110 protein-coding genes and 1 pseudogene (1 of these 111 running past the window's edge) are annotated in these 115343 nt (G+C 46.7%); 12 read left to right on the forward strand and 99 right to left on the reverse strand.

Going from position 1 to position 115343, the window contains the following annotated elements; genetic code table 11:
• The 10 genes from A6049_RS19750 to A6049_RS19795 form a co-directional block, all read right to left on the reverse strand.
• Positions 1–949 (reverse strand): DEAD/DEAH box helicase (locus A6049_RS19750; protein WP_145921941.1); only part of this gene is annotated, 949 nt, incomplete at its 3' end.
• A gap of 178 nt (positions 950–1127) precedes the next feature.
• The gene (locus A6049_RS19755; protein WP_063566319.1) at positions 1128–1934 is read right to left on the reverse strand and encodes an SDR family oxidoreductase; all 807 of its coding nucleotides are present in this window, start codon (positions 1932–1934) and stop codon (positions 1128–1130) included.
• A gap of 189 nt (positions 1935–2123) precedes the next feature.
• Positions 2124–2966 carry a protein phosphatase 2C domain-containing protein gene (locus tag A6049_RS19760; RefSeq protein WP_095206168.1) on the reverse strand — a complete coding sequence of 281 codons (843 nt, stop codon included), beginning with the start codon at positions 2964–2966 and terminating at the stop codon, positions 2124–2126.
• Positions 2967–2977: 11 nt separating this feature from the next.
• A complete protein-coding gene (locus A6049_RS19765; protein WP_063566320.1) occupies positions 2978–3730 on the reverse strand; it encodes a vWA domain-containing protein in 753 nt (250 codons plus the stop codon).
• 33 nt (positions 3731–3763) lie between these two features.
• The gene (locus A6049_RS19770; RefSeq protein ID WP_063566321.1) at positions 3764–5854 is read right to left on the reverse strand and encodes a serine/threonine-protein kinase; all 2091 of its coding nucleotides are present in this window, start codon (positions 5852–5854) and stop codon (positions 3764–3766) included.
• Between the two features lie 157 nt (positions 5855–6011).
• On the reverse strand, positions 6012–6287 hold the full coding sequence (locus tag A6049_RS19775) for a WXG100 family type VII secretion target (RefSeq protein ID WP_017689071.1): 276 nt from the start codon (positions 6285–6287) through the stop codon (positions 6012–6014).
• Positions 6288–6480: 193 nt separating this feature from the next.
• On the reverse strand, positions 6481–7029 hold the full coding sequence (locus tag A6049_RS19780) for a WXG100 family type VII secretion target (protein ID WP_063566322.1): 549 nt from the start codon (positions 7027–7029) through the stop codon (positions 6481–6483).
• A gap of 6 nt (positions 7030–7035) precedes the next feature.
• On the reverse strand, positions 7036–7866 hold the full coding sequence (locus A6049_RS19785) for a hypothetical protein (protein WP_063566323.1): 831 nt from the start codon (positions 7864–7866) through the stop codon (positions 7036–7038).
• Positions 7867–7882: 16 nt separating this feature from the next.
• Positions 7883–11887, reverse strand: a complete 4005-nt coding sequence (gene essC / locus A6049_RS19790; RefSeq protein WP_063566324.1) for a type VII secretion protein EssC — start codon at positions 11885–11887, stop codon at positions 7883–7885.
• Positions 11888–11943: 56 nt separating this feature from the next.
• Complete coding sequence (locus A6049_RS19795; RefSeq protein ID WP_063566325.1) at positions 11944–12264, reverse strand: hypothetical protein; 321 nt, start codon at positions 12262–12264, stop codon at positions 11944–11946.
• A 423-nt stretch (positions 12265–12687) separates the two neighbouring features.
• Here A6049_RS19795 and A6049_RS19800 point away from each other — a divergent pair, with 423 nt between their 5' ends.
• Complete coding sequence (locus A6049_RS19800) at positions 12688–12927, forward strand: hypothetical protein (RefSeq protein WP_063566326.1); 240 nt, start codon at positions 12688–12690, stop codon at positions 12925–12927.
• A 126-nt stretch (positions 12928–13053) separates the two neighbouring features.
• On the opposite strand, the gene A6049_RS33640 is transcribed toward A6049_RS19800, so the two are convergent.
• The 5 genes from A6049_RS33640 to rsgA all read right to left on the reverse strand — a co-directional run bounded on the left by A6049_RS33640 (position 13054) and on the right by rsgA (position 17175).
• The gene (locus A6049_RS33640; RefSeq protein ID WP_162842451.1) at positions 13054–13206 is read right to left on the reverse strand and encodes a hypothetical protein; all 153 of its coding nucleotides are present in this window, start codon (positions 13204–13206) and stop codon (positions 13054–13056) included.
• A gap of 247 nt (positions 13207–13453) precedes the next feature.
• Positions 13454–14929 carry an aldehyde dehydrogenase family protein gene (locus A6049_RS19805; RefSeq protein WP_063566327.1) on the reverse strand — a complete coding sequence of 492 codons (1476 nt, stop codon included), beginning with the start codon at positions 14927–14929 and terminating at the stop codon, positions 13454–13456.
• A gap of 163 nt (positions 14930–15092) precedes the next feature.
• On the reverse strand, positions 15093–15635 hold the full coding sequence (locus A6049_RS19810; RefSeq protein WP_063566328.1) for a GNAT family N-acetyltransferase: 543 nt from the start codon (positions 15633–15635) through the stop codon (positions 15093–15095).
• A gap of 65 nt (positions 15636–15700) precedes the next feature.
• The gene (locus A6049_RS19815) at positions 15701–16039 is read right to left on the reverse strand and encodes a L,D-transpeptidase (protein ID WP_063566329.1); all 339 of its coding nucleotides are present in this window, start codon (positions 16037–16039) and stop codon (positions 15701–15703) included.
• 56 nt (positions 16040–16095) lie between these two features.
• Entirely contained in the window at positions 16096–17175 is a 1080-nt protein-coding gene (gene rsgA, locus A6049_RS19820; RefSeq protein WP_063566428.1) for a ribosome small subunit-dependent GTPase A, read from the reverse strand.
• A 150-nt stretch (positions 17176–17325) separates the two neighbouring features.
• Between rsgA and A6049_RS34165 the strand changes: the two genes are divergently transcribed.
• Entirely contained in the window at positions 17326–17517 is a 192-nt protein-coding gene (locus A6049_RS34165; RefSeq protein WP_063566330.1) for a hypothetical protein, read from the forward strand.
• A gap of 153 nt (positions 17518–17670) precedes the next feature.
• Here A6049_RS34165 and A6049_RS19830 read toward each other — a convergent pair whose 3' ends face one another.
• A complete protein-coding gene (locus A6049_RS19830) occupies positions 17671–18264 on the reverse strand; it encodes a DUF2087 domain-containing protein (RefSeq protein ID WP_063566331.1) in 594 nt (197 codons plus the stop codon).
• A gap of 176 nt (positions 18265–18440) precedes the next feature.
• On the opposite strand from A6049_RS19830, the gene A6049_RS19835 reads away from it, so the two are divergent.
• The 3 genes from A6049_RS19835 to A6049_RS19845 all read left to right on the forward strand — a co-directional run bounded on the left by A6049_RS19835 (position 18441) and on the right by A6049_RS19845 (position 20589).
• Positions 18441–19439, forward strand: a complete 999-nt coding sequence (locus A6049_RS19835; protein WP_063566332.1) for a YpdA family putative bacillithiol disulfide reductase — start codon at positions 18441–18443, stop codon at positions 19437–19439.
• A 5-nt stretch (positions 19440–19444) separates the two neighbouring features.
• Positions 19445–19888: a DUF441 domain-containing protein gene (locus A6049_RS19840; RefSeq protein ID WP_024630316.1), complete on the forward strand. Its 444-nt coding sequence runs from the start codon at positions 19445–19447 to the stop codon at positions 19886–19888.
• A 185-nt stretch (positions 19889–20073) separates the two neighbouring features.
• On the forward strand, positions 20074–20589 hold the full coding sequence (locus A6049_RS19845) for a hypothetical protein (RefSeq protein ID WP_063566333.1): 516 nt from the start codon (positions 20074–20076) through the stop codon (positions 20587–20589).
• A 125-nt stretch (positions 20590–20714) separates the two neighbouring features.
• Here A6049_RS19845 and A6049_RS19850 read toward each other — a convergent pair whose 3' ends face one another.
• Both A6049_RS19850 and A6049_RS19855 read right to left on the reverse strand, forming a co-directional pair.
• Positions 20715–21164, reverse strand: coding sequence for an NUDIX domain-containing protein (locus A6049_RS19850; protein ID WP_063566334.1), 450 nt, complete (start codon positions 21162–21164; stop codon positions 20715–20717).
• A 71-nt stretch (positions 21165–21235) separates the two neighbouring features.
• On the reverse strand, positions 21236–21532 hold the full coding sequence (locus A6049_RS19855; protein WP_024630313.1) for a HesB/YadR/YfhF family protein: 297 nt from the start codon (positions 21530–21532) through the stop codon (positions 21236–21238).
• Between the two features lie 531 nt (positions 21533–22063).
• Here A6049_RS19855 and A6049_RS19860 point away from each other — a divergent pair.
• From A6049_RS19860 to A6049_RS33645, 5 genes are all read left to right on the forward strand, one after another.
• Positions 22064–23809: an ABC transporter ATP-binding protein gene (locus A6049_RS19860; protein ID WP_063566335.1), complete on the forward strand. Its 1746-nt coding sequence runs from the start codon at positions 22064–22066 to the stop codon at positions 23807–23809.
• A gap of 12 nt (positions 23810–23821) precedes the next feature.
• Positions 23822–25912 carry an ABC transporter ATP-binding protein gene (locus A6049_RS19865; protein WP_063566336.1) on the forward strand — a complete coding sequence of 697 codons (2091 nt, stop codon included), beginning with the start codon at positions 23822–23824 and terminating at the stop codon, positions 25910–25912.
• Between the two features lie 338 nt (positions 25913–26250).
• Entirely contained in the window at positions 26251–26934 is a 684-nt protein-coding gene (locus tag A6049_RS19870) for a TetR/AcrR family transcriptional regulator (protein WP_063566337.1), read from the forward strand.
• 5 nt (positions 26935–26939) lie between these two features.
• Entirely contained in the window at positions 26940–27722 is a 783-nt protein-coding gene (locus tag A6049_RS19875) for a DUF4097 family beta strand repeat-containing protein (RefSeq protein ID WP_145921942.1), read from the forward strand.
• Positions 27723–27747: 25 nt separating this feature from the next.
• Positions 27748–27921: a hypothetical protein gene (locus tag A6049_RS33645; protein WP_162842452.1), complete on the forward strand. Its 174-nt coding sequence runs from the start codon at positions 27748–27750 to the stop codon at positions 27919–27921.
• A 46-nt stretch (positions 27922–27967) separates the two neighbouring features.
• Here the strand turns inward: A6049_RS33645 and A6049_RS19880 are convergent, their stop codons facing one another.
• The 5 genes from A6049_RS19880 to argS form a co-directional block, all read right to left on the reverse strand.
• Positions 27968–28615 carry a YdcF family protein gene (locus tag A6049_RS19880; RefSeq protein WP_063566339.1) on the reverse strand — a complete coding sequence of 216 codons (648 nt, stop codon included), beginning with the start codon at positions 28613–28615 and terminating at the stop codon, positions 27968–27970.
• Positions 28615–29166 (reverse strand): hypothetical protein, encoded by a 552-nt coding sequence (locus A6049_RS19885; RefSeq protein WP_063566340.1) that lies wholly within the window; start codon positions 29164–29166, stop codon positions 28615–28617. The genes A6049_RS19880 and A6049_RS19885 overlap by 1 nt, the downstream gene beginning before the upstream one ends.
• Before the next feature lie 100 nt (positions 29167–29266).
• Complete coding sequence (locus A6049_RS19890) at positions 29267–29977, reverse strand: hypothetical protein (protein ID WP_063566341.1); 711 nt, start codon at positions 29975–29977, stop codon at positions 29267–29269.
• On the reverse strand, positions 29974–31017 hold the full coding sequence (locus tag A6049_RS19895; RefSeq protein WP_063566342.1) for an ATP-binding cassette domain-containing protein: 1044 nt from the start codon (positions 31015–31017) through the stop codon (positions 29974–29976). The genes A6049_RS19890 and A6049_RS19895 overlap by 4 nt, the downstream gene beginning before the upstream one ends.
• A gap of 4 nt (positions 31018–31021) precedes the next feature.
• Positions 31022–32761 carry an arginine--tRNA ligase gene (gene argS / locus A6049_RS19900; RefSeq protein ID WP_063566343.1) on the reverse strand — a complete coding sequence of 580 codons (1740 nt, stop codon included), beginning with the start codon at positions 32759–32761 and terminating at the stop codon, positions 31022–31024.
• Positions 32762–32891: 130 nt separating this feature from the next.
• Here argS and A6049_RS32975 point away from each other — a divergent pair, with 130 nt between their 5' ends.
• Positions 32892–33230 carry a hypothetical protein gene (locus A6049_RS32975; protein WP_145921943.1) on the forward strand — a complete coding sequence of 113 codons (339 nt, stop codon included), beginning with the start codon at positions 32892–32894 and terminating at the stop codon, positions 33228–33230.
• 168 nt (positions 33231–33398) lie between these two features.
• Here A6049_RS32975 and A6049_RS19905 read toward each other — a convergent pair whose 3' ends face one another.
• Entirely contained in the window at positions 33399–33734 is a 336-nt protein-coding gene (locus A6049_RS19905; RefSeq protein WP_063566344.1) for a four-helix bundle copper-binding protein, read from the reverse strand.
• A gap of 67 nt (positions 33735–33801) precedes the next feature.
• A complete protein-coding gene (locus A6049_RS19910; protein WP_063566345.1) occupies positions 33802–34902 on the reverse strand; it encodes a CobW family GTP-binding protein in 1101 nt (366 codons plus the stop codon).
• A 166-nt stretch (positions 34903–35068) separates the two neighbouring features.
• Here A6049_RS19910 and A6049_RS19915 point away from each other — a divergent pair, with 166 nt between their 5' ends.
• Positions 35069–35590, forward strand: coding sequence for a MogA/MoaB family molybdenum cofactor biosynthesis protein (locus tag A6049_RS19915; RefSeq protein ID WP_095206169.1), 522 nt, complete (start codon positions 35069–35071; stop codon positions 35588–35590).
• 41 nt (positions 35591–35631) lie between these two features.
• Here the strand turns inward: A6049_RS19915 and A6049_RS19920 are convergent, their stop codons facing one another.
• The 74 genes and pseudogenes from A6049_RS19920 to flhB all read right to left on the reverse strand — a co-directional run.
• A complete protein-coding gene (locus tag A6049_RS19920) occupies positions 35632–36186 on the reverse strand; it encodes a hypothetical protein (protein WP_063566347.1) in 555 nt (184 codons plus the stop codon).
• Between the two features lie 74 nt (positions 36187–36260).
• The gene (locus tag A6049_RS19925; RefSeq protein WP_063566348.1) at positions 36261–37280 is read right to left on the reverse strand and encodes an acrylyl-CoA reductase family protein; all 1020 of its coding nucleotides are present in this window, start codon (positions 37278–37280) and stop codon (positions 36261–36263) included.
• A gap of 101 nt (positions 37281–37381) precedes the next feature.
• Complete coding sequence (locus A6049_RS19930; RefSeq protein ID WP_063566349.1) at positions 37382–38029, reverse strand: hypothetical protein; 648 nt, start codon at positions 38027–38029, stop codon at positions 37382–37384.
• A gap of 309 nt (positions 38030–38338) precedes the next feature.
• The gene (locus A6049_RS19935) at positions 38339–39793 is read right to left on the reverse strand and encodes a nicotinate phosphoribosyltransferase (protein ID WP_063566350.1); all 1455 of its coding nucleotides are present in this window, start codon (positions 39791–39793) and stop codon (positions 38339–38341) included.
• Between the two features lie 206 nt (positions 39794–39999).
• On the reverse strand, positions 40000–40569 hold the full coding sequence (locus tag A6049_RS19940) for a cysteine hydrolase family protein (RefSeq protein ID WP_063566351.1): 570 nt from the start codon (positions 40567–40569) through the stop codon (positions 40000–40002).
• Positions 40570–40633: 64 nt separating this feature from the next.
• A complete protein-coding gene (locus A6049_RS19945; protein ID WP_063566352.1) occupies positions 40634–41437 on the reverse strand; it encodes an NUDIX hydrolase in 804 nt (267 codons plus the stop codon).
• A 58-nt stretch (positions 41438–41495) separates the two neighbouring features.
• Positions 41496–41921 (reverse strand): PaaI family thioesterase, encoded by a 426-nt coding sequence (locus A6049_RS19950; RefSeq protein WP_063566353.1) that lies wholly within the window; start codon positions 41919–41921, stop codon positions 41496–41498.
• 245 nt (positions 41922–42166) lie between these two features.
• Complete coding sequence (locus A6049_RS19955; protein WP_372828763.1) at positions 42167–42580, reverse strand: YlbF/YmcA family competence regulator; 414 nt, start codon at positions 42578–42580, stop codon at positions 42167–42169.
• 304 nt (positions 42581–42884) lie between these two features.
• On the reverse strand, positions 42885–44441 hold the full coding sequence (gene miaB, locus A6049_RS19960; protein WP_063566355.1) for a tRNA (N6-isopentenyl adenosine(37)-C2)-methylthiotransferase MiaB: 1557 nt from the start codon (positions 44439–44441) through the stop codon (positions 42885–42887).
• A gap of 306 nt (positions 44442–44747) precedes the next feature.
• Positions 44748–45320, reverse strand: coding sequence for a phosphate propanoyltransferase (gene pduL, locus A6049_RS19965; RefSeq protein WP_053783855.1), 573 nt, complete (start codon positions 45318–45320; stop codon positions 44748–44750).
• 233 nt (positions 45321–45553) lie between these two features.
• Positions 45554–46519, reverse strand: coding sequence for a dipeptidase (locus A6049_RS19970; protein WP_063566356.1), 966 nt, complete (start codon positions 46517–46519; stop codon positions 45554–45556).
• 92 nt (positions 46520–46611) lie between these two features.
• Complete coding sequence (locus A6049_RS19975; RefSeq protein WP_019005392.1) at positions 46612–46872, reverse strand: stage V sporulation protein S; 261 nt, start codon at positions 46870–46872, stop codon at positions 46612–46614.
• Between the two features lie 117 nt (positions 46873–46989).
• Positions 46990–47784: a TIGR00282 family metallophosphoesterase gene (locus A6049_RS19980; RefSeq protein ID WP_024630289.1), complete on the reverse strand. Its 795-nt coding sequence runs from the start codon at positions 47782–47784 to the stop codon at positions 46990–46992.
• Between the two features lie 162 nt (positions 47785–47946).
• Entirely contained in the window at positions 47947–49488 is a 1542-nt protein-coding gene (rny, locus tag A6049_RS19985; protein ID WP_062326115.1) for a ribonuclease Y, read from the reverse strand.
• 310 nt (positions 49489–49798) lie between these two features.
• Complete coding sequence (locus A6049_RS19990) at positions 49799–50536, reverse strand: regulatory protein RecX (RefSeq protein ID WP_063566357.1); 738 nt, start codon at positions 50534–50536, stop codon at positions 49799–49801.
• 354 nt (positions 50537–50890) lie between these two features.
• Positions 50891–51955, reverse strand: a complete 1065-nt coding sequence (gene recA / locus A6049_RS19995; protein WP_053783851.1) for a recombinase RecA — start codon at positions 51953–51955, stop codon at positions 50891–50893.
• A 239-nt stretch (positions 51956–52194) separates the two neighbouring features.
• Entirely contained in the window at positions 52195–53451 is a 1257-nt protein-coding gene (locus A6049_RS20000; protein WP_063566358.1) for a competence/damage-inducible protein A, read from the reverse strand.
• A 107-nt stretch (positions 53452–53558) separates the two neighbouring features.
• Positions 53559–54146 carry a CDP-diacylglycerol--glycerol-3-phosphate 3-phosphatidyltransferase gene (gene pgsA / locus A6049_RS20005; RefSeq protein ID WP_063566359.1) on the reverse strand — a complete coding sequence of 196 codons (588 nt, stop codon included), beginning with the start codon at positions 54144–54146 and terminating at the stop codon, positions 53559–53561.
• A gap of 323 nt (positions 54147–54469) precedes the next feature.
• A complete protein-coding gene (locus A6049_RS20010; protein ID WP_017689115.1) occupies positions 54470–54961 on the reverse strand; it encodes a YajQ family cyclic di-GMP-binding protein in 492 nt (163 codons plus the stop codon).
• 153 nt (positions 54962–55114) lie between these two features.
• Positions 55115–55285 (reverse strand): hypothetical protein, encoded by a 171-nt coding sequence (locus tag A6049_RS33340; RefSeq protein ID WP_157258470.1) that lies wholly within the window; start codon positions 55283–55285, stop codon positions 55115–55117.
• Positions 55286–55352: 67 nt separating this feature from the next.
• On the reverse strand, positions 55353–56393 hold the full coding sequence (locus tag A6049_RS20015; RefSeq protein WP_063566360.1) for a helix-turn-helix domain-containing protein: 1041 nt from the start codon (positions 56391–56393) through the stop codon (positions 55353–55355).
• A 66-nt stretch (positions 56394–56459) separates the two neighbouring features.
• Positions 56460–57227, reverse strand: a complete 768-nt coding sequence (locus A6049_RS20020; RefSeq protein WP_024630282.1) for a DUF3388 domain-containing protein — start codon at positions 57225–57227, stop codon at positions 56460–56462.
• A 197-nt stretch (positions 57228–57424) separates the two neighbouring features.
• Positions 57425–57688: a DUF3243 domain-containing protein gene (locus A6049_RS20025; protein WP_063566361.1), complete on the reverse strand. Its 264-nt coding sequence runs from the start codon at positions 57686–57688 to the stop codon at positions 57425–57427.
• A 176-nt stretch (positions 57689–57864) separates the two neighbouring features.
• Positions 57865–58635, reverse strand: a complete 771-nt coding sequence (gene ymfI, locus A6049_RS20030) for an elongation factor P 5-aminopentanone reductase (RefSeq protein WP_063566362.1) — start codon at positions 58633–58635, stop codon at positions 57865–57867.
• A 1-nt stretch (position 58636) separates the two neighbouring features.
• The gene (yfmH, locus tag A6049_RS20035) at positions 58637–59917 is read right to left on the reverse strand and encodes an EF-P 5-aminopentanol modification-associated protein YfmH (protein WP_063566363.1); all 1281 of its coding nucleotides are present in this window, start codon (positions 59915–59917) and stop codon (positions 58637–58639) included.
• Positions 59918–59920: 3 nt separating this feature from the next.
• Positions 59921–61201 carry an EF-P 5-aminopentanol modification-associated protein YfmF gene (gene yfmF / locus A6049_RS20040; protein WP_063566364.1) on the reverse strand — a complete coding sequence of 427 codons (1281 nt, stop codon included), beginning with the start codon at positions 61199–61201 and terminating at the stop codon, positions 59921–59923.
• A 126-nt stretch (positions 61202–61327) separates the two neighbouring features.
• Positions 61328–62158 (reverse strand): spore cortex-lytic enzyme, encoded by an 831-nt coding sequence (gene sleB, locus A6049_RS20045; protein WP_063566365.1) that lies wholly within the window; start codon positions 62156–62158, stop codon positions 61328–61330.
• A 187-nt stretch (positions 62159–62345) separates the two neighbouring features.
• On the reverse strand, positions 62346–65060 hold the full coding sequence (locus A6049_RS20050) for an FtsK/SpoIIIE family DNA translocase (protein ID WP_063566366.1): 2715 nt from the start codon (positions 65058–65060) through the stop codon (positions 62346–62348).
• 90 nt (positions 65061–65150) lie between these two features.
• A complete protein-coding gene (locus A6049_RS20055; protein WP_063566367.1) occupies positions 65151–65381 on the reverse strand; it encodes a YlzJ-like family protein in 231 nt (76 codons plus the stop codon).
• Complete coding sequence (locus A6049_RS20060; protein ID WP_371121193.1) at positions 65378–66151, reverse strand: ClpP family protease; 774 nt, start codon at positions 66149–66151, stop codon at positions 65378–65380. The genes A6049_RS20055 and A6049_RS20060 overlap by 4 nt, the downstream gene beginning before the upstream one ends.
• A 215-nt stretch (positions 66152–66366) precedes the next feature.
• Positions 66367–68046 carry a ribonuclease J gene (locus A6049_RS20065; RefSeq protein ID WP_063566368.1) on the reverse strand — a complete coding sequence of 560 codons (1680 nt, stop codon included), beginning with the start codon at positions 68044–68046 and terminating at the stop codon, positions 66367–66369.
• Between the two features lie 477 nt (positions 68047–68523).
• Entirely contained in the window at positions 68524–69399 is an 876-nt protein-coding gene (gene dapA / locus A6049_RS20070; RefSeq protein WP_072732416.1) for a 4-hydroxy-tetrahydrodipicolinate synthase, read from the reverse strand.
• 47 nt (positions 69400–69446) lie between these two features.
• Positions 69447–70664, reverse strand: a complete 1218-nt coding sequence (gene dapG, locus A6049_RS20075) for an aspartate kinase (RefSeq protein WP_063566369.1) — start codon at positions 70662–70664, stop codon at positions 69447–69449.
• A 421-nt stretch (positions 70665–71085) separates the two neighbouring features.
• Positions 71086–71682, reverse strand: a complete 597-nt coding sequence (locus A6049_RS20080) for a dipicolinate synthase subunit B (RefSeq protein WP_024630269.1) — start codon at positions 71680–71682, stop codon at positions 71086–71088.
• Entirely contained in the window at positions 71679–72578 is a 900-nt protein-coding gene (dpsA, locus tag A6049_RS20085) for a dipicolinate synthase subunit DpsA (RefSeq protein ID WP_063566370.1), read from the reverse strand. The genes A6049_RS20080 and dpsA overlap by 4 nt, the downstream gene beginning before the upstream one ends.
• 230 nt (positions 72579–72808) lie before the next feature.
• Positions 72809–73255, reverse strand: a complete 447-nt coding sequence (dut, locus tag A6049_RS20090; protein WP_205412032.1) for a dUTP diphosphatase — start codon at positions 73253–73255, stop codon at positions 72809–72811.
• Positions 73215–74498 carry a M16 family metallopeptidase gene (locus tag A6049_RS20095; RefSeq protein WP_063566371.1) on the reverse strand — a complete coding sequence of 428 codons (1284 nt, stop codon included), beginning with the start codon at positions 74496–74498 and terminating at the stop codon, positions 73215–73217. The genes dut and A6049_RS20095 overlap by 41 nt, the downstream gene beginning before the upstream one ends.
• Positions 74499–74596: 98 nt before the next feature.
• Positions 74597–75592, reverse strand: coding sequence for a polysaccharide deacetylase family protein (locus A6049_RS20100; protein ID WP_063566372.1), 996 nt, complete (start codon positions 75590–75592; stop codon positions 74597–74599).
• Positions 75593–75814: 222 nt separating this feature from the next.
• Entirely contained in the window at positions 75815–77917 is a 2103-nt protein-coding gene (pnp, locus tag A6049_RS20105; RefSeq protein WP_063566373.1) for a polyribonucleotide nucleotidyltransferase, read from the reverse strand.
• A gap of 252 nt (positions 77918–78169) precedes the next feature.
• On the reverse strand, positions 78170–78439 hold the full coding sequence (gene rpsO / locus A6049_RS20110) for a 30S ribosomal protein S15 (protein WP_056700672.1): 270 nt from the start codon (positions 78437–78439) through the stop codon (positions 78170–78172).
• Positions 78440–78598: 159 nt separating this feature from the next.
• Positions 78599–79537 (reverse strand): bifunctional riboflavin kinase/FAD synthetase, encoded by a 939-nt coding sequence (locus A6049_RS20115; RefSeq protein WP_063566432.1) that lies wholly within the window; start codon positions 79535–79537, stop codon positions 78599–78601.
• Between the two features lie 66 nt (positions 79538–79603).
• Positions 79604–80527 (reverse strand): tRNA pseudouridine(55) synthase TruB, encoded by a 924-nt coding sequence (truB, locus tag A6049_RS20120; RefSeq protein ID WP_063566374.1) that lies wholly within the window; start codon positions 80525–80527, stop codon positions 79604–79606.
• Complete coding sequence (locus A6049_RS20125) at positions 80521–81498, reverse strand: DHH family phosphoesterase (protein ID WP_063566375.1); 978 nt, start codon at positions 81496–81498, stop codon at positions 80521–80523. The genes truB and A6049_RS20125 overlap by 7 nt, the downstream gene beginning before the upstream one ends.
• Positions 81499–81517: 19 nt before the next feature.
• Entirely contained in the window at positions 81518–81877 is a 360-nt protein-coding gene (rbfA, locus tag A6049_RS20130; protein WP_063566376.1) for a 30S ribosome-binding factor RbfA, read from the reverse strand.
• A gap of 25 nt (positions 81878–81902) precedes the next feature.
• The gene (gene infB, locus A6049_RS20135) at positions 81903–84488 is read right to left on the reverse strand and encodes a translation initiation factor IF-2 (protein ID WP_063566377.1); all 2586 of its coding nucleotides are present in this window, start codon (positions 84486–84488) and stop codon (positions 81903–81905) included.
• On the reverse strand, positions 84481–84810 hold the full coding sequence (locus A6049_RS20140) for a YlxQ family RNA-binding protein (protein ID WP_029880929.1): 330 nt from the start codon (positions 84808–84810) through the stop codon (positions 84481–84483). Before A6049_RS20140 ends, infB begins: the two co-directional genes overlap by 8 nt.
• Positions 84800–85108 (reverse strand): RNase P modulator RnpM, encoded by a 309-nt coding sequence (gene rnpM, locus A6049_RS20145; RefSeq protein WP_053783828.1) that lies wholly within the window; start codon positions 85106–85108, stop codon positions 84800–84802. The genes A6049_RS20140 and rnpM overlap by 11 nt, the downstream gene beginning before the upstream one ends.
• Positions 85109–85134: 26 nt before the next feature.
• Positions 85135–86232, reverse strand: a complete 1098-nt coding sequence (gene nusA / locus A6049_RS20150) for a transcription termination factor NusA (RefSeq protein ID WP_063566378.1) — start codon at positions 86230–86232, stop codon at positions 85135–85137.
• Between the two features lie 123 nt (positions 86233–86355).
• Positions 86356–86817 carry a ribosome maturation factor RimP gene (gene rimP / locus A6049_RS20155; RefSeq protein ID WP_062326086.1) on the reverse strand — a complete coding sequence of 154 codons (462 nt, stop codon included), beginning with the start codon at positions 86815–86817 and terminating at the stop codon, positions 86356–86358.
• Between the two features lie 259 nt (positions 86818–87076).
• Positions 87077–91396, reverse strand: a complete 4320-nt coding sequence (locus A6049_RS20160; protein ID WP_063566379.1) for a PolC-type DNA polymerase III — start codon at positions 91394–91396, stop codon at positions 87077–87079.
• Between the two features lie 382 nt (positions 91397–91778).
• Positions 91779–93233, reverse strand: coding sequence for a proline--tRNA ligase (gene proS, locus A6049_RS20165; RefSeq protein WP_063566380.1), 1455 nt, complete (start codon positions 93231–93233; stop codon positions 91779–91781).
• A gap of 62 nt (positions 93234–93295) precedes the next feature.
• Positions 93296–94567, reverse strand: coding sequence for an RIP metalloprotease RseP (rseP, locus tag A6049_RS20170; protein ID WP_063566381.1), 1272 nt, complete (start codon positions 94565–94567; stop codon positions 93296–93298).
• Between the two features lie 113 nt (positions 94568–94680).
• Complete coding sequence (locus A6049_RS20175) at positions 94681–95820, reverse strand: 1-deoxy-D-xylulose-5-phosphate reductoisomerase (protein ID WP_063566382.1); 1140 nt, start codon at positions 95818–95820, stop codon at positions 94681–94683.
• A gap of 67 nt (positions 95821–95887) precedes the next feature.
• Positions 95888–96682, reverse strand: coding sequence for a phosphatidate cytidylyltransferase (locus A6049_RS20180; RefSeq protein WP_063566383.1), 795 nt, complete (start codon positions 96680–96682; stop codon positions 95888–95890).
• Between the two features lie 16 nt (positions 96683–96698).
• Entirely contained in the window at positions 96699–97466 is a 768-nt protein-coding gene (locus tag A6049_RS20185; RefSeq protein ID WP_063566384.1) for an isoprenyl transferase, read from the reverse strand.
• Positions 97467–97555: 89 nt separating this feature from the next.
• Positions 97556–98110, reverse strand: coding sequence for a ribosome recycling factor (gene frr / locus A6049_RS20190; RefSeq protein ID WP_063566385.1), 555 nt, complete (start codon positions 98108–98110; stop codon positions 97556–97558).
• Positions 98110–98838, reverse strand: coding sequence for a UMP kinase (gene pyrH / locus A6049_RS20195; protein ID WP_024630245.1), 729 nt, complete (start codon positions 98836–98838; stop codon positions 98110–98112). Before pyrH ends, frr begins: the two co-directional genes overlap by 1 nt.
• 232 nt (positions 98839–99070) lie before the next feature.
• Entirely contained in the window at positions 99071–99721 is a 651-nt protein-coding gene (gene tsf, locus A6049_RS20200) for a translation elongation factor Ts (RefSeq protein ID WP_017689154.1), read from the reverse strand.
• Positions 99722–99836: 115 nt separating this feature from the next.
• The gene (gene rpsB / locus A6049_RS20205) at positions 99837–100535 is read right to left on the reverse strand and encodes a 30S ribosomal protein S2 (RefSeq protein ID WP_017689155.1); all 699 of its coding nucleotides are present in this window, start codon (positions 100533–100535) and stop codon (positions 99837–99839) included.
• Positions 100536–100776: 241 nt separating this feature from the next.
• Positions 100777–101409 (reverse strand): endolytic transglycosylase MltG, encoded by a 633-nt coding sequence (locus tag A6049_RS20210; protein WP_063566386.1) that lies wholly within the window; start codon positions 101407–101409, stop codon positions 100777–100779.
• A gap of 3 nt (positions 101410–101412) precedes the next feature.
• On the reverse strand, positions 101413–101985 hold the full coding sequence (locus A6049_RS20215; protein WP_063566387.1) for a DUF6115 domain-containing protein: 573 nt from the start codon (positions 101983–101985) through the stop codon (positions 101413–101415).
• A gap of 66 nt (positions 101986–102051) precedes the next feature.
• The gene (locus tag A6049_RS20220) at positions 102052–102366 is read right to left on the reverse strand and encodes a hypothetical protein (protein WP_063566388.1); all 315 of its coding nucleotides are present in this window, start codon (positions 102364–102366) and stop codon (positions 102052–102054) included.
• 52 nt (positions 102367–102418) lie between these two features.
• Positions 102419–103828 (reverse strand): DUF342 domain-containing protein, encoded by a 1410-nt coding sequence (locus tag A6049_RS20225; protein ID WP_063566389.1) that lies wholly within the window; start codon positions 103826–103828, stop codon positions 102419–102421.
• A gap of 74 nt (positions 103829–103902) precedes the next feature.
• Positions 103903–104690, reverse strand: a pseudogene (locus tag A6049_RS20230) (FliA/WhiG family RNA polymerase sigma factor).
• A gap of 15 nt (positions 104691–104705) precedes the next feature.
• Positions 104706–105149, reverse strand: a complete 444-nt coding sequence (locus A6049_RS20235) for a hypothetical protein (protein ID WP_063566390.1) — start codon at positions 105147–105149, stop codon at positions 104706–104708.
• Between the two features lie 3 nt (positions 105150–105152).
• Positions 105153–105650: a chemotaxis protein CheD gene (locus A6049_RS20240; protein WP_063566391.1), complete on the reverse strand. Its 498-nt coding sequence runs from the start codon at positions 105648–105650 to the stop codon at positions 105153–105155.
• Positions 105643–106236: a chemotaxis protein CheC gene (locus A6049_RS20245; RefSeq protein ID WP_090807429.1), complete on the reverse strand. Its 594-nt coding sequence runs from the start codon at positions 106234–106236 to the stop codon at positions 105643–105645. Before A6049_RS20245 ends, A6049_RS20240 begins: the two co-directional genes overlap by 8 nt.
• 37 nt (positions 106237–106273) lie before the next feature.
• Complete coding sequence (locus tag A6049_RS20250) at positions 106274–106735, reverse strand: chemotaxis protein CheW (protein WP_063566392.1); 462 nt, start codon at positions 106733–106735, stop codon at positions 106274–106276.
• A gap of 42 nt (positions 106736–106777) precedes the next feature.
• Positions 106778–108853 (reverse strand): chemotaxis protein CheA, encoded by a 2076-nt coding sequence (locus A6049_RS20255; protein WP_063566393.1) that lies wholly within the window; start codon positions 108851–108853, stop codon positions 106778–106780.
• 32 nt (positions 108854–108885) lie between these two features.
• Entirely contained in the window at positions 108886–110322 is a 1437-nt protein-coding gene (locus tag A6049_RS20260) for a protein-glutamate methylesterase/protein-glutamine glutaminase (protein ID WP_063566394.1), read from the reverse strand.
• Positions 110323–110355: 33 nt separating this feature from the next.
• Entirely contained in the window at positions 110356–111243 is an 888-nt protein-coding gene (locus A6049_RS20265) for a MinD/ParA family protein (protein WP_063566395.1), read from the reverse strand.
• Positions 111240–112595, reverse strand: a complete 1356-nt coding sequence (gene flhF / locus A6049_RS20270) for a flagellar biosynthesis GTPase FlhF (RefSeq protein ID WP_063566396.1) — start codon at positions 112593–112595, stop codon at positions 111240–111242. The genes A6049_RS20265 and flhF overlap by 4 nt, the downstream gene beginning before the upstream one ends.
• Complete coding sequence (flhA, locus tag A6049_RS20275; RefSeq protein WP_063566397.1) at positions 112592–114625, reverse strand: flagellar biosynthesis protein FlhA; 2034 nt, start codon at positions 114623–114625, stop codon at positions 112592–112594. Before flhA ends, flhF begins: the two co-directional genes overlap by 4 nt.
• Positions 114626–114650: 25 nt before the next feature.
• Positions 114651–115343, reverse strand: partial view of a flagellar biosynthesis protein FlhB gene (gene flhB, locus A6049_RS20280; protein WP_063566398.1) — the 3' portion only. Its footprint extends 390 nt past the window's final position; the window shows 693 of its 1083 coding nt (coding positions 391–1083); its start codon lies off the right edge, out of view; it ends in the stop codon at positions 114651–114653.

The raw sequence follows: 115343 nt of genomic DNA on the forward strand, positions 1-115343 counted from the left end.
ACACCGGCAGGGTGACGAGCCGACTCATGCCGGTTCGTGGCGAGAATACCGAGGCACGGCTCAGTCCCGCATCCACCACGACTTTAACTCCAGCCAAGGTAAGACTGGATTCAGCAATGGACGTGGACAGTACAACCTTCCGTTTACCTTCATCTGCGGGTCGCACAGCTTCATCCTGCCGTTCTACAGGCATGCTGCCATATAGAGCATGTACCTCAACATGAGCAGGAAGAATGAGGTTTGACAGCTCTCGCTCTGTGCGATGAATTTCTTTTGCGCCCGGTAGGAAAACCAGCACATCCCCTTCCTGTTCTACCAGTGCCTTAACGACGGCCTGAGCTGTAAAAGTCTCGATCTGCTCAGATGCCGGTTTGGATACATATCGGGTTTCCACCGGAAACGTTCGTCCAGGACAGTCAATCCATCTGGTTCCCTCGCCAAGCAGCGCACAGACAGGAACAGGGTCCAGCGTGGCCGACATCACCAGCAGTTTCAGATCAGGACGCAGCATGGCCCGGGATTCAAGCGCAAGCGCCAGACCAAGGTCACCATGTAGATGCCGCTCATGAAATTCATCAAAGATAATCATCGCGGTGTCTTCCAGGCCCTGGTCCTGTTGAAGCATCCGGGTCAATACACCCTCCGTCACCACTTCTATGCGAGTAGACTGACTTACACGCGTATCCATCCGCACCCGATACCCTACGGTCTGTCCTGCTTTTTCACCTAGTGAAGCTGCCATTCGTGCAGCTGCCGAGCGAGCGGCGAGTCTGCGGGGCTCCAGCATAATGATTTTCCGTCCAGTAACCCATGGCTCCTCCAGCAGTGCCAGCGGTACTACGGTCGTTTTACCCGCACCCGGCTCCGCAATTAACACACCTGTATCCTTCTCCTGAAATAACTGCCTTAGTTCAGGAATAATCTGTTGTATCGGTAAATCCGTCTTCATCTCATCTCTCCTAATTAATGTTCCACGTGTCTATTCGAATGTTAGCATTATAACAAAAAAAGCCGTTCCAGAGGAACGACTTCATACATACATCCATTTCAACATTTTACATCCTTCCATTTAACTCGCTCACAACGCTGATTGAAAGTAGCTCTATGGATGAATACAAAATGCTCATTTAGCTCAGCAGCGACTCTGCACCGTCAATGACAATTTCCGCACCTGTGATATGTCTGGACTCCGCAGAAGCCAGGAACGCTACCAGATCAGCGACGTGCTCTGGCTGACCCGGTCCGTCCGCAAGCGGTTGCTGGCCTTCCGGGAATTCCATTGGAATGACAATTTGCTGCAACTCATCCGTTTTGACCGTACTTTGGTCAATATTCGTTGCAATCGCTCCAGGACAGATGACATTGACACGAATCTTGAACTTCGCCAATTCCAGCGCAGCCATCTTCGCAAAAGCAACTTGCCCCGCCTTAGATGTACTGTACGCCGACATGCCGAAGCTGGAGAAGCGCTGATTACCGTTAATGGAGCTCGTGATAATGATACTGCCGCCACCACGTTTCTTCATATGAGGCAGTGCATATTTGATCGTAAAAAAAGTCCCGTTCAGATTCGTCGTAATAATCTGCTGCCAATCCTCAACCTGAATTTCCTCAATTGGTGCCGATACGCCATTAATACCTGCGTTGGCAAAAACGATATCCAGACCACCGAACAATTCGATGGTCTCCAGGACTGCTTTTTCCACCCGGGCAGGATCGGAAATATCTACATCGAAAGCTCTTGCGGCACCTGCACGCAGCTTATTAATTTCGGCTTCCGTCTCCGAAATCCGATCATTAACCAGATCAAGCAGCGCAACATGTGCTCCCTCACTCGCCAGTTTGAGCGCTGCCGCTTTGCCAATTCCCGAACCAGCACCAGTAATAATGGCGACTTTGCCTTCGAACCGTGACTTGCCGTTATGTTGTGTCATTATCCATTCCACTCCTTCTCGCTCAGTAATTATGTAAGAATGTACGTTCATGCAATATCTGTAAGTAGATTCTTCACAAGATTACCCAAAAAGAGTGTCTTTTAAATCAATACGGACAAGTTTTTTCGTAGGTGATGCTCACCATTTTTAGCAGCATGATTAGATCATCCTGTAATGCTTCACCCGATCTCACCATTCCAGCTCAATGAAAGCGGCATCATCTTCAAGCCCACCCGTATGTCTGGCATCCAGCAGTACCTGGATGTGCTCATCCGGTATATAAGCCTGAATCGCATCTAGGTCATTCAGGCCATCCGTGTACAGTTGAAGACGAACTACTTCATTGGCAGACAGTTTAGCCTCATAGATATGCGGTTTGCCACCAACCGGACCCTCCAGTGTAGACCAACGTTCATTCGTAAGGCAGTTCACCTGAAATGCTGCCGATTCCTCCTGACCGTTACGCCAAAGACGGATGCGGGAGTCCCCCTGCCAGGCTAGCCACACCTTGCTTTTTCGATTGCCTGCCGTGAGCTCGATGCGTCCACACACATACATGGCCTGACTTCCCTTGCTCCGCTTCTCCATCAGCACTTCCCGCAGCAGTACAGGCGAATTTTCCAAAGGTTGCAACTTCTCCAGCTGTTCGGATGCCGGACTGGTCAAATCATGAAGCAGACGTTCCATAACATCCAAAGAAGGATGCTGAGTCGTTTCCAGCCACTCCAACAAGGCGTTTCCCAGAAAGCGTGCAGCAAAATCACCAAGGTAACTCATGCCTACCCCATCACATAATACGAAAGTACACACATTACCATTCATGCGAACAGCAGCAAAATCCTGTCCGGTGTCTCCCTGATTAACGGTCTCCGCCGCTCTTCCATAACCGTACCTGCACTTGAATGTACCTTGATAACGGGTCAACGGCTGTTCCCCCGTCTGGACACTCACATAGCGAAAGTTGCTCTGATAATGGTCCGCACGGCTTCCCTTATCTCCAGCAGACAATGTTGCCAAACGCATCGCTCTCATGATTTCCCCTCCTATCTCACAGGCGTAGCAGCGGACATCTGAAACCCGATGGATACCAGTTCTGCACAAGTACCAGGAAGCATCATCAGTGCACCAGGTGAAAGCAAATAATCTGCCTCAACCAGCATTTCACGATAACTTTCCGGCAGAACCGAGGACATATTGCGCAGCTTCTCCCCATGTTCATCCTGAAGGACCGTCTCCTGGGATATTCCCTTCCATCTTCGGGGCTCCGAAATAGGGCCTTCCAGCAGATGATCGGATATAAAAATATTCTCGACGAGTACATTGCCATCAGGCACACTCATACCCATAATTCTTTTGGCAATAGGCTCCGGATCTTCACCTGTAGCTACCCCATCAGTCATATGACATACAAGCGGCGCAGGACAATCTTGCATATTGGGAATTTCAGCCTGTAGAATCTTCTCGGCTTGCAGGAAAGCCTTCGCTGAATCCGAGAATCTTTTCGGCGTTAAGTCCGGCAACGAACCCACAGCAGCAATCTCGTCGATGCCCTTAATCCCGTTCAACAGATCGTACACATCATCGCTGTATGCCAGAATCGCGATCCTGTAACGGGGTGTCAATCGGTTTCCCTTGGTCGAACGAAACACCATTTGGCGAATAGCCAGAGATAAGGCATCATAGACGACATCAATCCGCCGACGGTTGTCCAGAACCATATTCATGGAGGCGCTAATATCAATTAAATAGATAATCAGTGCAGGTGTGCGCTGGGATGCTTGAATTGTGTAGTTCATCTGGGATGTGTCACCTCCGTCGTTCACATTATTTTACAAGTTGGGTAATGTATAATCCGTATTGCTTAGGAATTTATTGATCGCATTCATTCGTGCTGCCACTTTACCGACACCTTTGAAATAGGTCGCGTCGGTGTTGTACAGATTTTTGAAATCACGCGCGTATGATTCCGCATTCTCAATTTTTCTGCCTTTTTGCGCATTATACGTTTTATTGTAATGGGCAATCAGTGTGACGACATTCTGGGCACGTTTTTTCTTGAGCGCAGCTTTCTGGGCTACTTCCTGTTTGCGTTGAGCCTCGGCTGCTGCCTTACGCTCGGCTTCCTGCTTCGCAATTTTAGCGTCATTTTCTTTTTTCCAGACTAGATAGGCTTCATATTTTACCTGTTTGTCGTACTTTTCCTGTTCAGCCTTCTTGGCTGCTTCAAGCTTCTCTTGTTTCTGCTTGGCAAGATAAGCCTCATATTTCGCTTGCTTATCATACTTGGCCTGAAGCGCTTTACGCTCTTCTTCTTTCTTCTTGGCCTCTGCCTGCTTTTTCTCCGCTTCAGCCAGCTTTTTCTTTTCCTCTGCATCAAGTTTCGCCGCATCTGCTTCTTTTTGTTTCTTTTCTTCTTCCTGCTGCTTCAGAGCAGTCACCCTCGCAGCTTCGGCCTCTTCCGCAGCCTTTAGTTCGGCCTGCTTGGCAGCCGCCTCCTGCTCCTTCTGTTTAACCTCGGCCTGATCAGCCAATATTTTAACCGTTGGCACGCTTCCAGCTAACAGAACAATCAGCACCGCCGAAGAAATCATAAACTTTTTGGATCGGTAAAAAGGAATCTTGGCTGGCTGAGCTGCATCATCCTGCTTGGGATTTAGCTTAGCGTCCAGCTCTTGAATCGCAGCCTCAACTTCCATCTGCATCGCACTGTTATCCGGAATGAAATGATGTAGTGAACGATACACTTCGAGCGCCGCAGCCGGTTTGCCTTCATTCTCCAATGCTCTCGCCTGAAGGAAGAGACGATTCACTACCGCTTCCTGACCAGGAGAAGGTTCCACAGCGGGCACGTTCTGATCCGTATTTCCCTGCTTATCCGATATACCGCTTGCTGCTCCTGTCCCTTTGATCTGGTTCGTCTCGACTGCATTTGTCTGGTCTGAAGCCTTGACTTCAGATTCTACAACAGATGCTGCACTTGCCAGATGGATGTCCACAGCAGCCAGCGCCACAAACCATTCGCCAAACGTAGGGCAACTGCTGAGATCATGACTCTCCCAGGCACGAATAAACAGATCGGACACCTTCGAGCCCCAGCGCTTCTGCAGCGACTCTCTCATGGCATAATAACGTTCATTTACTGTCTGCATTTCGTGCTGGTCAAAATAACTTTCTCCCCATGCTTTCTCCACAATCGCTGCATCAGACCAACTTAACATCTCAGCAATGATAACTGCTCCGGCAAAACGATCGGCATACGCACTCCACAAACCGCTGTGCACTGTCCGATGGGCCGCATACCCCGGTGAACCGGCAAGCAAAGCATCCGGACGATCCATTCTGGAACCATACATCTGCTCAACATCTACCAGTTCAACTGCTGAAACCCCTCTCAGGTTCTCCACTTCGGAAAAAAACGGAATCATCACATTGGGTGCGGACAAATCACAATGAGCCAGCCCACGCTGTTCCATGGCCGAGCCGATCCCGGCCAGAGCTCTCGCCAGCTTCAGACTCTCCTCTGCTGTCAGCTGCTTCTGATCGCTGATTACATCGAACCAGGTCAGACCATGTACCCACGGCATCAATACCGCGTACAACAGATCAGGATGTTCTCCAATGAGCGCTCCGTTTCTTTCCGGAGTGAGCACATCACGCTTGCATACCTGCAAACCTGGCAGTTCACTATAAGACTCCATATGCTCAGACTGATACACCATAGCCGGAATACGGAATTTAGGGAAAAATACTTTTAGTGCTTTGGCCCCACTTACGGAACCGTTACGGGGTAACAACTGATAGACGATACCCTGCCTTCCAGCTTGGGCGTAAGCCAGACCAGGTGCAGCCGGATGCTGCCCAATGATATAGGCAATGTCGTTAATCACCACTTCATCCCCGGGATTTGGTTGAAAAGACATACTCATCCCTCTCTCTGTCATTCTGTCATAGTGCAACAAAAACCGGGTGTTGTGAAAACGCCCGGTTTTTGCTGTAGTTGTAAATCTTCAGCTTGCTTCCTGCATATGATTCTGGGCGAATTCGGATATGGAACCTGCCCGAACTATGTATCGCAGATTAGCGAGCTTGGTCTGCCGTACGGAATTTGTTGGCAATAGCCGTCAGTTCCGCGCTGATGCTATTTAGCGTTTGAACGAAAGATTGCATTTGTTTGCTGGCTTCCTGGAATTCCTGGAAGAAGCGTTGTTTCGTCATACCTTCCCATTGTCCTTCCATACTTGTGATGGATTGAGTCAATGTAGAAACGATTTGCTGACTTTGCTCACCGCTTTGTTTAAATTGGTTGGAAACCTGATCAAGCTGTTCTGGGGTAACTAAAATACGTCCTGCCATTTGTAAATTCCTCCTTGGTTTGTGCAATTAAATTCACTTGTTCAAATTGTACTATACAAGGATCGATCGGACAAAAGCCGAAGGACCTAATCCTATTTACCCCATTTTTGGCATTCGAAACTTCGCCTAACAGCCTATTTATAAAAAAATTCACTTTCTGCTGTCTTGCTTATTCAGCCTTGTACCCGTGAGCTCAGGAAACCACAGGTTCGGTTCCTCTTCTCCCACGAAAGGAGGGATCTGTGAATCTCCACGCCACAGGTTCAGGCTGCATGGCCTGAATCAGGGTCGCCGGTGAGCCATCAGGCGGTGCGGCATCCTGTACACGGTACACTGCCGCTACCGCGGAAAATGGATCGGATACAACAGCAGCAGTTGCCGAATGCGCAGGCATAATCTCTCCTGCACGCTCCGTCTGAAGAACATTCAACATATTGACCGCATTGCCATAGGCTGTGTTCACATGACTCAACACTGTACGATACTCCATGTCCACTTGCTGGAATAACAAGGCCTTGCGTCCCAGCTGTACGCTCAAGTCCATAAAACGACGTACTGCTGCTTCACAGAGTCGCTTACTGTGATTCCATTCATTCATGATCGCGGCGCGGGCTTCAAGATCCCACTCCAGCGAATGAATGGCCTGATCCAATACTGTCATCTTTTGCTGTATTTGCTCCGCCGCATACTGAATCTGCCTGCTCAGTGCCCGAAGCACATCCGGTTCCACACGAATGCGCATTTACCATCACCTTTCCTCTTCCCCTGCAGGCTGTTTAAGCCAGTCCAGCAGCATCTCGTGAAACTGTTCTCTCGTCGTCAGCGCTGCAACAAGCCAATCATCCGAAGCCGATGTACTCATGCGAAACAGCCAGTTGGATACCGTACTTGCAGCGAAAGCCGCAGACTGTGATTTCCATCCTTCTCCGTTCCATACAAGCAACCGTAGTTCCCCTTCTGATTCCTTGTTCACCAGACAGCGCGCAAGTGCAAGTGATCCCTCGGGATCGCTCGTCTCTTGTACTAACTCATCAGCCACTGCCTGTAATTCTTTGTTCTTCAGATCATTCATCACATCATAGAATTTTTTCTTGGAGCACATCAGAGCCGGCTTTTCCGCCGGAGAATGACCACTCCAATTCATCCTTTGAATCAGAAAATCAATCGCTTCACGAACATTCCCCAAATCACTCAGCCGGAACGAATCCGGTTCGTCTGCAACACGGGATACTTCAACGACCCGTTCATCCGTGCAGTGCACATAACTTTCATACGACTTGCCGCTGTGCGTGTAGCGAATCCAGCAAGCCCTGTCGGACAGTCCCGCAATGGCTACCCTGGAGAATACGGTCGGTGTCATGATCAACTCATTGCTGTCCTGATCCTGAATCAGATATCCTTTGTCGAGCAGGGATGTTTTTACACGTTCCCACTCCAAAGCAATGTCTTCCGCCATATATCCGCGGAACGGATCTTCCACGCCAAGCAATCGGTCTGAACCGAGAATACCGGCCAGGAAAAAAAGCTCTTTTATTTGCAAAGTGACTACCTTTTGCTTGGAATCATGAACCGTCAACATTATGAGCCACCTCCCCTCAAACTACAACATGCCATCGGTCACGAATTTCAGAAATCCAATCGGTCATTTTCCAGGTGCCATCACATGGAATTGCACCTTTAACCCTGGAATATTTACGTTTAACATAATAACCTTGACCCGGAGGCAGTACCTTCAGCCCAGTTGAACTCCCTCCGGATTCCGAATAAGGTATACGGAAGAACGAGAGATCATTAGGGTCTAAAGTCCCGAACAACAATCCGCTCTGGGAAGCCTTCACATCGTTCACCCAGTCAGAACCAAAGGTTGGGAAGTCTGCCGGAACTCCTGACAGAATCACATGTATGCCTCGATCCCTTCCTTGACGAACGATCGCTCCCAATTGATCCTTCACATTAAAATCATTTAATTGCTTGGATAACGTATCCGCATCGTCGATAACGAGAACGATCTCCGGTCCACCGGTTAACTCGCCTCTTTTTAGAACTTCATCGTACAACTGTTGGATCACAGGTGCAAGCTGTTCTTCACGGGATACATGTCCACGGACATGGGGTAAACTGCTGATTTCCCCCAGTCCTCCGGAACCATACCGCATATCTACCGTGTATATTTGCACGTCTTCAGGAGACGCATGATAGGCAAGGGATAACATCCAGGTCAGCAAAAATGTCGTTTTGCCACCTTCCATCGGACTCGTAACCATGAAATGTGGCCCTTCACGCAAATTTAACTGGAAGGGTTCCAGATCATCGGTTAGCAAACCTACGGGTACTGTTAAGGATGATACGTCTCCAACTTGCCCGAAGGTTCCTGTACGGATAAGCACATCTTTGAGCTTAACCTCTTCCGGGAGCGGCGCAATCTGCGGCGCTTCTTCTCCGTTCCAGCTTTCTCTGATCTCTGCAATCGTGCGGCGCAGAGCGGAAGAACGTTTGCCTTCATCTGCTCCGGATGACGGCAACGCCGCCTGGAACATCAATGGAGGAACCTGTCCTTTGACCAGTCCTCTTCCTGGTGGAAGCTGGCTAGGTGCCTTGGACGGCCGACCCACTGCGTAATAATAGTCGCTTGGATCAGATAATTCAAACGAAACTGCATTGGGAATATTGCTTCTGAATTTCTCAAATACATCCGTAACACGGTTGGCCGTGAGGATAAATGTGATTCCCAGACTGCCGCCTTCACGAAGGATCGTTTCCAGAAGTTCATTCTCCTCGGGATACGCATTTCGGAAAGAAAGATAACCATCAATAACAACTACAATTTGCGGCACAGCTGCATGGGCTGTGCGACGGTAGGCTGATATTGTCTTAACCCCGGCTTCCGAGATCATGTCCTTGCGTTGTGCCGACAGTTTCAGGATGTACCGGAATAACCGCTTGATCCGATCTTCCTCTTCAGACATCATTACCCCACCGATCTGAGGCAAACTAGCAAAATCCTTCATCATCCGGCCCATATCAATAATATAGCCATGCCAAGGTTCAGTCCGCTTAGAACGGGCCAGTGACATCAGCAAGGTTTGCACAAACGTCGTTTTCCCCAGACCAGGCATACCGTATACAACCAGATGTCCCTGATCCACCGGAAGTGCGAGCGGCTGCTGTCGTTGATTAGGCAGATCATCCAGCAGTCCAACTACAGGTTTCAGGCCACTGGCACCCCCGTCAAGCAATGCCTCACGATTCTCTTCTTCCTGCCAGTCGTTGAGAATTTCCCATTCCAGGGTCTCAGGCAAGGGTGGCAACCAGGGTCCCGGTAATCGGGTGATCCCCGCCTCTGCTGCCGCTTCCGCCACATAATCAATGAATACCTGAAGCTGCTTGGGCACATCCTCCCCTTTGAGCACAGCTCTGCGCTCTCCAGTCAATAGTGGCTCACGTTTCCCATTCAAACGAACTTCCATAACAGGCAGTACCGTCGTTGTATCTTCCTGCTGATTATATGGCGCACCGCTCCAGGCGAATTGCATTTCCTCAAACACTTCATCACTGCCTACCTGGAAGTATCCACGACCCGGCTTGGTGATCCAGGCCGCATTCGGAATTTTGATCATATCCCGACTATCCCCTTCGCTTTGAACGCGAAGACAGATACGGAAACGCGAATTGCTCCAGATTTTATCATCGACCACACCTGCAGGCTTCTGAGTTGCCAGTATAAGATGTACACCTAGTGTCCGGCCGATGGCCGCTATGCTGATTAATTCATCCATGAACTCCGGCTGATCCCGCTTCAATTGCGCAAACTCGTCAATGATGATAACTAAGTGCGGCAGAGGCTGTTCATGTCTGGAACGCAGAATTTTGTAGTACTCATCAATGTGCTGGAGATTTCCTGCATCATTTAATATTTTTTGCCTTCTGACCAGTTCGGCCCGCAGTGAGATATTGGCTCGTTCAATCAAATTCCCATCCAGATTGGTGATCGTGCCGACGACGTGAGGCAAGCCCACAAATGTATTCGACATCCCGCCGCCCTTATAGTCAATTAACATAAAAGCCAGATCATGCGGATGAAACTCGGCAGCCAAAGAGGCCACAATCGACTGGATAACTTCACTTTTGCCTGAACCTGTTGTCCCTGCGATCAGGCCATGCGGGCCATGGCCCTGACGTTCAATTTTATCATGTAAGTTAATCGCAATTTTCTTACCCCCAGCTCGCACGCCCATAGGTACGGGAAGTGTGTCCGGGTATCGTGTCTGGCTCCAGCGTGCGACCACATCCAGATCCTCTACTCGTGATGTACTTAGCATGTCGAACAACGGAAGCACCTGTGGTATATCCGAAGCGGATGATCGTTTCAGACGGATCGGTGACATATAACGCGAGAGCGCCTCTGCGGACTCTCTGGAGATCACATCTGGCGTGTACGCTTGCCTGATCACGTCGGCATCCTCGGTTTTTTTGATATAAAGCCCTTTGCCTTTGGAAGCCTCCATAATTAACTGACAATGCATGGGTAGCGATTCCTTACGGTTTGCCAATATGATGGTACATACATCGATCTCCTGAGCTGATTCCAGCAGCAGAGGAAGCAGCGGCTCTTCTTCTATTAATTGAGTATCCGAGAGAACCACCACATAACATGGAGTTTGCACGGTTTTCTTGTAGCGATCTTCCTTATTATTGCGCCTACGGTTCAACACGGAAAACAAGCTGTCCGCCAATTGATGCGCACCGCTGTGCCTGTCGGCCATATAGCGTTGTCCTTGATCTTCATCCCAAATGTGGGGCAGCCAGCGTAGCCAATCCCATTCCTTCGATTCCTTTTCTTCATAAAAGGCAGCAATCTTCAATTCATCCGGTGAATGACGAACGGTCAGTTGTGAGATAATCACTCGAAGTGAAGAAAGAACTTCCTCACGATTGCCGACCAGACCCATCACTTTCGATTGAAATAAAGGCAGTGTAATCGATGCTTCGGGCACCGTCTCGAATTCAGCTGCCAATTCATGAGCCGCTTCAATTAACTCATCCTTTTCGTAACCGTCCACACGAGGAACCTGAAGTTTGATCCGAAACGGAATCTCGCCTGTGCCAATTCGTACCTGCAGGAAATCATCATCTTCAGGAGAACGTTCCCATAACGAACTGTTGCGATTCTTCACCAACTGAAGACATACATTCGGATCACCATGAATTTCGTACAGACTCTTCACTTGCTCCGCTTGAGCTTCCTTCAGCTCTTCACGATGCTTCTCCAGTTGTGCTCGATACATAGTAGTACGCTCTTCCAGCTTTTTGCGATAGGTCTTCTTGTTGCTCAGATACACAAAAAACGGAATCGTGTATGACGTAAGCATCATCATAACCGTCATCATCTGAAACATCATATAATTGCTATTGTTCATTTTGCCGCTCATATTGATATATACGTAGAAACCGATGCTGACCATCGTCATCATGATCGGTACAATAATAGAAATCATTGAAAATGTAGGTTTGTTTGGTTCTGCCGGAGGCCTCAGAATTTCAAGCCTTTCTTCCTTGAGAACCGGTGTCATTCTTGGAGAACGCTGATATAACACATTCACGAAGAGAAGACCTCCTTATATTTCATTGCCGTAATCAATATATACGTCCAGATTGTTCATTCGTTGCTGTCCTGTTGAAACAATGAACGTCTTCCATACACAGGTGCTTCTTCAGAAGTGGTAGAGAACGCCCGCTGGATTCGCACACAGCTTCCTTGACGCAGCCCTGTTTCCATTAACTGTTGTGCGTTCTGTGGCGAGAACCACAATCCTTCCGGAAATTTGGCTTCAAGGATGTACTGAATGCCCTCTCCCGGTGCCTGCCCGAAGATGCGGACTCCCAGCAATGTCTTCAGATGTTCAATAGTACATTCATCCGGGACCTCGATGTCGAACCACTCGCCTTCCTCCCGGCCGGAATACACGGTAAGAATCAAAATAATCCCTCCCATGGTCTCATATGTAAATTGTCCTAGTGTCAAATTAAATCAAAAAAATGCAGATGAAACGATATTCCATCCCTATTTTCTTACATAAACACCCTGTTTGCAATGTGCAACCTGTAATTTTGTTACATATGACCCACGTATATATTAAAATATCGTCCATTCGACTCAGAACTTTCGAGGCAGTAGTCACGTTAATTATTGCAAGGATGCGAAACTACATGTCTTTCTTCCATATAAATGGAATCTGTAAATTGATTTTTCGGGATTTTTTAATGCTTCGCCCACAATTGAATTGTGAACACTTTTCAAACATTGCACACCTTTATGTTTTCATAAGCTGATTTTAAGGTAATTTTAAGCATTGGAATTTAATATAACCAGTAAGAAATAACTCTCGTGAGGTGATTTCTAGTGAGAACACTAATAACTTTTCAAAACAAATCAATCCCTGTATATTTCAATCAAGAAAACAAACAACCTGTACAAAAGACACTACGATTGCTTAGCAGTGCACTTGAGAACAAAATTAGCAATGGTAAACGTGCTTTACAGAAATGTCTGCAATCATTGATTAGTATTGAGATTGTCGGTGGTGAAGCCATTCTTCACAGCCGTAGCGAAAATGACTCCCTCGCCTTATCGCTTTATTAAGATGAGTCAGTTGTTTAATTCAACAAGGAAACTGCGAATTCATTCATTCGCGAACATAAGGAAAAGGAAGCTTGCCGCTAAGGACAAGCTTCCTTTTTTTGTGTACAGAATCTCTTTTATCTATTTCTAATGCACTCGGCTGACGACATAAGCATTTTCGTGTTCTTCTTCCATCTCGGCCTTTTGGATTCGAATGACAAACAACCGAACCAGATTATCACGTGTATTTTCTTCCTGACAAGTATTCAGCTTTCTCAGAATGAAACGGTCAATGGACATGAAGTTCAGGCCCCTTTACCTATTGGATTTACGGATCTGTTCTGCCCGTGTATCCATAAATAACCAGATTACAGGTATACCAAACAGCTTTTTCACACCATTTCCTAACCTATTTTCAAACGTGTAAAAACATGCAAAAGGCCGCCCCATCAAGCATGAGGCGGACTCTGCGCAATCTTTGTCACTCTTTCCCGAACCCTATCTGATTATAAAATAAAGTATTTTCTAATCCATGTTCACTGTCGAACTATTGCACTCCCGGATAATCCCGATATTGATGCTGAATGCTGATCCAGCGTGTCCGCGTGAACTTTTCAATAGCCCAATCGCCACCGAAACGACCAATACCCGATGATTTCTCACCACCAAACATCACATGAGCCTCATCGTTCACGGATTGATCATTTACATGCACCATGCCCGATTCAATCTGCTGGGCAACTTGATACCCTCTTTCCAGATTTCCGGTGAATACGGAACCGCTCAATCCATAAGGCGTATCATTCGCCAAACGCACGGCCTCCTGCTCATCCTGCGCTTTCATTAATACCGCGACAGGTCCAAACAGTTCCTGTTGCACAATATGCTGCTCTGGTTTCACATCCGCGAGCACGGTGGGCTCCAGCTCATTGCCTTTGCTAGTGCCACCCAGCAGCAATCTTGCACCTTCTGCCTCGGCTCCCTTAATCAAGTCCAGCAGGCGCTCCACTTCCTTCTCACGAATGAGCGGACCTACCAGCGTTTTGGCATCAGCAGGATCACCAGCCTGAATTTTTTTCGTTTTGTTAACAAAGGACTCCACAAACTTATCGTAAATATCAGCATGCACAATAATACGATTAAGTGCCATACAGATCTGGCCCTGATGCAGGAATTTACCGAACACCGCAGACTCTGCAGCACGTTCGATATCCGCATCTTCCAGGACAACCATCGCATTGTTGCCGCCAAGTTCAAGCGCAGTTTCTTTCAGATGCTCACCCGCCAGTTTGCCGATGCCCTGCCCCACCTCTGTGGAGCCTGTAAAGGAAATGACTTTGGGTACCGGATGTGCTACAAAATAATCCCCAATCTCACTCCCGCTACCAGCAACCACATTCAGTACTCCTTCAGGCAATCCAGCCTGATCAAATAGATCAGCAATAAGCCAACCAGCTGTAATCGGCGTATCGGACGCAGGCTTAATAACGACTCCATTACCCAAAGCAATAGCCGGAGCTACGGAACGCAGACACAGGTGCAAAGGAAAATTCCAAGGACCGATAACGCCGATAACTCCCTTGGGCTCCCGCACAACACGATTCTCTTTCCCTGGTGTGTTTGAAGGTAGAATCTCCCCCTTCATCCGGTAAGGGAACGAAGCAGCTTCATCCACAATCCGTTTCGCAGAAGCAAACTCCGCCTCGGCTTTGATGCGTGTGCTCCCGGATTCCGTAATCAGCAATTTTATAATTTCCTCTTTGCGCTCTACCATTAAAGCCGAAACTTTGCGAAGCACACCCTCTTTTACCGCCGGCAGGGATTTCTTCCATTCCACCGAGCACTTTCGGGCCGCCTCATATGCCTGATCTATATCTTCCTTGTTCGAGGATCGCCAGGTTGCGATGACCTCTCCCGTGTAAGGATTTTTATTTTCCACTATTTTCTCGCCGGAGCCTTCTACCCATTCGCCATTAATAAATTGTTTCGTCCATGTTGTATGTTCTGTCTCCATTAAAGTCATCTGAATAACGCCTCCCAAACAAGATGGAATGTCTCACCTCAAAGCGGTGTAGTAGTTCATTAACCTTGTTAAGGATTGCGCAAACGTGAAAAATAGCTGAATCCTTTCATCCTCTGACGGGAAAATGCTCCTCAATGCCCAACACATTCAGCCAAATTTGCATTTATTCAACTACCGGGAACCGTTTCTCTCCAAAAAGGGTCAAGTTCTCCCAACCATAAGCAACCTCTAACAGATCTTGACCGCCAATCCGGATATACTGTGTTTGTACAGGGATTCCGCCCATTTTTTCATAGAAACGACAGGCTGAATTTTGCTCCAGTGCCCAGATCAACAAGTTCCTCATGTCCAGGGAATGGAGATAACGAACGACGTGTCTCGCCAGTTGCTGACCTATACCCGTTTGTTGCACTTCTTTCAGTAAATAAATAGCATACAACTCAGCATCGTAAGGCAATTTGCCTTCACGTTCCTTTCCACCGCAGGCGAATCCGACAATTTTCCCATCTTCCTGTTCAGCTACCACCAGAATCTGATCCTTTTCGCCAGAACGGATATTTCGTTCCCATTGGGACAACCTTGATTCCGTAGTCAGATTGTCCAAAAAATCATCCGGCACGATCCCTCGATATGTCGTCTTCCAACTCTCTGTATGTACATGGGCTACGGCTTCCGCATCCCCTTCACGCGCTGGTCTGATTCGCATGTTATTACTCCCTTTCTCTCGGCCACGCCGTGACTTTAGAATCCCTTCTTTGGATAAATCCGGCCCTAGGGCCGGATCGTTACTTGTGTACCCACTGACACTTTGGAAGACAGATCCAACACATCCGAGTTATACATGCGTATGCATCCATGAGAAACGGACTTACCAATGGATGAAGGATCATTAGTTCCATGAATCCCATAATGCGGCGCCGACAACCCCATCCAAAGAACGCCAAATGGTCCTCCTGGGTTCTCTTGTTTGTTAATAATCGTAAACACGCCATTAGGCGTCTGCGTGAGTATCTTGCCTATAGCGACAGGATAACCCTTAACCACCTGCGGGCCATCCAAAAGATATAACATGTGATCCGACAGGTCTACGATGATGCTGTAATCTGGCATGATGACATCCCTCCTTACCTATCCTATGCAGGATACAGAGGGATGCCCACCAGGCCTCAGGCCTCTTCCCAGTCTTTTGTACTGCGGACATGTTTCGGTTTGCGGGAACTGACGGGTTTGCTTGAAGCAGTCCGTCGTTTGGATGCGGCCTCTTCCTTACGCTGCTGAAACTTCAGTTCCTTTTGCATTTTCAAGTAGTTGCCCAGCCTTTTTTCATCCAATGAACCTTCCTGAATAGCCTCCTTCACGGCGCAACCGGCTTCCCGGGTATGCGTGCAATCCTGAAACCTGCATTCCGTTGCAAGCTGCTCAATTTCACCAAAGGCATGTGACAAACCATCCTGACCTTCATCCCACAGATTGAGTTCACGCATTCCCGGCGTGTCAATCAATACCGCTCCCTGCGGCAGTACAAATATTTCCCGATGAGTGGTCGTATGTCGTCCACGGCTATCGCCCTCACGAACGGCCTGCGTGAGCTGTACACTCTCGCCCATCATCCAGTTGACCAGAGTAGACTTGCCACTACCGGAAGAACCCGTCAAGGCAACAGTTGTGCCTGGAGACAGAAATTTTTCAAGTAAAGATTTGCCCTGATCCTGAACAGCCGATATTGCCAACACTTCAATCCCCGGAGCAATGCCTTCCACCAACGAAATTTGTTCTTCCACATTCTCGCTCAGATCACTTTTGCTTAGAATGATGACTGGTCTGACTCCACCATTCCAGGCCATCATAATGTATCTTTCGAGCCGTCTCAGATTAAAATCATGATTAAGAGCGGCAACAATCAGCAATGTATCCACATTCGCCGCAATCAATTGCTCTTTGGTCACTGGACCAGCGGCTTGTCTAGATACCCTGCTCTGACGTGGCACAATGCTGTGAATGATGGCTTCTTCTCCAGCTTGCCCTGTAACAGCGACCCAATCCCCAACGGCTGGTACAATGCCAGTCTCCTCATGATCATGACGCATCCGACCGGATACCCGTCCCCAGCATTCTCCCTCAGCCGTAATCAGGCGAAGCAATTGCCCATGATCCGCAATAATTCTTGCTGGTTTTCTTAATTGTTCTTCCATACCCGTCTGCTGCCACAACTCCTGCCACTTTGCAGACCAGCCGTATTTCTCCATCGTGTTATTCAAAATAAAAATTCCTCCCGATAAATGGTGTGTTATCCTTCATTGACATTGACAACAATCAACAGTGAACGCTCCGTTCCGGCATCAAAACCAAATAAGCCACGAGCAGCACTTCACCCGCGGCAATAAGAAGTTAGCCGAATGGATGATTGTTTGTATGGCATTCATATCGGACGCATCATTACGACAATCCGATACTCGTTATCCAGAAACAACCCATTTTCGGCATACAAAAAAGCCACGGGTACGTCACCCGTGGCTTCATCTGTGCATGTTATTCTGTGTTACGTACATATGGACAATATTGCGAACAATACTGCCCAACTGCCGTAAAATTACATGCATTGATCCGTTCCGGAGACGCTGTTCATATTCAAATTAACGTATACTGCCATTAGATTTGTCATTTAACATCGCCTCCCTTGTAGAATTATCCATCATGTTACACAGCTTCAACCGCTTTTGTCAAGTCTAATTATTTTTCACTTAATTTACTTGATCCCACCGTGTCCACATTTCCTTCGGATTCAGTTCATAGATCCCATCTTCCCGGTACATGAACTGGTGCATGATAAACTCCCGACGAATAGTGGCAAAATCCTCATGATAGTTTTGAATGAATGCATTGATCTCTTTCTCCGTATATTTCCGTCCGAATTCAAGCTGCTCTACCAAATGACCCAGTACAATCAGCTTTTTCTTGTATTGAGCCGGGATCTGACGCAATCGTCCATCCTTCGAGAAGAAATTCCGCATCACCGATGCCTTCAGCGTCTCATTCACATCACTCATATCGGCAACCTCCTCTTGTCTAAAAATAAAATCAACTGAAGCCTGCGCGTGCTCCCGGATAAAATAAGGATTGAGTGAAAAAAACACCGTATTTTTCTCTCTGCGTTCCTTGATTAGCGCCGCTTCTCTTAGCTTGGATGCATGATGCGTAACGGTTGGCTGAGACAAGTTAAGCTTCTCGGCAAGCGCTTGACCATGCAGTTCTCCCTGGGATAACAGCAGCAGCATCCGAAGTCGGGTCGGATCAGCCAGGGCTTTATGGTAAGCCACAATCTTCTCCAGTTGCATTTCGTTCAACTCGCTTTCGTTTAGATAATCATCTAATTTGATACTAGTCTTTTTCCTCTTCTAAGTCAATTCCCCAGGATCAAGATCAATTCTTTACGTCCGTATCCTTCTTGAACTGGCATTAAACCCATATTTACGGTAGGATTATAGTGCTTGAAATAAGGAGGATTAAGAACATGGAAGATGTCATTATTATCGGCGGAGGCCCATGCGGTCTATCTGCTGCCATTGAATGCGAGCGGCTGGGACTGTCCGCTGTAATTGTTGAGAAGTACAATATCGTCCAATCTATTTATCTGTATCCAACCCATATGCAGTTTTTCAGTACAGCGGAATTGCTTGAGATCGGGAATGTTCCGTTCAGCACACCGAACGACAAACCATTTCGTTACGAGGCACTCGCCTATTATCGCAAGGTAGCCGAACATTTCGGCCTGCGTGTTCATAACTATGAGGAAGCCCACGAAATTAAACGCAAAGACGATGGCACGTTCGAGGTACATACGGTCAATCGGCGTGGGCAGACAATCGTTCATAAAGGACGAAATGTCGTTGTTGCTACAGGTTATTTTGACCATCCTAACTATCTTGGCATTCCCGGAGAAGACAAAGATAAAGTCACTCATTATTTCCGTGAAGCTCATCCTTACACACGTACACGTGTCGCCATTATTGGAGGCAGTAATTCAGCTGTCGATGCTGCGATGGAACTGGTTCGTGTCGGTGCACATATTGACATGGTTTATCGTGGGAGCGGTGTTTCGGAACATATTAAACCCTGGGTTCGTCCATTGTTCGAAAGCATGGTGCAAAAAGGAAAAATCTCACTGCACCTTGGCTCACGTGTAAATGAAATTTTGGACGATTCCATTCGTTTGCTCCATTCTGATGGATCCACAAGTGAACTCGACAACGACTTTGTGTTGGCCTTGACCGGATTCCGTCCTGACCGCAAGTTGCTTTCTTCCGTAGGTGTGGAGATGTCTGAGGATATGGATAAACCCGTATATGACCCACAGACAATGGAGAGCAGCGTACCAGGCATATACGTTGGTGGAGTAATTGCATCAGGCCGCAATGCCAATGAAGTGTTTATTGAATCCGGACGCTGGCATGGAAGATATATTGCAGAACATATTGTAGGTCGTCATCGCGGGCAGACCGAAGGGGAATGAAATCGATGGATATGACCTCACTGCTGTTGCTCGTGTTTGCCGCGCTAGGTATTATCAGCAGTAATACACCCGTAACCGTAGCCATGGTATTTCTGTTGTTGCTGCGGGTGCTGAACCTTAATCAGGCTTTTCCCTGGCTGGAAAAGTATGGACTTACGATCGGTATCATCATCCTGACCATTGGTGTTATGGCACCTCTCGCCAGCGGCAAGATCAGTTTGCAGACGATTGGAGAGTCTTTTCTGCACTGGAAGTCGCTGCTCGCCATCGGTGTAGGATTACTTGTCGCTCATCTGGGCGGACGAGGAGCTACGCTAATGAGTACACAGCCTACCGTCGTTGCCGGGCTGCTTATTGGTACGGTGCTTGGGGTTGCCTTGTTCAAGGGTGTACCGGTCGGTCCCCTGATTGCAGCAGGAATTTTATCCTTACTGCTCGGAAAATCATGATCAAAGTTGGGACTTGACATCCTTCTGCTGACTGGCTGTTTTTCCCATCGTTGTATGATATACTTCTATTCATGCAATTCAAGCACTCAAGTCCATAGCAGAGAAATCAATTTGATGATCCTTCATACAAAAAGAAAATTGATTCACCTCGCAACTATTAATGGCCGCAGGAGGATTCAGGAACCATGTCACGTCAGTTTGTAACAGAAGCCGTGATGGTGGCTATTTACGGTCAATTACTCGCGCCGCCGGCGCCTGTTGAATATATTGTTCCTTACACCACCATCCTTGAGTTATATGAATTTCAGACCAGCCCTGACCCTTTGATGGATAATCCGGCGGATGACCAGCATGTGAAATCCAAGATTAACGAAATGATTTCTTATTTTGAAGAACCGTTGAATAAGAAAAAAATAGAGCGCGCCCTGGCTGTTCCCTGGGCTAAGAGTCCGTCCATTCTGTTTGGTGATCAGGTCTCCATCGCCATCATTAATGCGGTTGATACCGCACAATATGGTGAATATTTTGATCCCATTGAGACTGAACTGCTTCTCACTTCACAGCGCCTGGATACCCCCATACTTACTGATCAGGTCGAATTGATCGCACGTATTATTGAATCGGCATCTCCTGTGCAGGTCTTCGATATTGACGACTTTGATTTTGCGATGGATGATGAAGAACCGCTTGATCAAGTCTAGTTAGGACCGTGGCCTGCTGTTTCACAAGAATGATCATCGTAATCATGGATATTAGGCCATAGATTACTGACTGCCACAACAAAGAAGACGCCTTCCCGGCAGGAAAGGCGTCTTCTTTGTTGTGTTTATTCTATTTCGGAAAACCTGAGCAGTAAGCGGCTAAGATCATTCAGCCTGGGCAATGATTTGAGATCAAAAAACTTCAGCCCTGCTTCGCTATTTACTCGGGATTCTACGAGCGAATCCTGAACAATTTGTGCCCTGAACATGGCAATGACAAAATATTCTTCATCCCCACTGGCATGCAAATGTCTCAGATTCGGACCGGAATGCAAACCTTCAAGTGTCATATGATTGGTGGTCCACCCCGTCTCTTCCCACAGTTCCCTGTGCGCGGTGTCCTCAATGGCTTCTCCCGGGCGCATCTGTCCCGCAGGAATACGCCAATGTCCGTGTTCAGCATGCTGGATCAGCAATAATTCACCTTGTTCATTCTCGGCCCGAACCGCCGCCTTAACAACAATATGAGAGCGATTCGCGATATACTGGGCCAAATCTCGGGCTGGCGGATTCATGTCGTATCTCCTCCTGTTCGAAAATCGGTGCGACCGGTGATGAGCCATTCTTTATACGCAGAGATATTACGTTAAATCTCGGTGTAGCGATATTCGATATCCTGTCCTTCTTCAACGACATCTACATGTAGTTGATGACCCTTCAGATACCAGTAATCATGATCTTCCATAAAAAATTGGATACCCGATACCTTCGTTTGATCAGCAGGATGTCTCGGTTCCTCCACGGCGATTCCGAGGGAGAAGCCTGGATGAAGACCTCCGCCGGAGCTATAACGGGCGAAGAAGCGAATGCTGTCTCCTTCGTTCAAATTCAGTTCTTCCTTATACCAGCGAGCAGCGCGGTCAGATACATGTATGGTACTCATTTGGTGTCAGCTCCTTCTCTATATATATGTTCCATCATATCGCTACAATGGCCTGATTACAAACCTCATCCACCCCAAATACGCAAAAAAAGTTCATTCACTTGTCATAATTCCATCATAATGCGCAGCATCTTCTGTTTTGGAAAAACGTTTGACAGATTGTAAAAGTCGGTGTTAAGATGCAAACATACGAGATCTACATGCAATTTATTACCAAAAAAGAAAGGGTGGTTACGGTGTTTAACAATGACGATCTACATCAATTCAGCATACAACTAAATACCGGAGCACCCATGAAATCGTTATTCCGTTCATAAGACCGCATCACAGAAGCCTCTAATCAGGTTTGCTGTTTTGTACTCTCACAATCGAACTTTATCTACGGTGGTGGCTCTGCTCTCGGAGCCATGCTGCCGTATGAATGATACCCAAGACATACCGCCTGCGTGCGGTATGTCTTTTTTTGTGGGCTCAAATGGCTAAACATGAACGGAACATGCATTTCACGAACTTGAAAGGAAGGGATACCACTTGTTCTCTGTACTTAAAAATCTAGCCTGGTTTTTCCGGCTGGAGCGCAAACGATACCTCATTGGTGTCACCTTGCTTATTATGGTGGGCGTCATCGAACTGCTGCCACCTCGTCTTCTGGGCAATGCCATTGACGAGATTGTACGCGGTTCCATCACCGGCGCCTCACTTACACGTTACATTTTACTTATTCTAGGATCGGTCATCATTATTTATCTGACAACGTACATATGGATGCACAAACTGTTTGGCGGTGCCAATCTGGTTGAACGCTTGCTGCGGTCACGCTTTATGGACCATTTGCTGCGAATGACCCCGCCCTTTTTTGAGAAAAACAGAACCGGCGATCTGATGGCGCGTGCCACAAATGATCTTCGTTCCATTGCTACCACAGCAGGCTTCGGCATGCTGACGTTAACCGACTCCACTGCTTTTCTGGCAACCGTATTATTCGCCATGGGTTTTCTGGTTAGCTGGAAACTGACCCTAGCCGCAATTCTGCCTCTGCCTTTTATCGCCATCGCCATGATGATCTATGGTAAAGCCGTCCATCAACGATACACATTGGCACAGGATGCATTCGGGGATATGAACGATCAGGTGCTTGAGTCTATTGCCGGCATTCGAGTCGTGCGTGCCTATGTTCAGGAACGTCTGGATGAGAAAAGGTTCGCTGATGTCACTGAAGATGTGTACCGCAAAAATCTGGCCGTTGCCAAGATGGATGCACTGTTCGAACCTACCATCCGGTTATGTGTTGGACTCAGTTATGTGATTGCACTTGCCTACGGCATTTATCTTGTTTTTCATAATGAAATTACCCTAGGGGATCTCGTATCGTTCAATATGTACCTGGGGATGATGATCTGGCCAATGTTTGCGATTGGCGAATTGATTAACCTGATGCAGCGTGGTAGTGCCTCACTCGATCGGGTTAACGAGACGCTATCTGTAGAACCTGCCGTGAAAGATGTTGAGCAACCTGCTCATATTACTAATCCGGAAGAGATCGCTATGCAGGATGTTACCTTCCGTTATCCTAGTTCTACCATCGATAATCTCAGTCATGTCAGCTTTTCACTTCGACGTGGGCAGACACTGGGGATCGTGGGACGTACAGGTAGCGGCAAGTCCACCTTGCTCAAACAATTGCTTCATGAATACCCGGCTGGATCTGGTAAGTTAAGCATCTCCGGTCATCCGATTCAGGATATCGCCAAAGATGACCTGCACAGCTGGATTGGATATGTTCCGCAAGAACAGGTGCTGTTCTCCAAATCAGTCCGTCAGAACATTCAATTCGGCAAGCCGGGTGCTGATGATAATGTGATTATGGAAGCGATTCGCACCGCAGCCTTTGACGGAGATCTGGGCACTTTATCCGATGGTCTGGACACACTCGTTGGTGAAAAAGGAATTGCGCTGTCCGGTGGACAGAAACAGCGTGTATCGCTGGCGCGTGCCTTTATCGCCGATCCAGACATTTTGATTTTGGACGATGCTCTATCTGCCGTCGATGCACGAACTGAAGCTAAAATCATTGAAAATATACGAAATAAACGCTCGAGCAAAACAACGCTGATCTCGACTCACCGCCTGTCCGCTATTGAACACGCTGACCGAATCATCGTACTGGAGCAAGGGAAAATAACGGAAGAAGGAACCCATCAGGAACTGCTTGCTATGAACGGCTGGTACCGTGAACAGTATGAACGGCAGCAGGTGGAGTCTAATTTGTCCACGTAGGAGGTCAACGCTTTGAAGTCTAATACAGGCAAACGGCTGCTTCAATACGCCCTAAAAGCCAAAGGTACGTTTATTGCCGCTTTGATTATGCTTACGATTGGAGTTGCGGCTGAACTTGCCGGCCCTTTCATCGCCAAGTCCATGATCGACAATCATTTGCTCGCTATTGAGCAACCTTTCTATGAGACTACAGCTTCAAGCGAAGCGGCGGTCTACAATGGAAAGAACTACAAACGTGAAGGCCGGTTTGAACCGGATGAAACGAAAGGTACCGAGGTACGCGTACTGCAAGCCGGTAGAAGTTTTTATTTTGTGAATGAATCCGTAAGTGCCCCCGATGGAGATCGAACCTACGCGGACGGAACACTGACAGTTACACGCGCAGGCGAAGTGACGGGTCAATATGCGGCGGTGCCTTTATCCGCTGGTGAACTCTATGCCTTTTACAAACCGGAAATGCCAAGCATCTATCAACTGATTGTGTATTACATGATCTTCCTTGTTATCTCAGTCATTATGGAGTTTGGTAAAACATACTGGCTGCAATCATCTGCCAACAAAGTCATCCAAAGACTTCGTAACGATGTGTATGCACATATCCAGCGATTGCCGGTACACTTTTTCGATAACCTGCCCGCAGGTAAAGTGGTCTCTCGGGTTACCAACGATACTGAAGCCGTCAAGGATCTGTTCGTTGCGGTTCTTTCGAACTTTTTCTCAGGCATCATTACGATTACTGGAGTGTACATTGCGCTTTTCCTGCTGGATTTCCGCCTCGGATTGATCTCGCTGTTCGTTGTGCCGATGCTGGTTCTGTGGATTGTGCTTTATCGTAAAATCGCCACTCGTTACAATACGATTATTCGTTCACGTCTGAGCGAGATTAATGCGATTATTAACGAGTCCATTCAAGGGATGTCCATTATCCGGGTATTCCGTCATCAGAAACAGACCAAGCAGGAGTTCGAGGATCTGAATGATGATTATATGAAACACCAGAATAAAATGCTCAACCTGAACGCTTTCACCTCACACAACCTGGTTAACGTCCTGCGGAATATCGCTTTTGCAGTTGTTCTGTGGTACTTCGGTTCCAGTGTGCTGGACGGTACGAGTATCATCTCACTGGGTGTGCTGTATGCATTCGTTGACGTTCTCGGACGTTTGTTCCAGCCAATTACAGGTATGGTGAACCAACTCGCGAACCTGGACTCCTCTATGGTATCGGCCGGACGTGTATTTGAACTGATGGATGAGAAAGGTGAACCGGTAACCGATGGCTCGATGCCGAGATACAAAGGAAATGTCGTGTTTGACGATGTATCCTTTGCTTATAAAAAAGATTATGTGCTGAATAACATCTCGTTCAAAGCATCACAAGGTCAAACGGTCGCCCTAGTGGGCCATACCGGTTCCGGTAAAAGCTCGATCATCAACCTGCTGTTCCGGTTCTATGATCCACAGAAGGGCATGATCACGATTGATGGTCAGAACGTAAAGGATCTGCCTAAACAGTGGATTCGCGAACATATGGGCATTGTACTGCAAGATCCGTACCTATTCACGGGTACAGTTGCTTCCAATGTCAGTCTCGGGGATGAGCAGATTACTCGTGCACAGATTGAACAGGCGCTGCGCGATGTAGGTGCTGAGCGAATTCTCGCCCATCTACCGCAAGGATTCGACGAGCCGGTTATCGAAAAAGGAAGTACATTATCTGCCGGACAACGGCAATTGATCTCCTTTGCTCGTGCACTGGCATTCGATCCAGCCATCCTGATTCTCGATGAAGCTACGGCGAACATTGATACGGAAACGGAAGCATTAATTCAAAATGCGCTCGAAGTCCTCAAAAAAGGACGGACCACTTTCATCATCGCCCACCGTCTGTCCACCATTCGTTCAGCAGACCAGATTCTGGTTCTGCATCGCGGACGGATCGTTGAACAAGGTGCTCATGATGAATTGATGGAACTTAAAGGTCGCTATTATCAGATGTATCAGTTACAGCAAGGTGCTCAAGCAGCACCGGATACGAATGGAAACAACCCACTGGGCGAGGCCATTCGAACCACTTCTTCCTTTGCTGGAGGCGGCGTGTAAGTAAAACGGGAATAAATGTAAATATACTTCAACAACCAACCGATATGCCCGCGGACCTCTTGGTCTGCGGCAGATCGGTTTTATTTTGTCCATGACGCAAAATCCGAAACAAGGTTGGTTGTTTGGTTGCTCAATCTACTTTACTCTGGTCCCACTTTACTTTTCTCCGCGCTTATTTATCTTTTCTTGATCTTACCTTTTCTCAATAAACTCAAGATTTGATCGATATAAACTTCCTTCGTGTATTCACTCCTTCTGATTTCCTCTTATTGACAATGGAAACATCTCTCTGTATTATACATACCAACGGTCGGTATCTAAAATATAAGGAGGTTATTATGGCCAGAAACAAGCACCCTGAGCAGACGGTACAGCAGATTCTGAACGTCGCTGCGCAGTTGTTCACAGATAAAGGATTTGAAAAGACGAGTATCCAGGACATCATTGTTACCCTAGGCATGTCCAAGGGAGCTGTGTATCATCACTTTAGATCCAAAGAGGAAATACTGGAGGCGGTCATGGAGCAACAGTTCAACTATACGGCTCAAATGCTGGATCACTTAGTTACAAATACAACGACCACCCCAGCACGAGACAAGTTAGTTCAGATTTTGGAGCATGTCGTCTCTGATCAACAGGCTCATTCCTTGGATCGCGTACTTCGAGCCCAGATCAAAAATCCAGTGTTCATTGTACGAGGGATTCAACAAGCCGTGCGAATCGATGCACCGGTGATTGCAGCGATTTTGCGTGAAGGCATTACAGATGGATCTATCCATACCGAAGATCCCGAAGCTTGTGCAGAAGTATTCATGATGCTGGTCAATATATGGATTAATCCAACACTGTTTGACCGCAATTCGACCGAAACGAAGCAACGTCTTTATTTTTTACAGCGGTTGATGAACATGCTTGGTGCCGATATTGTGAGTGAATCGCTAATTGAACGTATTCTAGACCAACATGCTGCGATGGGCGCTTATCCTATTCTGGATGAAGAGGATGACAGAAATGAGGGATAACCATTTTGAAATCTAATAGACATATGATTTGCAAAGAATGGTTGTCCGAAGAACCCCTTCTCGCCCTTTCTCTGGAATGGATGCAAGGTGAAGTGCATATTAGCCGGGGTACAGAAGCCGTTATCCGTGTTACTCAATGGGGATCCGCTCGTTTTCCAAGAACTCGATGTTTTGAAGCTAACGTCAGCCACGGTTTATTACATCTGATCGATGGACGAAAACAAGCTTTTCCGCTGGGCATTAACTTTCACCGCACATCGCTCCACATTGTACTGCCGCCTGCGGTCTTGAAAAGGCTGTCGATCAACGGAGTTGGTTCCCACTTTCTTGTAGATAACGTTTCTTCGGAACAATGGGATTGTGACTGTACATCCGGCAAGCTCATCTTAACTGGCCATGCCCAGCATATCCGTCTACGATCCGTGGGCAGTCGGGTGACAGCAACAGACCTCCATGCCGAACATATGCAACTGCAATCCACTTCTTCACCTGTTCAGTTATCCGGTCAGTTCACCCATATTCAATCCAAAGTGGCAGGCAGCCAACTCACTATTCACTCCTCAACGATGCTTCAATCTCTGGATAGCCGCTCCACAGGTTGTAACGTTGAAGTGCGAATCCCAGCAGATAACGATGGATTCAAGTTAGACTTCAAGCAGGCTGGGGGCCGATTCAGCAGTGACCTCCCGCTTCAATCCAATCATAATCAACATACGTATCGTAACGGTATTTATCCATTTCAAGCAGAGGTCAGAGGTGGGAAGCTCACCATAGGGAGCTCTTCTTAACATTCCATATAGAGGAGGTAAACATATGAGCATCGGCTGGATTGTTGGCAGCAGCTTGGCTACCGTGGTATTACTTGCGGGGATCATCAGTTTGTTCATCGGTATACGTAAAAACAATCATCGGCGCTGGCCTTGGTGGTTCATCGGTTTTGGGGTGGCTGCACTGGTTAGTGCAGCGATTAATTATCCCGGAACATAGAAACGCCGCATCAACATGCGCAAAAAAAGACAATCGCGCAGACCAGTCACTTTCCGTGCTGCTGCGGATTGTCTATCCATCCTTTGACCACATATCCCATATATAATATTGTTTCTCTTGCCAGAAAAGGAAATTGGCTGCGCCAGGTCTGGTAAGCCGTCGTTCGTGTTGGGGACGGGACGGCATCCATGCCGAGTCCGCTAGCGAGCTTCATCGCCCGTTTCATATGTAGCGGGTCACTTACAATGGTGTAGGTGCGAAACCCTGCCTCTTCTCCAACGCTAAGCGAGTTGACCAGATTCTCCTCCGTAATTCTCGACTCCGTCTCCATTTGAATATCTGCCGGATCTACACCATGTGCAACAGCATAATCTCGTCCTACTTCGGCTTCGGCACGCTCTCCTGCACCGCCAGAACCACCAGTAAAGAGCAGATGACTGATCGTCCCCTGGCGATATAATAAAATGGCATGCTCAATACGTTCGCGAAATACGGGTGATGGGTTGTCCCCTTCTACGGCTGCACCAAGGATAATGGCTGCATCACTCTGTCTGGATGATTCCTCATCGGTGTAGGCCCAGATGAGCGATGCTGTAGTTATTGTCCATATGAATCCTATCAGTACTAGCGATGTAATGGAGATTACAAGCCAGTGTCTGCTTTTTAATTTACGTATCCGGGACTTGCCTTCCATCACAATGATTCATCCTCTTCCAGTGCCCGGGCGTGCATGCTCTCTGCATGCATACGTTCGAGTGTCTGCAGCGCTGCCGCGGATTCAGCATCCAGCCCCAGCTCTGCAATCCAGGCACCTGTGTACTGCTGAAGACTAATCTCCAGTTCCTGTGCACGGTCTTTGAAATCTTCCAGCTCCTTGATCATACGTGATCGTCCTTCAGGACTGAATGTCTCATGAATTCGTTCCTTAAAATAGTGATGTACAATGCTATTACGCTGCTTCCATAGTTCATTCAACTGACGAGTCTCTTCCTCTGAAAAAGTAAAATGATGACGCACCTCATGAATGAGTTGCCCGAGTGAACTGCTCATCTTCCGTTCGTACAGATCTTCCAGATCTTCTTCGGAAACAACTTTGCCCTGGGACATTTTCATTAATAAAATCAGATTGACCAGTTGCTGTTCAAGCGCCTGTCCATAATATACAGCCAATCCGTAGTATGCAAACAATTCTCTGGAGTGTTCGCTGTCCAGCATGTCACCATGCTGCATGTCTGTCTTTTGCATAAGCGAGCCTCCTTTATCTCCGTACAATACATTCCATTCTAACGTCCCTCTATGGTAACGAAACATGGACCAACATTCAAGTTAAACGGAATAATAGCCTCTAACTGCGTATATCCCTTCTTCCCGATAACCATATATGAATGATGAGTAGAACTATGGCATAGAGTATAGCCCACACTGTTGTCAGAACAACAGCCCCCAACTTCGATTCTTCAAATAACATCATCTCACGCACTAAATAAAATGACGGTGGCAGAATCTTGACAACCCACTGTATGGATTCAGGCAAACGTCCGCTTAATGAACCTTGGACAAACGATAATAACATCACCACAATGAAAGGCGGCATGCTGCGGCTCAGCATGGGAATGTATGATTTTTGGAAGAACACACTGAGCCCCAGACCCAGGAGCGACAACGCCAAATGTCCGGCCCAAGCCATGATCCACTCCCCAGTACTCGGTACCCTTCCAAACATGCCCGTAACAACCGGATATAACACGGTAATTGTAGTCAGACCAAACTGCATGATCAACGCACAAATTAATTGTGCGAAGACAACCTTGCGTTTGCTACCTGCATGCAGAACAAGCAATTGATACTGCCCCGCAGGTTCCGTATTCATTACCGTTAAACCCAGCCAAGCCGCGCCAAAAAAGAGCAGCATTGCCGTAACGCTATAACTGTCCGCAACCGGATTAGGTTTGTAGGAATAGATAAGTAACATCGTAATGATATAAAAGATCACCGGCGCAACATATTTCTGTGAACGTATGTAATGTTTTAACAAATAACGAGTCAAGTAGATCATTGGAGGTCGCCTCCTGCCGTAGATAAGGAAGAAAGGTTCTCAGCAACTTCCCTGCTTATAGCCTCACCTGGGTGCCGCCCCTCCATCAATCCTTCCATATTTAATCGGCTCTCTTCCGGCTGTACAGACACAATGGAACCGCCAGCTGCCAGAATCATTCCAATAATCCCATCTGCCGAACTGCGTGACACCTTCCAATCCCATACTTCTCGACCATAATCCTGACGAACCATGCCGCGATGGCATGCAATGATTCCCGGTTGATCAACAAGCAGCGATTTGATAACGGATTGTTCCAGCCCTTCCATCACACTTTGGATACTCACAGCGGGCTCACCAGCTTGCTGCAAATCTTCCTGACTCCAGCGACGCAGCATCGTTCCCTTCTGTAACACGATGACCTGATCTGCGAGACGTTCAATCAGCAATGGCTCGTGGCAAGCTGTAACGATTTGGCTTCCTTCCTGTTTCCACTGTCTGAGCAAAGCTACAATTGCTTCCTGTGCCGGAACGTCCAGACCGGACAATGGTTCATCAAGCAGCAATAACCCATCAGGTCCAGGCAGCAAAGCCTGAATCAAATTCACCTTCTGCAAAGTACCTTTGGATAACTGAGGCAGGTTCTGATCCAGCGCCGTGCCCACGAATAACAGCTCACTCAATTCGCCTATCCGTTGTCGCAATATTTCAGGGCGCATGCCTCGAATACGTCCCATTTCCCACAGATACTCTCTTGGGGTGAAGGGCAGGCGTGGCAGTCCATCCAGTGCATACATAATCCGTCCATGCATAGGCTTGCGCAGCGAGCCTGAGTCAGGCAGTAACATACCCGCCAGCACACGCAGCAACGTGCTTTTGCCTGAGCCATTCCTGCCCACCAGGACGATACACTCACCCTGACCTACTTCCAGATTGATATCATTCAATACCTGCACATCCCCAAGTCGTTTGCTCACCTGCTGTAGCGATATGATTCGTCCGTTTAAGTCTGCTGTTGCTTTTCCTGCTTTATCGAATAATCTACTTGTCCTCCATCCCATAGAATCACATCCGTTCAGGGGCCTGAACGCCCAGTAAATATAGGCTGTAGGCAAGACGCTCCGCCGTACGCTCTGTTAACGCCACACGGAAGGGTTTGACGTCAGCCGGCGCATCCGCAATTCGTTCCGCATGGTAAAAGCGGTTGAACGCTTGGGCAACATCTATCGCATACTTGGCAATGACCGAAGGCTCGTTGCGATGAATTGCTTTTTCCAGATACTGCGGATAATCCGCCAGCAGTTTCAGCAATGCCCATGAAGTGTCACCGATCATGACCGGCTTATTCTGAGTGTTGGCCGCAGCATTGTTACTAACACTGCTAGGAACATTCTCTAATTGATTTTCATTTTCCACACGCCCCGCCTCTGCTGCCTTCGCAAGCACACTGTTAATCCGGGCATGTGTGTATTGCACATAAGGTCCTGTCTCGCCTTCAAAGCTCACCGCATCTTCGAGCGAGAAATCGACGTCGTTCAACCGGTTATTGCGCAGATCTCCGAATACAATCGCACCTACACCAACCGCTTCCGCAACCTCCTGCGAGTTCGGCAGATTCGGATTTTTCTCCTGAATAATCTGTAATGCCCGAGCAACCGCCTCATCCAATACCTCCTGCAAAAAGACGACTTTTCCCCGGCGGGTAGACATCTTCCGTCCTTCGAAACGCATCAAGCCAAACGGAATATGTTCACAAATCTCAGACCATGCATACCCCATCCGGGATAATACCGCAAAGACCTGACGGAAATGAAGCTTCTGCTCTCCCCCGACTACATACAGCATTTTATCTGCCTTCATCACATCATGACGATAAACGGCTGTTGCCAAATCCCGTGTTGGATAGATGGTTGTTCCATCGGTTTTGATAATCAGGCAAGGTGGCATATTCTCCTCCTCCAAACGTACCACCAATGCGCCTTCGCTCTCTTCGAGCAATCCTTTTGCTTTCAGTTCTTCAACTATTGCACCCATCTTGTCGTTATAAAAGCTCTCACCCAGCGTATGGTCAAACTGTACATTCAGACGCTCATACATCCGATTGAATTCTTTCATGCTCACTTCTACAAAAAAGGTCCATAACCGCTGCGCCTCTTCATCTCTTTGCTCCAGCTTGCGGAACCAATCTCGTGCCTCGATTTCCAAAGATGGATCATTCTCCGCCTCATCGTGAAAACGCACATACAGCTCCAATGAGGTACGAATTGGCGCAGCCTGTAGCGCTTCATCATTACCCCAACGTTTGTAGGCTGCAATCTGTTTGCCGAATTGCGTTCCCCAATCCCCCAGATGATTCACACTCACCGAAGTATAGCCTGCCTCGTTATATAACCGATACAATGCTGCCCCAATCACGGTGGAGCGCAGATGACCGATTCCAAACGGCTTGGCAATGTTAGGCGACGACATGTCGATCACGACGCGTGCACCTGCCCCCAGCTGCAGCTTGCCAAATGTTTTATGTCCCAGTTCTTGCAGCAGCTTCGGCGCCAGATCTTCCCGATTGAAACGGATGTTTACATAGGGTCCTGCTGGCGAAGCATCCAGCCCAACGGTCTGTAATTCGGCTGCGATATCAGCGGCGATAACCGCGGGTGCTTTTTTCAACGACTTGGCCAGAATAAAGCAGGGAAACGCGGCGTCACCCATCTCCGCCTGTGGTGGAACCTCCAGTAATCTCAACACCTCGTCTTGCTTCATTCCCGTTAACGGAGCAAGTTGTGCTGCTGCCTGATTCATCAACATGTCGAACACTCCTAGTCATTATCGTATTTAGCCATGCTATAGAAAACAAAAAAAGCCCTCGTCTCTATATCAGAGACGAGAGCTGATCTTCACAGTTCCCGCGGTACCACTCTAGGTGAGCCTGCAGCAAATGTACATCTTAGTACATTCACAGCGTGCTCCGCTCGTTGCGATTAACGGTCGCCTGCCGGATTGTCCTCTACTACCTGCTCTACACCCTCTCAAAAGTGTAAACATGCCTTCGGACAACCATCTCACGGGTGCGCTTCACTCAGGTCATGTCATACCGGCTTCCACCTGCCCCGGCTCGCTGTTATGCATGGATTCTGGCTACTCTCCCGATCACGGATATTCATCGTTTCAATTCATTGCCATCATTATACAGATCACGCTCTGCTTTGGCAACCTGTTACATGCATTTGCCAATGGAGAGCCTGCTGGCGATAGAAGTTCTCGCCTGCGATGGTGAAGAATGTTACTATGCTATATCCATAAAAAATCCCCTCCAGCAGACAACGTTGAAGTACATCTTATCGGATGTCTTATTACGTTGTCTTCTGTGAGGGGATTAGCCTGGCATCTGGCACATTGCTCAGGCTTTTTATTTTTAACCCAATTTAATTCAATCGAGTTATATTTACGCTACTGCGGCCATCATGCGGCAAGCCTCTGCACATTTGCGGCAAGCTTCTGCGCAAGCCTGGCAATGATCATGTTGATGTTTGCCACACTCAGCAGCACAAGCTTCACATGCTTTCACACACAGTTCGCAAATTTCGGCGATGAAATCACTTCCGCGTGTCATGGATTGAGCAGCAAAATTGCAGATCTCTGCACATTCCCGATCCAAACGAATGCAATCACGCAGCATCGCCAGATCATATTCTTTCAGACTCGATATGTAACATACATTGCAAGCATTCATACACTCCAGGCAAGCATCGATACATTGTTGATATTGTTGTTGTGTCATTTAAAGTTACCTCCCAGACTAAGTTTGCTATGCTTCTTAATACCCCGTCTGGAGGAACCTTGAATCATTAAACCTGATTTGCCGCCTCTAATTCCAGCAATTGGTTGCGAATGACCGACTGATCGAAATGCTCACCTATAAACACAGCTACGTTAGGCACATCCCCTTGAGGTGTGATTTTCATATAATCCGATTCCCGGTAAGCATATTGGAACCAGAACCGGCTGGACGTATCGCTAAAAGATAAAATCCCTTTTGCCCGGTACACGTCGCGTGGTAACTCAGCTATCAAGCGCTCAAAAGCCTCACTGTTCACCGGCTGGGTGAAATAGTGTGTATATACCATGACATGTTCATGCGAAGCATGGGGATGGGGATGGGCATGATTATGTCTATGGTTGTGATCATGATCCACATGCTCATGATGTTCATGTCCATCATCGTGGTTGCACCCATGCTCTGCGCAAGCCTCGGAATGCACGTGATGTTCCTTCTCCGCGTGTTTACTCGTCTCCTCAACAGATTGATAGGCATGCACATTGTCTCCGCTACGAAGCAGCACATCCATATCGACTTCACACTTCACCGTAGGCAGTACCGGAGCAAAACCGTTCCAGCGTGCCAAAAGGTCCTGCAGATCTGCCAACTGCTGCTGATTCACCCGGTCCGTTTTATTCAGGAGAATTACAGACGCACAGCGAATCTGCTCCTGCATCAGCTTGAAGGTTTGTCCCTTCTGCTCCTGGTACAGCCCTGACAGATGCGCGGCATCTACTACAGTAATCAGGCTTCTCAGTTCAAGTCGCATATAGAGGGATGTTTCCGTTACTGCATCCAGAATCTCCATCGGGTTGGCTGCTCCTGTTGCTTCGATGATAATGACATCAGGCGATTCCTCCTGCACAAGATCAGCAAGTTGCAGCCCCAAGTCACCGCGCACGGTACAGCAAATGCATCCTCCCAACATTTCCGTCATGGGCACGGAAGCATCAACAATCTGACCATCCAGATTCACTTCACCCAGTTCATTCATGACAACGGCGGGCCGGAGACCTTGTTGCTGCCAATGTTCAATCAGTTGAACAAGCAGTGTCGTTTTACCACTGCCCAAGAAGCCTGACAATATATATACTGGTATGGATGATTCATTTGTTTTTAATTCACTCATCGTTGTTCACCTCTCAATTTATCCAATGGTACTGGTCTATCTCTATCCTAGCGAGTGTACACTATCCTGCAATCTTTGCGCAATCCTGGCCTTCTATTTGCAAGTCCATTGCCTCATTCTACTGAATGGTCTATGCTATGAGAACATGTTGATTGGAGGAGGATGTATTATGACCAATTCAGTGGAACAACATCGTCAGGAAGCCCCTGACACGGTATCCTGTATGATTGTAACCGTTTCAGATACCCGTACCAAGGACACTGATACAAGCGGACAACTTATGCATAAGCTGCTAACCGATTCAGGCTACCAGATCGTCGAATATATCATTACACCGGATGAAACTGAAACCATTCGAAGCATCCTCCAGGATGCAGCCGTTCGTGACGATATCGAAGCCGTGCTGCTCAGCGGTGGGACCGGAATTGCACCCCGAGATACAACATACGAGGCAGTGTCTTCACTACTCGATAAGGAGCTGCCGGGGTTTGGAGAAATCTTCCGCTTCCTCAGCTATACCGAGGATATCGGTTCTGCTGCCATTCTTAGCCGCGCAGTAGCAGGAACCATCGGGCGTACAGCCGTATTCTCCATGCCAGGCTCCAAGGGAGCTGTCAAGCTGGCAATGAATAAACTCATTTTGCCTGAACTGAGGCATGTCATGCGTGAAATATATAAACCCGTCTGAATAATCAGACGGGTTTATCAGATTTATTTTAGTGGAGTCGATTACTTCAGTTGCTCAAGCACATGCTGGAATATCTGCATGACGTCTTCTTCATAATCGTCCTTTTCTCCACCTGAAGCCGTATAGACCAGTGACACGTAGTCTTTGCTGCGAATCGTTGTTTTGCCAAGTACATTTTCCATCACAGCCTCATCGCCATCATTACCGTACATTTCGTTCATCCGGGCTACTCTTGTAGGGGCATCACTGAAAATATGGACCTTTACAATATGTCTGCCACTTCCATTCAGCAGGTACATATAAGAGATTCCGTCCTCACCATCATCAGCGGACATATTATTCATTAACTTTATGCCTTTTGCAGCAAAAGCTTCATCCAGCTCCTGAATTAATGGACCATTTAACCCGTGACCCTGACTCTTTGCCCGAACATTTCCTTCATCTGTCGCTTGTCGGGTATATATTTTCCGTTCCTGCTCCACATTCGATGCTGAACACGCTACTACCGATATAGTACATAGCACCACGACCATACTAACCAAGACAGACTTCACACGTCCAGATCTATAGTGCAATCCTTTTCTGTTAACACGCATACTCATCCTTCCTTTCCCGCCACATGCACGGTGACGCTCTCAGGTAGAGTTAGCATGTCTAGGAGAAAAGGATCTTATTCGGCAGGCGTATCGGACATCGTATTAACTACCGTACGACCTACAGCACCGCCCTTGAGGATCGTTTCGAGTGTCTGAGGCAGTTGTACCCATGAGATTTCCTGAATCCCCAGCTCCAGCGCCCGATCCGGCTTCCATTCTCCGCCAAGCAGCTTCCATATCCGTTCCCGCCGTTCCATCGGGCAATAGACTGAATCAATCCCAATCAATTGAATCCCCCGCAAAATAAACGGAAATACGGTGGACTCGAATGCAGCCCCTCCGGTTAAGCCTGATACGGCGACAGCGCCTCCGTATTGAATCTGTTTCAGACGTTCCGCCAGTGCCGGACCTGCTGCCGGATCAATTACACCTGCCCAGAGCTGTTTGCCCATTGCTCCCTTGGCTGGCGCATCCGCTTCTTCGCGTGAAATGACGTGTGAGGCACCCAGATTTCGAAGCAGCTGCTCCTGTTGATCTTTTTTGCCTGTACTTGCTGTCACTTCAAATCCCAGCTTCGCCAGAATAGCTACTGCCATACTCCCTACTCCTCCGGTTGCTCCGGTCACCAGAATATTGCCCATCTCCGGAGTCACTCCAGCCCGCAACAAAGCATCTACCGAAAGTGCCGCAGTGAACCCTGCCGTTCCAATTGCCATCGCTTCCTTCTCACTGAGTCCATGCGGCAGAGGAACAAGCCATTCGCTGCGCAGACGCGCATATTGACTGTACCCTCCAAAATGAGAAACGCCCGGTTCGAAGCCTGTGCTGATCACCCTATCCCCCGGTGCAAACCGGCCGCTCACGGATTCCTCTACAATCCCTGCAAGATCGATCCCCGGTACGATCGGATATTCGCGAACCACACCGCCCTTTTCAGTTGTGGCGAGACCATCTTTAAAATTGACGCTTGAGTATTGAACCTGTAGGGTTACGTCACCATTAGGCAAGTCCTCTTTCGTCAGCTGCTCCATAGCAGCCTTCACGCCACCCTGTTCTTCTTTACGCACGACATAGGCAGGAAAAGTATTCTTCATTCGTTATCCTCTCCTCAGTTATAAATTTACTTATTTTTCTATTCATATCATGAATTGTTCGCATTCAATTTAAACAAGTATAAGGGCGACATCCGTCGAACTCAATCTCTCCGGCTGGTCATCAAATAAATGAGCGGACCTATCAATGGGATCACCCCTGCAACTGCCCACCCGCGAGAACGACGATTGTCAAAAGCATCCCTGAACAATGCGATCACGGAAAGCAAAGTTAGGATGACGAAATCAATTGTCATAATATGTACAAAGGAAGACTCCCTGAACGCTTCCATGTATACATCAGGATTGCCTTGAGTCACTGCATAGAAGCCTGTGCCCAATGTAAGCAGCAGCAGAACCACATGGGTCAGCTTATGAGCTGCCACACGTCCAATACCCGATTCACGCTGACTACCAAAGGAGAGGCGTTCGTATCCCGAACCTCTGTGTGTTTGCGAGGACCACGCAAAATAAGGCAGCAGCGCAAAGGCTCCCAAACCAAAAGACAGCAACACAAAAGGCCACGCCGGTACACGAGATCCTCTCGCTTTCCCTGACCTCCTTAACAGCAGGCAAGCGAAAATAGCCGGATAAATCCCAAGCCACGAAAATACCGTTAGTAGCCAGGGTTCTTTGCTTTGCAGTGTGACCAGCTCTTTAAACACAGGGTCACTCCCAAGAGGCTGCCCAGGTACCCAAATCCAGGCGTACGCAATGAAAGCCAGCCAGGTCAGTGCCAAAATCCATTTCATGGTTGCACCTCCTCTTTCATTCATCCCCGGCAGATACGCAATTGAAACAGCCATAGAAACAGATCCTGTCGAAAGGCAAGCTCGGAAAGATGCAGTATTTGACGTCTCCTGCGCTTTCCCGAGAAATAATGGCTTCATTTCCCTGTAAACCTGCGTCCGTTGAAGGTATAGTATACCGCAGTTCAAGGACTGTCTGTCCATGATGTTTCACACACCATCCATTCGTCATGCGGGACAATCAGCAAGAAAGAAGAAACCAAAAAGGCATAACCCGGTCTACGTCCTTCCGGTTATGCCCCTTTATTTGATTTATTCTTCGGTGGATTGCACGTGCTCAGCAATGAGCTTCTGCTTCATATTCCAGGCCGCAGGGCTGATATTTACGCGGTAAATCTCAGGATTGAGTTTCCGCAGATATTCCGGCCAGAAGAGATCCATCTGCTCGCGGTGATAACTTCGAATTTCATCCAGGGTAGGCAGCTCATACACTTTGCGCCCATTCACAAAGATCGGTTCCAGCATGTTCACTGCTTCGTAGCGGGTTACCGTCTTTTTCAGATAAGGGTGTAGCGGGTTGAACAGCTTGAGCGGCCCGCCCTGTAGCGGCTGCTCTTCTCCTGGATAGCAGATATAATCTGCAATCGCCTTGCCATGTTTCGGATCAATGATCCGGAAGACTTCTTTTTTACCTGGTGTGGAGACTTTTTCGGGATTGGCCGAAATTTTGATCGTAGGCAGCATGGCACCATCCACTTCACGCTCCACCAATTTATATACGCCACCCAAAGAAGGTTGGTCGGAAGCGGTAATTAGTTGTGTGCCCACTCCCCATGTATCGATGCGAGCTCCTTGCGCCTTAAGGTTGAAAATTGTATTTTCATCCAGATCGTTGGAAGCTACAATCTTCACGTAATCCAGTCCGGCGTCGTCCAGCATCTGCCGAGCTTGAATGGATAGATACGCAAGGTCCCCGCTATCCAGACGAATGGCGTTCATCTTTTTGCCCTGGCTCTCCAGCTTCTTGGCGGTCTTGATTGCATGGGGTACACCACTGTTCAATGTATCAAAAGTATCGACCAGCAGTGTCACTTGATCTGGCAGCACTTTGGCATAGACGTCAAACGCCTCCTGCTCACTCATAAAACTCTGCACCCATGAATGGGCATGTGTCCCTGCTGTCGGAATTCCAAAGCGCTCTCCAGCCAGCATATTAGACGTTGCATGGAATCCTGCCACATACGAGGCACGCGCCCCCCAAATGGCCGCATCCGCTTCCTGTGCACGTCGTGTTCCGAATTCGAGCAACGTGTCCTGACTTGCCACCTGTTTGATCCGGGAAGCCTTCGTTGCAATTAACGTCTGATAATTCATGAAGTTAAGTATCGCCGTCTCCACCAGTTGTGTCTCCATAATGGAGCCTTCTACCCGAATGAGCGGTTCATCAGGGAAAACGAGCGCCCCTTCCTTCATGGAATGAATCGTCCCCTGAAATGAAAACTGGAGCAACTCTTCCAGAAAGACCGGATCGTAATTTTCCTCTTGTTTAGATAAATATTTGATGTCCTCCATCGTAAACCGAAGCTGGCTGATATAATTCACAATGCGTTCCAATCCGGCAAATACGGCATATCCGTTGCCAAAAGGAAGCTTGCGGAAATAGGCTTCAAACACCGCTTTCCGTTTGTGAGTTCCATTCACCCAGTGGGCGTACATCATATTGATTTGATATTTATCCGTATGTAAAGCCAGGCTAGTCGTCTGCATTTGTCTCATCCTCTCTGACTTCCGCTTGTGTCGGCAGGTCTAGCCTTGCAGACACGGGTCAACATGTGGAGACTCATTGCTCATGATTCATGATTCTGGTTACGTACCATTGCATAAGTCTCCGGTTTATTCCTATTCACCATATTCCCCAGCAACATAACACTTGTTCAACCAACAGAATATGATGGATATGATCACAGGTTCAGTTACAGGTTCAAGCCTGCGAGAACGGTATCGCTCGCTTTGACCACCTGGGCCCCAAGACTGGAACGAAAATGTCCAAGCGCCCAATCATGTCCCGCTTGATTGAAGCTCGCCACGGCGTCTTCATATACCGTTATGTGAAAACCTTTATTATAAGCATCCACTGCCGTGTGCAGTACGCAAATATCCGTACATACACCGATCAGTGCAATGTCTGTTATTCCACGTTCACGCAGGCGCAGCTCCAGATCTGTACCGCAGAATGCGCTGTATCTTGTTTTATCCATCCATCGAATCTGAGATTCCCGTTCTTCCATAACCTGGGCTAGACGACCATAAAGCTGTCTTCCCTCCGTAACCCTGATGTTATGGGGAGGAAAAAGAGCAGTTTCCGGATGGTAAGGATCATTCTCTTCATGCAAGTCCACGGCCATAACAACCTCATGCTTGTTATTGCAATAAGCCTCCGTTATTGCTGCAATCGTCTCCTCAATCTCCACAGCAGGCTGGCCTACAGGCAACGAACCTGTCACAAAATCACGTGTAAAATCGATTACAATCAGTGCTTTCATCGTCCACACTCCCTTTTTGAGAATAGGTTGATCCTGATTCAATCCATCATGATTCGCTTGCGAATTAAGTATAGATGGAAAGACGAGGTACAAGCTCCGTAAAACGGTATAGCTGGGCCGGACGCTGTGAATATTGATTGGAGCTTAGCAGGTTGCCCTCCTCATCCCGAACCTCTTCCACAATGCCTTTGCGGCTGCGTGTAGAAGTGATCTTCCGAATGAAATTCGGTTCTTCAAAGTCAGGTACAACACTCTGAATCACTTGGTATAACTCGCTTAGTGTAAAATCACGAGGCAGGAACTGTCGTGCAATCGTCGTTTCCAGCATTTGCTGTTGAATACGCCGGTACGCATCTTCTATAATCGTCCGGTGATCAAAGGCAAGCTCGAGCTCTTGCAAAGCTTCCTGAATCGTAAATAATCCAACATCCTCAGCATCATCTGCAGCCTGACGGTGTTCCAACATCCATTCCTCTACCAGTGCAAAAAACGCATGTGAGATAATCCATCCTCTGGGGTCACGCCCAGGCTGACTATATACATTCAAATACTCCAGATGTCCGCCGTCCACACCTGTCTCTTCCATCAACTCGCGCTTTGCAGCACCATAGATGGATTCATTTTCCTGACAAAATCCACCGGGCAACGCCCATCTTCCCGCAAAAGGCCAACCTTTGCGTTTGATCAGCATGACCTTCAACTCCCGGATTGGGAGTGTCTTGGTTACCGTCTTGCGTTCCCGCTTGGTCAAGGTAAACATGACGATATCCGCAGGAACACCATCGGGTGTACGATATTTCTTGGAATTATAGGCACGTGCTGCCTGTTCATCGCTTTCAGCATTGAATTGTTCGTAGTTTTCGCTCATGGGCACCACCGACTATTCTCATTTTGATATTTTCATTATGACATAATAATATCTTTTGTCAACCTTGAGATTCCGTGTTTTGCGCTTTTACTCGCGCTATACGGAATGTAGCTGTTGCCATACATCCCAACGTTCCAGATGCATCCCGGACCTCAGATTGTGCCGTCACACTACGCCCCGCTTGATGCAGGATCGTTGATGTCACGATTAATTCCCCTTGTTTCATGGGTGCCAAGAAATGAACATTCAGGTTGGTAGTCACACAACTGTCTACTGCCATTGCGGCTGTAGCTACCATGCCCATCGCCTGATCCATGAGGGACGTCAGCACTCCACCATGAATAATCCCCATGGAGTTAGTGTGATGTTCGCCCGCTGTCAGCGCGATCTGTACTTCTTCTCCGTCACCTTTAATAAACCGACAACCGAGAAAGCCCCAAAATCTTCCGTTTCCTTCTGCAACCATTTTGTCCAAAATACCCATATTGATTTCCCCTTTAGTGCACTTTAAGTATAAAGCCCATGATGTATGTTGTTGATGATTTTACCAGCATTGGTTCTTTTCGTAGTTGATCTAAAGTGCTTCGTTATTATATTAAGCCTGCTCTTACGGAACAGGTCTTATCCAGTGAAGTTGTCTTGATCAGGCCACCACACAAAATAACCCCACCACGTGGAGTCTGAGATGATCAAAAAAGGCGCGGACTGCGTCCGCACCCTTCCGTTCACTTACCCGCAGCTGGTCGGAGGTGAATCCGTACCTGCCTCCACGTTCACTTTCTCGGAGACGGTATCCCGAATTACAGAAATAACAAGCTGAAGCAAATAATTGATATCGCTTTGACTTTGCTGGAATTCCGTAACGAGTGGAATGCCGTCCAACTCTGCCTGCAGATCCTCAATTTCCTGTTCAATTTTGCTGACCATGTCTGCATTTTTGAAGCTTTCAAAAGCAACGATTTCCTTTTGTTTCTTCTTAATCGTTGCAATCAATTGTTGGATGCGCTCATGATCGCGAATTTTGGACTCAGCCTGTTGGAACTGTTTAACTTCCTCGCTCGTTCCAAGCATATCAGCCAATTCTTTGGCTTTTCCCATAATGTCGTCGCGTATAACCAGATCGCGCGTATCGTAGGTAGGCATTCCATAAGGGTTGTACTGCACTTCTTCCTGCGCCACTCGAAATCACTCCATTCTATGAGATGATATAAGATGAAATACTCGATGTTGCACTAAGCTTAGTTAACTGCTTGAGTGACCGCTGCGGTTACGGATCGTTCTTTCGATCGCTGTTGTCTCCAAATTTTTCTGATTGTAATAGTCTGTGGATAAAATTTGGAGACAAAGGCGAACGCTTCGCTTCTACAGAATCGATTCCGTCACCTTCGCTACGCTGGGCCGTAACCCGCCAAGTGCAAAAAGACATTCATCTTATTTGGTTTGTGTATTACTGATTGGCGGCTACTGGCTCTGAGAGCAGGTTGCCCCGAATATAGAAAGTCATTGGATCGGTGATTTCTACATGTACAAAAGTACCGATCAATTCTTTAGGTCCTTCAAAGTGCACCAGCTTGTTGCTGCGTGTACGTCCTGCCAGAACATTGGAATTCCGTTTGCTCTCACCTTCGACCAGCACTTCAACAACCTTGCCGCGCTGCTTTTCATTGCTGCTATGGCTGTATGCGTTGATCGTCTCGTTCAAGCGTTTCAAACGTTCCTTCTTCACGTCCATCGGCACGTTATCCTCCATCACCGCAGCAGGTGTACCTTCACGCGGAGAGTAGATGAATGTGTAGGCAAAATCGTAGCCAACTTCCTTGACCAGTGACAGCGTATCTTCGAACTGCTCTTCCGTCTCCCCCGGGAAACCAACGATAATATCAGTGGTTAACACGACATCTGGAATTGCAGTTTTAATTTTGTCAGCAAGCTTCAGGTAGTGTTCCCGACTGTACTTGCGGCTCATACGTTTCAGCACTTCCGTGCTACCAGACTGCACAGGCAGATGGATATGTTCCACCAGGTTCCCGCCCTTCGCAAGCACCTCAATCAGATGATCATCGAAGTCACGTGGATGACTGGTTGTAAACCGAACCCGTGGAATATCGATTTTGCGGATATCATCCATCAGGTCACCGAAGCTATACTTCAGATCCGTGAAGTCTTTGCCATAAGCATTGACGTTCTGGCCGAGCAGCGTGATTTCCTTGAAGCCTTGTCTTGCCAGTTCACGAACTTCGGCAATAACATCTTCTGGACGTCGACTGCGCTCTTTCCCCCGTGTGAACGGGACGATGCAATATGTACAGAACTTGTCGCAACCATACATAATGTTCACCCAGCCGCGCATGCCCTCACGTTTTTTCGGTAGGTTCTCAATGATGTCGCCTTCCTTGGACCATACCTCAACAACCATTTCTTTACTGAACAGCGCTTCTTGAATCAGGTGTGGCAGCCGATGTACGTTGTGTGTACCAAAAATTATATCCACAAAACCATGCTTCTGCATGATCCGGTTCACGACGCCTTCTTCCTGCGACATACAGCCACACACACCCAGTAACAAACCTGGACGTTCGATTTTCAGGGTTTTCAGATGGCCCAGCTCACCAAACACTTTATCTTCCGCATTTTCTCGAATCGCACATGTGTTTAACAGAATGATATCTGCCTCTTTGCGATCCTCGGTAGCCTGATAGCCCATCGATTCAAGCAATCCTTTGATGGTCTCCGAGTCATGCTCATTCATCTGGCATCCATACGTATATACGATATAGTGTTTGCCTTTCCCCACGTTTTTCAGTTCCTCGGGTACGGCTGTTTCGTAAAGCACCTGGACGTCTTCCTTGCCCCGTTGTTTCTCCTGACGATGATTAGGTTCGGATTTGATGTTAATCTCCCGGCCCCGGATTCTTATCTTTTTGCTGAATTCATCTTGCGAAATTACTTTGGCATCGGAGAAATCAAAATATTGGGAGTAATCCTTTTTTGAGTCTTTAGCCATTTCCTTCGGTCACTCCTTACAGCCTCTATTAATAAAAAATCGTTATTTCATCTTGTTTCACGTGATTTGCACGCTTTATACATCAAAAGAGCATTACAGCAAATTATAACATGAATTGGGCTGTAGTTCCACATCCAAAGCCGCTGCCCCTTCGCCTATCCCGAAATCTGCGCAGGTCTGCTAAACAGCCCGAAAATACACAAAAACCTGAGCTATCCCAGGTCGAATGTAGCGACGCGTGGATATACTCAGGTTTATACGTTCATTCAAACCGCCAAGATCACGGCTGAAGATTGTTCCATGTGATTAGTCGATGATTTCAGCAGTATCGCCGTTACGAGCGCCAGCTGCATTAGCTTCATCCGTATCAATATGCATGTCCAGTGCAAAGGAATCCGATACACGAGCCAGTACATTTTCCAGTACCAGACCACGATCTCCACCCAGACGAACTTTCAGCAATTGTTTGTCCTCAATGCCCCATTTAGCAGCATCAGAAGTATGGAAGTGGATATGACGAGCAGCAACGATAACACCTTTATCGATTGTAACTTCGCCAGCAGGTCCTTTAATCGTAATACCTGGAGTACCTTCGATGCTTCCGGATTCACGAACAGGTGCCTTAACACCAATAGCGAAAGAATCTGTCATCGAGATTTCCAGTTGTGTTTCCGGACGAACAGGTCCAAGGATACGCACTTTATCAAACTGTCCTTTCGAACCAATAACCGCTACTGTTTCGTTAGCAGCATATTGTCCTGGTTGGGACAGAGGTTTAAACTCGGTCAATTCGTAGCCTTTACCAAACAAAATTTCAACGTGCTCTTGAGATACATGAATGTGACGGGCAGATACGCCCACAGGTACTGTTTTGCTCATTGTGAATTTCACTCCTTGTTTATCTATGGCCTGTAGCCAGGCTCTTAACAATCCTATGGTATTATACCCCTTTTTGAAGTGAAATGAAAACGAACTGCTGAAAATTCATGAAATACACTTATTTTGCAATCATTAATCCCCTGCATTTGGTAAATCCATCTGAACATGGACGGATACTCCTTCCAGCTCGTTTTCTTCAGCGACCATCGGTATCATGATTTACCATGTTCCACCTACAAATTTTCCCTTGGCAAGTTTTCTCCTAAATAACTCATCGCATTGCCCCACATCCAACCGTGAACGAGTGATTCGTCGTAGTGCTTGAGCAGCGTATTTATCAACTTCGGATACTGCCCGGTATGTTCAAGGTCATGGATATACGTAGCAATTCCGTCAAAATCAGACCCCATCATCAGATGATGCTCCCCACCCAGAGAACATATCTGCTCAATATGAGGCAATAGATCTTCAATACATACTTCGCCTTCCTGCTTCACAAACCACGGTACAAACGTCAGCCCAATACGCCCTTCCCGGGCAATAATGGCCCGTATCTGATCATCCTTCAGATTACGCACATGCGGGCATATGGCATAACTGTTGGAATGCGAAGCGATAAAAGGACGTTCACTAAGGTCAGCAAGCTCCCAGAAGCCTTTCTCGGTCAGATGTGATACATCCAGCAGCATGCCGATTTGGTTACACAGTTGAACCAGCTCTCTGCCCTTCTCCGTAAGTCCCGCCCCACGTTTCTCCAGTACACCATCAGCTGCCCAATTGGCATAGTTCCAGGTAAGGCCAACGATCCGCACACCCATTTGATAACATAACTCCAGATAAAAGAGATTGCCCTCCAGTCCATCGACACCTTCAAGTGTAAGTAGTCCCCATGGTCTGTCCGTTTTCCCGATCTGCGTAAGCTGTTCTCGCCATAACAATGTATTTGTGCCTTCAGCTCGTTCTTTGGTTATCTCCACTCGCTTGCGGTAGGTGTCCAACTGGCCCATCACATGTTCAAACTTTCCTCTGCCAAGCACTTCGGGCAAATAGATTGCAAAGGCCTGCAAACCAATGTTACCTTCTCTCATACGTTCCAGATTCACATCCAGCTGTGAAGCATTTTCAAATGAATGGCTAGGGTTCATCAGCATTTTACTCAAAGCATCACAATGAAAATCGGCTACTCGGCAGTTGTGCATCACAATCTCTCCTTCTAAACGGTTATGTTATGGAATAAAACGCAAAAAAACCTGTCTACTTCGTAAACAGGTTCAATGCATAAACGCATGTATTATCTGGGCTCCACAATCAGCTTAATGGCCGTTCGGTCCTCGCCGTCGATCACAATGTCTGTAAAAGCTGGAATACAAATCAAGTCAACTCCGCTTGGTGCCACAAATCCCCGGGCTATCGCTACCGCTTTAATGGCTTGGTTCAGTGCTCCCGCTCCAATTGCCTGCAGTTCAGCATTTCCACGTTCACGAAGAACACCTGCAAGAGCGCCGGCTACGGAATTGGGATTGGACTTTGCTGAAACTTTTAATACTTCCATGGTAAGTACCTCCCTGGGAATGTTGAATGTTTGTTTCCACTTACTAGATGTTATTCGCGGGAGGCAAAAAAATTCCTTCTTTTTAGACGGGTTTCCCTGCAAATTGGGACAATACCCCTATTCCATGCGCCACTCGTCCTCCATCAGACGAATTTTCTCAATGCGTGTTGCAGCACCTGTGGCTTCATCGATCTCCACAAATACACCGTGGAAATGCCATTTGCCATCATCCACAACAAATCGTACCGGAAGCTGGGTGTAGAACTTGCGAAGCACCGCTTCACGCTCCATGCCCAATATGCCGTCACGCGGCCCTACCATACCCGCATCGGTTAAATAAGCTGTTCCTCCTGGCAAAATACGATCATCGTTGCTCTGCACATGTGTATGTGTACCTACGACCAGCGACGCACGTCCATCCAGATGCCAGCCCATGGCGATCTTCTCTGACGTTGCTTCAGCGTGCATATCGACCAGAATACATTTATGGTCTTGACGCAGTTCATCCACAATCTCATCGGCAACGCGGAATGGACAATCCAGAGCAGGCAGGAACGTCCGGCCTTGTAGGTTGACAATCGCCAGCTCCTTGCCTTCTCCTTTGACTACGGTGTATCCTCTGCCTGGTGTTCCCGGCGGAAAGTTCGCAGGACGAATCATACGTGGCTCATCATCTATAAAATCAAATATGTCCTTATTGTCCCAGGTATGGTTACCAAGGGTGATGCCATGCACACCCCAGTTGAAAAACTCATTTGCAATTGCCCCGGTGATTCCCCGGCCTGCCGCTGCATTTTCCCCATTAACAATGACCACATGTGGCTTATACTTCGTTTTGAGGTAGGGAAGGTTTTCCTTCAATGCCTTACGCCCCACGTTCCCCACAATATCACCAATAAACAAAACTTTCATTTTACTGCCTCCTTAAACCCTACCAAGCGCAGCCTACTTCAAAGCATCCGAAACTTCGCAGGACCTCTATCTCTTGCTCACCATTTTTTTTTATTAAATGCCTTTTAACAAGCTATCAAAAGGAAAAGTGGCCCACTACTGCGGCCACTTTTCCGTAATGCTCTATTTTGCGTATTCAACCGCACGGGTTTCCCGGATGACGGTGACTTTGATGTGACCCGGATAATCGAGTTCGTTCTCGATCATCTTCGTGATGTCACGCGCGAGGCGGAAGGCTTCAGCATCGTCGATTTTCTCAGGCTGTACCATAACGCGAACTTCGCGTCCGGCCTGGATGGCATACGATTTCTCGACACCTTCGAACGATTCCGAGATCTCTTCCAGCTTCTCCAGTCGTTTGATATACGTTTCCAGCGTTTCGCGGCGTGCGCCTGGTCTTGCTGCGGAGAGCGCATCTGCTGCGCCAACCAACATGGCAATAACCGAAGTCGCTTCGCAATCCCCGTGATGGGACGCGATACTGTTGATTACAACCGGATGTTCTTTGTATTTCTTCGCTAGTTCCACGCCGATTTCGACGTGTGATCCTTCCACTTCGTGATCCAGCGCTTTACCGATGTCATGCAATAGACCTGCACGTCTTGCTAAGGTTACGTCTTCTCCGAGTTCGCCAGCCATCAATCCAGCCAGATAAGCGACTTCCATCGAATGTTTCAAGACGTTTTGACCGTAGCTTGTACGGAACTTCAACCGGCCCAGAATTTTAATCAAGTCCGGATGCAGACCATGCACGCCCACTTCAAAGGTAGCTTGCTCACCGTATTCACGGATACGCTCATCCACTTCTTTGCGGGATTTCTCCACCATCTCTTCAATCCGTGCCGGGTGAATACGTCCATCAGCCACCAGTTTTTCGAGGGCAGTACGGGCGATTTCACGGCGAATCGGGTCAAAGCCCGACAGAATAACAGCTTCTGGCGTATCATCGATAATGAGGTCAATCCCTGTAAGGGTTTCAAGCGCACGGATGTTACGTCCTTCACGACCGATAATCCGGCCTTTCATTTCTTCATTTGGCAAAGTAACAACGGATACCGTTGTCTCCGCTACGTGATCAGCCGCACAACGTTGGATGGCGAGTGTAATAATCTCGCGGGACTTTTTGTCCGCTTCTTCCTTCGCTTGCTGTTCAATGTCCTTGATCATTTGAGCCGTCTCATGACGAACTTCCTGTTCTACGTTGGACAGTATGATACTGCGTGCGTCTTCCATAGTGAGGTTGGATATGCGCTCCAGCTCCGTCACCTGGTTTTTGTAGATCATCTCGATCTGCTGCTGTGTCTCATCAATTCGTTTCTCTTTGTTAGCCACTTGCTCTTCTTTACGTTCGAGTGATTCCAATTTTTTATCCAGCGACTCTTCTTTTTGCAACAATCGTCTTTCTTGTCGTTGAATTTCGTTCCGACGTTCACGAGTGTCTTTTTCAGCTTCGGCGCGAATGCGATGGATTTCGTCCTTCGCTTCCAGCACCGTTTCTTTCTTCAGTGCCTCTGCCTCTTTCTTCGCGTTCTCCACGATTTGCACGGCAGCTTGTTCCGCACTGGAGATTTTAGCCTCTGCAAGAGATTTGCGAATAAAATACCCTACTCCGAACCCAATAACGAGCGCGGCCACAACGAGAACGATCGTGATTACGATGTCCATACTGTTCACCTCCTCGTTGGTTCCTCCAAGGCACTCCTTGGGTCAATTTGTTGTTTTCAAGCCTTACATATTTTTGGGAATAACGAATACTCACGGCGATCCCCCGCCGATTTTCATTTCAAGTGTACATGTCTCCACGCACTATCCGCCGTCTCCGACGAACCCATAATCATGAATGGTATAAATCTTAAAAAACAGAAACCGCTTTTTTGGAAGGAAAAAGGGTTGTCCATTTCTTACAGACTCATGTCCATTTTAGTATTTGACGAAAGAAATTGTCAAGAGAATGCAGTATAGTGAGTCCAGTCTGCTAATCCCATAACAACGCTTCGTCTTCTTCGGGGTCTTTAACCTCGTCTTCTTCAATTAAACAATTCACGACCCGACGCACCATATCCATGGAAAAACCTCGTCGCATCAAGAAGGGAAGCGTTTTACGTTTCTTCTCCTGGATGTCTCCTTTGACCTGATTCCATTTTTTGCGTCCGGCGGTTAGAGCCGTCTCAAATTCCGCATCTGTACTTACACCTTCCAGCGCTTCAGCAATCAGTTCATTGGCAATGCCCTTTTGACGCAGCTCTTGCCTTATCCACAGTTTTCCCTTCCGCTGGCCCTCCATACGCTGACGAGTCCATTCCTTCGCAAACAGTTCGTCATCGACCAAATTCTCCCGCTCAAGCCGATCCAGGGCCTCTTCAATCAACGGTGCAGCAAACTCTTTCTGACGAAGCTTCTGACTTAATTCGTGGCGTGTCCGAGGTTTATGCTCCAGATATCGCAAAGACTGCACATACGTCCGCTGTCGCTCGTCAGCTACGATGATATCTTCCAAGTCTTTTTTCAGAAACGTATTTCCCCGGGTCATCCGATATTTAATCATTACATCTTCAAGCACCGTAATTGAATATAAACCAAAGGTAATTCGGTAACGAGCTTCCCTGCTCTTCGTTCGTTCAACTCGTGTAATGGTAAGTTCTTCGTTATCCGGGAATTGGGAGATTCCCTCCAGCTCGGCTTCTTCATATAAATCATCTTCATGTTGATCCATTTCGGTCTCCCCTTCCATGTCATTTTGTGTGTCTGAACTGCACGGCCTAACTGACAAGTACATAGCAAAATAAAAGACTTCCTCGAATACATCTCCGACGGAGATAACACAGCTACACTGAATACGTTTAGCGTAACTTCACAGAGACATCAGACGCTAATACAAAAGGCCGGAAACAATATCCGGCCTCTCCCTAATAGTAAACGTGTCAATAGCCTCTGCCCATTCGGACAGAGGCTGTTGGACAGCGCGAGCGCACACACCATACCCCAAGCTAGATCGAGCAAGCTCAATCAGACAAGCTTTGGGAGTTCAGAGGGCAAGGCCCTCTAGGGCCCTTCCTACAAGGGAGGGTTACTCGTTAATTTCAAATAGTTCTTGTTCTTCTGCTGCTTCTTTTTGTTGCTCTTCGCTAGTTGGCGCAGGAACTGCAGTAGTCAAGTTACTGGCTACACGAATTTTTTGTTCAATGATTTCAGCAATATCTTTATGCTCTTTCATGAACTGCTTCGCGTTCTCACGGCCTTGTCCTAAACGCTCGCCTTCGTATGAGTACCATGCACCACTTTTATTGACGATGTCCAGCTCAGTACCAATGTCAATGATACTGCCTTCTCTCGAAATACCCTCACCGTACATGATATCCACTTCCGCTTGTTTAAACGGAGGTGCTACTTTGTTTTTCACCACTTTAATACGCGTACGGTTACCAATCATGTCATTTCCTGATTTGATACTCTCAATACGGCGTACATCCAGACGTACCGTGGAATAAAATTTCAGGGCACGACCACCAGGTGTTGTTTCTGGGTTACCAAACATAACCCCGACTTTTTCACGAAGTTGGTTGATAAAGATCGCGATCGTTTTGGATTTACTGATTGCACCAGACAGTTTACGCAGTGCCTGAGACATCAGACGCGCTTGCAAACCGACATGGGAATCACCCATTTCGCCTTCGATTTCTGCTTTTGGTACCAATGCAGCCACAGAGTCAATAACGACAATGTCCACAGCACCACTACGTACAAGAGCTTCTGCAATTTCAAGCCCTTGCTCACCCGTATCTGGCTGAGACAGAAGCAATTCGTCAATGTTAACACCCAGTTTACTGGCGTATTGTGGGTCAAGAGCATGCTCGGCATCGATAAATGCAGCTTGTCCACCCACTCTTTGTACTTCAGCGATAGCATGCAATGCTACGGTTGTTTTACCAGAAGATTCAGGTCCATATATTTCAACAATACGGCCTTTAGGCAAGCCGCCTGTTCCTAATGCAATATCCAAAGCCAAGGAACCGCTGGGTATAATTTCCACATTCATGTGAGTCGACTCACCCAGTTTCATGATGGATCCTTTACCAAATTGCTTCTCTATTTGACGGAGCGCCATATCAAGCGCGGCACGACGGTCTGACAATAAGCTCACACCCTTTACTGTTTATAAGATAATGATACCTTGTTTTAACACGTTTGCCAAGCTTTTTTTCGAACATACATTCGTTTTTTTTGTAAAGGCCGAGGCGCCTCTTCCTCAAGGAAACTTTCCATTAAACAGAAAAAAGAACCGTAAACAAGGCTGTAAAGCCTGATTTTACGGTTCTTCCGTCTTCCTTTATTATACTTGCTTGCCTTGGCAAATGCAATCCGAGCTCTTAACTAGTCCATCTCCACAAGCTTGCGCCACAAACGGTAAAGAATCGCTTTCGCTGAACGAATCCGAACCGTCTCCCGATTGCCATTAATGCGCAGTTCATGAATTTCTGTCTCTTTACCACGCTCTGCCAGAGCGATGAAGACAAGACCTGGCGGTTTGCGTTCGGAATAACCAGGTCCCGCTACACCTGTCACTGACAGACCGAAGTCGGCATCCCCAATCATTCGAATCTGCTCTGCCAGCACTTTGGCCACTTCCGGACTCACTGCGCCCGGTGCATCTTCACCTTCCAGATAGGAATGCGGCACATGGAGCAGCTTCTCTTTAATTTCATTGGAGTAACATACAATTCCGCCCTTAAGCATCGACGCACTGCCAGGAACTGATGTCAGACTTTGCATGACGAGCCCTCCTGTGCAGCTCTCAGCCGCGCTAAGAGTCAGACCCATATCAGACATCATCGTTACAATTGTGTACTCTATAGGCACATCCTCGTTCGCGTAGAGATGCTCTGGCAATCGTTCCCGAATCTGAACTTCCATTGCATCCAGCTTCAGCTTTGCCTCATTCTCACTTGGAGCCTTTGTAGATACACGTACCGTAACTTCTCCCTCACTTGCATAAGGAGCAATGGTAGGATCTGTCTGTGTATCAATCAGATCAAGGAGTCGGTCTTCCAATGCCGATTCGCCAATTCCTGCAAACTTCAGCATTTTCGAGTAGATCGGCATTTCTTCTGTCAGTACATGCTGGAACAACCAAGGCTTAACTTCCTGTTCAAACATAGGAATTAGCTCTTTCGGTGGTCCAGGCATCACTACATAATGCTTGCCATTGTCAGAAATCGCATTTCCTGCGGCAAGGCCTGTTTCGTTCGCCAGCGGTGTCCCGCCTTCTATAACGATTGCCTGACGACGATTGTTTTCGGTCATGTCTACATTACGATCTCGGAAGAAGCTCTCGATTTTGTCCATGGCCATTCGATCTATATGCAGCTTGCGGTTCAAGACCGCCGCGATCGCATCCTTGGTCAGGTCATCCTGTGTAGGACCGATGCCCCCAGAAAATAAAATGACGTCTGCACGACCCTGAGCGATGCGAATAGCGTCACTAAGTCGATTTAGATTATCACCAACCACCGTTTGGAAATATACATCAATCCCGATTGCAGCCAATTCACGGGATAGATATCGAGCATTGGTATTCACAATTTGTCCAAGCAACAATTCTGTGCCAACTGCAATGATTTCTGCCTTCATTCAGCATCCTCCTGTACACGTGGTGAGTGATCAAAGGGCAATAGGATAATTTCCTATTGCCCTTCGTACAAATGATTTCTTCATACTTACCCATTTAACCTCAAACGTTACGCTTTCGATAAATGAAGCAAATTTTTGTTTTTGATAAAGTAATCAATGCCTGACCAAATCGTAATAATCGCTGCAGCCCAAACGGCAATAACGTCCATGTGAATACCCGTGAATGAGAACGGGAAATTATTCAACAACAGCAGTACAATCGCCACAATTTGCACGACGGTTTTCAGTTTGCCCCAGGCACTTGCCGCAACAACCGAACCATCCAATAACGCAATCTGACGCAAGCCGGTAACCGCAAACTCACGACTAATAATGACCACAGCAATCCAGGAATCCAACTTGCCCATTTCCACAAGAGAAATTAGCACCGCAGTAACCAACAACTTGTCAGCCAGCGGATCAAGCAATTTCCCCAGGTTGGTGACCATATTATTTTTCCGCGCCAGATAGCCGTCAATTCCATCCGTGCTTGCTGCAATGATAAAAATGACAGCAGCAATCAACTGATTATACGGGAGCGATAAGCTTCCCAATTGCAACGGCTCTGGATAGAACGGAAAATCTACGAGCAGGAACACCATCAAAAAAGGGATTAAGCAAATTCGTGCAAGCGTAATCCGGTTGGGTAAATTCACAAGACGCCCTCCCTCTTATCCTCCATTACTCCAAACATTCATCTTAATCCCGTATTCATCATCCGGAACATGAAATTTACAGTTTCACTGTCAATCAGCACTAAAAGTGCTCTCACTATGTAAAAACGCAAAAAATAAAGTCAACCGTTCAAACGCAAAACCGTTTTAAACGTTCCGGTGACTTTCAGAAGATGTACTGCTTTTCACAAAGTCAGCAAACGATGATGACTGGGCTTTGATGCTTATCTGCCAGCAATGCACACTTAGTATAATATACGCCAATTGCAGTGTCAAAAAACACGTCTAGCTACAAAAAGGAGATATTATTTGAAATTTGTATATTGCAGGTCCAGAGGCAAATTGGCACCGTTCAATAACTGCATAACTGCCTGCAAATCATTCTTACTTTTACCTGTTACCCGGAGCTGATCTCCCTGAATCTGACTCTTCACTTTCATCTTGGAGTCACGAATCAGAATATTAATTTTTTTAGCGATATCCTGATCAATCCCCTGCTTGAAATTCAAACGCTGGCGGACTGTACCTGAAGAAGCTGGTTCTACTTTTGCATAATCAATGTTTTTTAAAGGTAAACCCCGCTTAGCCATCTTGGATTGCAGTACATCGATAACAGCCTTGAGTTTGGTCTCATCATCAGATACGATCGTTAACGCATCCTTATCCAGTTTCAGACTGCTCTTGCTGCCCTTGAAGTCATAACGCGTGCCAATTTCTTTTTCCGTTTGTGTTACGGCATTTGTCAATTCCTGCAAGTCCATTTTGGACACGATATCAAATGAATTTTCTGAACTCAAACCAGTCACCCTTTCAGTTAATCATATGTTCTGTAACATTATAGAGGATACGCCAAGCAAAAGTCTAATTTTATGAGGTTTTTCAAAATAAAAAAGCATTTTTGGCTGCCACTTGAGGTGGTTGCCAAAAATGCTTACCATGCGGCTGCCATTCTAATAACGGCTGCGATTAGGCTGTCTGAACATGTCAAGCACACCCAGAAGTACATGTGCAAGTCCAAAACCCAAAATACCGTAACCCCAAGCAGTTGGGGTCAAGTAATAACCCAGGAGGCTGACAATGATCCCCAAACCTGTTACGATCCAGCTGACTGTCACAGCCATCCACCTCACTTCACCAAAAGTTGACTGCAAGTTAAGACAAGGTTAGTGTCTCCCGCAGAAACTTTGGTTATTCGCCGTTAGTGCCGGTGCTTCCTTCGGTAGTGCTTCCTGTTTCATTCGTCGTAGTGCCTTCAGTACCTGCGGAGGACGTATCCTCACCAAGTCTTAACCGAATGCGGTTTGTCGCTTTCCCGTCTGTCACAACCTGCCCTGCAACCTCAATTGTGGTCGCTGCAGCGTAACCGGACTTAATGTACATTCCTGCACTGTCCAATTCAAAAGTATAACTGTCTCCTTCAGCGGTGTTGCCGTACTCTAACTTTTCTCCACTAGAGTTCTCGCCCTTGTATACTTCCAGCCAACTATGCCCCGTTGCTTTAATTGTAACGGTCACAGGCTGCCCTGCACTGCCGTTTACTTTGAAGTTCGTAATATTGCCTGATTTTCCGTCTTCAGCAACAGATACAGAAGCTGGCGGATTATCCGTTGGGTTCTCTTCATTTTCACCCGTCGTTTGCCCATCCGTCTGTCCGTCAGTCTGCCCCTCTGCTGTTCCGCCACCGTTACCGCCTGCTTCGCCTTCATTCGTTTCTCCGCTACCTGATTCATTCGCTGGAGGATTAGAAGCTTGGCCATTATCTGTAGGCTCATCCGGTTTATCTTGAGGTTGCTGCTGGCTGTCTGTGATCTTCGTCTGATCCAGCCCTTGTGTATCCGAATCATCCCTGTTCATCACTACATACACGTACAACAACACAAGAATTAATACCGGAAAAGTCCACATCAGCGCAACAGACATCCAGCGGTTACTGCGCTCTACCGGGCGGCTTGAACGCTTTTGAATAACCGGCTCCATGGTTGCTTCCGTTTCTTCTGCAGGTACATCTTTCTTATGTCCCTCCAGCAGCTCATCAGGATTTAGTCCCACCGTTTCCGCATAGGTTTTGATAAATGCACGCACATAGAAGCTACCAGGCAGCACTTTGTAGTCTCCTGCCTCTATTGCCTCCAAATACCTCTTGCGAATTTTAGTCATTTCCTGTACATCGTCAAGACTCATCCCTTTTTGCAGCCGGGCCTCTCTTAACTGCTGACCCAGTTCAGACATGCCATCTCCTCCTTATGTTTATCTCTATGGTTGTTGCTTATCTATTTCATGATCCCGTACGGAGCGTTACAGTTCGTCGGTGTAGCTGGCCGTAAACGTATCATAAATAATTTCTTCATTCGGATTGTTGCGCAGTTCAATAATAATGTCAAAATCATTAAAATCATATTCAGACTCCTGCACAAAAATATCCGGATGTTCAATAACTTTGGTGCTTGGCATCGTCATGATGTCCTGTAACAGATTATAATGCCGTTCGCTTGAACGAATCGTACTGACAATTCCGTCAATGATAAACACATTGTTTGGATTCAATTCGTCCTCGGACATCTGGCTTCTTATGGTCTGACGAAGAAGTGTGGAGGAAACAAACGTCCAGCGCTTCATCGCACATACGCTGCCCGCAATAATGGATTCCGTTTTGCCTACACGCGGCATTCCACGCAAACCAATGACTTGATTGCCTTCCCTCTTAAATACTTCACCCAAAAAGTCCACAAGTAACCCAAGTTCGTCCCGCGTAAAACGAAATGTTTTGCGATCATCCGAATCACGATCAATATAACGACCATGACGCACAGCCAGAATATCTACCAGTTTCGGTTGACGCAAAGCAGACACAGTTATGCTGTTCACTTTGCCAAGCATTTCACCCAGCAGACGGATCTTCTCGTCATCGTCCGATTCCAGCAGCATCCCCCGGGTTTTGCCTTCAACACCGTTGATGGTCAATATATTTACTTCAAGCATCCCCAGCATAGAGGCAATATCCCCTAAAAGGCCAGGTCTGTTCTTATGTATTTTATACTCCATATACCATTGTTTAGATTCCATTTAAACACCCCGTAAAGCATTATTCCACATTATTCGACAGTAACAGAACGCGTCCATTGGACGACAATCTGAGATATCTTCTAAAAATGGGTCACGTTAATGATATATAAAAAGAAAATGAATTACAAGAACAGGTCTGTAATCAATGTGTAATCATTAGAGAAAAGCCCCCTTGCGGGAGCTCTCCATCTGTAATCTTATGCGTTTTGTTTGGCCAATTTGACCATCAGGCACGCAATCGTACGACGTTCATCCTCGTCGCCGACTTCCCATAGTTCTTTCAATGCCCGGTTGGAAGGGTTCGCCGGATCTACTTTCTCATCCAGGAAGTCACCGATTTCATACGCAAGTTTGTTGATGGTTTCTTCATTCATTCCCATCTTCTCTGCTTGCTGTACGCGGTCACCCAAAAACTTCTTCCAAGTGTCAAAACTCGTGAGCACCGTTTTTTCTGTTGACATGATAAATCCTCCTTTGCTTGACGCATGAGATTTAAAATCAACAGTTGTAATATGTGCTTCCCGGACATTTTATATACGAGCATTTTTGAATTAATCGAAGATTATCTACAAATCATTAATTTCCATCAAGGCAATACCACGAAGTTAAAACAAAATTGAATTCGCGCACCCATATATTACGTGAGCCAGCCACCATTTGGACTTATAATCTGCCCATTAATATATCCGGACTCGGGAAGTGCAAGGAAGTAGACCAGTGAGGAGATTTCATCTGGCTGGGCGAGTCTTCCTGCCGGAATTTCCTCTTCCAGCATTTTTAGTTCATCCTGATCCAGATGGTTCAACATGGATGTTTGAACCGCGCCTGGAGCTACAGCATTCACCGTTACGCCAGATGGAGCCAACTCTTTGGCGAGAGCTTTGGTGAATGCATTTACACCACCTTTGGTTGTAGAATACAACACCTCACAAGAGGCACCCGACAGTCCCCAGATAGACGAAACGTTAATGATTCGACCGTATCTTTGGGAGATCATGTGAGGCATCATTTCCTGTGTACACAAGAACGTGCCTTTCAGGTTGATCGCCATCACTTCATCCCAGATTTCTTCCGTAACATCGGCCAGCATTCCATAATGAGATATCCCTGCATTGTTCACCAGAATATCCGGCATCAGCCCATGTGATTCCAGCTTCTCACGCATACGTTCAATTTGCTCCCGACTGCGAAGATCAGCAGACACCGTCATGACTTTACCACTGCCTTGTTCCATGCACCTTCTCGCAGCTTCATTAGCTGCTTCATGCGATTTCATATAGTGAATCACTACATTCATGCCCACCTTGGCAAAACGCTCTGCGATGGCCGCTCCAATGCCTCCGCTCGCGCCCGTTACAAGTACCGTCATTTCTCCAATTGGCTTCAATTGTCCTGTTCCCCTCTCCATATTAAGGACTCACGACAAGCGATATCGCCAGTTGATCCCAACGAATATGCTCTTTCAATCTGCGGTTTACCTCTTCCAGTGTAAGCGATTCATACAACGGGAGCATGTTGAAAAAATCACCACCACGGAATTGCTGCCGCGTGAATTCATTTGCAATGTTTTCTGGTGAATTGAGCATACGCAAATATCCACCTATTTTCTTTTTGCGTGCGCGCTCAAAATCGGTTGCATCAAAGCCTTTTTCCACAATAGCATCGACTTCTTCACGGATACGCGCAAGCAGTTGATCAGGGTCTTTGGTGTCCCCGCCAATAGCAGAAAAAGCGTATTGCGGCGAACTGTTATATTCATGTCCAAAGCTGTCCGAAATCAGGTCTTCATCATACAATTTTTGAAATAGCGAGGTACTGGAACCAAATAACAGATCCATCATTAGTTTGGTTGTCATATCCCGGCGCAGCAGGTCTTCTCCAGTTAGTCCCACATCGGTTTCCTTAAAGCCAAACAAACATTTGGGCAGAGAAACGGCCAACTTGGATTCACGTCTGGCTTCCCCCACTTTCTCAGGTTCCGGTTCAAATATCCGCTCGATTTTTCCTTGAGGTTTATAATTTTTCTTTGCCTGGTTCGAACGAACCATATCAATCACTTCCTGCGGGTCTACTCCACCCACGACAAACAGAAGCATGTTGCTTGGATGATAAAAAGAGTTGTAACACGTGTACAACGTTTCTTTGGTTATGGTGCCAATGGATTCAACGGTTCCGGCGATATCAATATGCACGGGATGTTTCTGATACATCGCCTCGATCAGGCCAAAATAAACGCGCCAATCTGGATTATCCGCATACATATTAATTTCCTGTGCGATGATCCCTTTTTCCTTTTCTACATTCTGATCGGTGAAGTAAGGATTTTGCACAAAATCAACTAATGTTTGTATATTTTCATTGACATATTCCGTCGCCGAAAACAAATAAACAGTCTGATCGAAACTGGTAAAAGCATTGGCAGAAGCTCCATGAGAAGCAAATGTGGCAAAAATATCACCTGTCGGTTCTTCAAACATTTTGTGTTCCAGAAAATGAGCAATTCCGTCCGGAACCTTTACTTCTTCCTGTCCTTCAACTTTAAAATGATTGTCGACCGAACCGTATTTGGTTGCAAACGTGGCATAAGTTTTTTGGAAACCCGGTTTAGGCAAAATATAAACATGCAGCCCGTTATCCATCACTTCGTAATACAGCGTTTCCTGCAAACGATCGTATGTTATGCTCTCCACCGACTATTCCCCCTTCTCATCACGCAAGAAATAAATCGTATCCAGACGGAATTTCTCTGCCGCCTCACGAACATTTTCTTTGCTGATCTGTTCTACCTGGGCCAGCAGTTCCTCGGCGGTCCGCTCTTTGCCGGATAACTGTCGATTGAAATCATAAGCAATTAGCTCAAACGCAGAATCCTGCATTTCCTTGAGCAGATTACGGATCATCGCTTTGGTCTGAGACATCTCCAGGTCAGTAATATTCCCGTTCTTCATTTCATCCAGCTGCTGCTTGATAATCATGACTGCTTTTTCGTAATTGGGGATTTCAATCCCGGATTGGATCGTTGCAATACCCTTATGTCCGTCATAACGCGATGAGGCATAGTACGCCAGACTTTCTTTTTCACGAACATTAACAAACAGCTTGGAATGAGGATATCCTCCGAGAATGCCGTTATACATCAATGCTGCCGCATACTGAGGGTCACCATATGTGATAGACGTGCGAAGCCCCATATTGAGCTTACCCTGATTAACATTAAGCCGTTCTACAACGGTTTCCACTTCTTTATCTCCACGAATAGCTTCCTGTGTATGATAGTCGGAAGAGGTGGCACGTTCTACATTGAAATAACGCTGTACCAGATTCTCTACCTCTTCCAGTGTGGTGTCGCCCACCACATACAAGTCCATACTTGCCTGCTGTAACCATTCCTGATACGAAGCTGTCAATGTATCTGGATCAATGCCCGGCAAATCCTTTCGCTCACCAAGCGGGTGCAAGCGGTAAGGTTCGTTTTTACACATCTCCTCAATACTACGTTCCGCAGCATAACGCATTTTGTCATTGACGATGGACTCCAGCATTTTGCGAACAGTCTCCCGCTCAGCTTGAACATAAGAGGTTCGGAAATGTCCATCCTCCTGTGCAGGGCGTGTAAGCACCTCTCCCAAAAAAGCAAAAGAACGATCCAACAGCTGCTCGTCCCCACCAACAAAGGAATCATTAATGGTGTCCATACGGAACTGTACGATCTGGTAATCGCCACGTTTATAGACATCAAAACCAAAACCCGCTCCATACAAATGTTCCAATTGTTCACGAAATTGCGTTGTTTCCGGATAGGATTCGGTCCCACGCCGAAGTACGAAAGGTGTTAAGGCTACTTTGGTAACCGTATCTTCCTGCAGGGGAACCCCTGCGTAAAGTGAGATCGCAAATGTCTTAAAACGTTTCGTAGGAAGAACATGTATGCGGAATTCTTTCCGGTTTCCTCGTTCAAATCCTGATGTATTCAAATGTCAAAACCCCTTTACGGCGTCATTTATCGTGCAAGAAGTGAAGCTTAAACGTAACAACCATTTTAACCCATTCAAAAGGCAAGAAGCAACCGAAGTCACGCCTTCTGGTTGCTTCCAAGATCATCACATACAGAATATATGCTGCCCGATTGTTTTTACCTGAGGACGTGTCCATATCCATTTGGATGTAGCTGTCTTCGGATTAAAATAATAGAGGCATCCACCGGATGGGTCCCAACCATTCATCGCCTGTTCAACTGCTTTTTTAGCTTGTGCATTCGGTTCAAGATAAATCTGTCCGTCTGCAACGGCAGTAAACGCACCCGGCTGGAAAATTACTCCTGACGGTGTGTTCGGGAAACTCGGTGATTTCACGCGATTCAGGATAACTGCCGCTACTGCAACTTGACCTTCAAATGGCTCTCCGCGAGATTCACCATATACGGCGTTAGCCATAATTTTGATTTCGTTTTCCGACAACCCCATGGAATTGGCTGAGCCCATATTGTCCTGCTCTTTATCCGCAGTATTGTTATTTTTCCCACTATCTCCTGAAGTTTGATCTTTGTGCAACGGTGTTTCTGTTGGCGACCATTGTTTTGAAGCATTGTAAAGTTTCAGCTTGGTTTTGGCTCCAACGACACCATCTGCCTTCATGCCGAATTCCGATTGAAACCATTTTACCGATTTCAATGTAGTGCTGCCGAAATTACTGTCAATTTTACCATTGTAAAATCCCAAATACTTCAGTCGGCCTTGAAGCTCGTATACATCCTGACCGTAACTTCCATATTTCACAGCATTGGTGCTAAAGGTGGGTATCGACTTCTCTTCGACTTGCGGGGTACTTGGGTTTGGACTTTCGGTTGCTGTATTCCCAGGAAGCAAATAACGAATTCCCAATGCGGACATCAGCAAAATAGCAGTGAAAAGCCATATGTTCATTTTTCGCATCGACTGTGCTCTACCTTTCTCTTGTGGGATTAACAGAATCGCTAAGGTTATTATGACAAGCATACTTCGTTCCTATGCACCAAATCCTCCGATCATTGGACATCATGGCAAATCTTCAGTCAAATGGCATGCAAAAAGCCCTCAACCAATAAGGTTAAGGGCTTGGATCGTTTACACATGCTGTGTATTACGAGCTTATTTTATTCTGTTGATACTGTTCCAGTGAGATCAATACTTCCCTTGGTTTACTGCCCTCGTAAGGACCAATTACACCTCGGGCCTCCATGGAGTCAATCAAACGTGCTGCGCGGGTATAACCCACTCGCATTCGGCGCTGCAGTAGAGAAACGGAAGCTTGCTTCGCCTCCAAAATAATCTGCACTGCTTGTTCGTATAACTCATCCTGCACTTCATCTGCTGCCTGAACGGAATCGTCCACCTCTGGCACAATGGATTCGTCATACTGCGCTTCACCTTGACCACGCACGTAATTCACGATATTTTCAACTTCCTCATCACTCATGAAAGCTCCTTGTACACGAACCGGCTTCGAAGCCCCCATTGGCATGAACAGCATATCTCCCCGACCCAACAACTTCTCGGCCCCACCCATATCCAGAATGGTTCGAGAATCCACTTGAGAGGATACACCAAAGGCAATCCGGGACGGAATGTTGGCTTTGATTACACCAGTGATAACATCCACAGAAGGGCGCTGTGTGGCAATGATCAGATGGATACCCGCTGCACGCGCCATCTGAGCCAATCGAGCAATCGCATCTTCCACGTCACCGGCGGCAACCATCATGAGGTCAGCCAGCTCGTCCACGATAACAACGATGTAAGGCAAAACCGCCGCTGGGTTGTCTTTCATCAGATTGTTATAACCTTCAACGTTACGTGTACCGGATTTGGAGAACAACTCATATCTTTTCTCCATCTCAACAACGATCTTTTTGAGAGCAAGTGAAGCCCTTTTAGGATCCGTTACGACTGGCGCCATCAGATGCGGAATTCCGTTATATACGTTTAGCTCGACCATTTTGGGATCGACCATCAAAAATTTCACTTCATCCGGCTTCGCTTTGTACAGGATGCTCGTAATAATACCATTGATACATACGGATTTACCTGAACCCGTCGCACCAGCCACCAGCAAATGGGGCATACGAGCCAGATTACCGATGATCGTCTGTCCTGAGATATCTCGTCCAAATGCAATGGTCACTTTGGATTCAGCTTCCTGGAATGTGGCTGTTTCCATAACCTCCCGCATTGTTACTACGGATACCTCTCCATTAGGTACTTCAATACCGATAGCGGATTTACCAGGAATGGGTGCTTCCATTCGGATATCTTTTGCCGCCAGGGCTAAAGCAATATCGTCTGTCAGACTTACAATTCTGCTAACCTTCACACCAATATCCGGTTGGATCTCATACCGTGTAACAGCAGGTCCTCTGACTACTTCAAGTACTTTGGCACGAACACCGAAGCTTTCCAGCGTTGCTTCCAGCTTGCGTGCAGTCTGCATATAATCCTTTTGGTCGCCACCCTTACCTCCATTGTTCGGCTTGGAAAGAAGCCTGAATGACGGAAGTTTATAAGGTTTCGGAGGTGGTGGTGGTGGCTTAACTGGCTGCACTTCCTGCCCCTCCGTATCTGAAACAACCGAACCTTGAGCCCCATTGCTCAACGTAGACCCAACGTCTGAACTACCCTCAACAGCATCCGTCGCTCCAGGCCACTCATTGTTATCCACAAGTTCATCTGAGATCTTGATTGGGATCCCTTCTCCCTGCATGTTAGCCGTTAGATCATCTGGGAAAGGATATGCATCATCCAGATCATCATCTTTACCCGCATCCTCGGATCTGACATGCTCAAAGAAGTCACGGATGATTGGAGCCGAATTAGGTCTTGATTGCACAGGAACTGCTGCGGGAGCCATAACATCGGATGCGATGATTGGCTCGTCATGCCATGAATCTGCAGGCGTTTCCTGCTCGGCTCGGTAGACGATATGTTCCGTATCTAAAGAATCATCCTCGGCCACTCCACGCTCAGCCTTCGTCCGTTCCCGATCAGAACCCCATTTTCCAAAGAGTTGGAAAAATATTGGTGCTTTTCGTTTCGGTAGTTGCTGATCCTGCATATCATCGTCATCATCTTCCTCGTCGTCCACTGGAACAGGCACCACTTTGCGAACATTCCCGCTTTTCTTGCCCGCCGAGCTTGAAGTGGCACGTGCTGCTGGTCTAGCTTCCAGCTTTTTGTACATCGCACTTCCTGCATCCCATATCTTGGTTCTGAAAATGCGAATCAGATCGACATAAGAAAGATTGGTAATTAGCATGAAACTGATAACGAACATCACGATCATAATCAATCGTGCTCCCAAGCTGCCAAACAACCACAAGAACAAGGCAAACTGCGCCGCTCCTATATAACCGCCGCTAATGTCCTTATTGAGCATCGAATCCCGTTCGCCTGGCGCAGCAGGCGTGAGTAACTCGGTTTGCATATCATTATGTATCTGTGTAAGTACAGCACCAGGCTCAAGGGCTCCAACCGGTATAAGCTTCTGGTGCATAGCAGAGACGGTACTCATCAGGGTTAAAGCAAACACCAGCAATACGAGCCCTGTCTTGCGCGTTGTCCAGCCACTTGGCCATTTTCGATGAATCATCACCATTAAGCCATAATAAATCCCTATAAGCGGAATCGCAAAATAGAACTTGCCAAGCATCAATCCAAACATCTTGGAAAGCGAGCGCCCTACGGTTGCTTCACCCGACAAGGCAATGACAGCAAGGGTAATAAGCACAATGCCGTAAATTTCATATTTTAAAACGCCGCTAAATGCTGCGGCCTTTTTTTTCCTCTTTTTTCTTCTGGCCAAAATCAGGTCACCCCCAGAAGAATATTATACCATACAAATATAATCCGTACATATGTTCTTTTTCTGCTCAATTTGTCTTATTTGGTCACGTTATGTTGGTCCCGGGTTACCCGAAAGTGGAACGATCGATCCGGGCATATTGGCGGGATTCAGATAAGCTTCCAAGGGGCATTCAAGTAAACGTACAATGACAGCTTCATTTTCATTAACAGGTCTGACCTGCATCAATAATCCGTTCATCTTGATTTCCCGGGTGTCTTCTCCCTCATTCCACATCCCTGACCACAACAGTTCAGGTGGCATCACTGTGTAGAGTGTCATTGGGTATAACCCCCTGCCTGCAGCGTCTGTCTTTTGTCTCCTATGAGCTGATTCAATTGAGCGATGGCCTGACCGATCCCGCCTACGGCATCCATCAATCCATATTTAACCGCATCTGCGCTACCCACAGCTGTTCCGATATCGCGGTTGAGTTCACCTGTCTTAAACATCAGTTCCTTAAACATTTCTTCAGAGATATTGGAGTGCGACGTAACAAATCTTACGACACGTTCCTGCATCTTCTCCATGTACTCAAACGTCTGAGGCACGCCTATCACGAGTCCGTTCATACGGATCGGATGAATGGTCATTGTTGCACTACCCGCGATCAGGGAATAGGTTGAAGCAACTGCGATTGGAACCCCGATGCTGTGCCCTCCTCCAATGACGACAGTAACCGTAGGTTTGCTGAGTGAAGCAATCATTTCAGCAATAGCCAAGCCCGCCTCCACATCTCCTCCTACCGTGTTTAAAATGATCAGAATTCCTTCGATTCGCTGATTCTGCTCTGCTGCAACCAGCTGAGGAATGAGGTGTTCATACTTTGTTGTTTTGTTTTGCGGAGGTAAAATTAAATGCCCTTCCACCTGACCGATAATGGTCATACAGAAAATGTTCGATTCAGCTGCAGGTGACTGCGTCTGTCCAAATTGCTGAATAGCCTCCGTTACAGGTGACATCGCCTTTTCCTCTTGTGCAGGCACTTCCGGTGTCTCGGTGCCCGGTTGTTCCGATTTGGGTGTTTGCTTGTTTTTCATATATTCGCTCATTCGATTACTCCCCTTCTCCAGAAACATGTAATGTATTTCCTTAGTATGGGGAATGTTCCAGCTGACTTATACCCGATTACTCATCAATTTCTCCATAATCTGGTGTAAGGCCAGAAAAAAACAAAAAAAGCCCCTTCTCTACGAGGAACCGTCCAATATTACTCGTAGAGAAGGGGCGACTGTGTGCCTGAATTTATGTTTTTGTTTGATTTATTTTAAACTTCCATAATGATTGGCAAAATCATCGGTCTACGACGAGTTTGCTCATACAAGAAGCGTCCGAGTGCATCTTTAACATTCGTTTTGAGTGAAGCCCATTCGTTAACGTTCTCACTCATCAACTTCTGCAATGTGCTGCTGACGATGCGATTCGCTTCATCAAGCAGTCCTTCCGATTCGCGTACATAGACAAATCCACGGGAGATGATGTCCGGACCGGAAACAATTTTGCCATCCTGTTTGCTCAGTGTTACCACGACAACCAGAATGCCATCCTGTGACAGCAATTTACGGTCACGCAATACGATGTTACCTACATCGCCTACACCCAAGCCGTCGATCAACACGTTACCTGCAGTAACTTTACCTGCCTTGCGTGCTGCTCCACCTTGAATTTCAACAACTTCACCAATATCCGTAATGAAAATGTTGTCTGGTTCAATACCTACAGATTCAGCCAGTACCGCGTGGCGGCGCTGCATACGGAATTCACCGTGAATCGGCAGGAAATATTTCGGTTTCATCAGGTTAAGCATCAGTTTCAGCTCTTCCTGGCTACCGTGACCGGATACGTGAACGCCACTGTTTGCACCGCTGTAATGCACGTTGGCACCCAGACGGAACAGTTCATCAATCGTACGGCCTACATATTTCTCATTACCTGGAACTGGAGTTGCAGCAATAATTACTGTATCACCAGGCAAAATATCTACTTTACGATGAGTGGAACGAGCCATCCGTGTCAATGCTGACATCGGCTCGCCTTGGCTACCTGTGCAGAGAATTACTACACGGTCTGCAGCCATTTTGCCTACTTCTTCCGGCTCAATGATCATGCCGTCTGGAATCTCAAGGTAACCCAGTTCAGAAGCAATACCCACCACATTTACCATACTGCGTCCAATAACTGCGACTTTACGTCCAGTTACTTCAGCTGCATTGATAACCTGTTGAATCCGGTGTACGTTGGAAGCAAATGTTGCTACAACGACACGTTGGCTTGCTTTGCGGAAGATATCTTCCAGAACGATACCCACATTTTTCTCCGAAGGTGTAAATCCAGGTTTCTCTGCGTTGGTACTATCGGACAAGAGGGCAAGTACGCCATTGGTTCCGATCTGTGCCATACGCTGGAGATCTGCATATTGACCATTGACTGGAGTGTGGTCAAATTTAAAGTCACCTGTATGAACAACAGCGCCTTCCGGTGTTTCGACACATACGCCGACGGAATCCGGAATACTATGGTTAGTAGCAAAGAACGTTGCTTTCAATACAGAGCCGAGTTGAATCTCGGAATCCGCATCAATCAGGATGCGTTTTGTTTCACCCAGCAAATTGGCTTCTTTCAGCTTGTTCTCCACAAGTCCGAGAGTAAGCTTTGTTCCGTATACCGGAACATTCAAGTGTTTCAGAACATATGGCAGACCACCGATATGATCCTCATGTCCGTGAGTCAAAATAATACCTCTTACTTTGTCACGGTTTTCAGTTAGATAAGAGATGTCAGGAATGACAATGTCGATTCCAAGCATATCTTCTTCCGGGAATTTAAGACCAGCATCTACGACTACAATGTCGTTCGCGTATTGGATGACGTACATATTTTTACCAATCTCGCCTACGCCGCCCAAAGCAAAAATCATCAGTTTATCGTTGTTATTTTTCTTAGACAAATGAATCTAAACCTCCTATGGTAGTTGGACGTCGTACCTTATTATTTTATTGTAAGTTAAGAAAAGCAGTCCATCACACCCATGCCCGTAAATAGGGATGAATGCAAAAGAGCACCTTTATTCACGATATTTGGAAGAAGTTCTTCGAAGTTATTCCCCTTCACCAACAAGATGGATTTTGAAATGATCCTTCTTAGCCGTTCCTTCCTTTTTCACCACAAAGCTACACCAAGAAACGATGTCGCTTTCAATTTCAAAAAAATACCGCACCCAGTCACTTGACATCATTATACATGATTAAAAACAAAAAAAACAAGTCACTCTCTCGTTAACCTCTACGTTTGCCTCCAGTTGTGAAAAGAAACCTAACAATCATCGTCAAAAAAAAGAACCGCCTCCTCTTAAATGAGGAACGGTTCTTCTGCAATTTCTATGGGTTTATAAAAGTTAACAAATCAGTTCAATATCGTATTATTGCTAGTTGAACAAGGCACGAATAAAACCTTGCTCATCCTCTGTTGCGGCTATAAGCGGAAGGCGAACAGATCCGACGTTCAGACCGCGCAATGTCAAAGCGTATTTCACCGCTACAGGGTTCGGTAAAGGCTGCGGGCACTCGAATAGACCTTTGAACACCGGAAACAGCTTCTGATGTATCTGAGCCGCCTGTACAGGTGCACCACCGAAGTATGAATCAATCATTTGTTTCATCTCAGCGCCTACCACATGGCTAGCAACACTAACGATCCCGTAAGCACCTACAGCAATGGCTGGCAAGCCAGAAGCATCGTCACCGGAATACACCCTGAAATGTCCCGGTGCACTCGCAGCAATCTGCGTGACTTGCTCCAACGATACACATTCCTTCGTAGCTACAATGTTAGGAATCTGAGCCAAACGAAGCGTTGTTGCAGCCGAAAGGCTGGCTGCTGTACGTCCAGGAACGTTATACAACATAATCGGCAGTTTCGTCGCGTTCGCGATCGCTTCAAAGTGTCTAAACATTCCCTCTTGACTTGGTTTGTTGTAATAAGGAACAACAAGCAAAACACCATCTACACCAGCACGTTCAGCGTCCTGTGTCAGATGGATTGAATGAGCGGTGTTATTGCTACCCGTTCCAGCAATGATTTTGCACCGTCCAGCCGCATGTTTTACTGCGAATTCGAATAGTTCTACTTTTTCTTTGTCGCTAAGCGTGGGAGATTCTCCAGTTGTTCCTGAAATAACAAGCGTCTCTGACTTTTGATCTTCAATCAAATAGTCTATCAGACGTGCAGTTTCCTCCCAATGGATCCCCCCTTGTTCGTTGAACGGAGTGACCATTGCTGTAATCAATCTTCCAAAGTCCAATTCGATTCCTCCTTCAAAACAGGTCCGGCTCCGCTGACTTCAAAGTACTACAAGTGAAGTTCGAATGAGGCGTGAAGCGCCCTCAGAGCTTGAACCATATCTTCTTTTTTCACAAGTACCCAAATCGTTGTATTGGAATCTGCAGATTGCAGGATCTGGATGTCCGCCAGTGTCAAGGATTCCACGATCCGTGCCATAATGCCTGGCACTCCGTTGATCCCTCCGCCGATGACGGAAACTTTGGCACATCCGGAAAGACTTTGCGGTTTAAGACCAATTTCCTGCAGTACCTGTATAGCTTTCTCGGAATCACTATCGAAAACGGTATAGACAACTCCCAGGGGGGTAACATTAATAAAATCTACGCTAATCGAATTTTCAGCCATCGTTTTGAACACTTTTAGCTGCAAACGATCTGCACCGCCCGGCACTTCCACCGTTATTTGCGTAACATTACTTACATAGGCAATCCCTGTTACATATCGGTCCACAATGCCTGTCTGCACATCCTGGAATCCTTCTGGATGCGTTACCAGCGTCCCTTCACTATCTGCAAAGGTAGACCGTACACGCACTGGAATCTGGGATTGCATTGCAATCTCGACTGCACGCGGATGAATTACCTTGGCTCCTTGATGGGCCATATTACATATCTCGGCATAACTCACAACAGTCAACGGACGAGCGTCCTCCACGATACGTGGATCTGCTGTCAGTATCCCATTTACATCTGTGTATATGTCCACCATCTCAGCGTGTAAAGCTGCACCAAGAGCTGTGGCTGACGTATCACTTCCTCCACGACCAAGGGTCGTAAAGTCACCATTCTCGGTCTGCCCCTGGAACCCTGTAACAATGACAACACGCCCACTCTGTAGCTGCTCCAGCACACGAACAGGACGGACATCCAAAATTCGGGCATTCCCGAAATTGTCGTCCGTCACAAAACCTGCTTGTGCACCGGTCAGCACTGTAGTTGGAATGCCTTCATGTTCGAGCAGACTGCTCAAAGTCGTCGCAGAAATAATTTCACCACAGCACAGCAGTAAATCCTTTTCGCGTGCGGAGAGTGCATTTCCGTTCTGTGCAGCCCAGTCCAGTAACGTATCAGTCGCATAAGGCTCACCGCGGCGACCCATCGCTGACACAACAATGACCAGACTCAATCCTGCTTCAAGTTCACGTTTAACATGACGGAGCACATGCTCTCTCGCCTGAACGGTAGAGAGAGATGTACCTCCGAATTTCTGTACCATGATGCGCATCTTTATTCCTCCATTTGTGTACGCAAGAAGACTGGACACGGGTCAATCAACAAATGGATCACCCTAGGGAGCGTTCCGATGCGATAATTTCAGCATTTTATACGGCATTTCATGCCGCTCCTCATCAAAGATTAGTGAAACAATCCCATATGAAGGCCGCGGTTGTTATCGAGATCATGACGCACACGTTCCCCGTGCACTGATCCCGCTTGCCTAACCTTATCGTTGCAAGCAGGAATTCCCTTTTAATGAAAGGAACGTGGACACAGGTAGCTGTTTATACCAGCATAACGTCCCTCATGATTTTCTTTGTCTCTCGAACCATCTTCATTTCTTCAAGCGAATAACCGTTATCCCCGTAACTAAGTCTGTACAGAACCATGTCTATAACAAACTAATGTTACGGCGGACCCAAGAACTATCAAGCCTGTGCAGAGCGCTGCACAATCATTGGCTGTAACTGTTTGCCTTCAAGCGCACTCCAGCATGCCTCCGGAATGAGCTCCATTTTGGCCACTAACGAGTTCGGTTTTTTCACTGGATCATCCTGCCCAAATGGCACAAAATACAAATATTTGGCCACCAGCAGTTTGGCGATGTTCGCAGCATTCAACCCAAGGCCGTCATTCGTGGAAATGGCGAGTACCAGCGGACGCTGATTTCGCATCTGAGCTTTGGCTGCCATTAAAACCGGACTGTCCGTCATCGCGTTAGCCAGCTTACTCGTCGTGTTGCCTGTGCATGGAGCAATTACGAGCACATCGAGCAACTTGGAAGGACCTAACGGCTCTGCCTCAACAATTGTAGAAATGATATCATTCCCCGTTATATCTTTCAACTGTTTTTGCCAATTTTGCGCGGTCCCAAAGCGTGTATCCGTAGTCAGAACCGAATTGGAAATAATCGGGACAACATTGGCACCTTCGGCTACGAAGCGGCTAATCACCGGCATAACCTCTTCAAACGTACAATGAGAACCTGTAATTGCGTAACCTACCGTTTTTCCCTGCCAGTTCATTGTTCAACCTCCCGTGCGTTTTGTTCTTCCAAAAGCAAACGGATTAAGACGTCGGCAATAATGCCGCCAGCCGTTTTGGGAGCAACAATGCCGGGGAGGCCAGGCGCAAGTAGCGCTTTGATACCGCGTTTTTCAGCATATCTGAAATCACAGCCGCCAGGAGCGGATGCGAGGTCGATAATGACTGCTTTTTGCGGCATTTTGGACAGGATTTGTGCTGTGATTATCATAGTCGGTATCGTATTAAAAAGCAAGTCAACTTCCCCGGTTTGAGCGGCCAAATCCGTTGTCATGAAAGGCTTCCAGCCCATTATGGCTGCTCGAGCAGCATCCTCTTCGCGCCTGATTCCCACCCGTACATTTGCCCCAAGTCCCTGAAGCGTTTTGGCCATTGTGAAACCTGTTCGACCCAATCCAAGCACAATGCATTCCGAGCCGTGGATCGTGAAGTCCGTCTCCCGAATCGCCATGGCAATGGCGCCTTCAGCTGTCGGAATGGAGTTGTAGAGCGCGATGTCATCACGATCGAGTACTTCAACAAGCCGTAGACCATTTTCCCGGCACAAATCACGTAAAAAAGGCTTCGCCATACCTGTGAACACAATACAATGCTCCGGCAATGCCGCAACATGTTCCTTTTTCAGAAAAATCGGTGTATCACTGAACGAAGTGCTCACTTTCCCCTGATCATCACACCCGACCACAGGAAGCACCAGCACATCTGCCGAAGCAAATACATCGTCCTCCAATTCCTGGTGTTCGATACCCGGAATGGAACGCTCCAGCTTGTCGAAGCCCACCACACTTACCGTAGCATCCAGCTCTGCGCATTTTTGAATGACTTCAAGCTGCCGCGCATCTCCGCCCAGGACTATAATCCGGACACCGGTCAGCATCGGGACGTCACTCCTTTCACCACATGTATGCCTTATCGTATGCAGTGGCCCACAGGGGGGTGAAACATTAAAATTGAAGCATGCAAAGAAAAAAAATTATCTCTATAGTTCAAAAAAAGAAAAAAGAGCCGCCCCCTCGGGGACGACTCTTCGAGAACATGCTCAGTAAATTAAACTGTGAAGCTCTTATTACAGAAGATGCTCTTATTTACAGCTTGGTTTCGAATCCTTTATTTCCCGGTATGACCGAATCCGCCTTCTCCACGTACAGTTTCCGACAGTTCAGCTACCTCTGTTAATTCAACTGCTGGAACAGTTTGAAAGACGATTTGGGCAATACGCTCCCCACGTACAATCGTGAATGGCTCCTGACCCAGATTGATCAGAAGGACCTTAACTTCCCCGCGATAATCGGCATCAATGGTGCCCGGTGTGTTCAGACACGTAATCCCATGTTTGAAAGCCAGACCGCTACGAGGGCGAACCTGTGCCTCCAATCCAGCTGGCATAGCCATCGCGAGTCCCGTAGGAATCAACGTACGCTGTCCCGGCTGCAATACAACCTCTTCTTGTACTGCCGCAACTACATCAAAGCCGGAAGCCAGCTCTGACATTTTTTGAGGCAACTTAATATCTTCATTGCCCGGTAACTTTTGAATTTGAACGTAATGCAACAAAATCATCCCTTCTTAATCCAGCGATCGTACGATCCGAAGCACCGACCATAGCGAGCGCAAATGGCTCGGCAAACATCAGGTCCAGCACAGCATCGACATCGTCCATCGTTACTTCTTCAATTTTGGCAATCATTTCGTCCAGCGTGTGGTGTCTGCCCAGCATCAGCTCGTTTTTGCCCAGACGGTTCATGCGGCTGCCCGTGCTTTCCAAACTGAGGATCAAACTGCCTTTCAGCTGTTCTTTTCCTTTGCGCAGCTCATCTTCTGACAATCCATTTACAGCCAGATCGTTCAGAACCTCTTTGGTCAGATCCAGAACTTCTTTCGTCTGTTTCGGCGCTGTACCTGCATAGATGGTGAAGAGTCCACTATCCGCATGGGAACTATGATACGAATAAACGGAATAAGCAAGGCCACGTTTCTCCCGAATTTCCTGGAACAGTCTGGAGCTCATACCTCCGCCAATCGCATTATTCAGCACGACCATCGCGAACTGAAGCGGATCTCCGATCTTACATCCCGGGAACGAGATACAGATATGATTCTGTTCCGTTTTCTTTTTGTGAAAGAGTTGTCCGCTCTGGAATGCAGGCAGCGTGACTTGTTCAGATACACCATTGACATCAAAAGCACCAAAATGCTTTTCCATCAAATCGATCACACTGTCATCAATATTCCCTGCAATACTAATAACGGTATTCTCAATCGTATAGTGCTCCTTCATATATGCACGCAGATGGCTGGAGTCCATCGCCTTGAGACGCTCTTCAGTACCCAGAATTGGGTAAGCGAGCGGATGCTCACCATAGGCGGCCAAAGCCATAAGATCATGCACCATGTCATCCGGCGTATCCTCATACATCGATATTTCTTCCAGAATGACGTTTTTCTCCTTAAGCAGTTCATCATCATCCATTTTAGAGCGGAAGAACATATCGGATAACACATCGACAGCTATTGGCAGATGTTCATCCAATACTTTGGCGTAATAACAAGTGTATTCTTTCGAAGTGAACGCATTCACGTTACCACCAATGGCATCGAATTGCTCCGCAATCGCTTTGGCATCATAACGATCCGTTCCTTTGAACAGCATGTGCTCAATAAAGTGTGACACTCCGTTGCTTGCAGGCTGCTCATTGCGAGAACCTGTCTTGACCCATATTCCAAATGACACGGAACGACAGGTCGGAATCTGTTCCATGACAACTCTGAGGCCATTGCCCAGCTGAATTTTTTTCACGGTTGGCCCTCCTACATCTCTATAATTGCCTGGATTTCAACGCGAAATTGAAATCGACATTTGGTTCCAACTGTTTGATAGTAACAAAAAAACATCATTCACTCAACCGCTGATCCCTTCACGCGCTCGGATGACAACGTTTCGCTAACGGTTCCAAGCGTCAAACCCTTGGCCCGTATGGAATCAATCATTCCTTTTAAAGCTCCTGAAGAAGCAGCCGTGGGGTGCATCAGAATTAATGTACCGGCTTCTACGTTTTTGGTGATCTTGGCTACAACAGAAGCAGAACTTGGTTTGCGCCAATCCACCGTATCCAGTGTCCAAAGTACCGTTTGAAGTCCCATGCCGGAAGCAATGTCGACTGTTTGTTGATTAAAATCACCGGAAGGTGGAGCAAACCAGTGGTTCTCCACACCCAATTTTTCTTTGAGCAGGTCCTGGGTTTTACTGATTTCCAGCTTGGCTCGCTCCGTACTCAACCGACTCATATTCGGATGTGAGTATGCATGATTTGATAACTCATGTCCACGCTTTTGGATCTCTTTAGCCAGTTCTTCGTTTTTGCTCAACCAGCTTCCATCCAGAAAAAAAGTAGCTTTGACTTTTTCGGCGTCAAGCGTATCTAGTATCGGGATAATGAATTCATTGCCCCACGCTACATTAATCATGAAAGACACCATTGGTTTCTCGGCATTCCCCCGGTAAATCGGGTGTGCACCCAAATCTTTAAGCTGGATTTCAGGTACAGTCTGCCGATAGACATACGCTATCTTAGTATTCAACGTCCCACCAAGTGCTTTGCGATACGTGGCTTCCACATCAATTTCTATTCCGTTATACCCGGGTATCGCTTTCCAGACCCGATCCACTCTGGCATTTACCGGAGCGATTTTCGTTTCGGCCGCTTTATCCCGGATCGCCGACAACAGCTGATCTTCTCCGGTTGCCTCTTTGAACATATCAAATGCATTTTGCGTGCCTGGCCCATCACGGATTTCCGTAATGTATGTACGTACACTGCCCACTTGTCCGACCAGTATGACAGCTGCCATACCTACCAGAACAGCCGCCAGCTTTTTGGATTGGTTTCCCACAGCTCCATCCTCCCGCCGTCTTTGTCCCCATCATATGAGGACAAGTGCAAGAATATGAATAAAACAAGCTGTTCATGTAAAGTATCTTCAAAGCTGGATTCAGAGGCCTTATGAGTAGACAATCGATTTCATAAAGGTATTTAAACGTTAAAAAAAGAGCCAGAAATTCACATTCTGTCTCTTCATTCAATCTATCTTTTCAAAAAAATGATGGCACGCAGCCTATGATTGAGCTGGAGCTTCGGCAGTCAATACGGCTTTGCGGGACAAGTTGATACGGCCTTGTGGGTCAATTTCCGTTACTTTTACCGTAATGGAATCACCAATGGCAACAACATCTTCCACTTTAGCGACACGCTCTGTGGACAATTGTGAGATGTGTACCAGACCTTCTTTGTTCGGCAGCACTTCAACAAATGCACCAAACTTCTCAACACGTTTTACTTTACCTACATAAATCTCGCCGACCAGTACTTCACGTACGATGCCTTCGATAATCGATTTGGCTTTATCATTCATCTCTTGGTTGGAAGAAGCGATAAAGACACGTCCATCTTGTTCAATATCAATTTTAACACCGGTTTCCTCGATGATTTTATTGATAATTTTACCACCTGCACCGATAACATCACGGATTTTGTCCGGATTGATATGCATGGTTGTAATTTTAGGTGCATATTGTGACAACTGCTCACGTGGAGTTTTCATCACTTCGGTCATTTTGCTCAAGATGTGCATACGACCTTCTTTGGCTTGAGCCAATGCTTCGGACAAAATTTGACGATCAATACCATCAATTTTGATATCCATTTGAATAGCTGTTACACCATCAGGTGTTCCTGCTACTTTGAAGTCCATGTCACCGAGGTGATCTTCCATACCTTGAATATCACTCAGGATGGATACATGATCTCCGTCTTTGATCAGACCCATAGCTACACCCGCAACTGGAGCTTTGATTGGTACACCTGCATCCATCATAGCCAATGTGCTGGCACAGATACTTGCCTGGGAAGTTGAACCATTGGATTCCAATACTTCGGATACCAGACGAATTGTGTATGGGAAGTCTGTTTCGGAAGGAATTACTTTGGAAAGAGCACGCTCACCCAGAGCACCATGTCCGATTTCGCGACGGCCTGGAGCACGCAATGGACGAGCTTCACCTACGCTGAACGGTGGGAAGTTATAGTGATGCATGAAACGTTTCGTTTCTTCAAGACTGATTCCGTCCAAAATTTGAACATCACCCAGTGCACCAAGTGTACAAATGCTGAGCGCCTGTGTTTGACCACGAGTGAACAGACCTGAACCGTGAGTACGTGGCAGCAGGGAAGTATCACATTCAATTGGACGGATCTCAGCGAGTCCACGTCCATCCGGACGAACTTTATCATGTGTGATAAGGCGGCGCACTTCTTCTTTGACGATATCGTGCAGCACTTCTTTCACATCTTTGAGCAGTTCTGGAGTCTCAATATACTTCTCTTCGAAGTGAGCAACGGTTTCGTCATTCACAAGATCGATTGCATCCTGACGCGCATGTTTTTCAGCAATTTTAACAGCTTCAACCAGACGAGCACTGGCGAACTCACGTACACTGCTGTTAACTTCAGCATTAACGGCATGCAATTTCACAGCCATTTTTTCTTTACCAGCCACTTGTACGAGTTGTTCGATGACTGCAACAATGTTCTTGATCTCGTCATGTCCGAACATGATTGCTTCCAGCATTACTTCTTCCGGAACTTCGTTCGCTTCCGCTTCAACCATCATGATGGCATCTTTGGTTCCTGCTACAACGAGTTCAATCTCACTTACCTCTAGCTGTGCAATCGTTGGGTTGATGATGAACTCACCATTAATACGTCCAACTTTTACACCACCAATCGGTCCGCTAAATGGGACATCCGAAATGCTCAGTGCAGCCGATGTACCGATCATGGCAGCAATTTGCGGTTCGCAGTCCTGATCCACACTCATAACGATATTCAGAACTTGTACATCATTACGGAAACCTTCCGGGAACAAAGGACGAATCGGACGGTCTGTCAAACGGCTCGAAAGAATCGCTTTCTCACTTGGTCTGCCTTCACGTTTAATAAATCCACCTGGGATTTTACCTACGGCATACAATCTTTCTTCATAGTTTACCGTTAATGGGAAAAAGTCCAGATCTTTAGGCTCACTTGATGCTGTCACGGTACACAATACAACGGTATCCCCGTACGTTACCTTAACGGCAGCATTAGCCTGCTTGGCCAAACGCCCTGTTTCAAGCGTAAGCGTTCTTCCACCAAGCTGCATTTCAACACGCTGTTCCATGAAATCCCTCCTTTTATTCGTTCCTAACACAATGGATTCTGCATTTTCACAGTATTTCCTGCTTGTCCTGCATTCATTAACTCCACAGCAACATGCTCACTTGCAAAACAAAAGCTCCTTGCGGAGCCATCAGCTACAAATATATGGCAACATGTTCATCTACAAAACAACCCGGCTGTAAGCTCCGCTTGTCCTTTTAGACAAAGGAATGACGGATAACAGCCAGGTTGATTTTGAAAACATGTACGATAATTAACGACGCAATCCGAGTTTTTCGATCAGTGCGCTGTAACGTTTAACATCTTTGTTTTTCACGTAAGCCAAAAGCTTACGACGTTGACCTACCATTTTCAAAAGTCCACGACGTGAGTGGTGGTCTTTCTTGTGTGTACGCAAGTGGTCTGTCAAACTTCTGATGTTTTCCGTAAGGATAGCAACTTGCACCTCAGGTGATCCAGTATCGGACTCATGAGTTTTGTGCTCGTCGATCAGTTGTTGTTTACGTTCTTGAGTCAATGCCATCCTATTCACCTCCTTCATTATAATCGCCATTAGCCTCGTCACCGCCGGTGAGAGCAAGTAACCAAGCCAAGGTTATGTGTTGTCTCAAACGACAACGTAGTACATTATATCATAGTTGCCCAGACAAAGTAAATGTAAACATGTATTTTGTCCTGAGCCTTACGATAATAGGCGGGCGGCGGTTAATGCATCTTCACGAATCTGACTGATCAAAGCATCAATCGAGTCAAATTTTCGCTCTGCACGAATGTAGTGAACGAGATCAACCTTTAATTCCTGGTCATATATCTGCCCATCAAAATCAAGCAAGTGCACCTCAAACGTAGGTTTCATCCCGTTTTCGTGAAAGGTAGGTTTCACACCAAGGTTCATGACGCCACGCAGTTCTTGCTCCCCATACTGCACACGAACAGCGTAAACACCTTTCGCTGGCGTAACATAATGATCCGTAAGTTCAAGGTTAGCGGTAGGGAAACCAATGGTCCGCCCACGCTTCTCTCCATGAATTACGATTCCCCTGATGCTGTAAGGTCGTCCGAGCCATTGACTGGCTTCGTCCATTTCTCCACGCTTCAACAGGCCACGAATGAGAGAACTGCTTACCTTCTCGCCATTTAACAGGAATGGAGGCACAGTCTCCACCGTCATTTCGCCTTCTCCCAATGTGCGAAGAAGCTGCTCATCCCCTGCTCCCTTGTGACCGAAGCGGAAGTCAAAACCAACTACCGCTGTTCGAGTCTGAAGCGGAAGCAGCAGATCATGTGCGAATTGCTGCGGCGTCAACCTTGAGAACTCCTCATTGAATTCGACCACGTAGAGCACGTCTACACCCATCCCTGCCAGGATGTCTTCTTTATCTCTCAAGGGAGTTAGATAACCCTCGTAATCCCCTTTGCGCATAACTTCCTTCGGATGAGGATGAAAGGTCATCACCGCTGCCTGCATGCCCGTTTCGCGTGCAATGCGGACAGCTGACAAAATGACACTTGCATGTCCGAGATGCAGCCCGTCAAATTGACCGATCGCGAGCACTTGGGGATGTGTGCCCTGAACAGCCGATTGTAACGTCTGCGGATAGGTTAGCATTACGGTTTTCACAATCATTCACCTGCATTTCACTTGATAGGCCAGGCTTGAGTACCACCACTCAAACCAGGAACCTCTTTATTCCGGCAAAAAGACTTTAACAGCTCTCACCGTTGCTTTCAATTCATCCCGCTCAAATATCCCCAGAAACGTCCCATCCTGATCATATAACCGCAGTAGACCAGGTTGTTCTGCAGGCGGTTCGAGCAAACGCGCCGATAATTTCTGGCCCTGAAGTGCTCCCTTGGTCTGATCCGCACCCACCGTATGAGCCGGAATGGAAGAGATGGCTTCATCAACTGGAATCAACACCTCGGCTAACGTTCCATCGATCATGCGTTGTTCCACTTCTTCAAAATGAAGGCAATGATCAGCAGAAATCCCAGCCGATATCGTACGCTCCAGGTGTAGCATGGTGGACGGATATCCCAATTTTTTGCCGATATCCACGCATAACGTTCGAATGTATGTCCCTTTGGAACATAAAGCACGGAACGATATATCCGTAGTGTCGCCTTGATTCTCAATTCCTGTCAATTCCAGCTCATAGATCGTAACTTCCCGACTCTTGCGCTCTACCGTTTTTCCTTCACGAGCTAACTCGTAAAGACGTTTCCCATCCACTTTGACTGCAGAATACATAGGTGGAACCTGTGAGATGGTGCCCAGGAATTGCTCCAGCACCTGCTCAACCTGCTCCTGTGTCACCTTAACAGCCGTCTCCGACCGCTCAATAACTTCACCTGTCATATCCTCCGTGTCAGTAGACAGACCCAGTCGTAGCGTTGCCAGGTATTCCTTGGGAAGCTCCTGCATGTACTCCACCACACGTGTTGCACGTCCTAGGCAAAGCGGTAGTACGCCAGTAACTTGCGGGTCCAAAGTGCCTGTATGACCAATACGTTTCATTTTGAGAATGCGACGCATTTTGGCCACAACATCATGAGAAGTAAATCCCGCTGGTTTATACACCGGAAGTACACCTTCAAATGGTTTTACCATTGAGCATTCACCTGCTTCAGCACTAGTTCCACGATATCTTTCAACTTGCCCTCTACGCGACATCCAGCTGCGAGTACATGTCCGCCTCCACCAAAGTTCTGTGCAAGCGAGGCAACATCAACTTTACCAGCTGACCGGAGAGATACTTTCACCGCATTATCATTGATTACTTTAAAAAAGATGCCCACTTCCACACCTTGAATGTTACGTGGGTAATTGACTACCCCTTCAAGATCTTCATTAGCTGCACCACAAGCAATCATGTCTTCAGGTGTAATGACCACCCAGGCAATCTTGCCATCGTCAGACATTTGCAGGCTTGAGAGTGCCTGGTTCAATATACGGACTTGTGGGAGCGTAACCTGCTCAAGCAAAATCTGTGCAAGATAAGGTCCATCCACACCATGTTCAAGCAATTTGGATGCAGTGGTCATCACATTAGGACTCGTATTCGCATAGCGGAATCCACCTGTATCTGTTAGCAATCCTGTATAGACTGCTGTAGCCACATCTTTATTCCACTTCACTGGGAAAAGATTGAGGAAATCAAACAGAATTTCAGCCGTTGCTGCTGCGTCTGGCTTAATGATGTTTACTGTTCCATACGCGTCATTGGTCGGATGATGATCAATATTTAAAATGACAGCATCTTCTTCGAAATAATGACGAGTCAGGCCTACCCTGGAAAAGTCTGCACAATCCACACAGATAATCGCCTTATATTTCCGCGCCGGTGGTTGTTCGGTCATGTTCACGATCTTGCCAGCTTCCCACAGAAAATTCATGCGTTGTGGAATTTCACCTTCATTAATCATCGTGAATGTCTTGCCCAGACATGACAGCAGCCAGCCCACCGTTACCGTCGAGCTGACTGCGTCACCGTCCGGCTGTACATGCGACACGACCAGGTAATCATCATGCTCCAGCAGAAATTGCTTTCCGTCCTGAAGCGCCTGTTCATAAGTGTGCATTGCCGTCTCCTTTATTCTGTTACTGGGATTCGTTCTTGTCGGTACCGATATCACCAAGCAGCTTCTCAATTCGGCTGCCATATGCAATAGATTCGTCAATCTTGAATATCAACTCGGGAACATGTCGAAAACGGATACGCTTGCCCAGTTCTGAACGCAAAAATCCATTTGCTTTTGCCAGCGCTTTAAGCGAATTATCCTTTTGTTCCTGTTCACCGAAGACACTCAGATAAACTTTGGCTTGCGACAAGTCGCCTGTCACTTCGACTCCCGTTACGGTAATAAAGCCGATACGAGGATCTTTCAGTTCAGACTGGATAAGCAGACTTAATTCTTTCTTGATCTGCTCGCCCACTCTACCTGTACGAATCTTAGCCATTGTTGTTCACCTCATGCTTCCTTGCTTATCGTTGTACTGTCTCCATAATGAAGGCTTCGATAACGTCGCCTTCTTTGAGATCATTGTATTTATCCAGCGTGATACCGCACTCGTAACCTTGGGCTACTTCTTTGGCATCATCTTTATAACGTTTCAGGGAATCCAGCTTGCCTTCGTAAAGGACGATGCCATCACGAATCAGACGTGCTTCCGCGGAACGCGTAATTTTACCGGAGGTAACCATACATCCAGCAATGGTACCGACTTTACTAATGGAGAACGTGCTACGAACTTCAGCATGACCGATTACTTTTTCTTTGTAAATCGGATCAAGCATACCTTTCATCGCTTGTTCAATTTCTTCGATAACGCTGTAGATAACGCGATGCAGACGAATGTCTACTTGCTCTTGATCTGCAGTCGCTTTCGCCTGATTATCAGGACGAACGTTGAAACCAATCACGATGGCATTGGATGCTGCAGCCAAAATGATGTCAGACTCTGTGATTGCACCAGCGCCGCTATGAATAATTTTCACGCGTACACCTTCAACTTCGATCTTCGCAAGGGAACCTTTCAATGCTTCAACCGAACCTTGTACGTCACCTTTGATGATTACGTTCAGATCTTTGATTTCACCGTCTTTGATGTGTTGGAACAGATCATCCAATGTCACACGTGTATTTGTACCCAAATCGGATTCACGTTGTGTAATGGCACGTTTGTCGGCGATAGAACGCGCTTTACGCTCATCTTCAAACACCATAAACGGATCTCCCGCACCTGGAACTTCAGTCAGACCAGTAATTTCTACAGGTGTTGAAGGTCCAGCTTCTTTTAAACGGCGACCTTTGTCATTTACCATCGCACGTACGCGACCGAAGCAGTTACCTGCAACAAAAGCATCTCCGACTTTCAGTGTACCGTGCTGTACGAGAATACGGGCAACTGGGCCACGTCCTTTATCCAGCTCGGCTTCGATCACTGTACCACGGGCACGTTTGTCCGGGTTTGCTTTGTACTCATTCACTTCTGCAACGAGCAGGATCATTTCAAGCAGACCTTCTAGACCGATTCTTTGTTTCGCCGAAACGTTAACAAAGATGGTGTCGCCGCCCCACTCTTCCGGAACGAGTTCATAGTTGGTCAATTCTTGTTTTACTTTATCCGCATCTGCACCCGGCTTGTCAATTTTGTTGACAGCTACGATAATTGGCAGCCCAGCAGCTTTGGCATGGTTAATCGCCTCAACGGTTTGTGGCATAACACCATCATCTGCAGCTACAACAATAATTGTAATATCCGTAACCTGTGCTCCACGTGCACGCATAGCAGTAAACGCTTCGTGACCTGGTGTATCTAGGAACGTAATTTTTTTGTTGTTAATTTCAACTTGATAAGCACCGATATGCTGCGTGATACCGCCTGCTTCTCCGCCCGTTACATTCGTTGAACGAATCGCATCAAGCAATGTTGTTTTACCATGGTCAACGTGACCCATGATCGTAACTACCGGAGGACGAGACTGCAAATCAGCAGGATCATCATTCTCTTCAAGTGTTTCGAAGCGGTCATCTTCAAGGACAATTTTCACTTCAACCTCAACACCGAACTCTCCAGCAAGCAGCAGGATTGTTTCGATATCAAGCTCTTGGTTAATCGTTGCCATTACACCCATCGCAATGAGTTTTTTGATAACTTCGGAAGCATCTTTATGGAGCAACTTCGCTGTTTCACCAACAGTCATGTCACCACGTACGATGATTTTCTTAGGTGTGTTATCAATTTTCTCACGTTGTTGGTACTGTTGTTGATTTCTGTTGCGATTGTTCTTACCGCCACGATTACCGCGGAAGTTGCCGCCACGGTTATCGTCATAACGACGTCCACCGCCACCGCTGTTCGAACGGTTGCCGCTATTATTGTTGCTGTTGCCGGAATTACCTTGGCCGCCTCTGCGTTGGCCTTGTCCTGAGCTCTGTCCTTGGCCACCAGTACGGTTGCCGCCAGTGCCAGTGTTGCCACTGCTAGTCGGTCCTGCGCTTCTTGTTTGACCGCCACCGCTATTCGATGGACGTTGACCTGTACTTTGCGGACGGGATGCTGTACTGCTTTGTCCACCTTGAGCTGGTCTTGGACGATTACTTGATTGTCCTCCTTGGCTTGAGCCTTGGGAAGAGTTCGTTCTGTTGCGGCTGTCTTGGCCGCTAGGTCTTTGGGAGCCATTGTTATTGTTGGAATTTGGTCTATTGTTCATACCTACCTGCTTTTCCTGTTGTATTTTTGTTTGTACGGGACTACCGGATGGGTTACTGCTATTCGGCGTGTTCACTCCGCCGGCCGGCTTGTTGCTGTCCACTGTTTTGTCACTGCGCACTGACGAAGTAGCAACGGATTTTGCTTCGTTACTTTGTTTGGAAGCGGCAGTGGATTTTATATCTTTAAAAAATTGTTCCACCTTACCGACTGAACCATTCTCCATGACACTCATATGATTGTTTACGGGAATATCCAGCTTTTTAAGAATGGTTATAATTTCTTTACTACTCATATTGAGGGACTTCGCATATTCATAAACTCGCAATTTATCCTTGTTTTCCTGTTTACTCAATATACTCCACCTCCGACATTATACCGACTTGCTTGGAGATCATTTTTGCAAACCCTCGATCCGTTACTGCAAGAACAACCCGCGTTTCTTTACCGATACTTGAACCCAGACTATCCCGGTCAAATCCGATCACCAGTGGAACTTTATATGTCCCGCATTTGTCGCGAAATTTCTTTTGTGTATTGGCCGAGGCGTCACCCGCAACAATAACCATTTTAGCTTCGGAAGAACGGATCGCTTTAAGTACAATTTCTTCACCTGTCACAAGTTTGCCTGCACGCATGGAGAGTCCCAGATAAGACAATGTTTTATTATTCATCATGTTCACGCTCCTGTGCTGCTATGAATTCGTCCTCTACCGCAACGAAATCAGCTGCCAATTGCTCATAAATTTCCGGTGAGACTTTGCCCTTTAGCGCCCGATCCAAAGACCGGTTTTTGAGTGCAAGCTTAAAACAGGACTCTTTGCCGCATAAATAAGCACCACGTCCGGACTTTTTGCCAGTCAAATCGATCAGCACTTCATCCTCTGGCGTTTTAACGATACGGATCAGCTGCTTTTTGGGCATCATTTCCTGACACGCCACACATTTGCGCAGCGGTACTTTTTTAGTTTTCATACGTTAGCGCCCCCCCGTGCTTTACTTTAGTCGACGGAGACGGAATCTTGGTGCATTTCCGAAGAAGAATCTTTCTCTCTGCCGAATTCCTGTTCCGCCTGGCTCTCGCTCTTAATGTCGATTTTCCAGCCGGTCAGTTTGGCTGCCAATCGGGCATTTTGGCCTTTAATCCCAATGGCGAGGGACAGCTGATAGTCAGGAACAATAACCCGAGCCATCTTTTCTTCCTCGAATACTTGAACTTCCAATACTTTGGAAGGACTAAGTGCATTAGCCACATATTCGTCTACCTGATCGGAGAAACGAACGATGTCAATTTTTTCACCGCGCAGCTCACCCACAATGGTCTGCACGCGGATTCCCTTAGGACCTACACATGATCCAACCGGATCAACTTCCTCATTGCGGGAATGAACAGCAATCTTGGAGCGGAAGCCCGCTTCACGTGCGACGGAGCGAATCTCAACCACACCATCGAAAATTTCAGGTACTTCCAGTTCAAAGAGACGTTTCAACAAGCCCGGATGTGTACGGGACAAAATGATTTGCGGCCCTTTGGTCGTATTCTCGACCTTGGTGATGTAAGCTTTAATACGGTCACCATGAACAAACTTCTCGTTCGGCATCAATTCGGTCAGCGGCAATGCCGCTTCGATTTTGCCCAGATCGATGTAGATATTGCGCAAATCCTGACGCTGCACCACTCCCGTAACGATATCTTCTTCCTTATCAACGAAAGCGTTGTAGATCAGGCCGCGTTCGGCTTCACGAATCCGCTGGGTCACTACCTGTTTGGCAGTTTGTGCGGCGATACGTCCGAAATCACGCGGCGTAACTTCAATCTCCGCAATATCTTCCAGCTGGAAGTGTGGGTTGATCTCGCGTGCAGCAGGCAATGAAATTTCGGTACGTGAATCCAGGACTTCTTCCACGATCAATTTGCGGGCATACACCCGGATAACACCCGTATTGCGGTTCATGTCAACACGCACATTCTGGGCGGTGTTGAAATTACGCTTGTAGCTGGAGATGAGTGCTGCCTCGATCGCTTCAAACAGCACGTCCTTGCTGATCCCTTTTTCCCGCTCCAATTCATTCATTGCTTCAATAAAATCCATACTCATGAATGTTGATCCCCCTTTCAAACATGGCATCTCATACGTAAAACGGCGAAAGGCTCTAGACTCATGAGCACCTTGCCGTTATCGTGAGATGTGTCTTTTTTCATTAATAAGTGAACAAGGCACTTAAAACAGAATGGCCAGGCGCGCACTCGCAACCTTGTCATAAAGAATGGCATGCTGTTTCTTGCCTGCTTCGATCACAAGTTCCCCGTCATCAAAGGAAAGCAGCTTGCCTTCAAATTCCTTTATTCCATTTACCGGCTCGTAGGTTGTAACAAATACATTTTTACCTACGGATTTGGCAACGTCCTCTGGTTTTTTCAGTGGACGCTCCGCACCGGGAGAAGACACTTCAAGGAAATAGATGGTCGGAATCGGATCGTTCTCATCCAGCTTGGCGCTTAGCTTTTCGCTGATCAAGACACAATCATCGATGTCGATGCCACCCTCTTTGTCGACATACACCCGTAAAAACCAGTTGCTGCCTTCTTTGACGTATTCGATGTCAACCAGCTCGAAGCCTTGTTCGTTCAAGTAGGGTTGGATCATTTCTTCCACGGTAGATTTAATGTTCGTTGTGCTCAAAACCGATAACCTCCAACTTAGGTTACACCAGCAAATAATGACTGGCAATTTCTTCATTACCCAAGATTCTTGTATACCAAAGACTAAAGAGTGGGTTTCCCCACTCTTTAGAAATTCGTACTATCTCGTTCACTTCAAAAATTATAACATAGTCTGGTAATAGTGACAAGTAAGCGATCACTCAGCCATTTTAACTACTAATGAAGAAAAATTTACGTAATCACATCAAAGACCATAAATGGGTACTCAAAATGTCATTTTAGAACAAGGATAATTGATTGCTTTCCGGCAAACCGCGGAAGCATCCCATGCTCGTCAGCAATTCAACAATTGTTTTACTTGCTTTGGACTTCTGCTGGAAATCTTCAATCGAAAGGAATTCTCCATGCTCTCTTGCCGCAGCGATATTGCGTGCAGCATTATCCCCGATTCCTCCCAGGGCCGAAAACGGAGGAATAAGTGAATTTCCGTCAACAATAAACTTCGTCGCTTCCGAACGATACAGATCAATCGGCTTGAGCGAGAATCCACGTGCTGCCATTTCCAAAGCCATCTCAAGGACAGGCAGCATATTTTTTTCTTTTGGCGGTGCCTGGAAACCTAATTGTTCAATCTCTACGATCTTCCGATAGATAGGCTCATAGCCCTGACATACCAGTTCAATATCAAACTCATCCGCACGAACTGTGAAGTATGTCGCGTAGTATTCAATTGGGTGATACAGCTTAAAGAAAGCTGTACGTACTGCAGAGATAACGTAAGCGGCTGCGTGGGCCTTTGGAAACATGTACTGGATTTTAAGACAGGAATCAATGTACCATTGCGGCACTTTGCAATTTTTCATCTCATCAATCCATTCTTGCGGCAAACCACGTCCCTTACGCACACTCTCCGTAATTTTAAAGGCAAGACTGGCGTCCATGCCTGCTTTATAGATCAGGAACAACATGATATCATCCCGGCAACCAATCACCGTTTTGATGTTACAAGTTCCATTTTTAATTAGATCTTGTGCGTTACCAAGCCATACCCCCGTACCATGAGACAATCCAGAGATCTGGAGTAGATCGGCAAAAGACGAAGGCTGGGATTCGATAAGCATCTGACGTACAAACTTCGTCCCCATCTCTGGTACACCAAAAGTGGCAACTGGTGAACGAATCTGCTCTGGCGTAACGCCGAGTGCCTCGGTAGAGTTGAACATGCTCATAACCTTAGGATCATTCATCGGAATGGTCGTTGGATCGATACCTGTCAAATCCTGCAGCATCCGCATCATGGTTGGATCATCGTGCCCCAGAATATCGAGTTTTAGTAAATTCTCTTCAAAGGCGTGATAGTCAAAGTGTGTTGTTTTCCACTCCGCATTAACGTCATCCGCCGGGAATTGTACAGGCGTTACATCTTCCACTTCAATATAATCCGGTACAACAACAATACCACCGGGATGCTGTCCTGTACTACGTTTAACCCCGGTACAACCGGAGGCCAAACGGTTAAGTTCTGCTCCGCGCCATTTCTTATGATGTTCTTCCTCATATTTCTTGGCAAAACCAAATGCTGTTTTCTCAGCTACCGTACCAATTGTGCCCGCACGGAACACACTCTTTTCGCTGAAAAGCACCTTCGTATAGTTGTGGGCATGCGGTTGATAATCACCCGAGAAGTTCAAGTCAATATCGGGAACCTTGTCCCCTTTAAAGCCAAGGAAAGTCTCAAACGGAATATCCTGCCCTTCGCCTTTTAACCGGCCTCCACAATCAGGGCATTCTTTCTCAGGAAGGTCAAATCCACTCGGCACACTGCCGTCGAGGAACCACTCACTGTGCTTACACTCCGGATTCACACAAATATAGTGTGCTGGCAACGGATTAACCTCGGAAATGCCTAGGAAAGTAGCAACTACAGACGAACCAACCGATCCCCGGGAGCCGACTAGGTAGCCGTCCTGATTCGATTTTTTAACCAAACGTTCTGAGATCAGATAGTTGGCAGAAAAACCGTATTTGATGATTGGATTCAATTCTTTCTCCAGTCGTGCCACAATGACTTCCGGTAGTTCCTCACCATAAATCGACTTGGCAGTATTATAGCAGGTATTACGGATTTCATCGTCCGCACCTTCCAGAATCGGGGTGAACAGCTTGTCCGGGAACAACTTGATTTCCTCGAACCGATCCGCCAATTCAACCGTATTCGTAACAACGACTTCGTAGGCTTTATCTTGGCCCAGGTACTGGAACTCTTCCAGCATTTCATCCGTCGTTCTTAGGTGAGCATCGGGTTTACGTTGATCTTTGAGTGGGCTGAACCCTGTAATTCCGTGAATGGTGATATCCCGATATAGCTTATCGCGCGGTTCCAGATAATGCACGTTACCTGTGGCTATTACCGGTTTCCCCAATTTTTGACCAATGTCAACAACTTTACGAACAGCGAGCTTCAATTCCTCTGGTGTAGCCACCAGCCCTTTGTCCACCAAATGCATATACATTGTCAGAGGCTGGATTTCCAGAATGTCATAGAAATGCGCTATCTCTTCCGCCTCTTCAAGCGATTTGTTTAGCACAGCCTCGAAAAACTCACCTTTTTCACAACCGGATAAAATAATGAGACCTTCACGCAAATTGATCAGCTTCGACTTTGGAATACAAGGCACCCGTTTGAAATGCTCCGTATGGGAAAGTGATACCAGTTTATAAAGATTCTTTTTACCAACATCATTCAAAGCATAGATGCCGCAATGGAATGGACGCGTGTTAGAGAGATCAACTCCGACATAATCGTTAAGCCGATCAAGCATGGTCAGGCCTTTCATCTGGGCGGCATCATTAACCAATCCATTCAGTATACCTGCGAGCGCAATCGTATCATCAATCGCCCGGTGATGACTTTCCAGTGCTACTTTATATTTATCCGCCAGCGTATTCAGACGGTGGTTCTTCATTTTTGGATATAACAACCGTGCCAATTCCAACGTATCGAGGACAGGGTTCAGAAGCTCAGGCATACCAAGCTGTTTCAGCGAAGCCTGAATAAAGCCCATATCGAATCGCGCATTATGCGCAACCAATACGCCATCTCCGGCAAACTTCACAAAATCACGGATAACCGGTTCTAGCTCAGGTGCATCCTTCACCATTTCATCGTTAATGTTAGTCAACTGCTGAATGTTATATGGGATGCGCTCATGCGGATTTACAAACGTAGCAAAGCGGTCAATTTCTTTACCGTCCTCTACCTTCACAGCCGCAATTTCGATAATCTTGTTCTGGGTTACAGACAGACCTGTGGTCTCAATATCAAAGACGATATATGTCGCTGATTTGAGTTCCAATGGCTGTGGTGCCAGTACAACAGCAACTGAATCATTCACCACATTGGCCTCAAGGCCGTAGATCATTTTAATTCCGTTTTTCTTGGCCGCTTTGGATGCCTCCGGATACACCTGCACACCGCCATGATCACTTACGGCGATAGCCTTGTGTCCCCATTCCGCTGCAGTCTTTACGTATTTGTCGATCGAAGTTACGGCATCCATTGTACTCATTGTGGAGTGCAAATGGAACTCAACCCGTTTCTCTGCTGCATTATCCTTACGGGATGGTGGTGCCTTTACTTCTACCAAGTCTGAAGGAATCATGGCAAGTTCCGGAATTTGCATAAACCGGTCGTATTCTACACGGCCACGCACTTTCACCCATTTTCCATTGGCTAGTAGGCTCAGGATTTTGACATCCTCTTTTGTTTTGGCAAACATCTTCATTTGCATGGAATCTGTGAAATCCGTCAGATAAAAAGTAAACAAGGTATTCCCGTTCCGCAATTCCTTGCGATCCAGACCGAAGACCGTTCCCTGCAACGTAACCTTTTTCTCTTCATCTTGAATTTCCTGCATAGGTACAGGTGGTTCCTTGATCTCATATCCCATCTGTAAGCGAACATCGCCCTGTTCTTCCTCTTCAGGCATTTCGGAGTCCACTTCACTCATCATCTGTTCGATAACTTGAAGCTCTTCTTCCCGCTTCTTGAGCTGGAATTGTTCCATTGCCTCTTTGTTGCTTTCAACCTCACCAACCAGCAATTTGACCCGCAAGGGAAGTTGAAAATACTTATCGTAAAAAGTAGTTATAGCCTGATCGATCTGCTTCTTCTTCGCGAGCTCCATCGACATGGCATCACTCATAGTCAATTGCAGCAGATCCGCTTCACATTCGAACTTGGTACGATTCATCCAACCATTAACAGATGGAATCTCCCGTGTAACCCACTCAAGGAACAAGTTCCAATACTCACTGACAATATCACCAATCTCGACCTGCTCACTATATTTGAAACCAAACGTAATCTTGGAAATATGATTCATTTTCTCCTGAATGTGCAGGCAAAATGTTCGATAGATTGGAGCAGGAACCAAGGTATCCTTTGCAATCACAATAGTCCAGTCGCGGTTGCTACGGCTTGTCTCCACCCGTTCAATCCATCCATCCAAAAAGTAGGGCTCTATTAGGCCAGCTGGAAGCTCCGTCTGTTTCATCAACAACTCAAATCGTTTTCTCTTCTCCTCGAATCCACTCATCGTGTTCCTCCTTGTACCCCCTTAAAACAGGAAAAGCCTCTGCATTCAAAAATGTCCCCGATCCGAACCCGCACCGACTCATTTTATCCGACAGAAGCTCTCCATTCCTTACTCTTACAGTCCGTATGTGCCGTTATATAAATTGAACAAAAAGATATTTACACTTACCACTCCGATAACAGAACAACCTTCCGATCGCTGTTATCCCCAGATTTTTTGATTCCCTTTTACAAAGGGGAAAATCCGGGGATAAAGGCGCAGCGTATGCTTCCGATGTAGCTTTCTTTCAGAAAGCTTTTAGCTCCGCTTCTTCAGGTTATTTCTGTTCTCTACGTTCTCATGTAAATGTTTAGTTCAATCTATATAGTCAGGTTATCCTGACTTAATACGCTCTTGCAAACACTACCGTGTGTTTCGCTTGTTCACCACAAGCCAAGCACGTATGCTTTTCTTCCGCAGGCTGGAACGGAATGTTCCGGCTTGTTGCACCTGTTACTTCTCTTACTTTATCTTCGCAAGCTTCTGAACCGCACCATCCAGCCAGTGTGAACCCGCGTTTGTTCTCCATCAGTTCCTTCATCTCATCAAGCGTATCTACAGAGTAGAAGTTGTCCGACATAAACGTGCGAGCACGTTGCAGCATATCGGCTTGCACTTGAGTCAGCATAGTCTGGATTTCTTCCACCAGATTTGCTTGTTCAACGACTTTCTTCTCTCCCGTAATCCGGGAAACGAGAACACACACACCGTTCTCCATATCACGCGGGCCAATTTCGAGACGAATCGGAACACCACGCATCTCATATTCGTTGAATTTCCAGCCTGGACGAACATCACTGCGATCATCCATTTTCACACGAATTCCCGCTTGTTTCAGTTCAGCGAACAACTCGTCCGCACGGCCTACAACGGCATCACGTGTTTTTGGCGGTCCAATTGGAATCATGACCACTTGTGTTGGTGCAACTTTAGGAGGAAGAACCAGACCACGGTCATCCCCGTGAACCATGATTAACGCACCGATCAGACGTGTGCTTGTTCCCCATGAAGTGGTGTGAGCCAGTTCCAACACATTGTTGCGGCTAAGATACTGGATCTCAAATGCTTTTGCAAAATTCGTACCCATATAATGAGAAGTTCCGGCTTGTACCGCACGTCCATCCTTCATCATCGCTTCGATGGAGAAGGTGTCTACAGCACCTGCAAATTTCTCGGATTTTGTTTTCTGACCTGTAATGACGGGAATCGCCAGATATTCTTCCACAACTTCGCGGTAGATTTCAAGCATTTTCATCGTCTCTTCACGTGCTTCTTCTTCTGTCTCATGCGCCGTATGGCCCTCTTGCCACAAGAACTCGGTTGTGCGAAGGAAAGGCAGTGTTCTCTTCTCCCAGCGAACCACGTTCGCCCATTGGTTGATCAGCACCGGCAAGTCACGATACGACTTAATCCACTTGGAGTACATGTGACCAATGATGGTTTCCGAGGTTGGGCGGATCGCCAGACGCTCTTCCAGCTTTTCTCCGCCGGCTTCCGTTACCCAAGGCAATTCGGGATTGAAGCCTTCAACATGTTCTTTTTCTTTTTGGAAAAAGCTCTCGGGAATGAACATCGGGAAGTAGGCATTACGATGACCCGTTTCACGGAAACGACGGTCCATCTCATCCTTGATATGCTCCCAGATTTCGAAACCGTCTGGTTTGAAAACAATACAACCGCGTACGGGTGAATAGTCCATGAGATCAGCTTTTTTAATAACATCAATGTACCAGCGTGAGAAATCCTCGCCCTGAGGTGTAATTTCAGTCACGAACTGTTTATCATTTTCCTTTGACATAAGACTCCAGCGTCCTCCCATAACGACTATCTCTGAATAGTCAGAGCGTAGTCAAACCATAATTATCCGTTAATTAATCGTAATATATCATTGTATGTTACTGCTAGCATCAGTACAAACAACATCGCGAAGCCGACAAAATGAACCATGCCTTCCCGGTTGGGGTCAACAGGTCTGCCTCGCAGACCTTCAATTCCGAGGAATACAAGACGGCTTCCGTCTAGCGCAGGAATCGGCAACAGGTTGAAAATACCGAGGTACAGACTCAGAATAGCTGCCCATCTCGTCAACTGTTCAATACCCTGCTTCGCAATTTGGCCTGTTACTTCAAAAGTACGCACAGGACCACCAATATCATCCATGTTAAACTGATTGATCAAATGTTTGAAGCCTTCAAAGATTACTCTGGTTGTATCGACCATCGCTATCCCTGACACTTTAAAGGTTTCTACAAATCCAACAGATCGGGTTGGCAGTGTTGGCACAATTCCGACCTTACCGCCTTCTTGACCTTCTACTGCACGAGGTGTGATCGTTATATTAAACGTTTCATTCCCCCGACGCAGTGTCCATTCCATCGGTTTGTCTTTGGAATCGGCAATCATCGTCACCATTTTTTGAGAATCCGTACCAATAGCAGTACCATTGATCGTCTCAATGATATCTCCCTTTTGCAAATTCGCCTGGTAGGCAGCTCCACCTTCAAGCACTTCACCAATTTCCAGATTTTTCGGATTCTCAACTGGAACCCCAGCCATTTGTGCATAGACTGCAAATAAAACAAATGCCAGGATGAAATTCATGAGTGGTCCGGCAAAAATCGCCATTGCCCGCTGACCCACCGTTTTACTGCCAAATTGGCGATCTTTCGGTGCAATCTGGGTTTGTTTTCCACGACTAACCAACATCGCTTGCGGATGTATCCGGTACTGCTGAATTTCACCATCCACATCGAGTTGCAATTTCAATGCATTCTCCATATCAATAGAGATCACTTCACCACGAATTACATTTTTGCGATTATCCAATTGATCGAGGTAGATCATTTTGACTTGGTCATCAGCCGACCTTACTGCAATGGTCTGACCTTCTTGAATTTCTACCAGTTCCGGGTCTTCCCCAGCCATACGTGCATATCCGCCAAAAGGCAGCAAACGCAGTGTGAACTGGGTCTCGTTTCTTTTATATGAGAACAATTTGGGACCAAAACCGATCGCAAATTCCCGTACAAGAATACCGGCGCGTTTGGCAAAATAATAATGTCCCCATTCATGAACCGTCACGATGACAAAGAACATGAGCACCGTTAGAAATACCACTTGTATGGTTTCCAATCCCTATCCATCCTCCTTCACGGCACGAACCGCAGTCTGTCCCTTTAGATTATCATTATTCTCTGATGCCGCACAAGAGAATCACTTCTTCCATTTTATCTTGAAAAAAGAGATTACAGACTGAACGCAAGTTGACGGCTCTCCTGATCACATCTTGCGATTTCCTCCAGATCAGGCTCGTCCACATTGCGGTGTGCTTCCAGCACAGAAGCAATAATATCCTCTATTTTAAGGAACGAAATCTCTTTACGCAAGAAACGCGCTACGGCAACCTCGTTGGCTGCATTAAACGCCGTTGTTGCGGTTCCCCCCATTTTACCACACTCGTATGCCATTCTTAAACAAGGGAACCGTTCCATATCCATCTCACGGAAATGCAGCTTGCCCACTTGCGTTAGGGAGAGACGTTGTGAAGGCGATGGTAAGCGGTCTGGATAGGTCAGTGCATACTGAATGGGAACGCGCATGTCCGGATTGCCAAGCTGCGCAATAATGCTCGTATCATTAAACTCCACGTAGGAATGAATGATGCTCTCCGGGTGAAGCAATACATCAATCTGATCATAACTTAGTCCAAAAAGCCAATGCGCTTCAATAACTTCCAGACCTTTATTCACCATCGTTGCAGAGTCTATCGTGATCTTCGATCCCATGGACCAATTCGGATGTTTGAGTGCATCTTCTACAGTAACTTCCTTTAGCTGTTCACGAGTCAAATCACGGAATGATCCTCCAGAGGCCGTAAGTGTAATTCCCATCACACGTTCACGAGGTTCACCATTCAAGCATTGGAAGATAGCCGAGTGCTCACTATCCACAGGCAGAATCGGTACCCCTTTCGCAGCCGCTCTGGCAGTAACAATATGTCCTGCTGTAATTAGCGTCTCTTTGTTAGCCAGTCCGATCTGTTTGCCTGCATCAATAGCAGCCAGGGTCGACTCAAGCCCAACACTTCCCATTACAGCAGTAACAACGGTATCTGCATCCGTTCCGGCAGCAACTTCAACCAGTCCTTCTTTGCCATAAAAAAGCTGTGTTTCGACAGGTAAGTGCGGTGCCACGGTCTCTGCTAACTCTTTTGAGCCAACTGATACCTTTTTGGGTCGATAACGCTTTGCTTGCTCAATCAGCACCTCTATATTGCTCCCAGCAGCCAGTCCCTCTACTTGAAAGCGTTCGGGATGCATATCGACTACATCCAGTGTCTGAGTTCCAATGGAACCGGTTGACCCGAGAATCGCAATTTTTTTCATGCTGCACCTCATCTTTATTTATCCAATGCCTATGACGAATAGTTCGTCATATGGCTTGTGCTCATTTTTAATAGGGCAGAAGCATTAGTATATGTACGAATGGAAAAACGACAATCCAGCTGTCGCATCGATCCAGAATACCGCCATGCCCCGGGAGCAAAGTGCCGGAATCTTTGATGTTATACACACGTTTGTAAGCAGATTGAATCAGATCTCCCATTTGTCCTACAACCGCGCATGCAATTCCAATCCATACCGCTCTTTGCCAAGACAACAAGCCGTCTGACACCAATGCAAAAACAACAGAAGTGACTACCGCGATCACAACACCACCCAGTGCACCTTCCACCGTTTTGTTAGGACTGATCGACGGCCAAAGTTTGTTCTTCCCGATAAGTTTCCCTACAAAATATGCACCTGCATCACTTGCCCATATGGAGCCCAGAAGCAGAAACGTCCAGAACAACCCATGATGCAAATGTCTCGATTCCGCGATGTAATAAAAACCGATCCCAATATACATTACTCCAAGAAAGAGCATGGCAACAGTGTTTACAGGAATCTTGTTTTTAGTTACCACAGAGGCCGTCATTAATACAAGCATCACAAGCCATCCGATCTGGAATAACGTTAGTGGTCTGGCTTCCCAAACCATTTCCCAAGGAAACACAATCGCAAAGATACCTGCATAACCGATTAGGGCTACACCTGAAAAAGGCTGTACCCCGGTCATTTTTACAAATTCATAATAACCGATGAGAGCCATAAGCAGTACCAAGCCATGGTACCAGGGTCCGCCCAGCATGCAAAAACCCAAAAACAATACACCTGCTATGATTCCTGTCGTTAATCGCTGTTTCAACGGCTTCATCCTCCATCTATTTCAAACCGCCGTAACGCCTTGTTCTGCGCTGATATTCGGCTACTGCTTCAAGCAAATGCTTTTTGCCAAATTCGGGCCAGTATATATCCGTAAACCATAATTCGCTATATGCAAGCTGCCAAAGCATGAAATTGCTTAATCTCAACTCTCCGCTCGTCCGGATCAGCAAATCCGGATCAGGCATATCTCCAGTGAGCATATGTCTGTCAATGAGTTCAGGCGTAATGTCGTCTGCCGATAGTTCCCCCGACTTTACCTGCAGAGCGATCTGTTTGACACAGTCCGTCATTTCGCGACGACTTCCGTAGTTCATTGCAAAATTCAAAACAAGCCCTGTGTTATGTTCCGTAAGACGAATAGCTTCACGCAAAGCATTAATAGTATGGGAAGGCAAGTGCTCCTCCTGGCCCATCATGCGGATCCGTACATTTTTTTCTATAAGCTCATCCAGCTCTATCGCCAAAAATTCTTGCGGAAGCCGCATCAGAAAATCCACTTCTTCTTTTGGACGCGTCCAGTTTTCTGTCGAAAAAGCGTACATCGTCAGATATTTGATGCCCAGTTCATCCGCCGCGATGGTCGCACGTTTGACCGCCTTCATCCCATTCTGGTGGCCAGCTATTCGTGGGAGACCCAAACGTTTCGCCCATCGTCCATTGCCGTCCATAATGATGGCGACGTGCTGCGGGATATTATCCTCGGATATAGTCAGCGTTTCCTGCTTGTCAGCCCCATTCCACCACGACCGAACCCGTTTGATCATTCCTGTTCCTCCAAAATCCCTGAAGTTTCTTCACCTGAAGCTTGGAAAAAGAGACAAAACCCCACCGTATTGGAGGGGCTGCGCTTGTCTTACACTTCCATGATTTCTTTTTCTTTGGCAGCGAGTACCTTATCGACTTCAGCAATAAACTTGTCGGTCGATTTTTGGATATCGTCCTGATGTCTCCGGGATTCATCCTCGGAAATGTCTGACTTCTCCATTTTCTTAATGTCATCATTCGCATCACGGCGAATGTTACGAATCGCTACTTTACCTTCTTCACCGAACTTCTTCGTCAGCTTCACAAGTTCCGCTCTGCGTTCTTCCGTCAATGCCGGAATAGACAAACGGATCATGCTACCATCATTGGCTGGAGTAAGACCCAGATCCGATTTCATGATGGCACGCTCGATATCACCCATGGAAGATTTGTCCCAAGGTTGAATCATCAGTGTACGGGAATCCGGAGTACTGATATTAGCGAGTTGATTCAATGGCGTCATAGCCCCATAATACTCTACCTGAACTCGGTCCAGAAGAGCTGGAGTTGCACGGCCTGCACGCAAAGTAGCCAGGTCACGACGCAATGCTTGAATTGCTTTTTCCATACGCTCTTCGGCATGTTGTTTAACCGCTTGTGGCATTAATCTACACTCCCTTTAACGATTGTTCCGATACGTTCACCCAGAACAACACGCTTGATGTTACCTTGTTCCGTAATGGCAAATACGATCAACGGGATGTTGTTGTCCTTACAAAGCGAGGATGCCGTCGAATCCATTACACCAAGGTCTTTGTTAAGAATATCCATGTAAGTCAACTGATCAAATTTCACAGCTGTACTGTCCTTAAACGGATCTGCTGAGTATACACCATCGACTTTATTTTTGGCCATCAAGATAACTTCTGCTTCAATCTCCGCTGCGCGCAGTGCTGCTGTTGTATCCGTGGAAAAGAACGGGTTACCTGTACCTGCTGCAAAAATAACAACCCGGCCTTTCTCCAGATGACGAATAGCTCTACGACGAATATAAGGCTCTGCAATTTGTTGCATGGCAATCGATGTCTGTACGCGTGTAGGCACTTCAATCTGTTCCAGTGCATCTTGCAGGGCGAGCGAGTTCATAACCGTCGCCAGCATCCCCATATAATCGGCAGTTGCTCTATCGATGCCGTTTTCGCTACCGGCAATTCCGCGCCAGATGTTTCCGCCGCCGCATACGATAGCAACCTGTACACCTAGTTCAACTACTTCTTTTACTTGCTGGGCAATCGACGAGATCGTCTCTGCATCAATACCGTAGCCATTTTGACCGGAAAGAGACTCTCCGCTGACCTTTAAGACAACACGTTTAAATACTGGCTGTTCCAATTATTCACCCTCCACTTTGAATTGAACACCCTCGATGTTCAACCAACAAAACTCCTCGCGCATGGCCTCCTGCTTAAAAAGAAAGGAACACAGTTGTGTTCCGCTCTTTTAGGAAAAACGTTTAACCGGTAAGGCACTGTTTTCCTGAGATATAAGGGAGTTTACGCTTCGAAGTTTCATCATTCTTATATCTTCGAAAATCAATCCTGCTTGCCGGTTTAGTAAAACCGTCTTATTTGTTTACTTGGGACATTACTTCTTCTACGAAGTTGTCTACTTTTTTCTCAAGACCTTCACCCAGTTCGTAACGAACGAAACGACGGATGGAGATATTTTCACCAATTTGGCTGATTTTTTCGTTCAGCAATTGGGAGATCGTTTTGTCTGGATCTTTAACGAAAGTTTGTTCCATCAGGCAGTACTCTTCGTAGTATTTACCGATACGGCCTTCAACCATTTTTTCAATGATTTTCTCTGGTTTGCCTTCATTAAGAGCTTGAGCTTTCAGGATTTCTTTTTCTTTTTCCAGCTCATCTGTAGGAACTTCTTCGCGTTTAACGAATTTAGGATTAGCTGCAGCGATTTGCATAGCTACATCTTTAACGAAATCCTTAAATTGATCCGTTTTACCAACGAAGTCAGTTTCACAGTTAACTTCAACCAAGACACCAATGCGTCCACCAGCGTGGATGTAAGATTCTACAACGCCTTCAGTTGCTGCACGGCCTGCTTTGCTTGCTGCTGCAGAAAGACCTTTCTCACGCAACAATTCAGCTGCTTTTGTTACATCACCGTTTGCTTCTTCCAGTGCTTTTTTACAATCGAGCATACCAGCGCCCGTTCTTTCGCGAAGTTCTTTTACTGCACTCGCATTAACTGCCATTATAAATTCCCTCCAACATTAAGTATTGTACGTACACTCTAAAAAAAGGGCAGTGAGAGGTTATCCACCTGCCAACCACCCTTTTCATTTAGTTTATAACATATGTTCGAATCTATTAAGCGGAAGTTTCTTCGCCTTGGTTAGCTTCGATTACTGCGTCAGCCATTTTACCTGTCAGCAATTTAACAGCGCGGATCGCGTCGTCATTACCTGGGATAACATAATCGATCTCGTCCGGATCGCAGTTAGTATCAACGATACCTACAATTGGGATACCCAATTTGCGAGCTTCCGCAACAGCGATACGCTCTTTGCGTGGATCGATGATGAACAGGGCGCTTGGCAGGCCTTTCATATTTTTAATACCGCCCAAGAATTTCTCCAGACGATCTTTTTCTTTGCGAAGCAAGATTACTTCTTTTTTAGGCAATACAGCGAATGTACCGTCTTCTTCCCAAGCTTCCAACTGTTTCAAACGATCAATACGTTTTTGAATAGTTTGGAAGTTAGTCAGGGTACCGCCGAGCCAGCGTTGGTTAATGTAGAATTGACCAGCACGTTCAGCTTCTTCTTTAACGGAATCTTGAGCTTGTTTCTTAGTACCCACGAAAAGAATTTTACCATTCTCTCCTGCGATTCCTTTAACGAAATTGTAAGCCTCTTCGACTTTTTTCACCGTTTTTTGCAAATCGATGATGTAAATTCCGTTTCTTTCAGTGAAGATATAACGATCCATTTTTGGGTTCCAACGACGAGTTTGGTGACCGAAGTGTACCCCAGCTTCGAGAAGCTGCTTCATGGAGATTACTGCCATCTTCACACACCTCCTAATATGGTTTTTATTGTGTCCTCCGCCGGCATCATTTTTCGCCAAGACTCTCCATCAGGAAAGCACCCTCAACAAAATTAGCACATGCGTGTGTTTTAACACCGTTATCTAATATAGCATAACTGATTGCCTGATGCAACAGTCTTTCAAAGCAAATTTCCGTTCCTTGATGGCGACACAAAACTTGTCATTATTTATACAAAAAAACCGCCCTGCCTGAGCGCACTCAGTTTGACGGTTCTTTTGTAATCTTGGCAATAATCGATTTGAAACTTTCGCCTTTTTCCAAGTCATAGGTGCCGACTTGTATTTTGGTATTAATTCGCTCTGCTCTGCCAGCCTTAATAAAAGCTTGTGCACTATCTACAATACCGGCTTTCTCCAAATTCCCCGCCACAATGGCCAGACTGTTTCCTGAACGTACTTTGAAAGATACGGTAGCCGCAACTTCGGGACTGTTAGGAGTTGACGGCTCGATCGTCTCTGGCTGAGTGACTTCGTTCTGTTTGTCGCTTTCATTGTTGACAGGTTGCTTTGGATCGTCGGGTTGCTCCGGTTTCACAGCAGAATCTGTGGCTTCAGGTGCCGTTGCCGTTTTTCCCTGTAGTTCACTGCTTTCCTGTTTCTTCTTATTTACCCACTCAGCCTCTGTATACAGCTCATCATCAGAAGCTACAAGCTTCATATCCATGCTCTTGGCGGCCGCTTCCAGCTGTTCCTTCGTCAGGTTGGCTGTAGCCAGCTCGGGGTCGAGACTACTCTCAGACAATGCGTTTTGTCCAACCATTGCCAGCTGCAGCAATACCGCACCAACAATCATGCCACTTCCAAGTCCAATCCATAAGGAGCGCTTGTCCATCTGTTAGCTCTCCTCCCGTTCTGCCAGCTGCAAAATCAGCTGTACTTCTCCACGTTGTATGCCCGTCTGCTTGGCAATAGCATCCACTGACTTTCCTTCGGCATATAAATTAAACAACTCTGCATATCGGTCCTTAATGGATTCACGTAGAGGCGTAGATTCTTGTTCAGAGGTCTGCTCTTCTGCTTCTGACACCTGTTGGGCCGAATCTGCTCGCACACTGTCTACAAGCGCTTGAGCTTGCAATCCGCTTGTGCTATGTACCGGAATTATATTGGAGGATGCGTCTGCTTCTGTCGTTTTACTTTCTTCCAGTTGATCCAGCCTCCGCTGTAATTCCTGAAGCTGTGATTGCATACGCTGATCTGCCGCCGTCGCCTCACCCTTCATTTCAGCAACACGCTGAATGAGAGCATCATTGTCGTTTTCTATCTCAGCCATATAATGTTCAAGCGTAGATTCCATCTCTTGCACCAGGTGATGCCCAGGCTCCTGCACTTTGTTTTTCTTGGGCATGATAAGCGCGTATGCAATTGCGCAGGCTCCTAATATGACAATAATGATCCATGGTGACAAATTGGGTTCTCTCCTTTTAATGCAGCCATCGGTGCTCAAGACTACATGTGAGTCACATGTCATCCATTACAACGACAGGTCAATATGTTTTCCTTTGTACGGATGCTCGGCAGGTTTGACAGTTTCCAGCGCTGAAGTAGCTTCAGGTTCGTTGGAGCCGCTCTGCTGCTCTTTGTTTCTAGATTGACCATCGCGTACATCTGTGTGCGCTGTTTCATCCAGTGCCTCGCTTCGTTGCCTTGCTTCATTTGCTTCTTTGGCCGTTTGTTCCGCTAGCAGGGTCTGGTCAATGACCGGTCTCTGCTGGGCTTCATTCTGATAACGCCCCGCCTCACTTGTTCTAGGTACGGCAATCTGCAACTCAACTGCTTTGAAACTCATACGCTCACCTCTCGGTATCGAATGGATTTCTTCATGTGCTTGAATGCTGTACTTAAACGAATGGAACCATTGTTATATCCCCATCATGATAATAAAAAGATATTCGACTTACCGGATCTTTAATAAATTTGGTGTATCTGCCGATAACTATTCTAGAGCCTCCATAAATCATCTTATGAATATCAACGCGAGCCCTGCTTGTATCTTCAAGAACCTTCTCAATTTCAAAGATACGTGTTTTGGTTTCCTCGCTAAGACGAAGGGCAGATTTTTGTGTAGCACTCAGTTTGATTCGCATGGACATTCTATCCGGGCTCAGTTGGCCTGCAGCAGCTAACTGATCCAATAATGTCAAAGCTTTTTTCGTTTTATCCAAAGCATCCATCTGCTCTCTGATTTCCTTACGCAAGTCACTCAACTCATTACGGAGCTTAGGCAATACCCCTACTTCAATGGAAGTCACAGTAGACATACTGTTGCCAACGACGCGTGCTGAGACGTTTTCTCCAGCCTGGATCGACCCGCCAACGATAAGCCCTTTGGTGCCTTCACAGATTACCGCATGACCTGCACGAATCGTGGAATGCATAATACTTTGGGATACCAGGACATTTTCAGCCGCATCGACGTTGCCTTCTTGAATAAAGGTACATTTCACATTATGTCCTGCTTGTATAAGCCCTTTGTTATAACCAATAATACCGCCGGTAATTTCGACAGAGCCACCTGCTTCCAGCTCCGCTCCCTCGACACCTCCGACGACACGTATATCCCCTGCCGCTTTTACTTTAAATCCGGTAAGCACATTGCCGCGAATGACAACTGTACCCACAAAATCGATGTTACCGGTGTTATAATCCACATCGCCATTGACCTCGTATACCGGAAACACATTCAATTTGTTGCCGTCTGTTTTGGTAACCAATCCATCCAGAGCGGCATACATCGCAGATCCATCAGGGTTAACGACAACATTTTTCCCCACTTTGAAGCGTGCTTCTTTCCCTGGACGAAATGGTATTTCTTCACCTGTTACAGCCCTTCCCACCATGCCGTCCACAGGAGGAATTCGTTCGGCAATGATTTGACCTGTTCGAACATTGTTTAAGCGAGTCACTTCTTTGTAATCGACTGTTCCGTTCTCTGCTTCCAAAGGTCGCCGTTCATTGGAATCGTCCATGCCCACTAGCACTTTAATAAAGCCATTCGTTCCCGGTACTGGTTTAATACCTTCGGCAATCTTGTATCGATCCTTCACATAAGTCTCAGGATGACTCACAAAAACAAGCAACGCTTCGCGCAGCACACCATACTTAATACCCTGACTCGCAATAAATTTTTCGAGTTCATCCGGTGTACAGGTAAAACCTTCTTCCTGTTTGGAAAATTCAAGGTAGGCCGTACTTTTATCATCTGATAAAACAATGCTCAAACACTGTTCCAAAACAGTCTGCTGTGTCAATGCATTTCTTCCCCCTTTAGACTTTCCACTCCCCAATATCCAATGTTAAAGCTCTCTATTCATATATTACTATATTAATCTTTACGCATAAGCAAGTCTTTCTGTTTATCCAGCGTTCCACGTAACCGTAAGATGGCCTTTGAGTGCAGCTGCGAGATACGTGACGGAGAAAGAGACATAACCTCAGCAATCTCGCTAAGAGAAAGATCTTCATAATATAAAAGTGAAACAACCGTTCTCTCTTTGACCGTCAATTTTTCAAGCCCTTGCACTAAAGCTTCTTTTAAGTAGAATTCATTTACTTTATAATCCGGGTTTTTGGCTTTTTCATCGACCATTAATGAAAGTCGAGTCTCAGACTCTTCTTCACGAATCGGGTCTTCCAGAGAGCAAAGCGACATAACAGCCACTTCCTGAAGCATATGTTGAAAGTCTTTCGTAGACACGTCGAGATATTGACTCATTTCTTCGTCACTAACAGAGCGCAAATATGTCTGCTCTAGTTGCTGGTAAGCATCTTCAATCCGCTTCGCTTTCTCCCGCACGGAACGAGGAACCCAATCTCCCTGACGCAAACCATCAAGGATTGCACCGCGCACCCGCCAGGATGCGACGTCTCAAATTGAAGACCACGTTCATAGTCAAATTTCTCCAACGCATCAATCAATCCCATAACTCCATTGCTCTCCAGATCATCTTTCGGGACATTTTTGGGCAGACCGACAGCCAAACGCCCGGATACATAGTTTACAATATGAAGATATTTTTCGATCAAACTTTTCTTGGCATCAAGATCGCCTTGTTCTTTCCACTTTTCCCACAAGTCAGCATGGTTCAAATGTGAAGCTTTACGCTCGTTCAATTGCTTTCACCCTCCTTATTTGTCTGTCAGGTGACGAACGGCCTGCGCCAACTCCTCCGGATCTTTGGTCCGGACAAGTTTAGGCGGATCCAAAGGGGCAAATCCCGTTGGAGCTTTCGTCTCAGATGGTGGAAGGTTCTCCCCAGAGGAGGCGTTCTGTCCATGTTTGAGCAATTCGTTCAGCTCTTGTCCATCGTCTTCGAGTTTAATGTCCACCTGTGAACCTCTTAGTTCTTGAGCGCCCGGTGAATCATAACCATACCCATTCCCCTCTGATGAAGGGTTCAGCAGCAATCCCAGTCCCCAGCGTAAACCATAAGCAAGGACAAACCAGGCTACAAAGCCGATTAACCCGCGAATTAAACTGGTCAACAACACATTGCTGCTGTATGCTACAAAAAAAGTCAGAATAAATCCGACTATGCCTGCTCCAAGATTAATACGGTAGTTTCCTATCATGTCTTATAGTTCCTTTACACCCATTTGGACACTTCGAATAGTCAAAAGTCCAGTTTCACAGTCCATTTCAATCGTTCGTCCGTAATTCCCACCGGTATCTTCGGCAAGAAGTGGAATCCCAAGCTTTTCTAACCATTCCCGACAAGAATCCGCATTCCTCGGTCCGATACGCATTGTATCTCCTGCCCCCGCGAAGGCAAACATCTGAGACCCTCCAGCCATTTTGGACACAATACGTGAACGAGATGCACCGAGTTGTATCATTCTTTGTAACAATTCCGGCAATGCCGTATCCGCATATTTGGCTTTGTTCAACGTTCCTTCACGAGCTATCTCTGAAGTGGGGAGCATGACATGCGCCATTCCGGCAAGCTTCAAATGCGGATCATACATCGTTAATCCCACACAAGAGCCCAAGCCAGTCGTACGGATTACGCCGGGTAGATGAGCAATGTTCAAATCCGCCATACCGACTTTAACGACGCTTTTGTCTTCAATCATGATCCAGTGGCACCCCTAGAGATTCAAATATCTTAGCAAATGAAGGCGGATCCGGAATCAGGAAAAATTGACCCTCTACCTGATCTTCACCTTCAAAGAAAGATGTGTCAATCAATAATGCATCGTCGCCCATTTCACCAAACTGCAACAGACCATAACTCAAAATGGCACCTGCCATATCAATAGCAAGTCCGGGAACGGTCGGATACATAGATAGTTTCGTGAAATCTGCCAAAGAAGAAAGGTATGAACCGGCCAATATATTCCCGATTTCGGATAGAGCCGACTGTTCCATTTCCGTGAATGCAAGACCTTCCTTCAAATCAAAACCAGCAAGCCGGTTCAACAGCATTTTGGCAGCCTCAGGTGCCATCATAAAGAACAGATTGCCTGGTGCTTCGCCTTCAACACGAAGAAATACAGTAACAACTATACGTTCATCTCCGCCCACTTTTTCAGCAACTTCTTCAAAAGGAAGCATCTGTACTGTAGGCACACCCATGTCAATCGGTCTATTGAGAAGCTGAGACAACGCCGTTGCGGCGTTGCCTGCTCCAATGTTACCGACCTCTTTGAGCACATCCATTTGGAATCCCTCAAATCGGTTGAACAGTTCCACGGTGTTAGCCCTCAATACTTTCCAGCTGTACAACCTCGCTTTTATTTAATACTTCGTTCAGGTTAAGCATAATCAACAAGCGCGCATCCTCCAGCTTGGCTACACCGCGCAGGTATCTTGCTTTAACTCCACCAACCACTTCAGGCGGACTATCAATAGCGTCACGCTTGATGTCAATAACATCATTGGCAGAGTCAACGATAAAGCCAACTTGCATATCGTCCACACCTACAATGACAATACGAGTTTGATCGGTGTATTCTGTTTCTGGCAAAGAGAATCGACCACGTAGATCAATGACGGGAATAACAACACCACGTAAGTTAATAACTCCTTTTACAAAAGAGAAGGTCTTAGGTACACGGGTAATAGGCATCATACGCTCAATCGTCTGAACCTTGTCTACTTCAATACCGTACTCTTCGGAACCTAATTTAAAGACAATGACTTTCAACTCTTCTTCCATGGAAAAAACCTCCCTATTAAATGTAAGACTTATCTTGTGTGCTTATTTAATAAATGCATTAGGGTCAAGAATCAGAGCTACTTGACCATCTCCCAGAATCGTTGCACCAGAGATCCCTTCAATGGAAGGAAGATAAGTACCCATCGATTTAAGAACAATCTCACTCTGCCCAATAAATTCTTCAACGGCTACAGCTGCAAGACGTTCACCTTTGCGAATGACCACGATCTCAGTTTCTTGTTCGTTCGCATCATTGAAATCAGGCACTCCGAAAACTTCGCTCAATGACAGGTACGGAATTAGAGACTCACGGAACGTAATCATTTTATTGCCATGAATATTACGAACCTGTTCGCGTTGTACAATGGCTGTCTCTACAATGGAAGACAAAGGAACGGCGTATTTCTCGGATCCAAGTCGAACAAGCATCGCAGCGATAATGGACAGGGTCAATGGTAACTGAACAGAGAAGTTGGTACCTTTACCCGGTGTCGAATGAATGGTTACATTACCACCAAGAGAAGTGATTTTGGATTTCACAACATCCAATCCTACTCCACGGCCGGAGATATCCGAGATTTTATCAGCGGTACTGAAGCCTGGTGCAAACAACAGCTGGTTCACTTCATCATCGCTCATCTTGGCACCTTGTTCTTCGGTAACAACCCCACGTTTGACCGCTGTTCTCAATAGGTTATCGCGGTAAATGCCTTTACCATCATCTTCGATTTCGATAAATACATGATTTCCGCTGTGGAAAGCCCGAAGATTAACTGTTCCCAATTCAGGTTTACCAGCTGCCACACGCTCTGCGATCGATTCAACACCATGGTCAACTGCATTACGCAGCAAATGCACCAGCGGATCGCCGATCTCATCAATTACCGTCCGATCAAGTTCCGTTTCGGCACCCGTAATGACCAGATCAATCTTTTTGTCGAGTGTTTTAGCCAGGTCACGAATCATACGCGGGAAACGGTTGAATACCGTATCCACAGGAACCATCCGCAATTTCAGTACAATATTTTGCAAATCTGTACTGACTCTGCTCAGATGAGCTACCGTATCTGATAAATCATTATTACCCGTCTCGCTGGCCAACTGCTCCAGTCGTGAACGATCGATCAGTAACTCGCTGAACAAGTTCATCAGTACATCCAGACGTTCTATATCCACACGGATGGTACGTGAAGGTGTAGCAGCTTGTTTTGGTGCAGCTGTTTTGGTGGCTACTGGTTTCTTTGGTTCTTCTTTCGATGAAGAACTCGGTTCCGATGATGCTTCTACTGGAGCAGGAACAGGTGCAGCTTCCACTTCAGCTGTTGCCGCTGCCTGATTGGTCATCTGCTGAAGAGTCTCTTGATCCAGCTGAATGACTTTGGCACTCTCAATTTCTGAGATGCTCATAATGCCTTTTTCAAGTTCCTGCGCCTCTTTGGTCGTTATGTAATACAACGAGAAACTGCGCTCAAACTTCTCTTGCTCAATATCCTGAACTGTTGGGAACGATTTAACAACCTCACCCGAGCGTTCTAATAGATCAAAGACCATATAAGCACGTACGCCCTTCAGCTGGCTCTGCTCGCTGACAAGAACTTCAACATAGAGCACACGGTGGCCTTCGGCTATGGACTGATCCAATACGGAGTACTGGAATTCGTCCAGTTCAACCGCACTTGGTGTTGCTGTACTTGGTGATTGGTTTACTGCGGCTACGGGAGCAGTACCTCCCGTCCATTCACCACTCTCAATGGCTTGGAGAGAAGCTACGATGGAGGAAACATCCGCTTTACCCTCTCCGCCTTCGGTAATATCCTGAACCATTGTTTCCAAAGCATCCAAACTCTTGAACAGGGTATCAAAAATGAAATCCTGCATTTTCAACTTTTCGTTGCGCACCAGATCCAGCACATTTTCCATTTTGTGCGTCAATGATGCCAAATCCTCAAAACCCATTGTAGCAGCCATACCCTTCAACGTATGAGCAGAGCGGAATATGACCTGAACAATTCCCAGATCCTCCGGACTGCCTTCGAGTTGAAGCATATTTTCGTTAAGGGACTGCAGATGATCATTAGACTCATCAATAAACATAGATAAATATTGATTCATGTCCATTGTGAGGCACCTCCTCCATGAGTTAACTCCGTTTATTTCACAGCTTGAACAAGTTTAGGCGCAATCTCCTGCAATGGCAGAAGATGACGCACGCATTGCAGCTCTACAGCAGAACGCGGCATACCATACACAACACAAGTTTCTTCATTCTCTGCAAAGGTTGAAGTGACACCCGCTTCATACAATTTTTTCATCATACGAGCGCCATCACTGCCCATCCCTGTCAGTAAAACCAGATGTCTTTGCAATGAAGTGTACGGCAGCAGCGACTCAAACATTGTATCGACTGAAGGCCTGTGTCCATTGACTGGTTCTTCCTCTGTCAGCTTTATGGTGAACCTTCCATCTGCAGTTTTGTTGACTTTGACATGAAAGCCGCCAGGAGCAATATAGGCCGTTCCTTTTCGTAGAACCATGCCTTCCTCAGCTTCAACCACATGCAGTTCACTGAACGTATTCAATCGCTGGGCAAGGGATCGGGTAAAGTTGGGCGGCATATGCTGAACAATAATGACTGGAGCAGGTAAATCACCTGGCAGTTGTTCCAGCAAAGTTTTGAGGGCTCTCGGTCCCCCAGTTGAACAACCAATAGCCACAAGTTTGTTAAATGATCCTTCCGGTCCTCCTGCTCCCTTATGAGACGGAATTACCTTGGCAATATCTTTGGATGGTTCAGCTGAAGCTGCAGCTGTCTCCTGTTCTGCCAATCGAGAAGACAAACGGTTTTCCTTGGGAGATTGCGTTGGCTTGTTTGCCTTAGCTATTCTGTCAGTACTGGCATTCGAAGCTCGATTTGAATCTCGCAAAGGCTCCAACTTTTTGTCCAGATGTCCCGTATTCTGCTTCGTCAGTGGAACAGTAGGTTGCTTCGGTTTTGCTCGTAAGGAATCAGTTTGTCCACTGCCAAATCGTGCTCCTGGCTGGGCAGGTTCTATTTTTTTCTTCAAAGCACCTTTTCGGTCTTGTAAAGGAGGTGGATCAACCTGAACTCGCTGGGACTGTTGCAGCAGTTTGCTCTGAGCTTCATCCCGTTTCTTCATCGATGCTTCACGATCGGCTTTTCGCTTGATTTCATCCATAGCTGCTCGCATCCGCTCAACCAATGCTTTACCCACTTGGGCAATATCCTGATCATGCACAATCGATGGCTTACGAATGAAGTCAAACGCACCGGCCTCGAGCGCCATGATGGTCTCTTTCATGCCTTGTTCATTGATACCCGAGAGCATAATCACCGGGACGAAAGATTGCTTCATGATCGATTTTAATGCGTCCAATCCATTCATTTCAGGCATCTCAACGTCCATTGTGATGACATCGGGCTTCAAATCTATTGCTTTTTGAATAGCTTCCTTACCATTTGATGCTGTTGCCGTAACCTTAAACTCCGAATCTGTTTCAATTAAATCCGAAACAATTTTACGCATAAAAGCGGAATCATCGACAACCAATACTTGATACACCGCCATGTTGTTTCCACCCCTGTTTCCTTTATTCAGAAATCATGTTGTCCGCTTTAGCCACTTTTTCATAAATCCTCTGATTCCTGTCAAGGTTTCGGATCCCGGAGCAGCAGGTACAGCCAAATAGTGATGTGCGAGTTTCTCTATATCCCTGGAAGCTTTTGCATTCGGATATGCCAGACTGTATGGCACTTGCCTTTTAACTGCCTTTACAACCTGAGCATCTTCGGAAATATATCCAAGCAGCGGGATATCGATCTGTAAAAATCTCTTTGCCACTCCAGCTATTTTATCCGCCACCCGTTCCGCCTCTTGCTGGTCTTCAGCCCGGTTAACGATCATCCGAAAGGGTGTGGCATTTTCCTGGCCATGCATAACTTTAACTAAAGCATAAGCATCGGTTATTGAAGTCGGTTCAGGTGTGGTGATAATCAGGCATTCATCGGCTGCACCGATAAATTTCATATTTTCTCTGGAAAGTCCTGCTCCTGTATCAAAAATGACATAGTCCATCTCCTGTGCAATCTCTTCAACTTGTCCAGCAAAAAACTCCAGATCTCGATCTGACAATGAGAACAATTCTTTCATCCCCGAACCTCCGGCGATATAAGGCAACCCGCTTGCACCAAGCTGTATGATTTCCTGTATGGATTTCTGTCGGTATAACAGATGGTACAGATTATAAGGAGAAGAGGTTCCCATTAGGACATCAATATTCGCCATCCCTATATCTGCATCAAACACCAATACCTTTTGCCCCATTGCCTGTAAGCTCAGTGCAAAGTTAAGTGTAAAGTTGGATTTACCAACCCCTCCCTTTCCACTGGCAACGGTTATGATTTTGGAGGAGCGTGAGTCACGTCCTCTTCCCTCCACTCCGTTAGGCATGGAGACCATACTTCTGAGTGAGGCTGCCTGGTCCTTCATCGTACAAGCTCTCCTAACAATTGTTTGGTCAGCGAATCCGCATCAGGCTTGAGTAGATCATCCGGCACATTTTGTCCGTTAGCCACATAAGCAAGTTTAAGTGGAAAACGATGCAGCAGGTTAAACATCGGGCCACAGCTTCCGGTCTCATCCATCTTCGTAAAAATGACCTTATCCAGCCCATATTTGCTGAAATGCTCCGTTATTTGAACCATATCGGCACTTTTGGAAGTCATGCTCAAAACCAAAAAAGTTTCACTATTTTCCACAGGCGCGAGTAAGCTTTGCAGTTCTGAAACAAGCAACTCATTTCTGTAGTTTCTTCCGGCTGTATCCATGAAGATTAGATCACATTCCTCAAGACGGGAGATTGCACGTTGTGTATCACCTGGGGACTGTACGACCTCTAGCGGGACATTTAAAATGGATGCGTACGTTCTAAGTTGTTCTACCGCTGAGATACGATAAGTATCCGAAGTGATGAACCCTACCTTTCGCTGATTGTTGAACATCTGTTCAGCCGCCAGCTTGGCAATAGTCGTTGTTTTACCAACGCCAGTTGGCCCAGCTACATATACAATGCGTGTAGTTGGCAAAATACCCACGTCGATACGTTTCTCCAAAAAATGTGATATTTCTAATTGAACTGCTTGAACGGCTTCTGCTTCATCTAATTCTTTTTCAGAGAGCTTCGTCTGAACAACGTCAAACCAAGATTCCCATACTTCTGGCCAAATGTCTTGCTCCATCAACCTTTCTCGAAGAGCGTGGAACTCCTCTGGTAACGGATCTGCCGAAGCTCCTTGCTTAGACAACTTGGTCATCATCAGTTTGAGCTCCTGCAATTCAGACATCAGTTGACCCTGCTGCGGATCGTTCGCCTGCTCCTGCTGCCCACTGGCAGATGTTAAACCCGAAAAATCCGCCCCTTGCGGTCGCGGTTTATGCTCGATACTCAAAGAAGATCTGCCGTTGCTCATGTCTGAACCGAGTTTACTCGATTCAGACAAAGCTGTGGCATCCGTAGTTTTCTCTTGCACATTTTTTTCAGCGATACTCGCAGCCGATTCGTCAGAAGCAACGACAAACGAACGAGCCGTTTGTCGATATGCTTCAGGTACAAATGCGCGAGGTACGGGTGTAAATTGGTTTTGCACTTGCTTTGTTGCCTGTTTTTTTTCTTCCTTATCCACTGCTGCTACAACTTCGATCCTTTTCTTACGGAACATCCCCAGCACACCGCCCACCTTGATTTCCTTGGTGGACAGAATGACGGCATCACTTCCCAGGTCTTTGCGAATTTGAAGCATAGCTTCGGGCATGGTCTCAACGACGTATTGTTTTACTCTCATAAGTTCACCACCCCGACACTTTGGATTTCAACATTCGGCTCCAACTCACTATAGGAAAGCACTGGTATATCCTGCATGGTGCGTTCAATCACCTGGCGCAGATACATACGAATGGTTGGAGAAGTTAATACAACAGGCTGCTGGCCCGACTGGATCAATCGATTAACTTGTTCAGTCAACTTTTGATATACACTTTGTGTTGAAGCTGGATCTAATGCAAGGTAACTGCCTTGATCCGATTGCTGTACACTCTCAGCAATTTTCTTCTCTAGACCAGGTCCAACAGTTATTACTCTGAGCGTTTCTCCTTTTTGGGAGAATTGCTGAGTAATCTGACGAGATAGGGATTGTCTCACGTATTCCGTCAGTACATCGGGGTCTTTGGTATACGTTCCGTAGTCCGCCAGTGTCTCGAAGATTGTAACCATATCACGAATGGAAACTTTCTCACGCAACAACTTGGCGAGTACTTTCTGTACATCTCCGATGGATAAGACGGATGGGATGAGTTCATCCACCAGCGCAGCATAATTCTCTCTGAGATTATCCACAAGTGCTTTCGTTTCTTGTCTGCCAAGTAACTCATGAGCATGCTTCTTAATCAATTCAGTCAGATGTGTGGCTACTACTGAAGGAGGATCTACAACTGTATATCCTGCAAGTTCAGCTCTGTCTTTGGTTACTTCATCTATCCATAAGGCTGGAAGACCAAAAGCTGGCTCTGTCGTTTCGATCCCTGTAACAGATTCTTCTTCATAACCCGGACTCATAGCCAGATAATGATTCAACAACAGTTCTCCGCCGCCAACAACATTACCCTTAATCTTGATGACATATTCATTCGGTCTTAATTGGATATTATCCCGAATCCGGATAACCGGAACGACTAATCCCAGTTCAAGAGCACATTGCCTACGAATCATAATGATCCGATCCAATAAGTCTCCGCCCTGCTGGTTGTCTGCCAGAGGAATCAAACCGTAACCAAATTCAAACTCAATAGGGTCCACCTGAAGAAGATTGATTACACTCTCCGGACTTCTAACTTCTTCAATCTGCTGCTCCTCTTCCATTTGCTCCTCTGCCTCTTGCTTCTGATTCAGATTATTCTGCATCCTCCATCCAGCAAAAGCCAGCAAACCTGCAAGCGGCAACGTTGTAATAATATGAATCGGTGTGAAAAAACCGAGCATTGCTATTACAAAAGCTACAATATAAAGGAGCGTCGGGTATGTAAACAATTGTCCCGTAATGTCATCGGCCAAATTCCCTTCCGATGATGCTCTTGTTACAATAAGACCTGCTGCTGTAGATATCAGGAGTGCAGGAATCTGGCTGACCAGTCCATCCCCGATCGTCAACACAGAATAGGTAGACAGTGATTCTGCAAAATCGAGACCATGAACCGTCATTCCGATGATAAATCCACCAATGAGATTAATCAGGAGAATAATGATGCTCGCAATAGCGTCTCCTTTTACAAATTTACTCGCTCCATCCATGGCGCCGTAGAAGTCAGCTTCGCGTTCAATTTTGGAACGACGTTCACGTGCTTGCTGCTCGTTGATCAGACCAGCATTCAAATCTGCGTCAATACTCATCTGTTTACCAGGCATCGCATCGAGGGTGAATCGTGCTGCGACTTCAGCTACACGCTCTGATCCCTTCGTAATAACGATAAATTGAACCACGACGAGAATCAGAAACACAATGAATCCAATTGCGATCTGTCCACCAGCTATCCAGCTACCAAAGGTAGCGACTACCGAACCTGCGTCTCCTTCTCCCAGAATCAGTTTCGTTGTCGATATATTGAGTGCCAATCGAAACAACGTCGTGATTAGCAACAAAGCAGGAAAGATAGAAAATTGCAGTGCCTCTTTGCTGTTCATTGCAACAAGCAGTATCATCAGTGCAATTGAGATATTGATGACAAGCAACATGTCCAACAACCAGGTTGGGATCGGGAGAATCATCATCAACACGATGCCGATGATACCCGCAAGGACAGCTATATCTTTTGTTTTCAATGAATGTACGGCCTCCGATCCCTTGTTATTTCGTTCTGCCCTTTAATTTATATACATAAGCCAGCACTTCGGCTACCGCTTGAAACAAATCAGCCGGTATGGCGTCACCAATCTCGGCTCTCTGGAACAATGCCCGTGCCAGCGGCTTGTTTTCCATAGTAATGACACCGTGCTCTTTGGCAATTTCTTTAATACGCAAGGCAACGTAGTCCTGACCTTTGGCTATTATCTGCGGCGCTTCCATCTCCGAGCCTTCATACTTAAGCGCAACGGCAAAGTGAGTCGGGTTGGTGATTATTACATCCGCTTTGGGAACCTCCTGCATCATACGCTGAACAGCCATACGACGCTGACGCTCCCTGATTTTCCCCTTGATCAGTGGGTCACCTTCCATTTTTTTGTATTCGTCCTTGATGTCTTGCTTGGACATCCGAATGTTTTTCTCATAATCATACTTCTGATACATGTAATCGAATACTGCAAGTACCAGGAGTGCTACGGCAATTTTAATTCCCAAGTTTAAGGTAATCGAAGCAGCAAAATGAAGAATAGCATCCAGTGAAAAATGTGATAGTGAAGCAATATCTGATTGGTAACTTGTGATTGTACTGTAAACGAGAAAACCGATAATTGACATTTTTAGAATCGATTTAGCGAATTCCACCAAAGAGCGGAGAGAAAAAATATTTTTGAACCCTTTGATCGGATCCAACTTCTC

Origin of the sequence: Paenibacillus sp. O199 (assembly GCF_001636635.1) — a bacterium.
Lineage (GTDB): Bacteria > Bacillota > Bacilli > Paenibacillales > Paenibacillaceae > Paenibacillus > Paenibacillus marchantiae.

Bases quoted from the DNA above. Each gene is read 5' to 3' on its own strand.
- A6049_RS33645 (WP_162842452.1), top strand. From the start codon at position 27,748: ATGAGCATCGGCTGGATTGTTGGCAGCAGCTTGGCTACCGTGGTATTA.
- A6049_RS19975 (WP_019005392.1), bottom strand. From the start codon at position 46,872: ATGGAAGTATTAAAAGTTTCAGCAAAGTCCAATCCCAATTCCGTAGCC.
- truB (WP_063566374.1), bottom strand. From the start codon at position 80,527: ATGGTAAAACCATTTGAAGGTGTACTTCCGGTGTATAAACCAGCGGGA.
- A6049_RS19885 (WP_063566340.1), bottom strand. From the start codon at position 29,166: ATGCAAAAGACAGACATGCAGCATGGTGACATGCTGGACAGCGAACAC.
- A6049_RS33340 (WP_157258470.1), bottom strand. From the start codon at position 55,285: ATGGCTGTGACAGTCAGCTGGATCGTAACAGGTTTGGGGATCATTGTC.
- A6049_RS19920 (WP_063566347.1), bottom strand. From the start codon at position 36,186: ATGCGTGTTAACAGAAAAGGATTGCACTATAGATCTGGACGTGTGAAG.
- frr (WP_063566385.1), bottom strand. From the start codon at position 98,110: ATGCCACAAGCGGTTAAACAACATGCCGAAGAGCGTATGGAAAAAGCA.
- A6049_RS20250 (WP_063566392.1), bottom strand. From the start codon at position 106,735: ATGGAAGAAGAGTTGAAAGTCATTGTCTTTAAATTAGGTTCCGAAGAG.
- A6049_RS19780 (WP_063566322.1), bottom strand. From the start codon at position 7,029: ATGCGCATTCGTGTGGAACCGGATGTGCTTCGGGCACTGAGCAGGCAG.
- A6049_RS19925 (WP_063566348.1), bottom strand. From the start codon at position 37,280: ATGAAGAATACTTTTCCTGCCTATGTCGTGCGTAAAGAAGAACAGGGT.
- A6049_RS20060 (WP_371121193.1), bottom strand. From the start codon at position 66,151: ATGAGCGAATATATGAAAAACAAGCAAACACCCAAATCGGAACAACCG.
- pnp (WP_063566373.1), bottom strand. From the start codon at position 77,917: ATGGAACAGCGTGTTGAAATGCAGCTTGGTGGAAGAACGCTTACGCTT.
- A6049_RS20220 (WP_063566388.1), bottom strand. From the start codon at position 102,366: ATGAGTTTCAAAGCAGTTGAGTTGCAGATTGCCGTACCTAGAACAAGT.
- tsf (WP_017689154.1), bottom strand. From the start codon at position 99,721: ATGGCAGTTAATGCGAGTGCAGTAAAAGAACTTCGCGAAAGAACGGGC.
- A6049_RS20080 (WP_024630269.1), bottom strand. From the start codon at position 71,682: ATGAACTGGCAGGGAAAAACGGTAGGTTACGCAATTACAGGTTCTCAT.
- rnpM (WP_053783828.1), bottom strand. From the start codon at position 85,108: ATGAAAACTAAAAAAGTACCGCTGCGCAAATGTGTGGCGTGTCAGGAA.
- A6049_RS19835 (WP_063566332.1), top strand. From the start codon at position 18,441: ATGGAAGATGTCATTATTATCGGCGGAGGCCCATGCGGTCTATCTGCT.
- rsgA (WP_063566428.1), bottom strand. From the start codon at position 17,175: ATGGAGAAATACGGCTGGTCTGCAAAGTGGCAGGAGTTGTGGCAGCAG.
- dpsA (WP_063566370.1), bottom strand. From the start codon at position 72,578: ATGCTGACCGGTGTCCGGATTATAGTCCTGGGCGGAGATGCGCGGCAG.
- A6049_RS19935 (WP_063566350.1), bottom strand. From the start codon at position 39,793: ATGCAGACGACTAGCCTGGCTTTACATACGGATAAATATCAAATCAAT.
- nusA (WP_063566378.1), bottom strand. From the start codon at position 86,232: ATGAGTATGGATTTTATTGAAGCAATGAATGAATTGGAGCGGGAAAAA.
- A6049_RS20260 (WP_063566394.1), bottom strand. From the start codon at position 110,322: ATGGCGGTGTATCAAGTATTGGTTGTCGATGATTCCGCTTTTATGCGT.
- proS (WP_063566380.1), bottom strand. From the start codon at position 93,233: ATGTCAAAGGAAAATGATAAACAGTTCGTGACTGAAATTACACCTCAG.
- A6049_RS19930 (WP_063566349.1), bottom strand. From the start codon at position 38,029: ATGAAATGGATTTTGGCACTGACCTGGCTGGCTTTCATTGCGTACGCC.
- A6049_RS19830 (WP_063566331.1), bottom strand. From the start codon at position 18,264: ATGCAACTGGAGAAGATTGTGGCTTACCATAAAGCCCTGGCTGATCCG.
- A6049_RS19765 (WP_063566320.1), bottom strand. From the start codon at position 3,730: ATGAACTACACAATTCAAGCATCCCAGCGCACACCTGCACTGATTATC.
- A6049_RS20055 (WP_063566367.1), bottom strand. From the start codon at position 65,381: ATGACACTCTACACAGTGATGCCACCTGAACTGTTGTGGTCAGGGATG.
- A6049_RS20265 (WP_063566395.1), bottom strand. From the start codon at position 111,243: ATGAAGGACCAGGCAGCCTCACTCAGAAGTATGGTCTCCATGCCTAAC.
- A6049_RS20020 (WP_024630282.1), bottom strand. From the start codon at position 57,227: ATGGAATCTAAACAATGGTATATGGAGTATAAAATACATAAGAACAGA.
- A6049_RS20000 (WP_063566358.1), bottom strand. From the start codon at position 53,451: ATGAAGGCAGAAATCATTGCAGTTGGCACAGAATTGTTGCTTGGACAA.
- miaB (WP_063566355.1), bottom strand. From the start codon at position 44,441: ATGGCTAAAGACTCAAAAAAGGATTACTCCCAATATTTTGATTTCTCC.
- pduL (WP_053783855.1), bottom strand. From the start codon at position 45,320: ATGAGCAAAACAGTACCTGTGGGCGTATCTGCCCGTCACATTCATGTA.
- rpsO (WP_056700672.1), bottom strand. From the start codon at position 78,439: ATGGCATTGACTCAAGAACGTAAACAACAACTGATCGACGAGCACAAA.
- A6049_RS19770 (WP_063566321.1), bottom strand. From the start codon at position 5,854: ATGTCTTTTCAACCAAATCCCGGGGATGAAGTGGTGATTAACGACATT.
- ymfI (WP_063566362.1), bottom strand. From the start codon at position 58,635: ATGGAGAGGGGAACAGGACAATTGAAGCCAATTGGAGAAATGACGGTA.
- A6049_RS19910 (WP_063566345.1), bottom strand. From the start codon at position 34,902: ATGAGTGAATTAAAAACAAATGAATCATCCATACCAGTATATATATTG.
- A6049_RS19880 (WP_063566339.1), bottom strand. From the start codon at position 28,615: ATGGAAGGCAAGTCCCGGATACGTAAATTAAAAAGCAGACACTGGCTT.
- A6049_RS19855 (WP_024630313.1), bottom strand. From the start codon at position 21,532: ATGAGTACCATACATGTATCTGACCGCGCTGCTCGCTGGTATAAGGAA.
- A6049_RS20185 (WP_063566384.1), bottom strand. From the start codon at position 97,466: ATGATCAAACGGGTTCGGTCGTGGTGGAATGGGGCTGACAAGCAGGAA.
- A6049_RS19940 (WP_063566351.1), bottom strand. From the start codon at position 40,569: ATGAAAGCACTGATTGTAATCGATTTTACACGTGATTTTGTGACAGGT.
- A6049_RS19945 (WP_063566352.1), bottom strand. From the start codon at position 41,437: ATGAGCGAAAACTACGAACAATTCAATGCTGAAAGCGATGAACAGGCA.
- A6049_RS19990 (WP_063566357.1), bottom strand. From the start codon at position 50,536: ATGGATCAACATGAAGATGATTTATATGAAGAAGCCGAGCTGGAGGGA.
- A6049_RS19895 (WP_063566342.1), bottom strand. From the start codon at position 31,017: ATGGGATGGAGGACAAGTAGATTATTCGATAAAGCAGGAAAAGCAACA.
- flhF (WP_063566396.1), bottom strand. From the start codon at position 112,595: ATGAGAGTAAAACAATACGTCGTTGAGACCATGCCCGAAGCTATGCTT.
- A6049_RS20255 (WP_063566393.1), bottom strand. From the start codon at position 108,853: ATGGACATGAATCAATATTTATCTATGTTTATTGATGAGTCTAATGAT.
- A6049_RS20175 (WP_063566382.1), bottom strand. From the start codon at position 95,820: ATGAAAAAAATTGCGATTCTCGGGTCAACCGGTTCCATTGGAACTCAG.
- argS (WP_063566343.1), bottom strand. From the start codon at position 32,761: ATGTTGATGAATCAGGCAGCAGCACAACTTGCTCCGTTAACGGGAATG.
- A6049_RS19805 (WP_063566327.1), bottom strand. From the start codon at position 14,929: ATGACTTTAATGGAGACAGAACATACAACATGGACGAAACAATTTATT.
- A6049_RS20245 (WP_090807429.1), bottom strand. From the start codon at position 106,236: ATGGATGTGCTCAAAGAGGTCGGTAACATTGGAGCAGGCAACGCCGCA.
- A6049_RS19890 (WP_063566341.1), bottom strand. From the start codon at position 29,977: ATGATCTACTTGACTCGTTATTTGTTAAAACATTACATACGTTCACAG.
- A6049_RS19810 (WP_063566328.1), bottom strand. From the start codon at position 15,635: ATGCGAATCAGACCAGCGCGTGAAGGGGATGCGGAAGCCGTAGCCCAT.
- A6049_RS20235 (WP_063566390.1), bottom strand. From the start codon at position 105,149: ATGATAGGAAACTACCGTATTAATCTTGGAGCAGGCATAGTCGGATTT.
- A6049_RS19775 (WP_017689071.1), bottom strand. From the start codon at position 6,287: ATGGCAGGACGTATTTTAGTTACCCCAGAACAGCTTGATCAGGTTTCC.
- A6049_RS19785 (WP_063566323.1), bottom strand. From the start codon at position 7,866: ATGTTGACGGTTCATGATTCCAAGCAAAAGGTAGTCACTTTGCAAATA.
- A6049_RS19840 (WP_024630316.1), top strand. From the start codon at position 19,445: ATGGATATGACCTCACTGCTGTTGCTCGTGTTTGCCGCGCTAGGTATT.
- A6049_RS20140 (WP_029880929.1), bottom strand. From the start codon at position 84,810: ATGATGAATAATAAAACATTGTCTTATCTGGGACTCTCCATGCGTGCA.
- A6049_RS19950 (WP_063566353.1), bottom strand. From the start codon at position 41,921: ATGGGTATTTTGGACAAAATGGTTGCAGAAGGAAACGGAAGATTTTGG.
- A6049_RS19850 (WP_063566334.1), bottom strand. From the start codon at position 21,164: ATGAATCCGCCAGCCCGAGATTTGGCCCAGTATATCGCGAATCGCTCT.
- A6049_RS19815 (WP_063566329.1), bottom strand. From the start codon at position 16,039: ATGCCAGATTACAGCATCATCGTAGACCTGTCGGATCACATGTTATAT.
- A6049_RS19845 (WP_063566333.1), top strand. From the start codon at position 20,074: ATGTCACGTCAGTTTGTAACAGAAGCCGTGATGGTGGCTATTTACGGT.
- dapG (WP_063566369.1), bottom strand. From the start codon at position 70,664: ATGCGCATCATGGTACAGAAATTCGGAGGTACATCTCTCTCTACCGTT.
- A6049_RS33640 (WP_162842451.1), bottom strand. From the start codon at position 13,206: ATGTCCATTGACCGTTTCATTCTGAGAAAGCTGAATACTTGTCAGGAA.
- A6049_RS19760 (WP_095206168.1), bottom strand. From the start codon at position 2,966: ATGAGAGCGATGCGTTTGGCAACATTGTCTGCTGGAGATAAGGGAAGC.
- A6049_RS19980 (WP_024630289.1), bottom strand. From the start codon at position 47,784: ATGAAAGTTTTGTTTATTGGTGATATTGTGGGGAACGTGGGGCGTAAG.
- A6049_RS19970 (WP_063566356.1), bottom strand. From the start codon at position 46,519: ATGCACAACTGCCGAGTAGCCGATTTTCATTGTGATGCTTTGAGTAAA.
- A6049_RS19955 (WP_372828763.1), bottom strand. From the start codon at position 42,580: ATGCCTACCTACGATACGCGCGATCTGGTTATACGCGACGACATTATG.
- rbfA (WP_063566376.1), bottom strand. From the start codon at position 81,877: ATGGCTAAGATTCGTACAGGTAGAGTGGGCGAGCAGATCAAGAAAGAA.
- A6049_RS20240 (WP_063566391.1), bottom strand. From the start codon at position 105,650: ATGATTGAAGACAAAAGCGTCGTTAAAGTCGGTATGGCGGATTTGAAC.
- rny (WP_062326115.1), bottom strand. From the start codon at position 49,488: ATGGACATCGTAATCACGATCGTTCTCGTTGTGGCCGCGCTCGTTATT.
- sleB (WP_063566365.1), bottom strand. From the start codon at position 62,158: ATGCGAAAAATGAACATATGGCTTTTCACTGCTATTTTGCTGATGTCC.
- A6049_RS20025 (WP_063566361.1), bottom strand. From the start codon at position 57,688: ATGTCAACAGAAAAAACGGTGCTCACGAGTTTTGACACTTGGAAGAAG.
- A6049_RS20125 (WP_063566375.1), bottom strand. From the start codon at position 81,498: ATGCACACTTATGAACAGGCGCTTCAGGACGGAAAGCAATTTCTGCTG.
- A6049_RS20015 (WP_063566360.1), bottom strand. From the start codon at position 56,393: ATGTCTGAACTGGGTCAGCAGTTAAGAGAGGCCCGGCTGCAAAAAGGG.
- A6049_RS34165 (WP_063566330.1), top strand. From the start codon at position 17,326: ATGGATGATTGTTTGTATGGCATTCATATCGGACGCATCATTACGACA.
- A6049_RS20160 (WP_063566379.1), bottom strand. From the start codon at position 91,396: ATGAGTGGATTCGAGGAGAAGAGAAAACGATTTGAGTTGTTGATGAAA.
- A6049_RS20210 (WP_063566386.1), bottom strand. From the start codon at position 101,409: ATGGACAAGCGCTCCTTATGGATTGGACTTGGAAGTGGCATGATTGTT.
- A6049_RS19905 (WP_063566344.1), bottom strand. From the start codon at position 33,734: ATGACACAACAACAATATCAACAATGTATCGATGCTTGCCTGGAGTGT.
- A6049_RS19755 (WP_063566319.1), bottom strand. From the start codon at position 1,934: ATGACACAACATAACGGCAAGTCACGGTTCGAAGGCAAAGTCGCCATT.
- rpsB (WP_017689155.1), bottom strand. From the start codon at position 100,535: ATGGCAGTAATCTCCATGAAGCAGCTTCTCGAAGCTGGGGTACACTTC.
- A6049_RS32975 (WP_145921943.1), top strand. From the start codon at position 32,892: ATGTACATCTTAGTACATTCACAGCGTGCTCCGCTCGTTGCGATTAAC.
- A6049_RS19870 (WP_063566337.1), top strand. From the start codon at position 26,251: ATGGCCAGAAACAAGCACCCTGAGCAGACGGTACAGCAGATTCTGAAC.